The organism is Paraburkholderia youngii, assembly GCF_013366925.1.
Classification (GTDB): domain Bacteria; phylum Pseudomonadota; class Gammaproteobacteria; order Burkholderiales; family Burkholderiaceae; genus Paraburkholderia; species Paraburkholderia youngii.
Genome location: NZ_JAALDK010000002.1, coordinates 1,315,390 through 1,430,732, shown reverse-complemented (window position 1 = coordinate 1,430,732; position 115,343 = coordinate 1,315,390). Strand labels below are relative to the sequence as shown.

Here is a 115,343-nt window from a genome sequence, read left to right as displayed (position 1 = left end):
CGCGTGCAAACCGGGACCTAGTACGACTTCTTTTTTTGCAATGCTGTTTGCTTTCCGGAGTGCTGCAGGAGATACCTCAATGCGCGCGGTGTAGAAAGGCTGGCGGGTATCCTTGTCCACGAGCGTATCGGCAGCGATATAAATGACCTTGCCTTCAAGAATCGGCGTTATGCGTGAGTTATAGGCAGTGAGCCGCACGTCGGCCGCACTCTGCAGCGCAATCTCCCGGATGTGGTCCGGCTTGATTTTCGCTTCGATCACCAGTGGAGTATTTTCCGGGACGATATCGACGATCGACTCGCGCGGGCCAATTACAGCGCCGACCGTATGCACATTCAGCCCGACAATGACGCCCGCAACCGGCGCCGTAATCTGCGTACGCGTGCTCAGATCCTTCGCTGGACGGATCTCGTCGGCGAGTTGGAATGCCTTGCTGGTCGCTTCCTTCAGTTCGTCGCTGGCAGCTTTCGAATAATCGTTTTTCAGGCTGCTTATCTTCAGTTCGATGTCAGTCCGCTTCTGATTTGCGCGCACCAGTTCGGCCGAGCCCGAATGGACGCGGGAGAGCGACTCCGCCTCGGCACGTCGTAAGTCCACCACCTTCGTTTCGGCCACAAACCCTTCTTTCAGCAGTTGCTCGTTGGTGTGCAACTGCTGCTCTGAGAGCGCATGTCCACGACTTGCCGTAGTCACCACCTGCTGACTGAGTGCAATCTCCTGTCGGGTCTGTCCCAGTTCCATCTGCAGGAGGGACAACTGATCGAACAACGCCCGCTTGCGGGCGGTGAACAGCGCCATTTCATGCCGCAGCAATTCCGCCACACGCGCGTCGTCGCGCTGGTCCGTCAATCGTTCCGGGAAAACCGGGGCCTTTTTCAGGTCCCGCTCGGCGCTCAGGCGCGCGATCTTCGCTTCTTCGGCGTCGAGTTGGACCTCCAGGGCTGCTAGCGCAGCACCGGGTCGCACGTTGTCCAGAACAAGCAGGGTTTGTCCAGCTTTGACTGCATCACCGTCGTTGACCAGGATTTCTTTCACGATGCCACCTTCCTGATGCTGGACGGTCTTGCGCTCGCCGTCGGTCTGTACGACACCTTCGGCGATAACTGCGCCCGAGAGCGGTGCAAGTGCCGCCCAACCTCCTACCGCCGCAATGCCTAGTGCGATACCTAGGCATCCATTCACGATGAGCTTTCGTGGCAATGGCAGGCAGTCTGCCTGGTTGTCTTCAGTCGACTGTAACCATCGCTTTGTTTTTTTGACAGCATTTGCAACAAGGTTTGATGCTTTCACAACAGGGTTCTCACTGCGGGGTCCAAAGCTCTCGACATCGCAGGCGCGATGGATGAAGAACGGATTGCGGGTGTAGGCGGAACGGCAATTTCGTCAGCTGTGTTCTGACCGGTTTTCGTCGCGAACTCATTGCGTGTTCCGAAACGCTCGACCTGACCAGACCTCATCAATAGCACCCGGTCGGCAATCGCCATCAATGCTGGTCGATGCGTGACCGCGATGACCGTGACTCCGTCCGCCCTGATCTGCCTCAGGGCTGCATCGAGCGTTTCTTCGCCATCGCTGTCGAGATTGGCGTTTGGCTCATCCAGAAGCAGCAGCTTCGGGTCTCCGTATAACGCTCGCGCGAGTGAGATGCGCTGCCGTTGTCCACCAGAGAGCGTTTCGCCTGACTCCCCGATCTGCGTGTCGTAGCCGTTGGGCAGACCGAGAATCATCTCGTGCGCCCCCGCGCGCTTCGCTGCACGCACTATCGAATCGGAATCTAGCTGCAAAGGCCGTGCAGTTCTTCCAATATTCTCCGCGACCGTCCCGGCGAAAAGCTCGACATCCTGGGGCACGTATCCCAGGTACTGACCGAGTCTGTCTCGTGGCCACTGCGACACATCCGCGCCATCGAGCCGTACCGCCCCAACCTGAGGACGCCACAGGCCGGCAATTACCCGCAGGAGCGTCGATTTTCCCGACGCACTGGGACCGATGATCACCAGCGTCTCACCCGCACCGAGGGAGAACTGCACATCGCGCAATAGAAGCCGACCGGCCTGCCCTGGCACCCGGGACGGAACACTGAAGGTCACTCGCTCAACACACACAGCCCCAGCCGGGGCTGGCAATGCGATAGCGTCGTGTTCAGAGGAGGGTTTGAGAAGTTCATTGAGTCGCCCCCACGCCTGACGGAGTTCGCCGAATTGCTTCCAGCTTCCGATCATCTGTTCGATGGGCGCGAGCGCTTTGCCCAGCAGGATAGTGGTAGCGAGCATGACACCGGGCGTTGCGTGTTCGTTGATCACGAGCCATGCGCCAGCAGCCATCATGATGACCTGAATCGCCTGCCGCGAAACCTTCGTCACGTTCCTGTAGAACGCGCTGCTGTCTGCCACCTGCTGCTGTGCCTCGATGTATTCGCGCTTGCGGATATCCCAGGCGCGCACGATTTTTTCCGCCATGCCAAGCACCGTTACGACCTCAGCATTCCGGACAATCTGGCTGTAGGCGAGGTCGCATTCACGCTGCTTGTCCGTGTAAGTGCCGATGTTCTTCGCGATCACCCGGTCGTTGAGTAGGGCCAGTGCGAACAGTACGATTCCGCTGATCGCGGCGATCAGACACAGTACCCAATGAAACAGGCAGATGATGATCAGGTAGATGACGAGCCAGGGCGCATCAAGAAATGCAACAACCCCCGGCCCTGAGAGAAAGCCGCGCAATGTGTTGATGTCCGTCTGGGTCGCGACCGTGAACGACTGACGTTGGCGCGCGCTGGCATCAAGCCGCGCCAGCAGCGCGAGCCGGTCCAGCCGGGCGCAGAGTTGCAGGCCGAGATCCGCCAGAATGCGGCCGCGCACCACGTCGACCAGCAGCATCATGGCTAGCGTGATAGCCATAAAGGCCATCAGCATCAACAGCGTCTCAATGCTGCGGCTCGGCAGTACGCGGTCATAGACCTGCAGAAGATAGATCGTCGGGGTGAGCACCAGAAGATTCGAGATGACACCAAATCCACTCGCCAGAACCAGATGGCGCCTGATCAGCAGATACATTCTCACTCCCCAGCGTTTGAATTCTGTACAGGCCGTTCTGCATCGCTATTGCTCGCGAGCAACGCATTCAGGGATTCAATGTCTGTCCGCTCGAGACGCGCAGCACTTGCCTTGAGCCGCAGGCCCTGAACCAAAGTTTCCTGACGCGCTTTGGCGAGATCGCGCCGCGCGCTGTAAAGCTTGTCTTGGGCCGATAGCACGTCGGCGTTCACGCGGACGCCCACGCGGTAGCCGGTCTGGTTTGATCTGAGAGCAATGGCCGCGGACTTCACTGCGGTCTTCAGTGCATCGATCTTCGCCAGCCCCCGCGTCACGCCGAGCCAGGCCTCATGCGCTTCGAGTTCGGCGCTGCGCCGCGCATCGTCGAGATCGTGTTCGGCCTTCTCCCTCAGCGCAGCGGCCTCGCGCACCCGACTTCGGGTCATCAGTCCGTCAGTGAGCGGTATGGTGATCTGGATGCCAAGTGCACTCGATGTCCCGCGATTGCCGCCCGTATTGAAGTTCGATTGCCCATTGACGTATGCGGCATTGCCTTGATTCACGTTTCCGACGAGAGAAATGGACGGGTAGTCGCCCGCGCGTGCCTTCGAGCGCTCACGTTCGGCAATTTCGAGTGCAACCTGCCTCTGGCGGACATGATAATTAGCGTCAGCCGCGGCATCGATCCATGAATCGACATCGGGCGGATCAACAGGGGGAATATTAAAACCGTCCCGCATGCCATCAACCCGCGTGACAGGGCTTCCTACGATCTTCTGCAGGGCGGCATATTTTTCATCGAGCTGGCTGTGTGCGGCGATCTCGTCAGCCTGCGCAGAATCAAAACCGGCCTGTGCCTCATTGACGTCCACGACAGTAGCGTCACCCAGTGAAAACCGGTGCGTTGCAAGCGCCAGCTGTTCTGCAACGGCCTCCCTGTGTTTGCGGGACAGCTCGACATCGTCCTGCGCACCAAGGGCTGTGAAGTAGGCTTGTGAGACGCGCAAGAGCAGGTCCTGCTTTGCCTGCGCCAATGCCAGATTTGCTTCGATGACTGACAGCTTGCCCTGTTGATACGTTTCCCACGCATCCCATCTGAAAACCGGCTGAGTCAGGGAAAGCGTGAACCCGTTCGTTGAATAGCCCGGATAACTCATCCCGGGCACTCTCACGCCATTGCGATAGTTTGATTGCTGAAGAGTGACCCGAGGAAGAAGCCCGGCGCGCCCCTGAGGTTCCTTTTCGATCTCTGCATGCCAGGTAGCTTCCGCACTTTTGAGCTTTGCGTCGTTCGCCAAAGCGGAATCGGTGAGTGACGTAAGGTCTGCGGCACGACCGGCATTGAACACACAAACCAGAACCATAACTAATACTCGCCTCATTCGGCCGTACTCTCTTCTACCAATAAGCTTTCGGGCTGTCGAAGATATGCCAGAAAGCCCTTTGAGATTATTAGGTAGTGTCAATTGAATGCGAAATGACAACGGATTTCGAAAATCGGATAGGTCCGATGGACGATTTCACCGGTCAGTGCTTTGTCCATGACGCGTCCACGCGTCATGTGCTGCGCGAGGTGATCCGTGATTAACGTCCGCTATTCCGTCGGGTGAGCGTCTATCGTTCGCGACGACGCTGCCAACGGGTGTATCCAATCTCAGCGCCGGCCATGCCCAACCGCGCAGACCTCGCAGACCGACAGTCAAGTGAAGCGTTCAGGCATGGCTAATGCGGACGTATCGCGGCGGCGCGTTCATCGGCGAGCACGGCAGTTGGGACCGCTCGCCGTTGAGCGGTTACGTGGTCTCGTACGTGACGTTCGAGAACGGCAAGCCGGTCGGCGCGCCAAAGGATGTCGTGACGGGCGCGGGCGGCTGACGCGTGCAGCGCGATCGCCTGCCGTGTGGATACACTGGTGCGAATACCGCGACGGCGTGAGGAATTCCATGACGATCCCGACGAACCGCTCGTCCAACAGCTGGCGCTTGCTGCTCACGCTCGTGCTGAGCGGATCGGCGCTATGGAGTGCCGATCCCGCTTGCGCGGTGTACGCGATCGCGCAATACGGCGAGCCCAAATATCCCGCCGATTTCAAACACTTCGATTACGTCAATCCCGAGGCCCCCCGCGACGGCACGCTCGTGCTCGCGAATCCGAACCGGCTGACGAGCTTCGATAAATTCAACCCTTTTACGCTGCGAGGCAATCCCGCACCGGGACTGGGACTGATGTTCGAAAGCCTGACGACCGGCAGCGCCGACGAAGTGGCGAGCGCGTACTGCCTGCTCGCCGACGACATCGACGTCGCCAGGGACGGCCTGTCGACAACCTTCCACATCAATCCGAAAGCGCGCTTCTCGAACGGCGATCCGGTCACCGCAGCGGACGTCAAGTTCTCGTTCGACACGCTGAAAAGTCCGCAGGCGCTGCCGCAGTTCGCGGTGTACTTCGGGCAGATTGCGCGCGCGGTGGTGATCGATCGGCTCACGATTCGCTTCGATTTCAAGGTCGCGACACGCGAAATGCCGCTGCTCGCGGGCGGAATTCCGGTGTTTTCGCACAAGTGGGGCATGCGGCCGGACGGCACGCGCATTCCTTTCGACCAACTCGCGTTCGAGAAGCCGATCGCAAGCGGCGATTATCTGATCGAGCGATACGACAACGGCCGAACCATCAGCTACGAGCGCAACCCGAACTACTGGGGTGCGTCGCTGCCGGTCCGCGTGGGTACGCACAACTTCGCGCGCATCGACTACAAGCTGTATGCGGACGCGGTCGCGCAACTCGAAGCGTTCAAGGCGGGCGAGTACGACGTGCTCGTCGAACACACCGCTCAGAGCTGGGTACGGCGCGATATCGGCAAGCGCTTCGACAGCGGCGAGCTGATCAAGCGCGAGTTTCCTCATCACAACGGCGTGGGCATGCAGGGCTTTTTCATCAACCTGCGGCGGCCGCTCTTTCAGGACGTGCGCGTGCGCGAGGCGCTCGATCTCGCGTTCGACTTCGAGTGGCTCAACCGGCAGCTTTTCTACGATCAGTACAAGCGCACCGACAGCTTCTTCGTCAACACGGACCTGCAGGCCAGGGGCAAACCCAGCGAAGGCGAACTCGCGATTCTCGAGCCATTGCGCCAGGAACTCGATCCCGCCGTGTTCGGCGAGATGCCGCAACAGCCCAACACCGATCCACCGGGATCGCTGCGCGCCAACCTGATCAAGGCGCGCGAGCTGCTGGCCCAAGCGGGCTGGACGTATCGCGACGGCGCGCTGCGCAACGCGAACGGTCAGCCATTCGTCTTCGAGCTGCTCGGCGACACGGGCGGCGGCGTGTCGATGGAACCGGTCGCCGCTGCGTTCGGCCGCAATCTGCACAAGCTCGGCATCACGATGAACTTTCGCACCGCCGATTTCGCACTGATTCAAAAGCGCATCGACGCGTTCGACTTCGACATGACGACCGTGCGCCTGCCCGACGTGCAGGTGCCGGGCACCGAGCAGCTATCGCGTTTCGGCAGCCAGTACGCGGACGAGCCCGGCTCCGACAATCTCGCCGGCGTGAAGTCGCCGGCCATCGACGCGATCCTGCGCAAGGTGCTGGGCGCGCAAACGGATGAGCAGCTCGTCGATGCGACCCACGCGCTCGACCGGGTGTTGATGAACGGCTACTACGTGATCCCGCACTGGTATTCCGCGGTTCATCGCATCGCGTACCGAAACAGCCTCGCCTATCCGGCGATGCTGCCGCTTTACTTCTCCGCCGACGAATGGGTTCTGTCGACGTGGTGGCAGAAGGCGGCTGGACCGAATCTTGCACGCCCTCCATGAGTGGAGGACAACGATCATGAGCAGACTACTCTTTGCAATCACCGTATCGGTCGGCCTCGCGGGCTGCGTCGTCGCCCCGCCGCCGCCCAGCTATGGCTATGGGTATGAGCCAGCGCCCGCTTATGGCTATGCGCCCGGGTACTACGTCGCACCGCCGTCCGTGAGCCTCGGCATCGGCATTGGCGGCTACTGGGGTGGCCATGGAGGCCATTGGCACGGCCATTGAATCAGACGATCCAGGAGGGCTCTTCTAAACCAGGGTAAACATCCATCCTCGCACGAAGTACTTCAAAATGGTTGGGGTACGGAGTATATTCGCGTTCAGCAGATATTTACTGAACGGAGGAGGACGTCATGCAATTTCATCTCAACGGTTTCCGGGTCGGCGATCCGACAATCGAGCCAGCCATCGGCAACGCACATGCTGCGCAGATGCCGGAGAAGGTCGACGTGCTGATCGTCGGCAGCGGCCCTGCCGGAGTCGTGCTGGCCGCGCAACTGTCGCAATTCCCGTCGATCAACACGCGCATCGTCGAGCGTCGCGACGGACCGTTGCAGATGGGACAGGCCGATGGCGTAGCGTGCCGTACCGTCGAGATGTTCAATGCGTTCGGCCTCGCGGATCGCCTGCTGCAAGAAGCCTATTGGGTCAATGAAACGGTATTCTGGCGACCCGATGCAAATGACCGCGGCGCGATCAGTCGTACCGGCCGGGTTCAGGATACCGAAACGGGTCTTTCGGAATTTCCGCACGTCATCGTCAATCAGGCGCGTATTCAGGAGTATCTGCTTGACGTGATGCGTCGCTCCGCGCGCCGGATCGAACCGGACTACGGCCTCGAACTGGTCGACGTCCAGCGCGACGATACGAATGAATACCCGGTGCTGGTCACGCTGCGGCGCACCGATCCCGCACGGCTCGACGAGACCGTGACCGTGCGCGCGCGCTATGTCGTCGGTTGCGACGGCGCGCGCAGCCGGGTACGCACCGCCATCGGACAAACGCTGCGCGGTGACGCGGCCAACCATGCGTGGGGCGTGATGGATGCGCTGGCCGTTACCGACTTCCCGGACATCCGGCTGAAAGCGGCGATTCAATCCGCGAGCAAGGGCAACCTGCTGATCATTCCGCGCGAAGGCGGATATCTGGTTCGCTTCTATGTCGACCTCGGCGACGTCACCCCGGAGAATCGCGACAACCTCAAGCAGATCACGGTCGATCGCATCATCGAGACGGCGCAAAGCATCCTCCATCCCTATACGCTCGACGTCAAGGAAGTCGCGTGGTTCTCGGTCTACGAGGTCGGTCAGCGTCTCACCGACCGCTTCGACGACGCGATCGCCGCCGACGGCACTTCGCGCGAACCGCGCGTGTTCATCGCGGGCGACGCCTGCCATACGCATAGCGCCAAAGCGGGCCAAGGCATGAACGTGTCGATGCAGGACGGCTTCAATCTCGGCTGGAAGCTCGGCGCGGTGCTGGAAGGCCGTAGCGACGCCGATCTGCTGCGCACGTATTCGGACGAGCGCCAACCCATTGCGCAGGAGCTGATTGATTTCGACAAGGAATGGTCGGCCATGATGGCCGCTCCGCCGAAGGACCCCAACCGGCCCGAAGCAGGCGGTGTCGATCCCGCGGAGCTTCAGGCGTACTTCGTTCGCGCTGGCCGCTACACGGCAGGCGTCGCGACGCGTTACCGGCCGGCCACCCTGACCGGCGAAGCGACGCATCAGGCGCTCGCCAAAGGCTTTACGATCGGCACGCGCTTTCACTCCTCGCCTGTGGTTCGCCTCGCTGATGCAAAACCGTTCCATCTCGGGCATGCGGCGCAAGCCGACGGCCGTTGGCGTCTGTACGCTTTTGCGGACGCGTCGGGTCGTGCGCTGAATGCGTTGTGTGAGCATCTCGACAAATCGCCGGAATCCGTTTTGCGGCTCTTCACGCCGAAGGACGCCGACGTGGACAGCGTTCTCGATCTGCGCGCGGTATTGCAACAGCCGCATCGCGAAGTCCGCCTCCAGGACATCCCTGCTCTGCTGCTGCCGCGCAAGGGTCGCCACGGTCTGATCGACTACGAAAAGGCATTTACGTGCGACGCGACGACTGATATCTTCGACGAGCGCGGCATCGATCGCGAACAAGGTGCACTCGTGGTGGTACGTCCCGACCAATACGTGGCCCATGTTCTCCCATTGAATGCGTACGCGGAGTTGAACGCCTTCTTCCGGCCCATCTTTCGCGCGCGTTAAGCCATAACCAAATCCGACACTCCGAAATTGCCGATCAAACCTGAAGACGCCGGCGCGCTCCCAAAATTTACTGGCAGTCTGGTGCGCCGTGCCCAACAGCGCCATGCAGCGGTCTGGCTGAGCGAGGTTTCCGCGGAGATCACGAGCGTGCAGTACGCGGCGCTCGAGGTCTTGCACGAGACGCCTGGCGTCAGTCAGCGGCAACTCGGAGACAAGCTCGATGTGGATCGTTCGACGATCGCCGATCTCGTTGCACGCATGGTGCGCAATGGCCAGATCGAGCGCGCCGATGATCCTGTCGACAAGCGCAGTTATGTGCTGTATCTCACCGCTGCGGGTAAGAAGCAGCTTGCGGCCTTGCGTCCGCGCGTCGAGCAGGTCGAGCGCATTCTCACTGAACGGCTGACGGCAAGCGAATTGGCGCAGTTGCGCCGCTTGCTTGCGGCGCTGTTGCCGCCGCAGGCTTAATTCCCTTACTGCTCCAATAAGCCCGCCGGCCGAACGCCTGTCACAGCTTGCCCGGCCGAGGGTCGGGCACGAAGCCATCCCGGTTCGGCATGCGGATAGCGGCGAGCGAATGCGCGTCGAGACGCGCATCATCCGGCACGATGCCGTTGCGGTTCAAGATCCACGCGCTGAGGGCATACACCTCGTCCGCGCTCAGCGACTGCGGCGCGTTATACGGCATCGCCCGGTTTATATAGTCGAATAGCGTCGTCGCATACGGCCAGAAGCTGCCAACGGTGCGTTTCGGACTCGCGGTCGCGAGCGTGCCCGCCCCACCGATCAGCTGATCGCCGATCAGCCCCTCGCCTTTCGCGCCATGACAGGCCGCGCATTTCGCCGCGAAAATTCGGCCACCCGTTGCGACGTCGCCGCTGCCGTCGGGCAAGCCGTGGCCGTTCGGTGCGACATCGATATTCCATGCGCTCAGATCGGCTTCGCTGACAGGCTTGCCGATCGCGTCGACGGATGAACGCCAGCGCGCTTGAGCGGCGGCAGCGGACTGCGCGTCGCGCGTTGCATCGAATGAAGACGAACAGCCAGCGAGCAGACTGCTAGCCGTGACCCATGCCAGCAGAGCGCGCATCGTTTTCGATTTCGAAGCACCGAACCGCAGATGCTCACGCATTTTTAACGCTCCCATCGGCTTCGATGCGCCACTGCTGAATGCCGTTGTAGTGATAGTTCGAGTTCAGACCACGCGCCGCGACGAGCGCCTCGCGCGTCGGTTGAACGTAGCCGGTAGAATCCGTCGCGCGCGACAGAATGGCGGTCGGCGCACCGTTCCACACGAAGCCGGCCTGGAAGCGGGTCAACGCGCGATCGCGCGCGGGCTCGTCGAGCACTGCGGCCTGCCAGGTCGCTCCACTGTCGGTCGATACCTCGACCTTGCGAATCGCTCCCCGCCCCGACCACGCGAGCCCGACGATCGGATAGAAGCCCTGCGCGGTCAGACGCTGTCCGGCGGAAGGCCGCGTGATCACCGACTTCGCGTCCATCTCGAACACGAATTGACGCGCGCGGCCGTCGGGCAGGATGCCCGTGTATTTCGACGTCTCTTCGCGCGTCTGCAACGGCGCATCGACGACCTTCAGCCGCCGCAGCCATTTCACGTTGGTATTGCCCTCGAAGCCCGGCACCAACAGACGCAGCGGATAGCCGTTCTCCGGCCGCAGGCGTTCGCCGTTTTGCGCATAGACGACGAGCGCACGGTCGAGAATCCGGTCGAGCGGCAAACTGCGTGTCATCGCGGCGGCGTCCGCGCCTTCGGCGAGCAGCCATTGCGGCGTTGCGCCGTCGCTGGTCAGCGTGCGTCCACCGACGGCTTCGAGCAGCGTCGACAGCCTGACGCCGGTCCACTCGCAGCACGACAGCAGTCCATGCGTGATCTGCACAGGGAGCCCGCTCGGTCCTTTCCATTCGCTCGCCGTGTTGCCCGAACACTCGAGAAAATGAATGCGCGACTCCGAAGGCAAGCGCAGCAGATCGTCCATCGTGAAGAGCTTCGGCTCGCGCACGAGACCATGAATCACGAGTCGGTGCGTGTCTGGATCGATATCGGGCACCCCGGCATGATGCCGCTCATAGACGAGCCCATTCGGCGTGATCGAGCCATGCAGATCCGCGAGCGGCGTCAGCGACGATGCGGCGCCCGGCATCGGCCACGCCCGCGCGGCACGACGAATCACGTTCGACTCGCGAGGCGACGGCAGCCCGTACGGATGCTCGAGAATCGGCGCGCCGGGAGTTTGTGTCCACGGATCGACGCCCAGCGGCTTCAGCAGCGTCGCCGCCTTCAGGTTTGGCGCGGCCAACGCGGACAGCGCGAGACCACCCAACAGGCGCCGACGCGGCGACGCGGGTTTCGACGCATCATGCGCGTCGCTAGTAATACGTGGAGGTCGCGACATGCTCGTGCCGGCGAGGCGGCCTGGGTTGATCGACAAGCGCACGAGTATAGGTAGTGTGCGCGCCCCGATCAAAGCCGATTGCGACTAAGGTTATGACGGCCGGCGATATGCCGCGCGCGCACAAGCGCGCACAACTCACCGATGACACCGTCAATCCGGTGCGATTTCCGCGATCACGCTAAACGATTCGAGCGTATAGCCCATATTGAAGTATCCCGCGCGCGCGTAAGTCGCAATGCGCTCGAGTCGCTCGGGATCGTCGCGCGGCTGGTCGCGATGGACCCGCTGCCGCACGGCTTCGAAGGCAGCGGACACGGCCCGGCGATAGAACGATGCGAGATTCAATGACATCGTGCGCCCTCCTGCTGATGGCATGCATCGAATCTAGTCAGCAGCGCGTGCTTGTGCAAACAAGCATTTGTGCAATGCTTTGCGCCGCCGATGCAATGTCGGTCTGGCGGTGCCGACGAAACGGGTTGTCCGCTTACGCTCAACCGCGATAACGATAGCGCTCGATATTATTTGTGCGCTAACGAGCGCCTCTCTACGATCTCCGGACCTTCACTTCGATCGCATTCCAGACATGACCACGACCAAAGCACTCAGGGCCGCACTCCTCTCGGTTCTCGTTACATGCGGCATCGTCAGCGCGCAACCGGCGCTTGCGGCAGGACAAACCGTGCGAGTCGGCATCATGTCCGGCGAGGACGAAGACGTGTGGCGTGCGGTCGCCGCCAATGCGGCCAGGCAGGGCATCACCGTCAAGATCACGACCTTCTCCGACTATACGCAGCCGAACGAAGCGCTCGCCGAACACGACCTCGATGCGAACTCGTTCCAGCACAAGCCCTATCTCGATGCGCAGATCGCCGCGCGCCACTATCAGATCGTGCCCGTCGGCTATACCTACGTGCAGCCGATCGGTCTCTACTCGCGCAAGGTGAAATCGATCGCGGCGCTGCCGCAGAATGCGACGATCGGCGTGCCGAACGATCCGAGCAACGAAGGTCGCGCGCTGCTTCTGCTGCAGGCGAACGGGCTGATCAAGCTGCGCCCCGACGTCGGCCTGCTGCCGACCGCGCGCGACATCGCGGACAATCCGAAGCATATCCAGATCAAGGAGCTCGACGCGGGCATCGTCGGCCGTGCGATCGGCGACCTCGACGCCGCCGTCGTCAATACCGACTGGGCGATCAAGGCGGGCATCAAGATTCCGCAGGAACGCATCGCGCAGGAGAAGGTACCGGGCAATCCGTATCGCAACTTCATCGCGGTCAACGCGAAAGACGCGAACGCTGCGTGGGTGAAGACGATCGTCGACAGCTACCAGCAGGCCAACGTCGCCTCGGCGATCCTGACCGTCTATCACGGCGCCACGCTGCCCGCATGGGATGGCGCGCCCCAGCACTGATCCGACACGCGAATCACGCACGAATCACTCGCGACTCGAGCGGCGGCGCTTCGGCCGCCGCGCATCCTGCCTTCTTCATTGCCCTCCCGATCGTATTGCCCGTCATGTCAATTACCAGAACGCTTCACGACCGCCGCACCTTCCTGAAACTTTCGCTCGGCGCCGCGGCGGCCGCGGCAGCGCCGCTTTCGTTCGCGCAAGGCAATGCGCGTACGCTGCGCGTCGGCAACCAGAAGGGTTATCTGAATCTGCTGAAGGGCCGCGGTACGCTCGAGAAACGGCTCGCGCCGCTGAACGTATCCGTCACATGGACCGAGTTCGCGGCGGGCCCTGTGCAACTGGAAGCACTGAACGTCGGCTCGATCGATTTCGGCGACGTAGGCGAAGCACCGCCGATCTTCGCGCAGGCCGCCGGCGCACCGTTGGCCTATGTCGCGGCGACCGTCAAGCGGCCGCAGTCGGAAGCGGTGTTGGTACCGCCGCAATCGACGATCCGCTCGGTCGCGGACCTGAAGGGCAAGCGGATCGCGCTCAACAAAGGCAGCAATGTCCACTACTTTCTCGTCAAGCTGCTGAGTCAGCATGGCCTGCAATACGGCGACGTAAAGCTCGTGTTCCTCGCACCCGCCGATGCACGCGCGGCGTTCGAGCGCGGGTCGATCGACGCGTGGGTCATCTGGGATCCGTTCTTCGCCGCGGCGGAGCATTCGCTCGGCGCTCGCGTGATTGCCGATGCGAGCGGCGTAGTCGGCAATCGCGCGTTCTACTTCTCGTCGCAGAGTTATGCGGCGAACAATCCCGACGTGATCCGCATCGTGATCGAAGAGCTCGACAAGGTCGATGAGTGGGGCAAGCAGAACAAGGATCAGCTCGCGGCCGAACTCGCGCAGCTATGGGGTCTGCCCAAGCAGGTCGTAGACGCGGCGGTGCGGCGTCAGCAGTTCGGCACGCAGCCGATTACCCGCGCGATTCTCGGCGAGCAGCAACAGATCGCCGATACGTTCCTCGATCTCGGCCTGATTCCGAAGCACGTCGACGTGCTGAAGGCGGCGCCTTCGAATCTCGCGTAGACGCACCGGCGGCGCAACGACGCCGCCCCCCGTCAACGCTCGGAGACCGGCCGCGTTGGCGTAGCCTGTGATTCCTGCGGGGCGTCGCTGTACTCCGTCATGCGCCGCGCCGAACTCACGCCGGCCGCGACCAACGCGAGCGCCGCGCCGATGCCGGCAATCAGCGTCAGGTGCCGGCCGTGCACGAGCCCGAACACGATCGACACCACCACCGCGCCGCTCGACTGGCCGAGCAGACGTCCCATCGCTTGCAGGCCGGACGCGCCGCCGCTGCGATGCCGCGGCGCACTGCCGATGATTACGCGATTGTTCGGCGACTGAAAGATGCCGAAGCCGAGGCCGCAGACCGCGAGCCGCCACACGATGTCGAAACGCGTCGCCGTGTCGCCGAGCTGGCAGAGCATCGCGAGTCCGCAGCCGAACACGACGAGCCCGACGCTGCTGATGCGTCCCGGAGCCCACCGGTCGGACAGCCGGCCCGCAACCGGCGCGATCAACGCGGTCACGAGCGGCCACGGTGTCATCAGAAAGCCGGTTTGGGTTTCCGACAGCTTCAGCGTCTGCTCGAAATAGAACGGCAGCACGATGTACGCCATCGTCTGTGCCGCGAACGAGCAGATCGACGTCGCCATCGACAATGAAAACACCGGCATGCGCAGCAGGTCGATGGGCAGCATCGGCTTCGCGAGCCGGCTTTCTCGCCGCACGAACAGCACACCGGCCACCAGTGCGAGCGCGACCATCGCGGCGCCGCGCTGCGTCGCCCCCGGCTGCTTGAAAACGGCGAGACCCGAGATCAGCAGGCCGAAGGTGAGCGCGTTGAGCAGGACGCTCAGGCCGCTCAGGCGAGCGCCCGATTCCGGTGTCACCGGCAAAGTGCGCGCGCCGATCGACAGCGCCAGCACGCCGAGCGGCACGTTGACGAGGAACAGCCACTGCCAGTGCGCGACCGACAGAATCGCCGACGCGATGCTCGGCCCCGCCGCCGACGAAACGGCCACCACCAGCGACGATAAACCGACGCCGACGCCAAGCCGTGCCTTCGGAAAAACGAAGCGCACCAGCGCGATACTCACGCTCATGATGCCGCCCGCGCCGAAGCCCTGAAACACGCGCGCGACCGCCAGCACCAGCAGCGTGTGCGCATTCGCGCAGGCGAACGACGCCAGCGTGAAGAGCACGAGTCCGTAGCAGTAGACACGCTTGTAGCCGAGGCCGTCGCCGAGCACCGCGAGCGGCAGCAAGGACACCGTGACCGCCAGCTGATACGCGTTGACGACCCAGATCGCATTCGCCGGCGATACCGCCAGGTCGTTGCTGATGGTGGGCAGCGCGACGTTGACGATCGAGGTGTCGAGCACCGACATCGTCATCGCGATGGCGATCGCGAGGTACGCAAACGCGCGTTGGGGATTGGGCAGGCCGTCGGTCATGGTGCAAGCGGGTCGAAAGAAAATACCCGGGCGACGGCGTGCCGCGCGGCGGCCATCGCGGGTGCATTGTTGCAACTCTGACTCGCGGGAGCAAGATTGCACCGGATACCGGGATGATGGCCACCCGGCTCGTCAGGCATGGCACGTGCGGCGCCTGAATCGGGACGCAGTTGACCTTACTGCGCCAAAGGTTGTAACCGTGCAGGAATCGTCGCCGCGATCGACGTCGGCGAGGCACGCATGAAAACAAAGCGCCCTTTTTACACGATCGGCCATTCGACGCGTCCGTTGCAGGAATTCGTCGACTTGCTGAAAGGCGAGCAGATCGCCTTGCTGGTGGACGTGCGCAGCATCCCGCGCTCGCGGACCAACCCGCAGTTCAATCGGGACACGCTGCCCGCCTCGCTCGCAGCGGAGCATATCGACTACGTGCATCTCGCCGCACTCGGCGGACGCCGCAGCAGGCGCAAAGACGACGCGCCGTCGCCGAATGCGTACTGGACGCATCCGGCCTTTCGCAACTATGCCGACTATGCAATGAGCGACGCGTTCCGCGAGGGACTGGCGCAACTGCTGAGGCTCGGTCATCGGCAGCGCTGCGCGATCATGTGCTCGGAAGCGGTCTGGTGGCGTTGCCACCGGCGTATCATTACGGACTATCTGCTGATGCACGATGAAACCGTGCTGCACATCATGGACGCGCATCACACGAACGCCGCCACGCTGACGCCTGGCGCCGAGCCCCAGGCCGACGGCACGCTGATCTATCCGGCTCAGGCGCAGAACTGAGCCGACTCACGACACGACTGCACGCCAGTCACCCCGCACCGCTTTATGGCCGTTACCACCAAACGTACCTCGAAACACGACACGTCGCTCGACACGCTGCTTCACGATATCCGCGCCTGCACGCTGTGCGCACCCATGCTGCCGCACGCGCCCCGACCCGTGCTTGCGGCGTCCGCGAGCGCGCGTATTCTGGTCATCGGGCAAGCGCCGGGCGCGCGCGTGCATGCGTCCGGGGTGCCCTGGAGCGACGCGAGCGGCGCGCGCCTGCGCACATGGCTCGGCGTCGACGACACGACCTTCTACGACGCGTCCAGGTTCGCCATCGTGCCGATGGGCTTCTGTTTTCCGGGCCGCGGCGCGAGCGGCGACCTGCCGCCTCGTCCCGAGTGCGCGAGCCGCTGGCATGGCCAATTGCTCGCGCGGATGCGTTCGGTGAAATTGACGCTGCTGATCGGACAATACGCGCAGCGCTTTGGCCTCGGCGACGCGTTTGGCCCGACCTCGACCGATACGCTCGTCAGGTGGGCCGAGTTTGGACCCCATGTGATGCCGCTGCCGCATCCGTCGCCGCGCAATGTCGCGTGGTTCAAGCGCAATCCGTGGTTCGAAAGCGAAGTGTTGCCGACGTTGCGTGCGCATGTGGCGACGGTGTTGGCGGGCGAAACGCTTTGAGCGCCGCGCACCACGAAGCGGCGGCCGCGTCCGCGTCCTGTGTGCTGCGGTGCGCCACCCGGTGCCGCGCCGCGCTTTCGCCAGTCCGCCGACAGCGGCGCAGACCATCCATTGCACCCCGTCGGGCGCCACGATCCACACCTTCGTAACCCCGCCGTCCCACTCTTCGGAATGGTGCGGGTATACATGGATTAGGCGGTGCAACCGCACTGCACTAACATTTTTGCGGTACCGCACGGCGCGTATCGAGCGCCTCGAATCGGGGTTGCACGTCGCCACGCCAAAGTCTCGCGCTGCCCAGCGCACTCCCGGTGCCTTCCAGCATCTGCACACGATCGACGCAACGTCGAGCGCATCGACCAACGAAGAGAAGAATCGGAGGATGAGATGGCACAGCAACGGGATGACAACCAGCAACAAGGCAACAACTCTTTCAATCCGACTCGGCGCGGGCTGATGCAGGGCGCCGGACTCGGCGCGGCGCTTTCGCTGATGGGTGCGCTAGGCGGCGCGGGCGGGCTGATCGGCAGCGCGCAAGCAGCGGAGTCGGCGTTTCCGTCGCACAAGAAGTGGAAGATCGTGTTCGTCAATCACGTCACCACCAACCCGTTCTTCGTGCCGACGCAATACGGCATTCAGGATGCCTGCTCGCTGCTCAACATGGATTATCAGTGGACCGGCTCGGCCACCTCCGACGCCGGCGAAATGGTCCGCGCCGTGAATTCGGCGATCGCCGCGAAGGCCGACGCCATCGCGGTGCCGATCGTCGATCCGAGCGCTTTCGACAAGCCAATCCAGGCTGCGCTCGACGCCGGCATTCCGGTGTTCGCCTATAACGCCGACGCGCCGCGCGGCAAGAAGAATCCGCGCCTCGCGTATATCGGCCAGGACTTGTATCTGTCCGGCTACCAGATGGGCGAGCGCATCGTGAGCCTGATCGACAGCGGCATGGTCGCGCTGTTCATTGCGACGCCGGGGCAGCTCAACATCCAGCCGCGCATGGACGGGGCGAGCGACGCGATCAAGAAGTCCGGCAAGAAGATCGACATCCAGACCGTGGCCACGGGCGCGACCGTCAACGAGGAACTGTCGAAGATCAAGGCGTTCTATCTGGGACACCAGGACCTGAAGGGCATGTTCGCCGTGGATGCGGGCAGCACGCAGGGCGTCGCGCAGGTGATGAAGGAATCGAACCTGCCCGCGAAGGGCGTGCACGGCGGCGGCTTCGACCTGCTGCCGACCACGATCCAGCTGATCCACGAAGGCTACCTCGACTTCACCATCGATCAGCAGCCGTACGTTCAAGGTTTCTATACTGTGATGCAGGCGTTCGTGTTCCTCAGCTCGGGCGGCCTCGTGGGGCCGGCCGAAATCAACACCGGCCTGAAGTTCGTGACCAAGGAAAACGTCGAGCCGTACCTCAATACCTCGACGCGCTTCGAAGGCAAGACCGATAAGCAGCAAATCGTTCCGCGGTCCGGCGCAATCAAGTCCTGATGAATACAGTGAACGAAACCAGCAACACAGAAGCAGTCCGCGCGCCCCGGCGCGCGGGCGTTTCATTCGCGTCTCAATGGGCGGCCGAGCTGCGCATCCTGCTCGTGGCCGTGCTGCTGGCCGCCTACTTCGAATTCGCGAACCACGATTTCCTGCTCACCAACGCGAGCCTCGTCAACCTGTCGCAGTTCATCGCGCCGGTGGCGATCATCGCGTTCGGCGAAATCATGTTGATGATCGGCGGCGACATCGATCTGTCGGCGGGCATGGTGTTCGCGTTCGCGCCATTCATGATGGTGTTCGCGAATGACGCGGGCGCGCCGATGTGGCTCGCCGTGATCGCGGGGCTCGTGGCGGCGGGCGCGGTCGGCTTCGTGAACGGAGCGGTGACGGTGTGGCTGCGGCTGCCCTCGTTCGTCACGACGCTCGGTACGCTCTTTCTGATCAACGGCATCACGCTCACGATCTCGCGCGGCACGCCCGCCCCCACGCCCGGCTCGCCCGCGTTCGCCGCGGTCATGGGCGCGTGGGGCTACAGCGAGATCATCTGGACCCTCGTGATCGCGTTCGCGATGCACGTGCTGTTGCGGCATACACGCTGGGGCCTGCACACGCAGGCCGCGGGTGCGAATCCGCTCGGCGCGAGCGAGGCCGGCATTCATGTGAAGCGGCTGCGCCTCGGCAACTTCGTCCTCGCCGCGGTGCTGGCGGGCTTCACCGGCATGCTCGAAGCCTTTCGCATTACCTCGATCGACCCGCAGGCGGGCGGCAACCAGATCATGTTCCTTGCGGTGGCCGCCGCCGTGATCGGCGGCACCCCGCTGACGGGCGGCTCGGGCACCATCGTGGGCGGCCTCATCGGCGCGGCGGTACTCGGCATTCTCAACGACGGCTTTACGCTGATCGGCATCAACGCGTTTACGTTCAACATCATTCTTGGCGCCGCGATTCTGGCGGCGATGATCTTCAACATCCACGTTGGGCGCATTCGCCGCAAGGGTGGACGCTGATGGACCAATCGCAAACTTCCTCGGCGGGCGCGAACGCCACCTCCGCTGCGCTCGGCGGCGCGAACACGCCGCTCGCGTTGCAAGGCGACAACCTCGTCAAACGCTTCGGCGCGGTGACGGCGCTCGACGGCGTCTCGCTCACGCTCGGCAAGGGCGAGATACTCGGCATCCTCGGCGACAACGGCGCGGGCAAGTCCACGCTCGTGAAGATCCTCACGGGCTTTCATCAGCAAACGAGCGGCACGCTCCACATCGACGGCGAGGAGACGCTGTTGCGCTCGGTCGATCATGCGCGCTCGCTCGGCATCGAATGCGTGTATCAGGATCTCGCGCTCGCGAATTCGCTGAGCATCTACCACAACATGTTCCTGAATCGCGAAATCGTGCGGCGCGGGCCGTTCAGGCTGCTGGATCACAAGCAGATGCGCGAGCGCGCGGCGCAGTGTCTCGACGATATCGGCGTGCACGTGCCTTCGGTGGATTTGCCCGTGGAACGTCTGTCGGGCGGCCAGCGCCAGGCGATCGCCGTGGCGCGCGCGGTGCATTCGAACGCGAAGATCCTGTTGCTCGACGAGCCGCTCGCCGCGATGGGCGCGCGCGAGGCGGGGCTCATCATCGACCTGCTGATGCGCTTGAAGGAAAAAGGCGGCCTGTCGATCATCATGATCATGCACAACTATGCGCAGACGCTCGATATCGCGGATCGCATCATGTTGATGCAGCGAGGCCGCGTGACCTACGAGCAACAGAGCGCGCTGACTTCGGTGGCGGAACTGATGGACATCGTGCAGCGGGAATACCGGGCCATGCGCGCCGGCGGCGCGCAGTGAGCCCGTTGCTCGGAATCAGAAATCGATCTTCGCGTTCACGCTGACCATGCGCGGATCGCCCGGCGCGATGTAGTCCGTGTACTGGAACATCCAGTAGCGGCGATTCGTGATGTTGTCGATCGCCGCGCGCAGCGTCACGTCGTGCCCACCGATGCGCGTCAAATAGTTCGCGCCGACGTTCACGATCATGTAGCCGCCCGTCTGCAGGTCGCCGGCCGGCCGCACCTTCGTGCTGCTCGTGAACTTCGCGTCCGCGCCGACCTGCAAGCCCGGCACGGCGGGCACGTCATAGGTCACGCGGCCGGCGGTGACGAACAGCGGCGCTCCGGTCACCCGGTTGCCGCTAAAGGCCTGTCCCTTCGCGTACCAGGTGTCGAGCAGCATCAGGTTGCCGGTCACCTGCCAGTTGCGGCCGACGCGCACACTGCCGCCCGCTTCGAGACCCTGGTAGATCGAGTTGCCGTCCTGCACGTAGACATTCTGGCTGTTCGCGTACGCGGCCCCGCGTTCGATGCGGAACAGCGCGGCCGTCGCCGCCCAGCGCTCATGCTCGCTCTTGAAGCCGACCTCGTACTGACGTGAGCGCAGCGGACGCAGCAGCGCGCCGGCATTCGCGTAGATGTCGGCCACCATCGCGCCTTGCTCGAGCGACTCCACGTAGCTCGCGTAAAGCGTGGTGTGCGGCTCGAGCTTGTACATCAGCGCGACGGTCGGCGTCAGCACGCCATTCTGCCCGTACGAAGACGACAGCGAACCGTTGATGTTGTACGACTGCTGATCGTAGTTCGTGTAGCGCAGGCCCGCGAGCAGTGACCAGCGATCCGTCAGCTGGAGCGTGTCGCTCGCGAACAGCGCCTTCTGTGTGATCTCGTTGGCGCGATATTTGTCGAGCCCGGCGCCCGAATAAAAGCGCCACGGGTTTGGCTGATACAGGTTGCCGTTGCCAAGCGTGAAGTAATACGACACGGCGCTGTAGTCGTTCGTCTGGTACTGCCACGACGCGCCGAGCGCCAGTTGATGCGTGAAGATACCGGTCTTCACCGTGCCTTCAAATACGCCCTGCCAGTAGATGTCCTGGTGGCCTTCGTCGCCGTTCCAGCGGCTGTCGGTGTAATCGCCCGCCTGGTTCAGCAGCGTCAGCGTGCTTTCGTTGCGGTCGCGCGAGGACTTGCTGTAGCTCGCCGACGTGTTGAACGACCAGTTCGGCGTGATCTGATACCTGACGCCCGCCGTGTACAACTGCAGGTTCGTATTCAGATGCTGATCGGTGCCGCCGAGCAGGTTGGTGCCGCCGCTGATCGGCGCGGGCAGGCTCGTGCCCGTATATCTGCCCGTGTAGATCGCGGGCGTCTGGCCGCTCGAGCGGCTTTGCTGATAGATCGCGTCGAAGTAGACGTCGAGGTAGCGCGTGAGGCGGCCGTCGAGCGACACCGCCAGCGAATTGCGATTGATGTCACCCGCGTTGTAGGTCTTGCCGGCCTCGTGCGTGTAGTTGATGCGCGCGCCGAACCTGTCGTCCGGACCGAAGCGCCGGCTCAGATCGACGTGCTGGCTGAACACGCTGTCCATCCGGTAGCCGGCCGACACGCTCGTCACCGGCTGATCCGCCGGCGTCTTCGTCACGTAGTTGACGACCCCGCCCGGTTGCACGAAGCCGTACATGAAACCGCCAAGGCCCTTCAGCAGTTCGACGCGATCGAGGTTTTCATAAGGCATCGTGATGCCGTACGAGACGAACGGATTTCCGTTGATGCGAAAGCCGTTCTGCCAATCGATCGGCAGGCCGCGAATCGAGATGTACGTGGCCCACGCGCTGTACGCATTGGTGCTGTCGGTGACCGATGCATCGACCGCGAATACGTCGCCGAGCTTGTTGGCCTGACGGTCGGCGAGCTCCTCGCCAGTCACGACGGTGGTCGAGAACGGCGTGTCGAGTTGCGAACGGGTACCCAGCGCACCGACCGACACGGGCGTGCGCAAGTGCATCGGCGAATCCGTCTGGGCGGCCGCGTTGACGTTGACGGCCGGTAGCGCCTGCTCGCCGCCGCTAGCGGCCTGCGCCGTGGCAGCTGGGCTACTGGCTGGCGCCGCGGCTTCTTCCCCACCGGAGGCGCTTTGCGCGAAAGCGGATTGCGCGGCGCCGGCAAAGACCAGCCAAACCACGATCTGCATGTGACGATGGACTGCGAGCCTTGTTGGACGTGTGGTTTTTTGATTCTTCATGTCTACCAGCGAGCAAGCGCCTCGGTCTGTTGTAAATGCGATTCATTCGCATTCATGAGGCGCGATGGTAGCAAAGGCTTTTGCCTTTTGAAAGCATTACGGAGGGATTCGAATCGCTTTCGGTGGTGACGGCGCCACAGAAGTGGCGCCCCGCATGGGATGCGCGGCTCCAACGGGTGTGGGTCGGTGAAGCCCCACGGAAGGGAGGGTTTCTTTCTGGGAACCTATCGCAGTCGACGAGGCCGGCGAGCGTTCCGACGGAATCCGCTGCGCCGGCCGTGCACTGCTGGCGGCAATCGCTTCACCAACGGCACAGAGCGGCCCGTTATAGCGAATCAGGAGGCGCTGCGATGCCTCGACAACGTGGACCGGTGCTGAGTGTCGTCGTTCACTAGCGCGGCACTCTGAGTCGATACAGTCAAGTGTCCTTCCAATGAGAGCCGCAGGACGAGAAGCATGATCAACGGCGACACCGGCGAAAGATGTCGCAGGAATGATCCGTAGTCCGGCTCGAAAATAGCTTGCGTTGACAGGAAACTGACCAGAAAACAGAAACACAGCGTCTCGAATCGGCCCACCGGAAATAGTGTCGCAGCGGCGCGATATCGGAAGAACACAGCCGCAAAAGTGAAAAACACGCCAATGCCGCCCAGCATTTGCAGCGGAGAACCCGACGTGATCAACCGCAACGGCAACACGAAAGTCGCCAGCGTGATGGCCACGTTCGCCACGCCAACGAACATACTGCTGCCCGGAATGAACTGTACGATCATCGACCCCACTTCCTCGGGGTCCCGCCACTCATTGGCATTCTGCCTCGCGAAATCCAGTGATTCGCCATAGGCCTTCTGGAACACGAAGGCCACAATCACAAACATGGCCAGTGCGAAAAGGATCAATGGAATCGGCTTTCTGAAGCCGTTTGGCGCCAAATAAAGAAACACCGTCGCGGCCAGCGTAATAGCCCAGTACGATCTGAAGTACACAGCCACCAGAGTCGCCAGGACTACAAACAAAGCCAATATCGCGCGCGATGAGTTGTAAAACAGCAACAAGAGAACCACGATCGAAATAACCACTTCTTTTGACGGAACGCCGATGTAGACAGTCTGATTGACGAGCCAGAAGGCGACCAGAACGAACTCGATCGGCTTCAGCGAAGTGACACCAGACCTCCAGATGGCGAAAAGCATGCCGATAGTCGACGCGAGAAAGCCCATCAAAGAAATAGAGAAATTCTGGAGGCCGAAAAAGTTGAAAAACCACGCGAGATTGTCGAATGAGTCGCCAAACGCCTTGAAAGCCGTGACGGTCTTCATCCGGTCGAAAATCACCAGTTCGTCAAACAGAAACCGCGCCGGCAACGTGCTATCGTGAAAGGCGGAGATCGCATACAGCGCGATGAATAGAATGAACCAGACCGCCGCCGACACGCCTGGACTCGCATTCCTGCCGATGATGCCGGGGAGTTTTACAATGCGCATTCTTTTTCCCTGAACGATTGAGCGACTCGCCTGTCACGGCGCTTCAAAGCTAGGTTGTCGATTCGGATAGGCGTCCGGCCCCTTGCCGATCTTGAGCGCCCGGTAAGTACCCATGCTTGCCACAAGCGTTCCACAGACACTGAGCAGCACAAGCGATTGGATGAAACCGACGCCGAGGAAATGAGCCGTCGCAAAGATCAAGAAAATCGATACGGCGTTGACCATTTGAAACATCAAGTCGATCTTCAGCCGGTTCGCAACAATGAATACCTGAGCCATCGAGCCATAGATCGCCATCGTGATGAAATAGGGAATAAAGATCAGGTACACCGACATCGACGGTTCCCATTCGTCGCCCATCTTCACGTGGATAATGAGGCTAAGGCCTGCATAGCACGCTGCTACCAGACAAATGCTGATCAACGTCAGCATAGTGAAGAACTGCTTCGATGGATTCACTCCATCTTTTTTGTGGCCGTCGAAATAGTCGATCAGATCACGGCGGAAGACGGCGCCCAAACTTTGCGACAAGAGGGACGCAGGGAAGTAACCCACGCGATACGCCAGCGCGAAGATACCGGCGTCACGATGATCGAAGATCATCGGCATCAGGATCGCGGACGCATAGATCACGAATGAATTCAGCGTAGTGGTCGGAATGCCAAATTTTGCATACTGGATCTGAAGCGTGGAGAACCTAAGGAAGGACACCGGGATCAACTGGCGGGCCGAATAAAGGCAAATCGCGGCCGGTACAACGGACGAGACCAGAAAAATCCAGCTATAGATGTTGAATACGGTGGTGCCACTGACCTCGCCTTTCGAAAACATCATCATGCAGACAAAGTAGACGGCGAATGCGGCATTGGGAAAGAACCGGATCGTTGCGATCTGCGTGTACTTTCGTTCGGTGGTGAGCGCTCCGCACAATGCCTGTTGCAGGAACACGCCCAGTGCCAAACCGATGACAGGTATGTATTCCGTGTGGCCGGCCGCTGCGGTAGCCACCACGAGTGCCACGCCGATCATGATGGCGACCGCGCTCGAACTCGTCATTGCACGCACGGCTTGCGCCTTGTCCGCCGCCATGCATGCGACCTCCAGACGCAAGCCGATCACCGACCCGATAAAAAGACCACCTGCCATGAGTTGGCTGAAGTACCCGAGAGCCGTCGGTCCGCAAAACTTCCCGATCAATAGAATCGAAACGAAATTGAGCGCCTGACTCAGCACCACTCCAGCGACACTTACGATCGAATGTTTGATATTCACAATTTATCTACGTCGAAGTCCGGGTGAATTTTTTTTCGCTCTACACGGCGACGGTGGTCGTCTGAGAGCTAGCCTTTCTGCGTCTTTCCGTTGGCCGGCAATGCGTCGAGATAGGAAGCATTGCGATAGAGGCCGGCGCGCGCACCCAGACTGTAGCGATAGACGTCCGTATCGATCCCGTTGAAGATCACACCCTTCACCCGGGCATTCGCCTGCTTGAGTTGCTTGGTCGCCTCCTGCACCTGCGCGATGGAAGTCGTCTCGAAGCGCGTCACCAGCAGCACGGTGCCGCAGCTATCCGCGAGCGCGGTCGCGTCGGATACGGCCAGCACGGGCGGTGTGTCGATCAGTACGATATCGTAGTCGCTCGTCTTCGCGAGGAACTGCTGCATGCGCTCGCCCACCAGCAGCTCGGCCGGGTTCTCCGGGATCGCGCCGCGCGCAACGAAGTCGAGGCCCGGGCGCACGTCACGCATGATCACCGCCTCGGACGTCACCTCCGACGTCAGATAGTCCGCCAGCCCCGGTGTCGAGTCGAGCCCAAAGTACTGCTCCAGATGGCCTTTGCGCAGGTCCGCGTCGATCAGCAACACCCGCTTGCCGGCCGCCGCGACGACCGCCGCCAGATTCGCGGAGAGGAACGACTTGCCCACCTGTTCGGTCGGCCCCGTCAGCAGCACGCGATTGTCGCCCGACTCCGATTCAAGCATTGCAAAATGCAGCGCGGTTCTGAGCCGGCGCAGGCTTTCAATCGACGGGTCGCGCGGAAACTCGCTCGCCAGCAGAAACTTCCCGTCAGCGGGCAGCTTGGGCGCCTTGCCGATGCGCGCGACTTTCGCCTGCGACAGCGGCACGGTCGCGTACACGTTCAGGCCCGTCTGCTCCTCGATCTCCTGCGCGTCGGTCACGCCCCCATAGAGCGCCGTACGCGCGAACGCCGCACCCGCACCCAGAATCAGGCCGCCCAACGCCGCATAGATGATCACCAGCAGTTTGTTCGGCTTGATCGGGTCTTTCGGCACCACCGGGTTATCGATCAGCCGCGCCGTCCCCACCTTGCCCGCGCGAACCAGCTTCAGCTGTTGCATGTTGTTCAACATGCCGACATAAAGCTCGTTGTTCACGTTCATGTCACGGGTCAGGCGTACCGCATTCTGCTCCAGCTCCGGCAGCGCCTGTTCCTGCTGCGACAGGCTGCCGATCCTGCTGCCCAGCATGCCAATCTGCTGGTCGAGCGCCTGGATCGCCGGGTGACCCGGCGCGTAAATCGCGCTCATTTCCGCGCGCTTCTGCTTCAGTTCCAGCAGGCTGCGCTGCGTGGCCACGCTCTGATCCAGATAGGCCTTGCCCTGCTCACTGAGGTTGAACACGCCCATGCGGTTGCGCATGTCGTTATAGCGCCCCTCGGCGCGCTCCAGGTCGCTCTTGAGCTGCGGCAGCTGTGCGCTCAGGAACTCCAGCGACCTCTCGGCTTCCGCCGCCTTGCGCTTCAGATTCTGGTCGACATACGCATTGCCGATTTCGGCAAGCGTGCTGGCCGTCAGCATCCGCTCGGAGCCCGTCAGCGACGCGCCGATGATGCCGCTGTCCTTGCCCTTCTGCGACACGGTCAGCCTGTTCTGCAGGTTCTCCACCGTCTTTTCGCGCGACTGCCTCTCCAGAATGAACTGCGTGCCCGGCCTCGCGTTCAGCGCATCGACCCGCAGCGTGATCGCCCCTTCAGGCAGTGTCGTGTCGAGCGTTGCGCCCACGCGGCCCTCGACCGGCTCGCTCAGATCCGACTGCTCCAGCCGGTAGCGCCCGTCCTCCAGAACGGTCAGCACGAACTTCTCGCCTTCGAATGCTTCCGGAACGTTGAAGCTGGACACCTTGACCGATTCGTTGCCCCACGCATATCCGCCAAATCCAAACAGACCAGGCGAGGAAAGACTTTTGGCCTGCCGCCCCAGCCAGTCGCCGATCAACGGAAAGCGCTTTGGCTTTGCGCTGATATCGAGGTGCAGATCGTCGACGGCCTTGCCGACCACCATTCTCGACTGAATGATTTCCATCTCGGCCGTCGCCTCTGTCTTGACGTCGAACATGCTCGAGACGTCGCCCAGAGGACTCTTTGAATTGTTGGTCGGGATGCTGTCTTCCACCTGCACGAGAATATCGGCCTGGTACACCGACGGCGCGATAAACGCGTATGCCACGCCCAGGGCGAGCACGCTGCCGGCGATTCCACCGACCAGCCAGCGGTTAGCCATCAGTACGTCGAAATAACGTGAGAGACTCACATCGTTATTGCGAACCACAGCGGCATTCGTAAGGAGAGAGTTCTGGTTCATCGAAACCCCAGGGCGGGTGTACGAAAAGGGTGGAAGCGGTATTTAAAGTGCAGGCGATACGGCGTTGCCAAATCTCGCTTTCTGGCACGGGACGACAACATTTTGGATGCTGACGCTGCGTGCGTCAGTTCGGTGTGCAACGCAATTTTGCGATGTTCCCTCTGCTTTGCGCGCCACCAACTTCAGAATAATCGTCTTACCGTATAAACATAAAGACTGCCTAATTCTCCGCTGAACCCCTGTTTTCCCCGCAGTAGATCCAGCTCTGGAAAAATAGCGCATACGGCACACTAACGAGTATCCCAGACTATCTGAAGTCTGTCATTATCTCTGTACGCTAACGCACATCACTTTCGTGGCTGCAACGTCACAATCCCATTCAATGCCGTTAGCTTGGGATGCATATGAAACAATTGATGCGTGAGATTTTCACACGCGCGCTGCTTTTCAGTGGAACCCCCGCCGCGATTCGAGCCTTGCTTTGGCGTGATCGCACCGCGATTCTGCTCTATCACGATCCATCACCCGCCACGCTCGAGGCTCATTTCGAGTACCTGAAAGACAAGGTCGAGTTCGTGCCCTTGTCGCAGGCAAATTCGCGTGGTAGTGGTCGCCCGCGCGTGGCCGTCACGTTTGATGACGGCCATATTGGCAATGCGAAGCTGCTGCCCGTATTCATTAAGTACCGCGTGTACCCGACCATCTACATCTGCAGCAGCATCGTGGCGCACGATCGTACTCACTGGTTCCTGCATCCTGCCGCGAAGGATGCAGGTGTGAAGCGGCTGATCCGCATGAAAAACCAGGAGCGCCTGGCTGAACTGGACGCGCGAGGCTTTCATCAGGACTTGCTCGACGCATCGGCGACGATTAGTGGCCTCAGCGCCGCCCATATTGAAGAGATGCGCCCCTATGTCGACTTTCAGTCGCACACGCGCTATCACCCGACACTGACCTTCTGTGAAGATGACGAATGTTTTGAAGAACTTGCGCTGTCAAAGTTGGAGGTAGAACGGATCGTCGGGAAGCCGTGCGAGCATTTCGCGTATCCCTATGGCATTTTTGGTCCGCGCGAAGTCGAACTGTTGAAGGCCGCGGGCTACAAGAGCGCACGCACGACCGACGTGGGCTGGAACGACGAAGGAAGCGACCCGTTCCGGCTCAAGGCGTTCGACATTGACGATCACTCTTCCGTGGCGTGGTTCGCCGCGCAGCTGACAGGCCTCACGTTGGCGCCGCGCTATCTACGACTGGGACGGGTCCGGCGCTTCGCTCAGCGCATCTTCAGCAGACCGCGAGTATTGAACCAGGCGTAGACAGCGCAGCGCCGCCGACCACCGCGCACGGACCGAATCTGGTCAAGACCAGGCAATGTCGGTCGAGCGACGACGCGACCCATCGCGCTTTAGCGTAGGACACATTTGAGCACCGCGCGGCATTCGACCCAGGCAGCGAATCACACCGATCAGGTATTTGCCAATAAAACTGCTACAGCGGGCGATCTCGGCTTCGAGCAAGACAAGTGGTCACCGTTCGATCACCTGCTAATTAAAGGCGGAAATAAGCCGCCCGAGCACTTTTTGTAACGGCCTCATTGTCCTTATCTCCACGATTAAAAAAGGAAGGCGGTATGCGTAAAATCTTCATCACGTCTCCCGGTAACGCAAATTATCCGGAAATTACTGCCTATCAAAACTATTTTAAGGCTCGCGGCGTGGAGGTGGTGGTCGGAACGATAAGCGAGTACCGTGCGCTGGAAAACAAGCGGAATTTCGTGTTGTGGGAAATCATGGGCTTTTATCCGAATCGGTTTGAATCCGACTTCGTCATCCACGACTACCGTTCTCTGTCCGTTGGCGGCTGGCCGGCGATGAAAGACGTCGCGAAGCGGTACTTCAATTGCCAGCCGAATCTGCGGATCTTTCAAAACAAACGGCAACAGGAGATCATGGGTTTCGGCCACGGCGTCCCCAGTGTCATCCTTCCTATGGGCGTGCCGAACTGGATCTTCGAGGTGCAGGGTGGCGGTCAGAGCGAAAAGAAGGCTGATTTCTGCTATATCGGCGAAATGAGCGTCGAGCGGGGCTTCGATCGCGTGCTGGAAGCGTTTATCAACAAGTTCCAGAAGCGCGACACCTCCCTCCTCCTGGTGGGAAAACCGGACCCGCGCATCTATGAAAGATTCTCGAATGCGAAAAATATCATTTTCACTGGGCCGTTGCCGCAGCGTGATGCGCTGAAGCACGTGGCCGAATCCGAAGTTGCGGTGTGCTATTTCCCCTATCACAGGCCGCATTGCTATCAAACGCCGACCAAGCTGCTCGAGTATGCCGCGCTCGGCAAGAAAATCGTCTGTAACGACTCGCCGTCCAATATCAGATGCTGTGAAGAGATGGGCATCCACAGCGTGATCACGACGGCGAACATATTTGACGGAATCGATGAAGACGCCGCGCGCAGTGCGACAGCGAATCGCCGGACGGACTTTGCGGATCTCATCTGGGACCGAGTGATAGAGCAATCCAACGTCGCGGCGTTTCTGCCAAAGGATATCAAGCTAACCAACGCTTGAGCAATTCATTGGCGTGCGACGTTTCAACGAACGCGGTCCGAACCGTCCCATAGTAGCGCAGAGTTAGCCGCAGAGACGAAACTAGAACGGTGCAATGACATGCAAATATTCATTCTTCATCCCGGCAAGGCGAACTATCCGGAGATAGACGCTTACACGAAGTATTTTGCCGGAAATGACTGTAAGGTGACGTCAGGAACGCTCGATGATTACAAAAAAGTCAAGAACCCTGAGGAATACATTCTCTGGTGCATCATGGGTTTTTACCCTAGGACTCCTGCCGCGAAATACGTGATCCACGACTATCGCTCGCTGTCGGTCGGGCGTAACAGCGCGCTAAAGGACACCATCAAGAAAACGTTACAACCGCGGCCCAATCTTCGAATCTTTCAGAACGATTCGATGAGCGAGGTGATGGGTTTCCGGGACGAAGTGGACACCGTTTTTCTGCCAATGGGCGTGCCAGACTGGATTTTTACCGCAGATGCTGACCGCAACCGGCCGCTTCCGACGGGCACATATTGCTATCTGGGCGAGATAACGCGAGAACGCGGCTTTGTCGGCTTCATCAGGAACTTTCTGGCCGCCAGGCGCGACTCGGATACCCTCGTTCTGGTTGGGCCTGTTGAAAAGGAAATCTCCGACGCATATCTTCAATCGCCCGGCGTCCTGTTCACGGGACGTCTTCCGCAACGCGATGCCCTGGCGGTGGTTCGCAATTGCGAGATCGCTATTTCAACCATCCCCTACAAGCGTCCGTATGACGTGCAGACGCCGACCAAGCTTCTGGAATATGCCGCACTCGGCAAGAGAATCATCTGCAATGACTCTCCGTCGAATCTGAACGCCGCCGCAAAGTTTGGAATTCAATGCAAAATAACGGGCCCAGACGTATTCTCTAGCATCTGCAATTTCCATGGCGATATGGTACCGAAAAACGATCCGTCTACACTGTTGCATTTGCGGTGGACAAATATAATCGCCGCCTCGGGCGTGGAGCGTTATCTCGCGAGGATCTAAAAAATAAAATGGTTTGCGCGAAAACCCGCGCAAACCATCTCTATTATCAGCGACTACGAGCGCTTTTTTACTCGCTCAGCACCGCACGGCCCTCGCGAATGCTCCGCAGTTGGGTCGAATAAAGCAGCTCGATGTTGTTGAAGAAGCGATCTTCACTGAATCGGTTTCGCGCCTCTTCCTGCGCCCGGCGGGACAAACCTTCACGAAATTTCTCGTCGGTTAGCATCTCCTGGATCAGCGATGTCGCTTCCGCAGCCGTCCGATAAAGGACGCCTGTCGAATTGTGGCGAATGGTATCTATATTGCCCGGACAATCCGACGCCACAACGGGTGTGCCGAGCGTCATTGCCTCGATCAGGGAGACGGGCATCCCCTCCCAGGAAGCTGTCGACAAATAGATATCCGCTTGCACGACAGTTTCGATCACGTCAGCACGCGTAAGCCAACCGGTCACACGCACACCAGCGTCCTTGAGCGTCCTCCGGAGACATGCGTCGCCGTCGCCGATCCATACAAATTCCACGTCGTCCCGATCAAACGATCGTGCAATCTCCGCGAATAGTTGCGGATTCTTTTGCACACGAATGCCGCCGACAGTCGCAATGATTCGCCGTTTCGTCGACCCGACTTTTTCAGCGCTTCTCAGACGAGTGTCGCCCTGTGCACCGACAGCCCGATCGATCGCATTCTCGACCAGTACTGCATCCCGCCGAAGATAGCGGCGGATCGCCGCGCATTCGCTCTCAGAGCAGCCGACATATGTGCAGCTCTTCAAACATGCAAGCCACTCCAAGGCGGCGAAACAGTATCGCTTCAACCTGCCAATGTCCCGCCGTACAAAGGAGATGCAATGGGGGCTATATAAAAGCGCCGTTGACGGCAACGCAAACAAGGTCGCCATTCGTCCAAGGAAACCCGCGAACGACGAATGCATATGGACAATGTCCGGGTTCAATCGGATGAGTTGCTGGCGCAACACGGACATGATGTGCGCCAATGATGGTCCTTTCATCTGCAGATGCTGCAGGACGACATCAGAGTGAAACATTGCGCGCAAGTTCTTCGGCGTTTCCTCGCGCTCGGAATAGATCACATAAACCTCGTGACCTTCCTTGGCGAGCCGCGTCGCAAGCGTGCTCACAACTGCAAGCGTTCCTGTGGCAGTCGATTCAATTACGTGGACCACTCTCATAACTTTTTCTCGTGAATTGCTCAGCGATAGCGGATCACTTCACCCGATCGGTCACGGCGATCGGGACGACATGCAATCTACGACATTGGAACCTCAGCCTGGATCAGTAGGCTCCGTCTTTTGCGAACACCACTTTGACAGTTTTCAGAAGAATCGATATATCGAATGCCACCGAGCGGTTCATTGCGTATCTAACGTCGAGCGAAACCCGCGTCGGATAGTCCACATCGTTGCGGCCACTGACCTGCCATAAGCCTGTCATTCCCGGCTTCAGCGCCAGGTAGTAACGAACATCACGGCCATATCGCGCCAACTCCTTCTGCACGATAGGACGGGGGCCCACCAGGCTCATATCGCCGCGCAGCACATTCCAGAGTTGTGGCAACTCATCGAGACTCGTCTTGCGCAGAATACGGCCAACCGGCGTCACCCGAATGTCGTTTTTAAGCTTGAAATCCCGGTCCCATTCCGCACGAGCCTGCGGATCAGTTGCGAGCAGTTTGGCAAGAACTTCATCCGAATTCTTGACCATGGAGCGGAACTTAAGGCACTTGAAAGTACGTCCTCCCCGGCCAATTCTCGGATGACCATATACGGCGTTTCCGTGGTCGCTCATGACGACGAGCGCAATGATCAGTAGAACCGGAGAGAGAAGTATGAGCAGAACTGACGCTCCGCAAACGTCCATTACTCTCTTCACTGCGTCATCCCACCTTGCACCCAGGAGGTTCTCGCTTGGCGGATGCGAGTCATCCACCGCGACTTTTTTTGAATTCGCCTCAAGGCACACCTCTTCCAGTTTCGGATCCGCGGCGGCGTTGGATTCGAACATGCTATCTCCTTAGTTCGGAAACTCGTGGGGAAGGTGCCGGCGTAGGCACTTTGCGCTTGCAAAACAGATTTTGGTGTGGAAGTGAATCATTTAGTGCGGCTAATTCATTGATTCACTGATGACTTCGGGACCAGCGTAACATCTCACTCCGCGACTGAATGTTAGTAATAGCGCATAAAGTCGCCATCGTACAGTTCGCTCGCGACACGTCATCTTCAACAGGCTCACCGACTGGTCTTTTATCAAATCAGATACGCAGAATTCGAATTGATGACTTCGCGCTTGATTGCTCTTATCGCTGGGTACCACTTATAGATACCATGACAAAGCGACCACATCAGAGACCTGCTTTTATCAGACGGTTAAACCGCGCCTTCCAAATCTTTCGATTTCCAAATTGTCTAAAGAGACAACTGTTTCAGCACCAAAATTTGCGTTAATGCTGCGTTCAATGAAGGTCAAAAATGAAAACCTGATGAACAACAGCCTGTTTTATGGACTATCGCGCCAAAGCCTATGCGACCACTCGTCGCTGCACTTCCAAGCCGAAAAAGTATCCCGGCTCAATACTCGACCCGATGTGCGTTTCCGCACACGGTCGGACTATTCGATCATTGTCGAGCTAGACACGAAAACTTCGTTGATCTTGTGCTTGTAACGTCGACGCCGTGTCTGATGCGCGTGTTTGACGTATTCGTGCGACCAATGCGTTCGCTTCAACAATTGATGTTCATCTGCACACTTAACTTTCACGTTTTCGGACCAATTCGGGGTGTCAACCTTTATAGTTAAGATATGAAACCCAATTTCATCTTCTTGTTCGCCGCCTTAACACTTTTGTGTGGGCAGCCAATGTCGGCCTTCGCGAAGAATGGTCATGCCAAAACAATGGACGCGGCTACCGCCAATGCTCAGCGGCTCGCGGCGCTGCAGCCGCCGCCCACCGGAAGCGGAAACGACCGTTTTGCAATGGACGTGAACTGCAATCTGTGGAGTGCGGATCAGAAGGCGCTGAGCGAATGCTCGAAGGACCTGGATCTGATTGCCGGTTTAGGCGTCGGTACGGTTCGCCTCGGTGTTTCATGGGACTTCATGACGCTGGCCGACGGCAGCACGCTGGACCCCAATAAGGTGACGTTTCTGAAGGCGCTTCTGAACGCCGCGCGCACGCGCGGTATGAAGATTCTTTTCCTGGTGGGCATGTACGCGCCGTCTAGCGCATACCAATGCCCGGCTACCCAGAATCCGCCGAGCGCATCCTCAGCGCGACTCGACTTCTGCGACGCGGCGTTCACGAAGTATTTCGGCGCGCTGATGGACGTCGCGTTGCCGTTTACGGCTGACATCGAACTGTTCAATGAAACCAACTGGTCGTTCTCCGCCTCGGACCCGTCTTACGGTGATCCGCACGGTATCTACGGCTACATTCTGGATCGCAGCAAGACGCTCTATTCGGAAGCCAAACAGATCCTGAACTTGAAAAGGCAGTCGGGCTACAAGACGGTTCTGCACACTCAGGGCATCTCCTACTTCTACAACTCGACGTACCCGAATAACGGCTGGCAGCCGCCCGCAGGCAACGAGCTGATCCAGGCGACCGACTACATCAAGGCAATGGGCAACAACTCGAAGAGCCCGGCCAGCCCGTTGAACACCACGATCGATGTCGTCGACGTTCACCCGTACTTCAGCAGCGCCGACTACCACTTGCTGATGCAGTCGTTCAACACAACCGTGTCGAATCTGGTTGCCAGCGGTTCCAAGCCGATCTGGATTACGGAAACCAACAACGGTAAGAGCCGCACCGACGCCGGGCAACTCGCGGCATTCAACCAGTTGAAAGTTTTGATGGACAACGGTTCGGTGGCAAAGGCGTTCTGGTATGTGGTGCGTAACGGCGACCCGAGTAACGGAGAAGGCGACGGCTATTCGATCTACGATTACAACCGTAACCTGATTTGTCCGCAGCTTGCGGCCGCCATTCGCGCATACACCGCGACGATCCCGCGAGCGCAGCGATTCCTGTCGGCCCCCTACCTGACGCCAGTCAAGTGAACCCGCCTATCGCGATTGACCAGGTGAACGCGAACTCCGACTCTGGAGTTTGCGTCATTTTGGTTGTTTTGCCCTGCTCCAACGTGCTTGATAGCTTTGAAATGGGGAAGCCGCGGACATCCGCAATGACAGACGAATCATAAAAGGGCGATGCGACTAATCATCCTCCTTTGATCCTCTCGCACGCGCAACGCAAAGCGCACACGCAAAGACCCCAATCGCTACGCCGATCAGCAGGCACGCGGCATGCGTCAAGAAAGTTACCATCTTCCACTCCCCTTACGACCACATCGAAATATTGTGAATTTGAACAGCACGATGTCATCGGTGGCGTAGCTATGGGCTGGGATATTCCGTAGCGGCACCGGACAGTGCGATGAAGGCGACCTAAAGTCCGGCAGAGATTGACAAAAGCACAGTGTCCTATTTGCAAATGAATACCGATCTAATAACGAAACTCACTATACCACGGGTTTAGCCCCCCTCTCGGCGCCAATCTCCAGAATGGTAATGGCCTCTTGGCCAACGGGCAGATTCAGTAAAGTATGACGTACAAAGATGGCCGACACGGTAGCCGAACGCGAAGGTGCCGGCAGCGCGATAGGCGGAAGCCCGAGAAGCTTGAAAGGCTGCAGGAATCAACTTTCGAGCCGAGTCGTGACAATGGCGACCGGCACGAAAGTGGGAATCAGAAGGATGCAGCCATAGATGAGGACGTCGGCGCCCGTACGCTCAGCTATCGAAAGCGCCATCAGGCAGATCTAGTGGCCGGCGAACGCAGTGAGCGGTAAGAAATCGAGCGTGGCCCTCGCGTCGCAAAGGTTAGTTCTTCTTTGTCTCTCCACTGGCAGGCAGTGCGTCGAGATAGGAAGCATTGCGATAGAGGCCGGCGCGCGCACCCAGACTGTAGCGATAGACGTCCGTATCGATCCCGTTGAAGATCACACCCTTCACCCGGGCATTCGCCTGCTTGAGCTGGGCGGTCGCCTCCTGCACCTGCGCGATGGAAGTCGTCTCGAAGCGCGTCACCAGCAGCACGGTGCCGCAGCTATCCGCGAGCGCGGTCGCGTCGGATACGGCCAGGACGGGCGGTGTGTCGATCAGCACGATATCGTAGTCGCTCGTCTTCGCGAGGAACTGCTGCATGCGCTCGCCCACCAGCAGCTCGGCCGGGTTCTCCGGGATCGCGCCGCGCGCAACGAAGTCGAGGCCCGGGCGCACGTCACGCATGATCACCGCCTCGGACGTCACCTCCGACGTCAGATAGTCCGCCAGCCCCGGTGTCGAGTCGAGCCCAAAGTACTGCTCCAGATGGCCTTTGCGCAGGTCCGCGTCGATCAGCAACACCCGCTTGCCGGCCGCCGCGACGACCGCCGCCAGATTCGCGGAGAGGAACGACTTGCCCACCTGTTCGGTCGGCCCCGTCAGCAGCACGCGATTGTCGCCCGACTCCGATTCAAGCATTGCAAAATGCAGCGCGGTTCTGAGCCGGCGCAGGCTTTCAATCGACGGGTCGCGCGGAAACTCGCTCGCCAGCAGGAACTTCCCGTCAGCGGGCAGCTTCGGCGCCTTGCCGATGCGCGCGACTTTCGCCTGCGACAGCGGCACGGTCGCGTACACGTTCAGGCCCGTCTGCTCCTCGATCTCCTGCGCGTCGGTCACGCCCCGATAGAGCGCCGTACGCGCGAACGCCGCACCCGCACCCAGAATCAGGCCGCCCAACGCCGCATAGATGATCACCAGCAGTTTGTTCGGCTTGATCGGGTCTTTCGGCACCACCGGGTTATCGATCAGCCGCGCCGTCCCCACCTTGCCCGCGCGAACCAGCTTCAGCTGTTGCATGTTGTTCAACATGCCGACATAAAGCTCGTTGTTCACGTTCATGTCACGGGTCAGGCGTACCGCATTCTGCTCCAGCTCCGGCAGCGCCTGTTCCTGCTGCGACAGGCTGCCGATTCTGCTGCCCAGCATGCCAATCTGCTGGTCGAGCGCCTGGATCGCCGGGTGACCCGGCGCGTAGATCGCGCTCATTTCCGCGCGCTTCTGCTTCAGTTCCAGCAGGCTGCGCTGCGTGGCCACGCTCTGATCCAGATAGGCCTTGCCCTGCTCACTGAGGTTGAACACGCCCATGCGGTTGCGCATGTCGTTATAGCGCCCCTCGGCGCGCTCCAGGTCGCTCTTGAGCTGCGGCAGCTGTGCGCTCAGGAACTCCAGCGACCTCTCGGCTTCCGCCGCCTTGCGCTTCAGATTCTGGTCGACATACGCATTGCCGATTTCGGCAAGCGTGCTGGCCGTCAGCATCCGCTCGGAGCCCGTCAGCGACGCGCCGATGATGCCGCTGTCCTTGCCCTTCTGCGACACGGTCAGCCTGTTCTGCAGGTTCTCCACCGTCTTTTCGCGCGACTGCCTCTCCAGAATGAACTGCGTGCCCGGCCTCGCGTTCAGCGCATCGACCCGCAGCGTGATCGCCCCTTCAGGCAGTGTCGTGTCGAGCGTTGCGCCCACGCGGCCCTCGACCGGCTCGCTCAGATCCGACTGCTCCAGCCGGTAGCGCCCGTCCTCCAGAACGGTCAGCACGAACTTCTCGCCTTCGAATGCTTCCGGAACGTTGAAGCTGGACACCTTGACCGATTCGTTGCCCCACGCATATCCGCCAAATCCAAACAGACCAGGCGAGGAAAGACTTTTGGCCTGCCGCCCCAGCCAGTCGCCGATCAACGGAAAGCGCTTTGGCTTTGCGCTGATATCGAGGTGCAGATCGTCGACGGCCTTGCCGACCACCATTCTCGACTGAATGATTTCCATCTCGGCCGTCGCCTCTGTCTTGACGTCGAACATGCTCGAGACGTCGCCCAGAGGACTCCTTGAATTGTTGGTCGGGATGCTGTCTTCCACCTGCACGAGAATATCGGCCTGGTACACCGACGGCGCGATAAACGCGTACGCCACGCCCAGGGCGAGCACGCTGCCGGCGATTCCACCGACCAGCCAGCGGTTGGCCATCAGTACGTCGAAATAACGTGAGAGACTCACATCGTTATTGCGAACCACAGCGGCATTCGTAAGGAGAGAGTTCTGGTTCATCGAAACCCCAGGGCGGGTGTACGAAAAGGGTGGAAGCTGGATTTAAGGTGCAGGCGATACGGACCCGCCGCCTGCTCGAATCAAATCGTCTTATCGTCTATACAGCTTCCGCCGTACCTGGCGCAGACTTCTAATTTTTCGGCATCGGATATATTGCGCCGGCAGACAGACATCGAGTTATTCATATCAGACGCAACCGCAGCCTATCTGACGGCTTGCCGCACCTCCGTACGCTGCCGCACGTTGTCACTTTTCAGCCCAACGTGCTAGGGCCTGGTCACGAAATGCCAGAGCGCCGCACACTCGGTATCGGATATCCGGTAGTGAGGCATGGCTTTGCGCAACAACACGTTGGCTGGGTCGATGCCTTCCCTCAGCGCCCTGCAGAACGTTGCCTGATCGTAACTGCTCGCCGGACCGTCCCTTCGACTCTTCGCAGGAAACAGGGTGCCGGCGGTCAACGGTGGTGCGAATGCGTCGGCCGCGCCGGTTTGCGAATGGCAGTTCGCGCAACGGGTAGTCGAGCCGGGCAGCAGATGATCGTCGTCGCGCAATTGCGCCGCGACCGAACGCTGCCCATTGAAGATCGCGCACCCGAGATCCTTCGGCTCGCAAAGCGGCGCGGCGTGCGCAACATGCGTGATGCTCGCCAACCCAAGCATCAGCGCCACACGCGCCGCGGTTCGCCGTGACAGTAGTGCCATCACTGGATCTGCACCGTGCGCGAAACGCTCGGCACGCCCTTCGCGTTCAGGCCAAACAGCATGTAGTAGCCGGGCACCACGACACCCGGATCGGAAGGAATATTGATCAGATATTCACCCGCCGTTCCTACCGTGAAAGTCACGGGTACCCGACGCTGCTCGTTGTTGACCGCGTGGGTCGACGAAGACATGCGCATCAACGCAAAGGCCGTGATGCCACTGCTGCCCGTTACGGCGATCGATGTCCCGAGCTGTGCTGTGGTCGGCGCGGCTGTGAGGGTCGGTCGGGTTGCCGCCGAGCCGTCCGCGTTCAGCAGGTACGGCGGGGTCAGTATTTCGAGGTTCGTGTGATTTGTCGAGCAACTTCCGCACAGTCCACCGCCGCCGCTCAGTACGCGACCGTCCGGCAACAGCAGTCCGATGCTGTGATAGTTACGCGGCACGGCTTGCGGCGGGAGCACCGAGAAAGTCTTGGTGGTAGGGTCCCACAACTCTGGCGCCAGCACGGAGGTGTCGTCCGAAAACGTTACCGGGTACGCCTCTCCACCTAAGACCACCACCTGACCGTTCGGCAAGACCACGCTGGTGTTAAAGGCGCGGCGGTAATTCATCGGCGTAAGCGTTTGCGTCACCGCGGTGCCGCTACTGATGTCGATTAGCGTGGCGTTCGCAGTCGCATTGGCATACTCGTAGCTCGTCGCACCGCCTACAGCCAGGATCTTGCCAATATCGTACATAACGGCGTTGCCGTTCATCGCATCGGTATCGCTGCCCCGGTTGCCGGCAGGCGTCACGTTGCCCGCGCCGGCGGTATCGAACCAGTGCATGGCAACGCTCGGACCGGCGTGGAAGACTCGCCCATTTGCCACCGCAAATAGCCATGCATGATTGTCGGAGCGGAAAATGCCAGCCGCGTCATTCGTGAGGATGTAGTCGGCGAGAATGGCGCTGTTGACTTGCCAACCCGTACTCGGTGACCAGGTTTCGCCGGTCTTGCCGCCTTCGCCTCCGTTCCACGAACCACCCACCTGGAATACGTTGCCATTGCTCAACGTTACGCTGCCCTGATAGGCGCGCGCAATCTTCATTAGAGGACCTGACGACCATTGTCCAGTGGAAGGCGTGTAGAAGCTCGTCTCGTCGCTGCTCGAACCACCGGTGACGTAAATACGACCATCCGGAAGATTGACGATGCCAGGACAGAACATATCGTGGCCGGTATTCGTCACATAGACCTGTTTGCTGGTGCCGGTCGTCGGGTTGAAGATTGCGGTGTACGTGTTGCCGGGGGTGACTTCGCCAGCCGTAAAGTTCAGCTTCTGGTCAGCGGACCACAGTACCACCGTTCCATCGGGGAGATTCGCCGCAGCAGCCGGCACGATCGACAGGTTATAGGGTGTCGTCCACTTCGCCGGCAATGTTTTCGCGGTCATGCCGCTGATCTGCCACGTCTGCAGCGGGCCGCCGCTGCAAGGCTGCTGCGTGATCTGCGAGCCCTGCGCGGTGAGACCCGCAATCGCCAGACACAAGTTACTCTGCGACGCAACGATTGCAAAGCCGCCACCTTGCGGTATCAGCTGAAAGCTTTGATTCGGCTGGCCGTTGCAGTTCCACTGGTCCGCCCCAGCACCCGCGTCCGTGCTTACCCCATAGATGTCGAGGCAAAGATTGCTGTTGACGTTGACGAACTGATAAAGCCCGTTGTTCTGCGTCACTGTCCAAAGCTCGTTATTCTGACCATTGCAGGTCCACTCGATGACCGAGGCGCCAGGCGTTGTCGATATGGCGCTCACATCGGCGCACAAGCTCGTGCCGTTAATGGTGATCGTGCTCGATGTCTGCGCGTCCGCCGTCGCGGAGAACATTGAAAGCACCGGCAAGAATGCAATTAGCAGCAATGCTTTCACGCACTTGCCGAATAATTGCGAGGTGATCCTACGCGATCTTGTTTGTGACATGTTCTCAGTCCAATAGATTACACACGCCCTAATGCGCCCAGTACCTCGCAAACTTGATCCGCGCGGGGCAGGTCATCGCTTCGCCAGCGCAACATTCCGTTAGCGTCGAAGCAGTAGATTTGGGTCGAGTGATCGGCAATGTTGCCGAGTGGCAAGGTGCTGCCCGAAAGCGCTGTGCGCATCCGATCGACGTCCTGCAACGTCGGCGTGGCCGCCCGCCATTCGGGTCCGGCCTGGAAGCGCTTGAGCCATGCGTGCAGCGCGGGCGGCGAGTCGGAAAGCGGATCGATTCCAATCGACACCAACTGAACGGGATAGCGATGCTGCAACTGCGATATCCGTTGCTGAACGGTGCTGAACAGCGCACCTTGCAAAGGACAAACTGAACTGCATCCTGTGTAAATCGTCTGCAACGCAGTTACTTTCCGATGCAACAGGTCGGTTAGCAGCTGCTTCTGGCCGCTTTGATCGATCACCCAGTAGTCGTCGAGACGAATAGGCGGCGTGACGAGTCCCACGCTTGCGTGCTGCGCATATAGCGGAAAGGAAATGCCGGCTAACGCCGCCGCCGATACGCCACGCAGCAGCGCACGACGACTCGGGTTTCGGACCGGCGCGCGCGCGCGCAACGCCGCGCGACTCGGCGCGTGTTGATGAAACATGAACATGATCTCCCGCAACGTGTAACGATCTTCAGAACTATTCGTCGCCATCTTTTATTGCGTGTTACTCGCGCGGCAAATACGCATACTTCGCGCGACGGCTACGTTCGCTCTCTGGTGGCGAATCATCGGTACTGGTGAGCGTATCAGGGAACCTTCATGAAAATGACAGTGTCCGTCCCGCGACTTGCTGCGTTTTGTGAGGTCGGCCACATAACCATGAACACCCAAAAACTGTGCATTTGGAAGGCCCGAGCAAAGCTCTTTCTTTGACTTGCAGATCTCGAGTTGCGCGCTGAATCACTGAATGCGGTAGAGGTGGAGAAGTGTTTCGCTGGCGATATGTGTCAGTCTGCGCCCTGACTCGCGGTGTTCGCTTTATTTCGAAACTCAAAGGCGAACCGTTGCGAAAATCCGCATTTCGCGATTTATTTAATGCGATCAGGGCAGCGCCACCAAAATTCCTCGACGGATGGTCTCTCTTTCTAAAACCATACTAATGAATTCAATTAGGTTTTCAGCCGCCAAGAACTAGACATTGGCAGAAAAGAGGTGCCCACCCCTGTCCATAGGCGCCAGGTAACAACTTTGTAACGGTTCTCCTGCTGTTGGGTGAATTCATCGGGAGAGCGTGGGAACGCGTCTGGATAAGCGTGGGAAGGGAGGCAGGGCACCTTACCGATAGGCTCCCATATCACAAATTTCGTTGTTACGCTTAGTTACGACCGCCGAGGCAATTTTTGTTCCATTTCTGTATCATTCGTTTCGTCAGATCAGTCAGGGAAAACCTAGGTCGATTTTGATTCGATCAGTAGAACTTCGCAATTTGCGACGAATCAGCGAATCTTCCTTTTTGAAGGATGAAAGCGGTTTTCCGCGCATCGCATTAAATCTGAGGATTAAATTCAATTAATGCACGACGCGAGTCCGGCAACGGGCGCCCTTGACAAAAGCGGATCATTAGTTAGTTGTACTCCGTGTTGTTGCGTAATTATTCGTGGCGACGTCCTTATCACGCGAACGTTGTTCGTTTTAGCGGCCAAGGTTCATGGGCCTTGATAGACAGATGTCCTCTTTCAGCAGACTCTCTCCAAGACTAAAGCCATCATTTCGTCAACTTCCTCAGATCGCAAAAACTGTTTCAGTGCTTGCATTTACCGCAGGAATTCTGAGCCTTGCAGGTTGCGGCGGTGAAACAAGCGATGATGGCAACACGCAGTCCGTGACTGCCAGCTCCTCCCTTTCTGCCAACGCAGTCGCGAACGCGACTACGAATGCGTACAGCAACGGCGTAGTGCCCACCGATAACGGTTCGCCGCCGGTTCAGGCGAACGGTCAGCCTTATAACCGCGCCCAGGTGCAACGGGCGGGACAAGGCGATTGAGCCGTTTCGCGACGATCAATACGAAAGCCGCATATCCCGCGCAAGACCATTTGCAATCGTGACGTCAGCGACAGTTGACTCACGTGTTCGACGTGTTTGCGTTACGTGTGCCATCGCTTCAGGAACTGATGGTCATCGGCAAACGTAACGCCAACGTTCTCGGTCCATTTCTCCGTCAGTAGCATTTATAGCTAATCCATGAAATTCAGACTCTGCTCCTTATTCACCGTTTTAGCCCTGTTGTGCGGGCAATCGATGCCAGCGTTCTCCAAGTCGTTCTCCAGGTCACATTGGGGCAACACCAACACCACATCGACAACCGCAGCCGCCACCACATCCACGCCAGCCACCACGTCCACCACATCCACCGCAGCCACCACCGCGACCACTGCAAGCGCCACTGCCACGCTGCAGCCGCCGCCCACCGGAAGCGGAAACGACCGTTTTGCAATGGACGTGAACTGCAATCTCTGGAGCGGGGATCAGACGGCGCTCAACGAATGCTCAAAAGACCTGGATCTGATTGCCGGATTGGGCGTCGGTACGGTTCGCCTCGGTGTTTCGTGGGACTTCATGACCCTGGCCGACGGCAGCACGCTGGACCCCAATAAGGTGGCCTTTCTGAAGGGGCTTCTGAACGCCGCACGCACGCGCGGCATGAAGATTCTTTTCGAGGTGGGCATGTACGCGCCGTCTAGCGCATACCAATGCTCGGCCACCCAGAATCCGCCGAGCGGATCGTCGCCGCGACTCGACTTCTGCGACGCAACGTTCACGAAGTATCTCGGCTCGCTGATGGACGTCGTTCTGCCCTTCACGGCTGATATCGAACTGTTCAATGAGACCAACTGGTCGTTCTCCGCTTCGGACCCGTCTTACGGCGATCCGAACGGTATCTCCGGCTACATTCTGAATCGCAGCAAGACGCTCTATTCGGAAACCAAGCAGGTCCTGAACACGAAGAGCCAGTCGGGCTACAAAACGGTTCTGCATACTCAGGGCATCTCGTACTTCTACAACTCGGCGTATCCGAATAACGGCTGGCTACCGCCCGCAGGCAACCAACTGATCCAGGCGACCGACTACATCAATGCCATGGGCAACAACATGAAGAGTGCTTCCAGCCCGTTGAACACCACGATCGACGTCGTCGACGTTCACCCGTACTTCGGCAGCGCCGAGTACGACACGCTGGTGCAGGCATTCGTGACTACCGTGTCGAACCTCGTGAGCAGCGGTGCGAAGCCGATCTGGCTGACCGAGACCAACAATGGCACCAACGGTACGGACGCCGGACAAACGGCCGCGTTCAATCAGTTGAAGATTCTGATGAACAACGGTTCGGTGGCAAAGGCGTTCTGGTATGTCGTGCGTAACGGTGATCCGAGCAATGGCGAGGGCGACGGCTACTCGATCTACGACTACAACCGTAACCTGATTCGCCCGCAGCTTGCAGCCGCGATTCAGGCCTACACGGCAACCATTCCGAGTTCGGAACGTTTCCTGTCGGGTTCTTATCTGACTCCGATCCAGTAAGCCTGCCCGTGTAGCCCATGAATGAAGGGAGCGCCGACCATGGCGCTCCCTTCTTTTTTGCCGTTTGGATACGCCCTGTGTGCGATCGCTCACGCCAGGCGGCGAACTCGTGCGGCAGCGGACGAGTCAACTCAGCGCCGTGCCTTTCTTCTTTTCTTCGGTTTCGGTTGCGTGAGTGCGGCGCTCCAAAACGCGGAGGCCGCGCGTTTGGCCGCCGCCGTCGTTCGTACCCGCGCCGAGTTGGCGACGGTATTCGCGCCGCTGAGCCACATGCTCAGGAACGGGTTCTTCCTGGTCCAGGGATTTTTCATGTCAGCCTCGATTGAACGAATGTCCAGCGGGCATGCAATGGCTATTCCCGAACATTCGTAGCCTCTTCGCTCTACTACCGCATCGCTCGCCCAGCAGGACGCTGCGGTAACAAAATCACGCACAGGGCCATGAACGAAACCAGAATCACCGATGCATAGAGTCGGCTGATCTCGAGCCCACCTTGAGAAACGGGTTTGTCGAGCAGATCTCCCAAGGTCGCGCCGAGCGGACGAGTCAGGATGAACGCTGCCCAGAAAATGGCGGTCCGCGACAGCCGCGACCAGTAGTACAGCGCGCCGACGATCAGCAGACCCGCACCGAAGATCAAAGCGCCGTTCTCATAGCCAAGCCCCAATCCGCCTTCGTCCGATCCCGCCACCCAATCGCCCAACGCCGTACCCAGTGTCTGCGAAAAGAGGATCGTCACCCAATAGAACCACTCGGCTCTCGGCGTGGTTACGCTCTGCACTGACACCGTACCTTCCGATTTGTACCAAATGCCCAGGCTCGCAAGCAGAAGCGCGAAGACGATCATGACACCGCCAGGATAGCCAACTCCCACGGATCGATCGAAGAAGTCGGCCAGCGTGGTACCGAGCGTGGTCGTTGCGACGATGGTCGCCCAATAAAGCGTGGCATTGAACCGCTCCGCCCTGATCTGCCCTGCGACCAGCGCAATAAAAATAACTGCAAAGATCCCGGTGCCGATCAGATAACCCAATTTGAGCGACATGGTCACCCAATCGCCGCCCGTTTCACCAAGTGTCGTGGCGGCGATTTTGATGATCCAGAAACCCAGCGTGATCTGAGGGACTTTGCTGACTGCATGCGCGCGAATTTCCGATTGGCTGCTATTCATGTGAGGTGCTCACTATTCTGGTAGCTTGAACATAGGCTCAACCATCGCAGAACAACTCTTAACAGAGCCTTAAGCATTCCCGCGGAAGTTTCAACGCAGTTCCAGCCACATCGGCTGATGATCGGACGAGCGGCTGTGCGGATCGACATCGCACGACGCAATGCGTGTGCCCAGGTCTTGCGTGACGAAAACGAAATCGCACGCGAATGGTCCGTCGGGCCATTGCTCGTGATCGTATAGGCCGACCGTCGCAGCCCGCGGCTCGCCGGGGTGCGCGCGGGCCCACGCATCGACGAAGGTCGGCGCGTCGGCGATCGGTTCGAGCATCCGGCAAAACGCGGTGTCTTCGAACGCGCTGTTGAAGTCCCCGCAGACAACCGCGCTGAGCGGACGCGCCGTATCGGCAAACGGGCTGTCCGGCTTTTCACCACGCGCGGGAAAATGCGCGTGATTGCATGCTTCCTGATGCAACTCGCGCAGTCTCGCCACTTGCGCGAGCCGCTGTTTCTCCGAATAGAACTCGAGGTGCGTGCTGATGACACGAATCGGACCGACGTCGGCTTCGAGCACCGCTTCGAGCGCGACGCGCAGCATCGACGGCTTGGCGGGATCGGCAGGCCACGGCAGCGAATGGCGCAGCACCTGACGAACCGGTAAGCGGGTCACGATGGCATTACCGAACTGCCGCCGATGACGGCTCGCGCCCAGCGACGGCAGATCGGAGCCGATCGCATCGAGCACGGTCATTTCCGGAAGCAGAGCGGCAAGTTCGGCGAACTGATCGGACGACGGCGCGCCTTTCAATCCGCCTGCAGCCGGTGCTTCATTAAAGCCGCGGGTGACTTCCTGCAGACACAGCACGTCGAAGTCGCACAACGCGCGTGCTTCCCGCACGATCCGGCCGAGGTCGACGCGGCCGTCGACGCCGCAGCCCCACTGAATATTCCAGTCGACCAGTTTCATGATGGCCTCCTTGAAAGAATCCGACTATCGGTCATCGCTGCGCCTGGCGCTGCTACGGAAACAACTTCCGACAGAGCGATTCCAACCCTTATTCCGCATTGTGATGAGCGATCGCCGGGTCACCGAAAGTTAGCGATGAAATTGCGCAGTAAAAATTGTCAGTGAAGGTAAGCGCCAAAAAATGCCGTGCGTGCGATGAATTATGCTGATAGTCATCCGCGACCGCCCCAATTTCTTTGGAAAATAATGAATAGCTTCGATTTATCCATCGAAACATATCTATCCAACATACATTTCAGTCATTTCGCGACGCTATCCATACAAGCCATCGACAACCTGTACACCTTCAAAGGTCTCGTACTCGTTCCCGTGCTGTGGTGGATGTGGTTTCAGCAAGACGAATGCCGCGAATGGCGGCGAGAAATGGTTCTCGCGACGGTTGTCAGCGGCCTCGCAGCGCTCTTCGTCGGAAGAGTGCTGACTCACTGGTTGCCGTTCAGGGTGCGCCCCGTCTATGACCCCGAACTGCATCTGAGCTTCGCCAGCGGCGATATCAAGGACGCAGTGCTGACCAACTGGAGTTCCTTCCCGAGCGATCACGCGATGCTATGGATGGCGGTCGCCACCGGCATTTTCCTCGTGTGGCGGGGTATCGGCGTGCTGGCGCTTCTCTATACCGCGCTGTTCATTTGCCTTCCGCGCGCCTATCTCGGCTTTCACTATCCGACCGATTTGCTGGTGGGCGCCGCGGTGGGGATCACGATCACCTTGATCATGACGCGCGACGCGATCCGCACGCGCTACGCGACGCCGGTGCTGCGATGGATGGACCGCCACCCGGCGCCCGCTGCGACGCTAGCCTTTATTCTGTGCCTCCAACTCGTCACACAGTTCGACGAACTGCGCAGGCTCGCGAGCGGCATATTGAAACATCTATGATGGAACGTAGCGCGCTTCGTTCAGATCCGACAGTAGCGTGGGACCGGTCGGCCGCCAGCCCAAACGCGCCTGCGTCTGCGCGCTCGATGCCGGCATATCGAGCGCGGCGAACATGGCCATCCATCCGAAGTACGCCTGCGCTTCGCCGCGCGCGATCGAGACGACCGGCAACTTCAGGCCGCGCCCCAGCGCTTCGGCGATCTCTCGTGCACTAACACCCTCTTCGCCGACCGCGTGATAGCGCGCACCGCGTTCGGCCTTCTCGATCGCAAGCCGGTACAGCCGCACCACATCCGACAGATGCCCGGCCGGCCACCGATTAAGTCCTTCCTCCACATATGCGCATACGCCTTTGTCCCGAGCGATCTGGATGAGCGGCGTGATGAGGCCTTGCCTGTACGGGTTATGCACTTGCGGCAAGCGCATCACCGACACGTTGACTCCGTCCTTCAGCAGTGCATTGCCGGCCAGCTCGGAGCCGATGCGCGGGTTCGGGTGGCTGGTGTTGAACACGTCCTCGACGGCCGGCTGCCCGTTATCCCGGCTGCCGACGCCCGTGCCTGAAGTGATCAGAAGCGGCCGATCCGAGCCCGCCAGCGCCGCGCCAAGTGCTGCGATCGCACGCTTGTCCTTGTCGCAGTTCTCCACGAAGTGCGAGAAGTCGTGATCGAAAGCAAGGTGTATGACGGCGTCGGCCTTCGCGGCGCCGCTGCGCAGGCTGTCGGTGTCTTCGAGCGTGCCGCGATGCACCTCCGCGCCCGCTGCGACGAGCGCCTGCGCGCCCTGATCGGAGCGGGTCATGCCGATCACGTGATGCCCGGCTTCGATAAGTTCGGGCACCAAAGCCGAGCCGATAAACCCGGTTGCGCCTGTCAGAAAGATTCGCATGGTCAAGTCTCCAGAATAGCCACCGACGCACTATGCGATCATTCGCTATGCTATTGAAGTAGTGAGCTTATCCCGGTAAAGCGACTAACAGGTTAATCGTCCAGTGAACACCGCCCAATCCCTCGGAGACTTTCTGCGCAGCCGCCGCACGCGGCTCGACCCGGCCAGCTTCGGTTTCTCGGGCCGCAGGCGGACGCCCGGCTTGCGCCGGGAAGAAGTCGCGCAGCGCGCGAATATCAGTTCGACCTGGTACACCTGGCTCGAGCAGGGCCGCGGCGGCGCGCCGTCCGCCGCGGTGCTGGAGCGCATCTGCGCGGCGCTGATGCTGACCAACGCGGAGCGCGAACATCTGTTCATGCTGGGCCTCGGGCGCCCCCCGGAAGTCCGCTACCGCTCCACCGACGCAGTGGACCCGCGCTTGCAGCGCGTGCTCGATTCGCTCGAGGCGAGCCCGTCGATCATCAAGACCGCGACGTGGGACGTGGTCGCATGGAATCGCGCGGCAGCCGTCGTGTTGACCGACTACAGCGCGCTGCCGCCGGGCCAGCGCAACATCCTGCGCTTCCTGTTCGGCGATCCCGACGCCCGCGCAAAACAGCATGACTGGGAGAGCGTCGCCCGCTCCGTGGTGGGGACGTTCCGCGCGGACGTCGCACGCGCGGGGATCGCTTCGGAGGTGGGCGATCTGGTCGATGATCTGTGTCGCAAGAGCCCCGACTTCGAACGCATGTGGCGCGAAAACCAGGTATTCGGCCACAGCGAAGCCCAGCACGTTAAGCGCCTGCTGCATCCTGCGTTCGGAACCATCGAAATGGAATATTCGCTGTTCGCCGTCGATGGCCGGCCAGAGCTGAGCATGCTCGTCTACACCCCGCTCGACGCGCGAATTGCCGCGCGCATCCGTAGCGCCGTTTCGGCGATGGACGAGACTGACAGCGCCGCGCCCCTGACCACTGCGTGATCGCCTTCGACGGCCTAGCGCGGCCGACGGATTGCACTTCGGCCCACGAATTGCTTGTACGGCATCGCACAACCTTCGTGGTAAAAAAATGCCTGAGCAAAAGAGGGAGCAAAGCGACGATTCGTCGTCTCGCCGCCAGCGCGGCGGCGGCACGCTCGTGCTAGGCGCACTGGGTGTCGTATTCGGCGACATCGGCACGAGTCCCATCTACGCATTGCGCCAAGCCGCCATCGAAACCGGTTCGATCGACGTGCAGGTCGTGATGGGCACGCTGTCGATGATCGTGTGGGCCGTCGTCATCGTCGTCATACTCAAGTACGCGTGGTACGTGATGCGCGCCGACAATGAAGGCGAAGGCGGCATCATCGCACTGACGGCGCTGGTCCGCTCGGGCTATGAGGACGAAGGGCGGCGGGTGCCGCGTGCGCTGCTGCTCGCGGGACTCTTTGGCGCCGCGATGTTCTATGGCGATTCGATGGTAACGCCGGCCGTATCCGTGCTGTCGGCCGTCGAGGGACTGAGCGAGATCAGTCCATCTTTCGATCCATGGGTCGTGCCGATCGCGGCAGCCATCCTGATCGCGCTCTTCTCGTTTCAGCGACGTGGCAGCTCGGTGGTCGGGCGCGCATTCGGTCCCGTGATGGCCGTGTGGTTTCTGTCTCTTGCCTCGGTCGGGCTCTATCGGGTCGCGCAACATCCCGTCGTATTGCATGCGCTATCGCCGCGATGGGCCGTATCGCTGATGATCGGCCATCCCCGCATCGCATTCACGATTCTCGCCGCCGTGATTCTCGCGCTGACCGGAGCGGAGGCCCTGTATGCCGACATCGGTCACTTCGGACGCCGCGCGATCCGTATTGCGCTCTTCGCCATCGTGTTTCCGTCGATCATCATCGGCTACTTCGGGCAGGCAGCAACCCTGTTGTTCGTGCCCGGCTCTTTTCACCAGCCGTTCTTCCACGCTGCGCCGCCGTGGGCGCTCGTGCCGGGCGTCATCATCGCGATGCTCGCGACGATCATCGCTTCGCAAGCGGTGATTTCAGGCGCATTTTCAATGACGAGTCAGGCGATCGAACTGGGCTTTCTGCCGCGCCTGCGGGTCGTCGAAACGTCAACAGAGCGGCGCGGACAGGTCTATTCGCCCGCCGTCAACCTGATCCTGTTCGTGGCGGTGCTGTTTCTCGTGCTGGTGTTTCGAAGCTCGTCGAACCTGACTTCGGCGTACGGCATCGCAGTCGCGCTGACGATGCTGATCACCACGATCCAGATGATCAGCGTGTCGCGCAACGTCTGGCATTGGCCCCGCTACGGCGTGGCGCTCGTGAGCGCGCCGTTGCTCGTCGTCGACGTGACGCTGGTATCCGCGAACGTGCCGAAAATCGCTTCCGGCGGCTGGTTTCCTGTCGCCGTCGGGCTGATTCTTTTCGTGCTGATGTCGACCTGGAATCGCGGACGCGAGATTGCCGCAACCCATGCGAACGAAGCCGATGCGCTCGACGCGTTCCTGCGCGACGCGCTAGCCGGTCCCGAACCTCCGGCTCGCGTGCCAGGCACCGCGGTTTATCCGGGCAACGCATCGGGCAAGACACCGGCGACATTCAGGAGCAACATCCGCCACAACTGCGTGCTGCACGAGACGACGATTTTCTTCGCCAACATATCGGAGTCAGCGCCGCGTATCGATGACGAAACGCGCATCGACGTGCGAGACCTCGGCAACGGATGCTTCGAGATCATTGCGCATCATGGGTTCGTCGAGCGCCCCAACCTGCCGCGACTGCTTGAATCGCTGGCGGGTCGGTTCGATGGCTGGCACTACGATCCCAGGCACACCACGTTTTTCCTGCCGCGCGATGAAGTCATCAAGGGACGTTCGCACGGCAGCATGACGCGCTGGCGCGAGGCGCTGTTCGGACAGATGGCGTTTCATTCCACGCCCAGCGCCGAATACTATGGACTTCGAGCGGAAGACGTCGTTGAACTTGGCATTCAGGTGGCGCTTTGAACCGGTGAGTCATCTACCGTTCATGATGGAGAGTCAACGATCACGATGACCGCCTCGCTGGCGGCAAGCAAATTGGCGCCCTGGATGAAGGCGTCACCGATGCGCGTGGTCACCGTCGATAGCAGCACCATGCCCGCGCGCGATTGCACGGTGGCAGCTTCGGCACCCATGTTCAGCGCGATGAACAGACATTGATTGCTGGAGCGCCGCTCATAGGTCAGCACGTCGCCGTCGGCAACGACATTCTCTATCGTGCCCCGCACGAGCGCGGCGCTGCTGCGGCGCAGGCTCAGCAAACGCCGATACAGCGACAACATGCTCGACATGTCGCCGTCCTGTTCGCGCACGCTCGTCGCGGTCGCAATCGGCAACCACGGTCTGCCGTCCGTGAAGCCCGCATTCGGCAGCGAGCCATCCCATTGCATAGGCGTGCGCTCGGGATCGCGTCCCTGGCAAATGCCCGGTTGCCGGAGCTCCGCCGGGTCCTGAATCTGATCGGACGCGATATAGCCGTCCGTCATGCCGATTTCATCGCCGTAGTAAAGCGTCGGCGTGCCTCGTAATGTCAACAGCAGCACAGCGGCCACACGTGCCTGTGCCGCGCCGACGCGCGACGCAACGCGCGGATTGTCGTGGTTTCCCAGCACCCAGTTCGGCCACGCGTATTCGGGCAACGCAACGTCGTAATCGCGGATCATGCGGGCGATGTTCTCCGCATTCCATCTCGCGCTGAGCAACTGAAAATTGAACGGCATATGCGCTCCTTCGCCGTTCACGCCGTAATACTTCACCAGTTGCGCAACAGTCAGATAGATTTCGCCGATCAGCACGCGCTCGCCGTATTCGTCCAGCGTGGCTCGCATCGAGCGGACGAGTTCATGTACTTCCGGCTGATCCTCGGTGTAAGTTTGCAACAGTCGATGATGGTCCGGCTCGCCCGGCAAATAGCCGGGATTGGGCGGATTGTCGCGAAACTGCGCGTCCTTGATCAACAGCCACAGCACGTCCACGCGGAAGCCGTCGACGCCGAGGTCGAGCCAGAAACGCAGCACCTGGTCCATCGCGCGGCGCACTTGCGGGTTCCGCCAGTTCAGGTCAGGCTGCTCGCGCAGAAACGCGTGATAGTAGTACTGCCCCGTCACCTCGTCCCACTCCCACGCCGAGCCGCCCATACGGCTCAACCAGTTGTTCGGCGGTCCGCCATCGGGCGCGGGATCGCGCCACAGATACCAGTCCCGTTTCGGATTGTCTCGCGACGAGCGGCTTTGCTCGAACCACGGATGCCGGTTCGACGAATGATTCGGCACGAAATCGAGCAGCACCTTGAGCCCGAGCCGATGCGCGTGGCCCATCAATTGCTTGAACCCGTCCAGAGTGCCGAACATCGGATCGATGTTGCAGTAGTCCGCGACGTCATAGCCAAAGTCGGCCATCGGCGACGGGGAGATTGGGGAGATCCACACCGCATCGACGCCTAGCGCCGCGACGTATTCAAGGCGCGCGCTGATGCCGGACAGATCGCCGATGCCATCGCCGTTACTGTCCTGAAACGAGCGCGGATAGATCTGATAGATCACACCGCGTTGCCACCACGCCAGCTCCGACATTGCAATTCCTCTTCACGATCGATTGTTTAGGCGCCCCCGCGCGGAACCTATGCTTAATGACCTCTGGTACAAGAACACGATCATTTACTGCCTTTCGGTAGGCACCTTCATGGACGCGAATGGCGACGGCGTCGGCGACTTCGAGGGCCTGATGCGCAGGCTCGATTACCTGCAAGGGCTCGGCATGACGACGATTTGGCTGATGCCCTTCCACCCGTCGCCAGGACGCGATAACGGTTACGACGTTTGCGACTATTACAACGTCGATCCGAAGTACGGCACGCTCGGCGATTTCGCCGAGTTCACGCATGCGTGCGCCCAGCGGGGCTTGCGGGTGATCATCGATCTCGTCGTCAATCACACGTCCGACCAGCATCCGTGGTTCCTGGAAGCACGCAGCGATCCCGCGTCGAAATATCGCGACTGGTATGTCTGGTCGGACGACAAACCGCCCGATGCGCAACGCGGCGTGGCGTTTCCGGGCGTGCAGAAGTCGACCTGGAGTTTCGACAAGCGGGCAAAACGCTGGTACTTCCATCGCTTCTACGATTTTCAACCGGACCTGAATACTTCCAATCCGCATGTGCAGGCGGAGTTGCTGAAGATCATGGGCTTCTGGATTCAGCTCGGCGTGTCCGGATTCCGCATGGACGCGGTGCCCTTCGTCATCGCGACGAAGGGCCCGAAGGTGCGCCGCCCCGTAGAGCAGTACGACATGTTGCGAACGTTTCGCGAGTTTCTGCAGTGGCGCGAAGGCGACGCGATCATTCTGGCCGAAGCCAACGTGCTGCCCAAATCGGATCTCCAGTACTTCGGCGACGAGGGCGAGCGCTTGCCGATGATGTTCAACTTCCGCGTCAATCAAAACACCTTCTACACGCTCGCGACGGGCAACACGAAGCCGTTGAAGGACGCGCTGCTTGCGACGAAACCACGGCCGCCGACTGCGCAATGGGGGGTATTTCTGCGCAATCACGACGAACTCGATCTGGGCCGGCTGACGCCCGCTCAGCGCGCGGCGGTGTTCGCCGCGTTCGCCCCGGACCCCGACATGCAGTTGTATGGGCGCGGCATCCGCCGCAGACTTGCGCCGATGCTGTCGGGCGACAGACGCCGTCTTGAACTCGCCTACAGCCTGATGCTGAGTTTGCCGGGCACGCCGGTGTTCCGATACGGCGATGAAATCGGCATGGGGGACGATCTGCGCCGGCCCGAGCGCCAATGTGCGCGCACGCCGATGCAATGGTCGGGCGAGCCGCAAGGCGGCTTCACGAGCCATTCGAACCCGCCTGTGCCTGCGATCTCCGGCGGGGCTTATGGGTTCGAGCGGGTCAACGTGGCAAACCAGCGGCGCGATCCCGATTCGTTTCTCAACTGGACCGAGCGGATGATTCGCATGCGCCGGGAAGTGCCGGAAATCAGCTGGGGGGACTTCGAAGTGCTGCCCACCTCGCGAAACGATGTGCTCGCGCTCGGTTATCACTGGCGCAACAACTCCGTGCTGTTTCTGCATAACTTCCGCGCCGAGGCGTGTACCGTCGAATTCCGCCTCAGCTCCAACGAACCCGGGCGGGATTCGCTGATCAATCTACTGTCCGACGACCACAGCGGCGCTGACGATGACGGCCGTCACAAGGTGGTGCTCGAGCCGTTCGGATACCGTTGGTATCGGGTGGGCGGCCTCGACTATCTGCTCAAGCGGACCGAGGTCTAGCGACGACGAGCCACGGTTAAACTGATACGATCGCATGCTCCTGGTCGTTCGCGGACTCACGCGACTTGCCGACTCACGCGAATGCTCAGCCTGCTCGACTCATCGGATACGCAATCGGAAAAGGGATGTCATGGCAAAGGATCAAATAGTCTGGGGAATTTTGGGCGCCGCAAAGATCAACGACAAGGTGGTCGTGCCCATGCACAACGCGCCGAAGTGCCGGGTGAAAGGCATCGCGTCGCGCTCTCTGGAGAAGGCGCGGGAAGCCGCGGCCAAATATGGTCTGGCTGTCGCATACGACGGCTATGAGGCGCTGCTCGCGGACCCGGAAATCGACGCGGTCTATATTCCATTGCCCAATCATCTCCACGTGGAATGGACGATCAAAGCGGTCGAGGCGGGCAAGCACGTGCTGTGTGAGAAGCCGATCAGCCTGGACGCGCAACAGGTCGAACGGCTGATTGCCGCGCGCGACAAGAGCGGCCGATACATCCAGGAAGCCTTCATGGTTCGTACGCATCCGCAATGGTTGAAGGTGCGGACCCTGATCGACGAAGGCGCGATCGGCGAATTGCGGGCAGTGACCGGCGGTTTCACCTATCACAACACGAACGAAGACAATATCCGCAACAAGAGCGAGCTAGGCGGCGGCGGTCTGCTCGATATTGGTTGCTATCCGATCACGACGTCGCGCTTCACGATCGGGCGTGAGCCACGGCGCGTAGTAGCGCTGGTGGAACAGGATCCTGCCTTCAAGGTAGACCGGCTCGGCTCCGTGCTGATGGACTTCGATGGCGTGCAGGCGAGTTTCTTTTACTCGACTCAGACCTATCCGTACCAGCGGATGCAATTTCACGGCACCAGGGGGAGAATCGAAGTCGAAATTCCGTTCAATGCGCCACACGATCGACCGACGCGTCTGCTAATCAGTGAGCACAATAGCGACGGTGTCGCGACTGATCGCTGGCTGGAAGTTCCGGTGTGCGATCAATACGGCGTAGCCGCCACCACGTTCGCGGAGGCGATCCTGAGTGGCGGCCCGCAAGCTATTCCGCTGGAAGATGCGCGCGCAAATATGCGGGTGATCGATGCCGTGTTCCGCTCGGCTCAGTCGGGCGCGTGGGAGAGCATCGCCCAAAGTTGAAGTGCAATGGTGGGGCAACCTGTGCGGGTCAACGCGGCGAAGTGCCCCAGCTGTCTGATCTCTACTTGACTGGCGCAGTCACATCGCAATCGCCGCCATGGCTGCCGCCGCCAGTGCTTTTCAGCGTAAGCACGAGTCTGCTGCCTCGGTTTGCCGTCATGATCTGACCATAGCTAACCGTCGGAATGAACTGGATATCCGGCGCGACCGCCACGGGCGGATTTCTCGCCCCGTCGACGGTCAGGTCTAGCTCCACGGTGATCGAGTCGATTGCGGCGCCGAGATCCTGCTTCCGGCCGGCCTGGTCTTTGCGGAAATTGCACAGGCCCTGGAGAACCTGCTCGAGGGCAGTCGGGATATCGACCGGCTTGCCCGGTGCGATCGGAGGCGTGTTACAGCCGACGATCATGAATGGCAACGTGCAAAGCGCTACATATCGCCAGGCTCGCATCGGCTCCCCCGCTTGATGTGGTGGACGTGGTGTCTGCCTTCCCATGCTGTCGCTGGTTCAGTGCCCAGCCGGCGCACGCGAACTCAAACGCTCAATACTTGATATTCCTGGCCGCCTGACGGCCGCTCTGCTTGGTTTGCCGCTTGTCCTGCCGGCAATGCGAATTACTCTTCTGGTCCGCGGCTCTGCACTCCTGCTTCGTATGGCGGGCGCCCTGGCGTGTCTCCTGTCGAACGTCACGTCCGGCGCGACGTTGCTGAGCCTGTTCGGTTGCCCACGAGCTTCCAGCGCAAGCCATCGCGGACACAGCCATGACCGCGGCCGCGAACTGCCGGCTCCATGAAAACATGGCGACCTCCCTGACAGGTTGCATGTGAGTATTCCGGCTTTGTACAAGGGTGCCACGCGTGGGAGTCGCGTCAATCGGACCAAGGTCCTAGGGCCGTCGCGATGGCTTTGTCAGGCGGGCGAAGCTCAAACGGGTGTGTAGATCGAGAGTTTCAGCGACGGGTCGTCGTTCGCCTGAAACGTAGCGTATTGGTAACGTTGGATACCACGCTGAGGATGCGCGAGTACTTTCTCGCCGGACGCGCCGCCACGGACGTCATGCGCGATCCACCAGCTAGCGAACTCCGCACTCGACGACCGCAGGCGCTCCACTAGCTGGACGAACGATGGATCGGTGGCGAAGAGATCATGCGTTGCGCGAAAGAGCGCGATCATGCGGCGCGCTTCGTCTTCCCACGCGGGTCCGAATAGCCGTCGCGCTTCCGGGTCGATGAACATGAAAACGAGGATATTGCGGTCCGCCTCGGTCAGCCGATCGAATCCGAGTAGATCGGCGGCCGCCCGGTTCCACGCCAGGATGTCCCACCGCCTGCCGGTCACGTATGCCGGCAGGCCGAGGTCTGAAACGATGCGCGCGATTGCCGGCGGCACTTTCTCGGCAGCAAACGTCCGCTGATCGTTGCTGCGCGCGAGCGCCCGCAGATGCGCGGCTTCTGCTTTGCCAAGCCGCAGGGCGCGAGCAAGCGCGTCGAGGGTGGCATCGGAGGGGCTGACCGTTCGCCCCTGCTCCAGCCGCACATACCAGTCCACACCGATGCCGGCCAGTTCGGCAACTTCTTCCCGCCGCAGACCCGGCGTACGACGGCGCCGGCCGCTCCCGAGCCGCCCCGATGCCGGGCTCAGCTTCTCCCGGCGCGACCGCAGAAAATCGCCAAACTCACTCCGTCTCGATGCCGGCATGTTCGTCCTCGCAAGGAGGTATCGATGAATCCTGGGATAGTACCAGGCCTTGTTGCCTATTCTAGGTTCGCCAGAATGACCTCGTCAGACCACCCTTGACGGAGAACGACGATGAAAGCTGCAATCCTGAATTCGCTTGAGCGACCGCTCGCGATTACGCAAATGCCGGATCCGGAAATCGGCACGGGCGAGGTGATCGTGGATGTCGCCGCTGCGCCGGTGCTGCCATACGCGAATGAAGTGTTCAATGGGCAGCGCCGCTATCCGATCGAGCTGCCGATCGTGCCCGGTTGCGGCGCGATCGGTCGTGTAAGAGCGAGCGGTCCCGATGCGACTCATCTGAAGGTGGGCGACTGGGTGTTCTGCGATCCGACCGTGCGCTCGCGCGACGACGCGTTGATGCCCGACATAGCGCTGCAGGGCTGGAGTTCGCGTGGAGACGGGGGCTTGCGACTGCAACGGTACTTTCACGACGGCCCGTTCGCCGAACAGGTGCGTGTGCCGACCGAGAACGCGGTTCGTATCGGCGACATCGATGCTGGCGAGGCGGCGCGCTGGTGTGCGCTCAACGTGATGCTCGTGCCTTATGGCGGGCTGCTTGCGGCCGCGCTGCGGGCTGGCGAAACGCTGCTCGTCAGCGGGGCTACCGGCAACTTCGGCAGCGCCTGCGTGGCTGTCGCCCTCGCGACGGGAGCGCGCTGCGTGGTCGCGCCGGGACGCAATGCGGAAGCACTCGACGACCTGAAACAGCGCTTCGGCGCGCGTGTGCGCCCGGTCAGACTTTCAGGCGATGAACAGGCGGATCGCGAACGGATGCAACAGGCGGCTCCTTGTCCGATCGATTGCGTCATCGATCTGCTGCCGCCCTCGGCGCCCGTCACAGCCGTGCGTGCCGCGATGAGGGCCGTGCGGCCGTACGGCCGCGTCATTTTGATGGGTGGCGTGGGCATGCTGGGCGATGCTGGGCTCGATCTGCCATATCCGTGGCTCATGCGCAACGACATCACCGTGCGCGGCAAATGGATGTATCCGACGGAAGCCGTGACGCTGATGACGGGCCTGATTCGCTCGGGGCTGCTCGATCTCCGCCATTTCGACGTCAAGACATTCCCGCTCGATCGCGCCAATGAAGCGGTGTCCCACGCGGCCGCAAACGGCGGTCCATTCAGAATGACCGTGATCCAGCCGTAGCCAGCGATTCAGCGAACGCTCACTCGTCCGCCAAAAAATTCGGATGACTCGTGCGAATCTGATCGATCTGACTCAGCGTCCCCGACAGATGCTTGCGTAGCGCCGCCTGCGCGGCCTCGACATCGCCTTTGTCGATCGCATCGACGATCTCCGTATGATCGCGCACGACCGCCATCGTCTTGCCCTCCGCCGGCAAATTCAGGCGCCGCAGCCGGTCGATGTGCCCGCTCAGCCTGCGCACCAGATCCCACAGCTGCGGCACGCCCGCCGCCTCGTACATCTGCCGATGAAACGCCTGATCGAGCAGCGAGAACTCCTCGTAGTTCTTCAGGTCGAGCAATTCCGTTTGCCGGGCGATCGTGACGCGCAGTTCCGCGATCAGCGTGGCGTTGCGCTGCTCCGCGAGCGTGCGCACCACTTCGAGTTCGATCGAGCGGCGCAGGAAATGCGCCTGCAGCGCGGAGGTCACTTTGATCTGACTAACGACCGTCGCGTGCTGCGGATAGATATCGACGAGTCCTTCCTCGCCGAGCTTCATCAGCGCGTCGCGCACCGGCGTCTGGCTGAGCCCGTAGCGGTTCGCGAGCTCGCTGCGCGACAGCACCGTGCCCGGCGTCAATTCGAGAGAAAGGATCATTTCGCGCAGTCGTTCGAAGACTTGCGGCGCGGCGTGGCGGGAGCGGTCGAGTCGGGTGACCGTCGACGAGTGAGCGTGGTTTTTCATGGCAGAAATTGAAGCTTGGAAGCAGGCGGACCGACGGGGCGGTCCGCTGAGGCACTAGTACTATAGCCGACGCTCGCCGCTTCCAGCGGGCTTGCAAGCGGAATTCGCCACGAAGTGGACATGGGAGTTTACCCCACTAACGCACTAATATATTAGTGCTTTACTATCCGGCCCATCAAACTCCACTTATGCCGATTGACATCATGACTCGCGACATCACCATCACCCAGGTGCGCATCACCCCGATCGCCTTCCGCGACGGCCCGCTGCTCAACGCCGCCGGAATCCACGAACCCTGGGCGCTGCGCGCCATCGTCGAACTGGAGACGAGCGACGGCCGCGTCGGCATCTCCGAGACCTATGGCGACGAACCGATGCTGCGTGTGCTCGAACAGGCGAAGTCGCTGGTGATCGGGCTGTCGCCGTTCGACCTCAATCGCATGGAAGAACGCGTGCGGGGCACGATCAAGGCGACCCCGGGCGCGGTCGAATTCGAACTCGCGCCCGGCTCGCACGCGGCGAAGAACGCGCCGAAAGTCATCAGCACGCTCGAAGTCGCGATGCTCGACCTGCAAGGGCAAATCGTCGGCGCGCCGATCGTCGATCTGCTTGGCGGCAAGGTGCGCGACGCCGTGCCATACAGCGCCTATCTGTTCTTCAAGTACGCCGAGCACATCGACAAGCCCTATGCGCCCGACGCCTGGGGCGAAGGCCTGAGCCCCGAGCAGATCGTCGCGCAGGCGCGTCGGATGATCGAGCTGTATGGTTTCCAGAGCATCAAGCTGAAGGGCGGCGTGTTCGAGCCGGCACACGAAATCGCGTGCATGCGCGCGCTGCATCAGGCGTTCCCCGGCGTGCCGCTGCGCCTCGACCCGAACGCGAACTGGACGCTCGAAACGAGCATCGCCGCCGCCCCTGAACTCGACGAACTGCTCGAGTACTACGAAGACCCGTGCCCGAGTCTCGAAGGCATGGCCGAACTGGCGAAGCACACGCGCCTGCCGCTCGCGACCAACATGGTCATCACGACGATGGAAGATTTCCGCCGCGGCGCCGAGATGGGTTCGGTCAAGGTCCTGCTGTCGGATCACCATTACTGGGGCGGCCTGCGCGCGACCCAGACGCTCGCGCGCATGTGCAAGCTGTGGGATCTCGGCATGTCGATGCACTCGAACTCGCACCTCGGCATCAGCCTGATGGCGATGACGCACGTCGCGGCCAGCATCCCCAACCTGACCTATGCGTGCGACACGCACTACCCGTGGCAGGAGGAAGAAGTCATCAAGGGCGGCCGTGTCACGTTCGACAACGGCTCGGTGCGTGTGCCCACCACGCCGGGCCTCGGCGTCGAGCTCGACCGCGAGCGGCTCGCCGAACTGCATGCGCAGTATCTGTCGTGCGGCGTGCGCAATCGCGATGACCTCTCGCAGATGCGCAAGTACGAACCGGGCTTCACCGGCAAGAATCCGCGCTTTTAATTCTCGTTTCCAAATCCGCGCCTACGAGGCCCGCGACGCGCAATGCGCGTCGCCATCGAAGGAGACAACCCCATGAGTAGCCCGATTGCCGACACGGCGCGGCCCGAGCGCGCCGGCGCGCTGGCGAGCGCGGTGCACAAGATCAAGTGGCGCGTGCTGCCGCTGTTCGTCGTGATGTTCATCGTCAACTACATCGACCGCGTGAACATCGGCTTCGTGCGCCAGCATCTGAGCGCCGATCTGGGCATCGGCGCGGCGGCCTACGGGCTCGGTGCGGGGCTCTTCTTCATCAGCTACGCGATCTTCGAAGTGCCGTCGAACATCCTGCTGCAGCGCTACGGCGCGAAGCTGTGGCTCGCGCGCATCATGCTCACGTGGGGGCTGGCCGCGGCCGGCATGGCATTCGTGCGCGGCGAGACGTCGTTCTACGCGATGCGGCTGCTGCTCGGCGCGGCCGAAGCGGGCTTCTTTCCCGGCGTCATCTACTACTTCACGCAATGGCTGCCGAGCAACGAGCGCGGGAAGGCGATGGCGATCTTCCTGAGCGGCTCGGCGCTCGCGTCGGTGCTGTCCGGGCCGATCTCCGGCGGGCTGATGCTGATCGAAGGCGCGGGGCTGCGTGGCTGGCAGTGGATGTTCATCATCGAAGGCATGTTCTCGGTCGTGCTCGCGGGCTTCATCCTGCTGTGGCTCGACTCGAAGCCGCGCGACGCCGCCTGGCTCACCCGCGCCGAGCAGGACGCGGTGCTGGATGCGATCGACGAAGAGCAACGCCAGCGCGCCGCCGCGCACCCGGTCAGGCCGTCGCTCGGAACCCTGCTGCGCGATCCGCAAATCCTGATCTTTTGCCTGATCTACTTCGCGGTATCGCTGACCATCTACGGCGCGACTTTCTGGCTGCCCAGCATCATCCACAAGATGGGCCATTTCAACGACTTCCAGGTCGGCCTGTTCAACTCGATTCCGTGGCTGATCTCGATCGCGGCGATGTATCTGTTCGCGATGCTCGCGGCGCGCTTCAAGTTCCAGCAAGCGTGGGTCGCGTGTGTGCTGCTGATCGCCGCGCTCGGCATGTATGCGGCCGGCCAGGGCGGCCCGGTGTTCTCGTTCGTCGCGATCTGCTTTGCTGCGATCGGCTTCAAGGCGGCCTCGTCGCTGTTCTGGGTGATCCCGCAGGGCTATCTCGACGCGCGGATTTCCGCCGCGGTGCTGGCGCTGATCAACTCGATCGGCAACCTCGGCGGCTTCGTGGCGCCGGCGACCTTCGGCTTCCTCGAACAGAAGACCGGCTCGATCGAGGGCGGCCTCACTGGACTCGCGGTGATGTCGGTGATTGCCGCCGGGGTCGTGTTCTTCTCGCGTATGAGCCCGCGCGAAGGATTGCCGGCCTCAGCGCATTGACCGTATCGAACAACCATATAGACACATTTTCAGAAACCTTCAGGAGACTCGATGAAAACACTAGAAGCTACGACGGCTGCCGCACGGACGGCCGTCGGACGATACCGATGGACCATCTGCGCGATGATCTTCGCGGCGACGACGATCAACTACATGGATCGTCAGATGCTCGGGCTGCTCGCGCCGCTGCTGCAAAAGGATATCGGTTGGAACCAGGTGCAGTACGCACAGACCGTGATGGTGTTTACGGTCGCCTATGCGGTGGGTCTCGCGATCTTCGGCCGCATCGCCGATCGCGTCAGCACGAAGAAGGTCTACGGCAGCGCGATGGCGCTGTGGAGTCTGGCGGCGATGCTGCACGCGGTGGCATCGACCGTGCCGGGTTTCGCGGCCGTACGCGGTCTGCTCGGCTTCGGCGAAGCGGCCAATTTCCCGGTCGCGATCCGCACTACCGCCACGTGGTTTCCGAAGAAGGAACGCGCGCTTGCGACGGGCTTCTGGAACATGGGCGCGACGATCGGCGGCATCGTGGCGCCGGCCTTCGTGCCGATCGCCGCGGTGATGTGGGGCTGGCGCGCGACGTTCATCGCGGGCGGCGCGACCGGGTTCGTCTGGCTGGCAGTGTGGTGGCTGGTTTATCGGCAGCCTTCGGAGCATCCGTCGGTGTCGAAGGAAGAACTCGCCTACATCAATGCGGACCGCGAAGAAGTCGTCGAGCAGAAAGTCAGCTGGTTGTCGGTGCTCAAGTACCGCGAAACGTGGGCGTTCGTCTTCGGCAAGCTGCTGACCGATCCGGTGTGGTGGTTCTATCTGTTCTGGCTGCCCAAGTGGCTCAATGAGTCGCGCCATATCGATATCGCCCACATGGGCCTGCCGCTGATCGCAATCTATACGATGTCGTCGATCGGCAGCGTGGCGGGTGGCTGGCTGTCGTCGCGTTTGATGGCGCGCACCAACCGGCCGAATTTCGCGCGCAAGCTCACGATGCTTATCTGTGCATTGTGCGTGGTGCCGATCGCAACGTTGTCGGCATTCCGGAGCCTGTGGTGGGCGGTGCTCGCCGTTGGTCTCGCGGCAGCGGCGCACCAGGGCTGGTCGGCGAATCTCGTCACGACGGTCGGCGACGTGTTTCCGAAGCGGGTGGTCGGCACGGTGGTCGGTATCGGCGGCGTGGCGGGGATGGTCGGATCGTTCTTCTTCTCCGGCGTGATCGGCGAGACCTTGCAGCGCACTGGGAATTATTGGGCGCTGTTTACGGTCGGCGCATCGGCGTATCTGGTTGCGCTTGGCATCATTCATCTGTTGATGCCGCGGATGACGGCGGTGAAGTTGCGCGATTGATGTAACGTTTATCGGTGACACAACCGGAGGGCGGGGGACGCATGATTGGTGTCGTCGAGCTCGGCGCCGTGCTCGTCAACCGCCCGTCATGCAGATACGGTTCTCCACGAAGCGTGACGAACATTTCGTCGAGATGCCATGTACTACCCGGCTTATGTCGCGCCGCTTTGACCCGATGAGCAAAGCCCTTACCAAACTTGTCACGCCAGCATCGGATGGTCTCGTATGTCACGATCACGCCGCGCTCGAACAGCAGCTCTTCGATGTCGCGCAGGCTCAACTGGAAGCGGAAATACCATCGAACCGCGCAGCTGATGACCCCGGCCGGAAAACTCTGACCGTGATAGAGCGTTTTCGATTTCTTCATCACGCCATCTTACCGGCCTCGCAACCTGACAAAGCCCCAATATCTAGTCGGCGATGCGTATGCGGCAAGCGTGTCAGCGGCGGTTGAAGCGTCTTACGACGCAATAAAAGATCCACGGATGGATCTTGAGCATGGTCATAGTGATGGAAAGCTTCAGATGCCGATCGGCAAACAGGCCAAGCAGGTGCTTCACGCGCAGCTTCTCCGATACGCTTTGCAGAATAGGGCTCGCGAGGCGGTAGGTCGGCGCGGTGATCGCGGTCTGAAACGCGATCGCGCGGAATGCCCAGCTGTATTTGAGCCGGAAGAAGAGGCGCTTGTAGTCGGTAATCGGGAGGGACGCGGTATTTTTTTCCACACGGTCCATGATGGCAAAAAGGTCGACGACCTGCGGGTTGAAGCGTCTCGAAATTCCTGATTCACGAATCATGTATGAATAGAGGTTGTCCGGAATGAGGCGCACCACTTTCGAGTTGGCGAGCGTTTGCACCGACACGCAAACGTCTTCGAAGATGAGACCGCACGGATGATCGGCTGCGACGAAGATGGAGCGGCGCACAAGCTTGTTCCAGCAAAAGGCTTGCAGCTTGAGTTCTAGAATTTTCTGGACGGCTTCCACGCCAGTGATAAGGCCGTCGCCGGAATCGATCCGAGCGTTGACGGCGCCATCGGGACTAATGCGCTCGGCGGCGAAAATGACGACATCGGCATTGTGCTGGTCGGCTTCGCGCAGCACGGTGCAAATGAGATCGCGATGGACGTGGTCGTCGCTGTCAACGCAGAGCACATAGTCGCCGCGCGCCTCCGATGCTGCGATTTTTCGCGTTTCAGCGAGCCCTTTGTTGTCGATGTTTCTGATTAACTTCCACGAAATGCGATCCTGTTGCGCGAGAACCCGGGCGGCGATTTCACCGGAGCGATCGGGGCTGCAATCGTCGACGGCGATGATTTCGAAATCGGTGCACGATTGTGACAGCAGTGAGTCGAGACAGTCCTCGATATAGTCCTCGACCTTGTAGATAGGCAGCAGAACGCTGATTCTCGGCTCTGACATAGACAAATGCTCCTGGAGGTAAACGAGGCGTGAACTACCCGTTCTATATCGAAAAATCTTGCTTCGCGAAGAAGACAACTAATCACGAATCATGTGGGGAGCAAATCGGGCCGACCTGATGTGCCGGCAGTCTGGGCCTACCAAGATCGCCAGCAACTGAAATAAGCAGACAATTAATGGGTAAAACGGGACGATGCCGTCGCGGCGCAAACACAAGACAAAGTCGACCAGCATGCGGCCGGGAACGAAGTACTCTCAAGACTAGATGTAAATACATCGCTGCACCAATATATTGTAGGAATCGGCACAAATTGGTGAGGTATTGGCGTATTCCACCACTGCGGCAGTGGACGAGGCAAGTATGTCAAATAGGAATTTTTTAATGAAATCGTTTTTGCGATGAGTAGACGAATATGCCAACAGATATCAATTAAATCGGGTGTGTGAGCGACGTGTCGTCAAATTAGCTGGATAACCCGCGCCCCAATGCTATTCGCATGAGTTTGCGAACGCCTTCATCGCGGCCGACTCTCTCTTCGGCGTTACTGATCAACCTCTGCATCACATCCGCGGGATAGATCTCGTCGAAAAGCTGATCGGATCCAGTACTGGCAAACACGTGATGCAGGAATGACCCCTCTGGTGGACAGACCCGTTTGAACACGCCAAGTTTAACCACACGATTATTCCAAAATTTAAGCGTATATGCATTGGTGCAAAGCGCAGCGCACTCTTCGAAATGGTGGGGCAAAAAGACCTTATAATAGGAATCGGCATGCACCGGGTAAAACACTTTTTCAGGTAAGCCGGCCTTTGCACCATAGACTTCCGTCAAAATATGGGAGCCAGTAGCACGCCATTTTATATCCGTGTTTTCCATCGCTTCTAGCCGCTGAATTACATCATGCAGCCGTGGATTCCGCGGGTCGAGGCGCAGGAGTGCGGTGCAAAGCAGATCCGGCTTTCCCCGGCCGACCAAGTCGCCCGCAATGTTCAGGTCAAATCGTCTCAGGAGAAGAATATCTGTGTCCGCCCAGATTTCATCGGTTTTGGTAAACATTATTAACCGGAAATAATCTGTGAAATGCGCCATTGAAGGAACGTCATTAACGGGAAAAGCGCTCAGCGAGTCGGCAGAAAGGATCGACCGGGCGTCCTTTTCGATCACGCCTTTTGGCAAGTTGCTGATGGGTTTGTAACTATATACAGCGATTTCGCTGCCATAAGCAGTGAACGTATTCAAACAAGCGATTTCATAAGGAGATAATTCCGGCCAATTCCAGAACGTTGCAAATTTCGCATCGCTCATAATTTACCTCCCTCGATTTGCTTCGTTGAGAGCATCGCTGCGTTGCTGCATACCATTGGAGGCTCGGCATAGCGTGCCGTACGCGAGGAGGTGATTGCACCGGACTACGCGATACGAGATTTTATACAGAACTAAATGCGATCTGTAGAGCATGTCCGTTTTCGCCCGACTAATGTCGCCAATGGTTGAGCGTGACTAATGAATCATTTAATCGAAAATCTCCGCCGTCGCCAAGTCGATCCTGACATTCATCACAACTGCCGACGGCTTTGGCAGGTTGCGAGACCGGTTGGATAAGATGGCGTGATGAACGCGGCAGCGATACGGTATTCGCGTCAATCACACGCATTATCATTCTCAACGGCTCGAGCGCCTTTCCGGAGCCTGCTGTATTGGCCACGTTGTGGGCTTGATATGATGAAGCCACGGGAGATACTCTTTCAGCAGCCTCATAAAACTGACGATATCTTTCCGTCGCACAGGATTGCTGCCCTTTACCGCATGAATGAACAACATTGGATTGCCCAATCGACCGCTCGCATATGATTTGCCTGCATCGCTTGTTTTGCCACGAATGACCTTTATCGGAGTGCCCAGCATCCCGTATTGCGCGAGCGTCTGATTCAATTCAAACGTTGGGCTCGTAGTTGAATCGTCTCCCATGCCGCTCCCAGCCGAACCGACCGGGCGTGTATGGAACACGGAAAAACGATCAATAATGCCAACCTTTCCAAAAGAAGCGACCCACTTGGGCCACAAGAAATCGAGGCCCCAGCCTGATTTGTTCATCCCAAAGCTGTGTTTTATCGCATGCAAAGCATTCGAAGATAAACACGGCATCATCAACTCCACGAAATTTGTTTCGCGAAATTCAAACTCATTGTTTCGCAACGTCGTTTGGTGACCGAAATAGCTTCTCTCGTCGAGAGACGGTTGCGCGAGTGCGAAATTCTCTCGTTCTACATATTCGAAGAAATCGTTCACGGTTTGGACGTCCGTCAGGATGTCGTCGTCCGGGAGCCAGATGTAACGATACTGCAGAATCAATTGGGAGTTTTGCAACATGAAGTCGTTGAGACCTTCCCATTTTGATCCTTTGAATCGATGTATGGCTTTGGCAAAGATGTCCGCATAATCTTCGTTCTTCCCGTAGTAACTCAGCATCAAATCAAAGTTTGGGGCCTGCCCGCCGCTGAACCATTGCGGATGCAAGGAACTGTCTCCACACCTCAGAACGACCAGGTATTTGTTCATCTTTCAATTTCCCTATGCGTAGAAGCAGATTGCGCGGCACGTAAAAGACAGTCACTGGCGAAGAATTGCATTTGACAGACACCAACCGCGCGAAATCATGAAACGACACACTCCGCTCGGCGACGCGCGCCCTTGCTCATTTCCACAGCGTGCGCACTCGCCGATAGATCGCGCGACTGACACGCTTCGACGCTTCAAGCGTCCCGTTGGTGGCCTGCGGCGGGTGATCTTCGAGCCACCGCAACCGTGCTTCGATATCGCGTTCACGGTCCGCGTAGAGTGAAATCGGAAAGGGATGGCCGAGCCTCCCGTCGTACAGCGCGCGAGCGGCATCGACGATGTCGCGGTTCTCCTCGCGCTGGGTGAAGTACGCCATGTGCACGAATGGCACACTGCGCGCACAGACGATTCTCAGCCGGTGCCGCGCACAGTAGACATGCATCATGTGCTCGTCATCTTGCCCACCGTCGTCGATCATGTCCCATAACTGCTTGCGAAAAAGAATGCAGCCGATCGAATAGCGCGATTCTGCCGGCACTTCGCAAGGTTCGAGGTCCCGAGTCGCAGCGATGAAAGCATCAGGCTGCAGCGTCGTCCGTTCATGTAGCCAGCGCGCGATATGCGGATAGCCCCATATCGTGCCATTGGTGCCTTTCTCGATCTGGTCAGCAGGGATGATTCGCATCGGACAGCGACCGTCCCCGGCGGCACCGACGAAATGCGGACGCGCCTGGTTCGTGAAGTACTCGCGTTCCAGACTCATCGCACGCATCACTTCAGGGAAGCCCCAGTTGTTGTTGTTGATGAGCGGGGTGACGTAGGCGAGCCCGTTCCCGCTTTCCTTTTCCACCGCGTCGTACGTGGCCAGCATCTTGTCGAGCCACCCGCCGGCGATCGGAAACGCGTCGTCGTCCACCTTGCAGATCAGGTCGATTTCGGCGAACGCCGGCTGCGAGAGTAGTTTTTTGATCGTGCGATAGGGGGGGCCAGGCGGAATATCGTCGACGACACGAACGACGCCCGGAAAAAGCCTTGCGTAGCGCCGCGCGACGGCAAGCGTGCGTTCCGCGTCATAGCCACCCCTGCAGTTCTGAAGCAGGATGAACTCTACGCCTGTCGGCCGGTACGCCATGTGACTGGCGAGGGTCAGTTCAAGCGCTGCGTAGTCGCGACAGAGCAGGACCAGAATAGCGACTCGCCTCGATGCCGCATTTGAGCCGGATGCAGTCATGCTACTCCTTCGTAGGACGAGTACATTGCGCAATGAAACACTTGACCACGTACTTTTTCATCTCTCAATTTCTCTATGCGTAGAAAGCATGTTGCGGGACACGGAAGAAAGAGTTAGCGGCGAAGAATTGCATTTGATCGACGCCGACCGCGCGAAACCTGGAACCGTTACTACGGCGAGCCCGATGCGCACGCGAACGAAGAGACGTTCAAGTACACGCCCAAATCTTTCAGGCAATCCAGGCAAGCTCTCGGTTGCCACCAGTCAGAGCTTTCTTACCACTGCTCCTTAGATGAGTCCTTCTACTGCTTTGAGCGCCGCACCAACGACCTGGTCCATGTTGTAATAGCGATACTGCGCCAGCCTGCCCACAAAAGTCACATCGGTAACTGTCTCCGCGAGCGCGCTGTAGCGCATGAACAATGCCTCGTTTTCCTTGCGTGGAATCGGGTAGTAAGGCTCGCCTTCGGCTCTCGGATACTCCTTTACAATCGAAGTCCCCCGATGCTGTTGCCCGGTGAGGTGCTTGAACTCCGTAATCCTCGTATATTCGTGATCGTTCGGATAGTTGATGGTACCCGTCGTCTGAAAACGCTCCACGTCGCTCAGATGCTGGTGTTGAAAGTGGAGGCTGCGGTACGGAAGCTTGCCGAACCGATACCCGAAATATGCGTCGATCGGTCCAGTGTACACAACGTGTCCACATTCGATATTCGCTTTCACCACGTCATAGTCGGTCGACAGACGCACGTCGATATTTGGACTGTCAAGCATCTTTTCGAACATCGCGGTGTAGCCGTGCGCCGGCATAAATTGAAAAGTATCGGTGAAGTACCGGTCGTCGTCGTTCGAACGCGTTGGTATTCGCGCAGCGACACCCGCAGACAATTCAGACAGATCGAGTCCCCATTGCTTGCGCGTATAGCCACGGAAAAACTTGTCGCACAGATCCGGGCCAACGCTGCTCAGCACCACGTCCTCGCTGGTCGTATTGACCTCTCGCGCTTCACGTACCGACTCAAGGAACGCTATCGTGTCCTGCTCGCTCAGATCGAGGCCATATAGCTTGTTGATCGTCGTGCGATTGATCGGTATCGGATACAGATCCCCGTCTACATAAGCCTTTACGCGATGCTCGTAGAAGCGCCAATCGGTAAAACCCGACAGGTACTCGAATATCCGCTTACTGTTCGTATGAAAGATGTGCGGACCATACGGATGGATCAGCACACCGTTCTCATCTTCACGGTCATATGCATTGCCGCCAATATGATTGCGCTTGTCTACGACTAGCACACGCTTGCCGCTTGCCGCCAGACGTTCGGCACAGACCGCGCCTGCAAAGCCGGCGCCTACGATAAGGAAGTCATAATTCATCTCTGCGCATCCTCGTATAAAAAGCTGGAATCTTGCATTTGATCAGGTGGAGAGCCATCAAGGCCGTAACCAGAAATTCGGTGGCAAGCACTGACATTGCCGCGCCCTGAGCGCCATAAGCCGATGCAAGAGGCACGAGCAGGGCAAGGTTGATCAAGCCGCAGACGACCAGTATCTCGCTGACTCTCTTCTTCATGCCGAGCGGCAGCATCACCTGAACGCCGAGTACATTGTTCAGACAGATGAGCAACGGCAGGAGGGACATCCACTTAAGAACGATGACCGCTGGTTCGTACCCAGGTCCCACGGCGATGCGAATGATCAAATCGGCGCCAGCCCAGAGCGCGACCGAAGCCAGCAACATGGCCGAGCCCCCCAAGTAGAGCATCTTGCGCACCAGCCCAAACGCCTTTTCGGAGTCTTCGGAAAAGAGCGCCGTCACGCGCGGGTAAATTGCGTTGGCGAACGGTACGAGCGGCGCCTGGGCGACGTTCCGAATCTTGTCGGCTACGCCAAAGTAGCCAACAGCGACGTCTCCCGCAATAAATCCAAGCAACACGCTATTAGTGGTTGTGTACAGACTGATCGCTGCCGTGGAAATGAACATGTGCCAGCCTTCACGAAGCGCTTCGATGACGTCCGCCATGCTCGGCATCAAGGGGATGATCAGTCGGTTTTTTGCGATCAGGATCGATGCGACGACTCCGGCAGCAATCACGCTCATCGAACTGATGAGCGACGCGATCCACGTGTCGGCCGGCGAGTGCACCAGGAAGAACGTTAGCGGAAGCAGTAGCACCCGCGCGCTCAACGTGGAGACCGTAGTAAACGTCATCTGCTCCAGGCCCTGGAAAAGCCACTGTGGAAACAGGACCGTTCCGATAACGACCGGATAGGTAGCCAGCAGAACCGGCAGCAGTTCGCGCAATCTTGCTACGAAGAAAGCCGCTACAAGCAGGATGGCGAGGCAGACCACAGCGATAAGCGCCTTTGCGCCTTGCGTCGCCCAAAAGATCTTCGATACCGCGTGCCGATCTTTTTGGACCCGTGCGACGTGAGCAGTCGCTGACCAGTTAAAACCGTAGTCCGTCAGCAGCACGAGATAACCGACTAAGGCTTGCGCGAACACGTACGCACCAAAGTGTTCCGGGCGCAGAACACGCAACAGGTAGGGAAATGTTGCAAGCGGCAGCAGCATGTTGGCTGCTTGCAGAACTGACAGCGCAACGATGTTGTGTCGGAGTGGACTCGTCATGAGTTAGCCGTTGTCAATACATCGATGAAGGATCGCTTGGAGACATATCTTTATATCCCCTGGGCGGAGTGCGAGTAAGGTCTCCGCGGAAGCGAATACCTGATCAGGCCAACGCCGGTTGGGCCTTGCTGCCGGCTCCCCGACCCTTCGTCCGAGGAAGCCACCGCTACCGGCAATAAGCCGCACGACTCGTGTACGGTGCGCCACGAATTTCATCCGAGTCGTACAACAGTGACGCATCCGCGCCGGACCAGTGCTGACTTTGGCGGACCTCGACATCACTGTCATTAACACGCACCTGAAATAGATTTCAAATTCCTGGCGAGCTCCGGTATCAAGCAACCAGTTCGCCAGCCTGCTCTTGCGACCGCGCGGCTCGTCGGTAAACGCCACCTTTGTCGATGTTTCTGACGAGCTTCCAGGGAAGGCGATTCTGTTGCGCGAGAACCTCCGGCGGCGATTTCACCGGAGCGATCTGGGCTGCTATCGTCGCCCTTCGCGAAAAACGTTGTTGGAGCAAACCGGGCCGACCTGAAATGCCGGTCGTCTGGGCCCACCAGAATCGCCAGGAACTGAAATAAGCAGACAATTGATCAGGTTAAACGGGTTTGTGCCGTTGCGGCGCAATCACGGGAAAGGTCGACCAGGTGCGGCCAGGAAACGAAGTACTTGAGGAATTTGTACATGCTTCGCTGCACCAATGTCAGGAACCGGCACAAATTGGAGAGGTATTGGCGCGTTCTCCACTTCGATAGTGGATCAGGCAAGTATGTCAATAGATATCTACAAACGGCGTGAGAGCGTCGCCATGGGATGGTTGGGAGTACCTTTACGCGTCCGCCTCGCTGCCGGTGACAAAGTAGTCTGCGCCACTCGTTTGGCGGGGCCTACCGTGGCCACTTCGGCGCCATCGGTCTAGACGGTACGAGAGTCACCGCCGTGAACAAGCGCTGCGCGCACTGGATTCGATAGATAGCAACGCATGCTCTGCGTTATGTGCCAGATGACGCATTTCGCAGGGTCAGCGGCAATGGAGGCTTCTCATGAAGCAATGGACGACGTCATGGTGACGTAGACCTCCGGCCGCTCGTCGCATCGCGCTTGCCAGTCACGACATACCACGCTCGGCGACCGTTTTTCAATAGCGTGCGCATTCGCCGATAGATCGCGCGACTGACACGCTTCGACGCGTCAAGCGTCCCGTTGGTGGCCTGCGGCGGGTGATCTTCGAGCCACCGCAACCGCGCTTCGATATCGCGTTCACGGTCCGCGTAGAGTGAAATCGGGAACGGATGGCCGAGCCTCCCGTCGTACAGCGCGCGAGCGGCATCGACGATGTCGCGGTTCTCCTCGCGCTGGGTGAAGTACGCCATGTGCACGAATGGCACACTGCGCGCACAGACGATTCTCAGCCGGTGCCGCGCACAGTAGACATGCATCATGTGCTCGTCATCTTGCCCACCGTCGTCGATCATGTCCCATAACCGCTTGCGAAAAAGAATGCAGCCGATCGAATAGCGCGATTCTGAGGGCACTTCGCAAGGTTCGAGGTCCCGAGTCGCAGCGATGAAAGCATCAGGCTGCAGCGTGGTCCGTTGATGTAGCCAGCGCGCGATGTGCGGATAGCCCCATATCGTGCCATTGGTGCCTTTCTCGATCTGGTCAGCAGGGATGATTCGCAGCGGATAGCGCTTGTCCCCGTCGGCCCCGACGAAATGCGGATGCGCCTGGCTCGTGAAGTACTCGCGCTCCAGGTTCATCACGCGCATCACCTCAGGGAAGCCCCAGTTGTTGTTGTTGATGAGGGGAGTGACGTAGGCAAGCCCGTTCCCGCTTTCCTTTTCCGCCACGTCGTACGTGGCGAGCATCTTGTCGAGCCACCCGCCGGCGATCGGAAACGCGTCGTCGTCCACCTTGCAGATCAGGTCGATTTCGGCGAATGCCGGCTGCGAGAGTAGTTTTTTGATCGTGCGATAAGGTGGGCCAGGCGGAATGTCGTCGACGACCCGAACGATGCCCGGAAAAAGTCTTGCATAGCGCCGCGCGACGGCAAGCGTGCGTTCCGCGTCATAGCCGCCCCTGCAGTTCTGAAGCAGGATGAACTCGACGCCTGGTGGCCGGTACGCCATGTGACTGGCGAGGGTTAGTTCGAGCGCTGCGTAGTCGCGACAGAGCAGGACCAGAATAGCGACTCGCCTCGATGCCGCGTTAGAACGGGATGCAGTCATGCTACTCCTTCGTAGGTGCCGACGAGCACATTGTCTAAGGAAAATACATGCGAGTATCGGGACACACTGAATTTGGCGTCGTCTACATCACGAATTTACGAACACCAACAGTGCCGATGCTAATAACCGCGCCTCAGGTCGCAGCACCGATCGCGGCTACTTAAGAGACAAGACGGGGACACGCCGGTTCATCATAGTACAAGCAATGATGAAGTGAAGTCGCATTCCATAGCGCGTCGCCCCACCTCTCGACGGCGAACGGTGACTTCAAGTATTGAGGCAAACAACTGCCGACCGGCCACGATCTTGCGCATACAGCGCGCGAAGCGTTCTGTTCGAGCGCGAACGCCTGTAGCGCATCAGGCTCGACCGGCAATTCCGCGACAGTGATGGCGGTGGGCGGCATGGCTATCATGATGCCCAACTCGCGCTACGTTTAGAAGCCCGGGGAGCCTTGTATTTGCGTGCGAGAGCAACGTCGACTCGCGCGCGTCACCGCGACGGCGCGATGCGGCGCGCGCGCCGGGAACGCCTCGACGACATCGAATTGCGACGGGTCAGCAGGACGCGCGCAGCGGCGCGATACTGCGAATCACTGCGCAATAAAAGCAGAGTGGCTATGCTTGCGAAAAAGTTACGTTTCGCTAACGGGTTTAGCAGTCAGAGGCCATAGGCATGAACCACGTGGTCGCCACCAGCGACGAAGACTTGCCCGTTCACGACCATCGGCGACGCGAAGTTGCCCTCGCCGTTTTGAGCTGGCGTGTATTGGTCGTGGAAGAGTATGGTCCCGTCCGCGGCATCCAATGCATAAAAGTCGTTGCCCAAACCGTCTGCGTAATACACCACACCATTTGCGGCGACGGGCGGGATAGCCGGGTTGAACGCGACTTGGTTCAAGCCGACTTGCGCCGTCCACACGGGTTTGGGGTTCACAGTACAGTTGCTGTCGATCGACAGTGCAATGACCCCGTGCTGGTATAAGTTGTTGCTCCCCGAACCGCCAGGGGACACGACGTAAAGCCGATTCAGCACCGGGTCGAATGCAGGAAGGCCTATGTTGCTGCCGTCGGCTGAAGTTTGGGAAATCGTCAACTTTTCAATGGGGCCCTGCTGCTGAATAGTGGCTCGGTTATAAATGAACAGGTTGCCGGACTTATTGTAGGCCGCGAGCATCGTCGGGCAGGTGGGACGCTGAAAGAGCAATGCTGTAGCGCCGAAGTCGACGTCCGAGAGGGGCGGAGAAAGCGGCGAGTTCGCCGCGGCTACCGCCAGGGTCGGCGTGAGCTTCACGACGTGCTCCGCGAACGCGGCATTTTCCGGATTGGCGAATGCGTTGCCCGTGAGTGCATAGACGACCGTCCCATCAGGCGGAATCGATACGCCTCCCATACCCCATATACCGCCCCCATCTGGCCCGCTTGCGCCGGTTGGGTACCAGCGTTGCAGAATCGCAGCTGGGTTGGTGGTGGACGCGCGGACGACCTGTCCATGGTACGGCTCCGTATCGCAGGGGTCACCGGCTGTCCCCACGTATATCGACGAACCATCGGGACTAAGCGTCAAGCCGCCATAGACCATCGTTCTTGGAGTAGCGTTGTTTGGGTCGAGAAGTAGCAGGTTGAAGCCCGGGAGATCCACGCCAGTCTGGAGGTTGTACGCATGCAGGTAGCCTCGCCCGCTCACAACGAAAATCCGGTTGTTGGCATGGTCGATGACGGGCGTGCCCTGCACTCCGATCTTGCCTTGGAACAGCCCCTGGCAGGCCGACGTCAAGATAGCTTGAGGGATAGGGGCGCTTTGCCAAATGGGCTTCCCTGTCGCGGCATTCAGTGCCCATGTAGTGTTCCCCTCTGTCGCAACAAAGACGATATCGGTTGGCACCCCGTTGATCATCACCCCGGCAGCCAGTACCGGCTGAGTCAGGATGGCACCGTCCAGCTTAGGTGAGTCCCAGTGCTTTACCAACGTCCTAACGTTGGTCTGGGTGAGCACCGTCTCGACTGGGTTATACCCAGTCCGCTGCCTGTTCATACCAAACGTCGGCCAGTCGGTCGTCGTAAAGGTTGGCGCGGCGACGGCCCCTGGTGTCCGGCTCAATGTAGCGGCAGTCGCTGCTTCGGGAGCCTGGTACGGCGTATCCACCGCCGGCCCGCGATCGTCGAGGAAATTATTCGGATTGATCTTGTCTCCGCCGTTCTGTTTGTCTACGTCCGATCCATCGAGGGCGAAGGCTGGCGGCACTTTCGGTCCGACGCCATGCGGGTGCGGGCCATGAGGGAATGGGTCCAGTGCGTTTGACGACGCCTGAGCGGCTACTGCAAGACCCGGCGCAGATGCCGCAGCCGGTGCCGCGTTCGAACTTTGCGCTTGTGCGCCCGAGCCCGCCATGCAGGCGAGGATCAAAGCTGCAACGAGCCGAGAAGCGTCGATAACGTTGTGTGCGCTCTTCATGTAGCCACCTCTTGCAAATATTGCTGTTAGCATTGGGTAGACGGCGCAACGCGAGGTCTCGCCTCGATCGACTAATTGATACGCGCTTTGCTAACGTGAGGTTAATCGTACGCCATTTAAAACCAACCGCAAGAAATGGCCGCGATGGACTACCGTCTGGCGGACGGGGAATTGCCCCTATTGAGTAATGCAAGGCTCACACACCGTTCGGCCGCTTCATCCTAATGCGCGATTTCGCTGGAAGCAGATCGGCACATCCGGCCACCCCGTCCAGAGCCGTTTTCAATCGACGTGCCATCCGCCGCCGCTACGCTGACGTTGCGGCCGAAGGCAAACCAAATGATCGATCGATCCATCGCCAAGCAGATTGTCGAGCTCATCAAGAGCGAAGGACTCGACGCCGGCGCGCACCTGCCCGCACAGATGCTCGCCGACCGTCTGCGCGTCTCACGTTCCCCCGTGAACGAAGCGCTCGCGTTGCTGCACGAGAAAGGCATCTTGACGCGGGAAAAGAATCGCGGCTTCTTCCTCGCGAAGCCGCTCTCCGAATCTTTTGCGGACGTGGACGACGAACTGCGCCTCGCCGAGACCGACGTCGTGACGCGCGCCTATTTCCAGATCGCCGACGACCGCCTGAAAAACGAATTGCCCGACGAATTCTCGGAGCAACTGATCCGCACCCGCTACGGACTGACCAGCGCGCAACTGACCGCGGTGCTCGGCCGCATCGCGCGGGAAGGATGGGCCGAACGCAAACCGGGCTATGGCTGGCAGTTCTCGCCAATGCTGACCACGCCCGACAGCCTGCTAAAGTCGTACCGGCTGCGCCTCGCGCTCGAACCGGCGGCACTGCTCGAGCCCGGTTACCGGCTCGAGCGCAAGGTGCTGGAGCGGTGTCGCGAGGTGGAGAAGCATCTGCTCGCGGGCGGCATCGAAACGGATACCGCCGACCAGTTGCACGATCGCGGCGTGCGCTTTCACGAGTCGCTCGTCGAGGCTTCGGGCAACAGCTTTTTCATCGACACGATCCGGCGCGTGAACCGCGTGCGCCGTCTGCTGTCGTATCGCTCGATGCAGCATCGCGAGCGCTATGTCGAACACGCGAAGCAGCATTTGCATCTGCTCGAACTGCTGGAGCAAGAGCGCAACGAAGAAGCGTCGGAAGCGATGCGTCAGCATCTGCTGCACACGCTCGACGCGCTGTCCCGCATCAGCGAACTCCTTGAACCCTGAGACCGCCGTTCGCCCTGAACGCGGTCGCCACGAGAACCTCCATGACTATCGATCCCTCCGTCGTCACCGCCTTCACGCCCACGGGCAAGCTGCGCGCGTCGATCAATCTCGGCAATCCGATCCTCGCTAATCGCCATGCCGGGTCCGGCGAGCCGTTCGGCGTATCGATCGATCTCGCGCGCGCGTTCGCCGCGAAACTAGGCGTCGAACTGGAACTGGTGGTATTCGATACGGCCGCCAAATCGGTGCAGGCCGTCAGCGAGGAACGCGCGGATTTCGGCTTCTTCGCGATCGATCCATTGCGCGGCGAAACGATTGAATTCACCGCCCCGTATGTACTGATCGAAGGCTTCTATCTGGTGCGCGACGACTCGCCGGTGCGGTCGAATCAGGATGTGGATCAGGCGCACAACCGGGTCGTCGTCGGCAAAGGCAGCGCGTACGATCTGTTCCTCACACGCGAACTGAAAGCCGCGCAGATCGTCCGCGCGCCGAGTTCACCGAGTGTCGTGCCGACGTTCATCGAACAGCAGCTGGAAGTGGCGGCAGGCGTGAAGCAGCAACTCGAAGCCGATGCGAAGCAAACGGCCGGCCTGCGCCTGCTCGACGAGCGCTTCATGGTGATCCGGCAGGCGATGGGTGTACCGAAGAGCCGCGGCGAAGCGGCGGCTCGGGCGCTGCGTTCGTTCGTCGAAGAGGTGAAAGCGTCGGGCTTCGTGGCGGAATCGCTCGCGCGGCATGGGATCGCCGGGGCGTCCGTAGCGCCTGCGGAGTAGCCGTCGGCTCCAAGCCGACACCGCATAGCAAGCGGGGCGTAACAGAAAGGCGGAGCCGCGCCCGATACTTCGGCGCCGCCCCGCCACAAACTACCCTGACCAACCCTCAAACGAGCGTAGTCTGCACATCCACGTTGCCGCGCAACGCCTTTGAATACGGGCAGGTCAAATGCGCGCGCTCGATCAACGCGTCCGCCACGTCCCGCTCGACACCGGGAAGACTGACGAACAGACGCGCCTGAAGGAAATAGGCGCCATCGGTGGTGCCGAGATCGATTTCGGCATCGACGCTCGTATCGGGGGGCAAAGACACGTGCAGCGCGCGCGCCGCCAAACCGAGCGCACCGATGTAACACGCCGACCAGCCGGCAGCCAGCAACTGCTCGGGGTTCGTTCCAACTCCCGAGGTGCCGGGCGACGACAGCTTGATGTCGAGACGGCCGTCCGAGCTGCGCGCGGCGCCTTCGCGGCCGCCGGTCGTATGGGTCTTGCCGGTGTACAGCACGTTTTCGATGCGGGTCATGGTGGCTTACTCCTGTTGATCCAGTGATGTTGATATCTGCAAATCCGGGCTCGAACTCGCGTTGGACGTATTTGAACGCGCCGACGTATCTCGCATGTGTCTGGATCAGCGGGTTTGGTATGCGCACGTATCCGCGGGCCGCGCAGATACATTGCGATACAAGGAGCGGCGCGCGGCCACTAGCGCACGCCATCGCGCCCGTCGCTTCATTCAGCGACGCCGGTCGAAATACCGCCGCAGCAGATAGTTCGCGGTCGAGCCATGCAGCAGCACCGACAACACGATCGCATCGAGCACCGCGGGCAGCAGCGGCGTCATCGCGCCGCGCGCGTATTCGAGGCCGAACATCAGGTAGTAAAACGCGCCGACACCGCGAATCCCCATCCATGCCATCAGGTACCGCTGGCTGCTGTCGATGCGCGCAGCGATCATCGCGACGACGACGGACAGCGGCCGTGCGACGAAAAACAGAAACACCGCGGGCAACACGGCGCGCACGTCGAGCATCTCGCGCCAATGCGCAGACACGACGCAGCCGATGATCAACATCAGCGACAACTCCGCGAGCCGCTCCATTTCGCGCGTGAAGCCCATCATCGATTCGGCGAGGACCGCATGCGCCTTTTCCGGGTCTTTCGCGACTTCGGCCTTTTCGCCGTGCTGCACTTCGTCGAGCACTTCGGACGGATTCTTGTCGCCGGTCGAGCGCAATTCCTCGTGACGCACGGTGACGCCCGCCACGAATACCGCCACGAACGCATACGCGTGCACCAGCAGCGCCGCGCCGTATGACGTCGCCATCAGCCCTAGCGCGAGAAAGCCGTCGAGACCGATCGCTTCGCCGTAGCGGGTGCGCAGCAAGAAGATCGCGCGCGCGAACACGATTGCGGATACGCAGCCGACCGCGAGCGCGCTGACGATCCCCCACAGCACCGAGCCGGCGAATTGCACGCCGCTGCCGGAGCCGAACAGTCTCGCGCCGGCAAGCGTCAGACCCAGCACCGCAAACGGATAGGCGGCGCCGTCGTTGAGCCCGCCTTCACCCGACAAAGCGAAGCGCACGGGTTCGTCGTCGCCGGCCTGGGTCACGCGCAACTCGTTGGCGAGCACCGGGTCGGTCGGCGCGAGCGCTGCCGCGAGGAACAACGCCGCGCCGTCCGCGCGTCCGGTCAGCCAGGCGGTGAAGCCGAACATCAAGGCGACGGTGACGATCATCGCGGGCCCGCCGAGCCGCAGAGGCAACCACCACAACGGATTGCGCAGCCGCACGCGCAGATGCATGCCGATAGAAAACAGCGACACGACGAGCCCGACTTCGGCGAGCGTCGCGAGCAGCACGGTATCGGCGAGCAGATCGACACCGACGAGCCCGGACACGGCCGGACCGACCGCCACGCCGACCAGCAGATAGATCATCGCGCCGGTCAGCGGCAAGCGGCGGATCGGCCCGCGCGCGACCGCCATGAACGTGAGCAGTGCGCCAATCAGCAGGAACCAGACCGGTTCGTCTCTCATGGCGGAATCGCGCGCGCTAGCGGCGACGGCGGTAACCGGGCCGCGTCGCCGCTAGTGCGCGCGGCTGGCACCGTGGGGCGCGCTCGCGCCCTGCTGACTGCGCTGTCCGTGCTGAGCCGCGGCCTGGTTCGCGCGCCCCGCCTGTTCGCGTTTCGTCTGGTCGCGGGCCAACTCGCCGGGTGGCGTGCCCGACTGGCCTGCTGTGCCCGCGCCGCCTTCGGTGCCCGCGTCTTTGCCGGCCTGCGCGAATAGCAACGGTGGCGCGGCGACAGCCGGCCGAGTCCCGGTCCACTCGACGGCTTGCGCGCAGACGAAGTCACTCGCAACACTGAACATCGCGGCAATGGTCAAGCGCTGTACAACCTTGTTCATGAGCGGCTCCCCGGTTTGGACAAGCTGGATATGCACTGTCCGCTCCGTTGCAAGCCGCGTTCCTCGCTCACACACCGAATGGAAAAGTCTCCGCCGCGTGGTACTTCTCGTCGGCGGAAACGGGCAGCGTGGTCACCGCGCTGGTGCGATCGAACCACACGAACGCATCGAACTGATCGGCCAGCGACGCTTCCGCGTAGTGGCTATACCGCTCGGTCTCCGGACGATAAATCACGCCGATGAAGCGCTCTAGCAGCGACGCGCGCAGCCGTTCGCGCAGCGCGTCGTGCACGCCGGGCCGCAGGTCGAGCAGAAAGCGTGCGAGGCCAGTGGCGTGCATGCTGAATTCGACGCTGCCGTCGAGCGATGGCCGCACGGTCTTCACTTCCATCGGTCCGTCCCAGTCGCTGGCCGCGGCGACCGTGCCGCTGTGCGTGCCGAAGCCGATCAGCGCCGCCGCGTCACCGAACTGCGCGCGGCACAGCTGCCCCAAATTGATCTCGTCCTGCACGCGGCCCATCTGCGTGGCGCTCGCGTCGCCGATATGCGAGTTATGCGCCCACACGACCACACGCGCCTGCGGCCCGTGACTGTCGAGCGCATGACGCAACGTGTCGAACATATGCGTGTCGCGCAGATTCCAGCTTTGCGGTCCACCGTAATACATCGCGCGATAGTAGTGCTCGGCGACAGCCACGAGCCGCGCATTCTGCGCCGCGTCGAGGAAGCGTTCGCCGTCTTCCCGTGCATAGTCGAGCCGGCTTTTCAGGAGATCGCCGAGCTGGGCGACCACGTGCTCTTCGCACTGCGCGTAGCCGCCGCTCAGCGCGGCGCGCCCATACACGGCGGGATCTTTCTGCCACGGACTGAGGCACCCATAACGCCCGCGCGCGATGCGCGCCGCGGCCGGGTCGACGCTGTCCAGATAGCGCAGCACCGCGTCGATCGATTCGGACAGGCTGTAGATGTCGAGCCCGTAAAAGCGCGTCTCGCTGTCGCGGTGCAGGGCATTGTGCGAGCGCAGCCACGCGACGAAGCTCATGAAATCGGTGTTGCGCCACATCCAGGTCGGAAAGCGGCGAAACGGTCGAGACCGCTCGCGGGGCATCGGCCGGTCGCGCACATGCCGGTCGATGATCGCGGCATCGGGCCAGTCGGCCTCGACCGCGATCATCGAAAAGCCGTGCCGCTCGACGAGGCGTCGCGTGATCGCCGCCCGCGCGCGATAGAACTCCGACGTGCCGTGACTGGCCTCGCCGAGCAGCACGACGCGCCGCCCGGCGAAGCGGTCGAAAAACGCCGCGAATTCCGCGGAATCGATGTCGGGTAACGGTTCGGCCGCGTCGCGAAGCGCGAGTTCGAGCGCGGCCGGCTCAGGCGCGGCCGGCTTAGGCGCGGCCGGCTCAGGCGCGAGCGGCTCAGGCGTGGGCCGCGAATCCTCATGCGCCACGCCGCCCGGCGCCGGCCAGCCGTCGTCACCGACGAGCGGCACGAAGCGCACGTCGGCGAATGCATGTTCGTCGTAATCGTGCTCGTCGCGCCGCACGATCTTCACGAGCCGCTGACGGCTCGGACTGCTGCCGACCGGCATCACGAGCCGTCCGCCGACCGCAAGCTGCACGCGCAGCGCCTGCGGCACACGCGGCCCGCCCGCCGCCGCGATGATCGCGTCATACGGCGCATGCGCGGCAAGACCCGCGGTGCCGTCGCCGACATGCACTTCGACATTCTCGTAGCCGAGCCGCTGCAAGCGCTCGCGCGCGCCCTCGGCGAGGCTCGCGTCGCGTTCGATCGAATCCACCCGGCCCGCGATCTCCGCGGCAATCGCGGCCGCATAGCCCGAGCCCGTACCGATGTCGAGTACACGGTCGCCGGGCTGCAATTCGGCGGCCGCAAGCATCTTCGCGACGATGTACGGCTGCGAGATCGACTGTTCGCCGCCGATCGGCAGCGGCGTATCGTCATACGCGAAGTCGCGCAGATCGGACGGCACGAACGCTTCCCGTGGCACGCGCCGCATCGCCTCGATCACGAAGTCGTCGCGCACGCCGCGTTGCACGATTTGCCGCTCGACCATCCATGCGCGCGCTTCGTCGAAATCGCCCATCGCCGCCTCCTCGCGAATGCGCAGCGCTGCGCGCGCCACGCATCGCGACGGGGCCGCGCGCGAGTTCGCTGCTCTTCCACGCTTCAGCAATGAGCATACCGCCGGCTTGAACCAATGGCGATGCGCGAAACGTGAAGCGCGCGCGGACCGATCCTTGCTGAGCTTTTGCACGAACAAAACGCCGGTCCGAATCCGTCGCACAACAAGGGCGAAAATCATGAACGTTCCCATGCAGGTCGTGTCCTTCCTCAGCTCGCGAGGTCTGAAGCTCGCGACCGCCGAATCCTGCACCGGCGGCCAGATCGCGTCGTATCTGGCTAGCGTGCCGGGTAGCGGCGCGTGTCTCGATGTCGGCTTCGTCAGCTACTCGCCGTCGGGCAAAGCAGGCTTTCTCGGTGTGCGGGAAAGCACGATGAAGCAATACGGGCTCACCAGCGAAGCGGTCGCGCGCGAAATGGCCGAGGGTGCGCTGCGTCAGGAAGGCTGCTGCGCTGACATCGCGGTATCGGACACGGGGCTTGCCGATGGCGGCTCCGCTGACGGCCCGCCACCGGGCACGCAATGCTTCGCATGGTCGTTCCGACGGCCCGGCAATCAGTTCGTCACGTTCGCCGAGACGCGGCGCTTTTCGGGCGACCGCAACGACGTGCGTTCGGCCGCCGCGCTGTATGCATTGTCGCGCGTCGAGCATTACTTCGATCAACTTCCGCGCAGCGAGCGGGACCACTGAAGAGAGGCCGAACGATGAATCTGCACCCTTCCTTCGACACCGACGCGTGGCAGCAGGCAGTGATTGACGAACTCGGCGTCGAGCGCGATTTCGACGTGGCCCGCGAGCGCGAGCGGCGTGTCGCGTTCCTCAGCGACTACCTGGCGTCGCAAGGCTTGCACACCTATGTGCTTGGCATCAGCGGCGGCGTCGATTCGTCGACTGCCGGACGCCTCGCGCAGCTTGCCGTCGAACGTCTGCGTGCCACCGGCTATGAAGCGCACTTCGTCGCGGTGCGTCTACCGTACGGCAGCCAACGCGACGAAGAGGACGCCGCGGCCGCCCTCGCGTTCATCTGCCCCGACGAAACGCTGACGGTCAACATCAAGGAGCCCGCCGACGCGATGCTGTCTTCGCTCAAGCGAGGCAACGTGCAGTACGTCGACGACTTTCATGAAGACTTCGTGCTCGGCAACATCAAGGCGCGGCAACGCATGATCGCGCAATACGCGATTGCGGGCGCGCGGGTCGGCGTGGTGATCGGCACCGACCATGGGGCCGAATCGCTGATGGGCTTCTTCACGAAGTTCGGCGACGGCGGCGCCGATATCCTGCCGCTGGCGGGTCTGACGAAGCGCCGCGTGCGCGCACTCGCGCATGGGCTCGGCGCATCGGAGCGGCTCGTCGACAAGGTGCCGACGGCGGACCTCGAATCGCTGACGCCGCAGAAACCGGACGAAGACAGCTACGGCATCGGCTACCAGCACATCGACGACTTCCTCGAAGGCAAGCCGGTCAGCGACGAAGTATTGACGACGATTCGGCGCTTTTACATGGCGACGCGTCACAAACGCGCGCTGCCGGTGGCGCCGACGCGATCGTCGGCGCCGGTGTAGAGCGCGGCGCCCGCTTATCCGGCGCGCGGGCGTTTGGCGCGCTTCGGCGCTTCGATGTCCTCGCCCGGCGTTTCCTGCAGTTGCTGTTCGGGCACGATGCGCGAGCCGCGGTCGCGATCGGCGGACTGATCGGTCGGCTCCTGCGGCGCGGCAGCGCCTTCCGCCTCGATCTGCCGGCGCGCTTCCTCCCAATGGTCGTCGGCTCTCCCTTCCGGCGACGGATCGTTTTCCCAGATCTGGTACGCCCGCGTGCGGATGCGGGCTTCGAGTTCCTTGTCCATATGTGTTTCTCCGTGAACGTGAGCGATGCCGCGGCACGGCGCCGCGCGCGCCGGGTCCGGATGACGGCGAGCGAAAGGCGAGCAAGGGTTGTTCCGCGCGGCGCGCGTTGGGTCGATGGCATCACGTCAGCAAGAGAGCGACTGCCACACAACTCCACCGTGTGCCGGTCGTGAACCGGGACAAGCGTTTGATGGGGATGCCGTCGTCACCGCGGCGGGTCGCCGCGCACTACCCAGGCCGCGCGCTTACGCCTCGGGACAGGCAAGGTCGGCCGCGACGATCCGCGCGCCGTACTCCTCGGCGGCGAGCCGCGCTTCCTCGATGCTGTTGAACGGACCGACTTCGGGCGCGCCATCGAACGGGAACAGACGGCGGCCATCCACTTTACGGCTCACCAGCAGATCGGCATAGAATCGTCCATCGGCGCTGCGTCGTGCAGTGACGTAGATCGAAAAGTCGTCGCGCGAGGCGATCGCTGCCGCCGGATACTGCGTGAGTTTCAGCTTTCTCCTTGACATGGCTCTCCCTGCCTGCATCAGGCGATCCTGTTGTGCCCTCCTGAAATCGATGTTAATGGACATGCAAACGGGTGCGTTCGTCCGTAAGCGTCGACTTATGAACGGGACTGTCGCAGCGACGCTCTAAGGTTCCAATCAGGTCCTGTCGCCAACCGCCCGGCTGCCCTCCTGATCCAGCCTCGCTTGCAGCGCTTCCTTGCGCGCCGCGATCTTCTTACCGAGCGCACCGAGATCACAGCCGGTGCGCCGCAAGGCCGGAAAGAGCTCGCTTTCCTCTTCCTCGACGTGATGCCGCACCAGTTCGGCCATGACCTTGAACGTCGCGTCGAAGCCTTTGTCGCCCGGCTTCAGCGTCGTGAACTTCGCGATTAGCGTCTTCACCAGAAAATGCTCGACATACGCTTCATCGACATCGAGCTTGTCGTCGTCGGGCAGTGCTTGCTGCGCGGTCGGATACAACAGCTCTTCCTCGATGATCGTATGCATCGTCAGCTCTTCGCACGCACGCTGCGCCAGCGCGGCTTTGGCTTCGAGCGTGTCGCGTTCGTCACCGCGCGACTTGCCGAACGCATCGAACAGCTTTTCGACGGCGCGGTGATCGGCTTCGAGCAGCGCGAGCGCGTCGGGTGCGCTGGCGGTTTCGCGTGCAGCGGTGGGCTTCGTGTCGTTAGAAGCGGATTGCGTTGCGCGGTCGTTCATGGCGGTTCCTTTGATCGGTCAAGTGCCCGCATCGAGCAAACGCCGTACCGTGTGACCGGTCGCGTGGCGGTACGTCGATTGCTGCTGGTGGTCCGGCGCGGCGTGTTGCGCGCCAACCTCCCTCCCCTCTTTTCAACGCCCGATGAGAATCGCCCAGATCGCTCCGCTTTACGAAAGCGTGCCGCCGTTCGCGTACGGCGCGACCGAACGCGTCGTGTCGTATCTGACTGAAGAACTGGTCGCCCGCGGCCACGACGTGACGCTCTATGCGAGCGCCGATTCGGCGACCGCCGCGCGGCTCGTGCCGATCTGCCCGCGCGGTCTTTGGCGCGACACGAACGTGTGGGACACGCAAACGCATCACGTCCGGCAATTCGCGCGCGTGATTCGCGACTCGGATCAATTCGACGTCGTTCATTTTCACGGCGAGCCATTGCATTTCGCGTGGGCCGAGCGCTTGCCGTGCCGTACGCTGACGACGCTGCACGGCCGTCTGCTGCTGCACGATCATGGCCCGCTGTTTCGCGAATTCGCCCGCGTGCCGGTGGTATCGATCTCCGCGAGTCAGCGCCGGCCGGTGCCGTGGGCGAACTGGCAGGGCACGGTCCATCACGGCCTGCCGCTCGACGAGTTCTCGTTTCAGCCGATAGCCGGTTCCTACCTGCTTTTCCTCGGCCGCATGATGCCGGAGAAACGTCCCGATCTCGCGATCGAAATCGCCCGGCGCAGCGGCTTGCCGTTGAAGATCGCCGCGAAGATTCATCCCGGCGAGCGCGACTATTTCCGCGAGCGCATCGATCCGCTGTTGCGGCGCTCGACCACGTTCACCGAATACCTCGGCGAAGTCGGCGGCCTCGCGCGCCGGCGGTTGATCGAGAACGCATGCGCGTTGCTGCTGCCGATCGAATGGGACGAGCCGTTCGGCATGGTGATGATCGAGGCGATGGCGTGCGGTACGCCGGTGATCGCGTTTCGCCGCGGCGCGGTGCCGGAGTTGATCGAAGACGGCGTGAGCGGCCTGATCGTCGACAACGTGGACGCGGCCGTGCAAGCCGTTGCGCGCATCGACGGCATCGGGCGCGACGTGTGCCGCCACGCGTTCGAGCGCCGCTTCACGGCCGCGCGCATGACCGACGACTACCTGACGATCTACGACGCACTGCTCGCACGCGACGCACGAGACCATCCGCGCGCGACGGGCAGTCAGCCCGCGCCGGTGTAATCGCCGTTCAGTTGCGATCGGGCGCCTTGGTACGATCGTCATGATCGTCGGACTCCGTCGCATAGCGACGCGATTGACCGAGTTGCCGGCGCAACTCGTTCACCTCGTTCTTCAGATCGATCATGCGCAGTTCGCGGCCGATCGCCGCCTTGTTGAACCGCTCGAGTTCCTCGTTGCGCGCGCGCAGGTCTTCCTCGGCCCGCGCACGTCCGACCGCGGCCCACGTGCGCTCGGCCATCAGTTCGAGAAACATCAGTTCGTCGGGCGCCCACGTGTGCGCGGTGTCGAAGTGCATCGTCAGCGCGCCGAGCACGCGGCCCGACTGCACGAACGGCATGTTGGCCCACGCGCCGATGCCGAGTGCGTGGCACGCGCGCCGCTCGGCCGCGCTAGCGGCGGGATCGGCCATCACGTCGTTGCTCCAGCCGCTGCGGCCGGTGAACAGCGCGGCGGTGAGCGCAGGCCCGGCGTCGTTGATCGCGCAGCGGCGGCCCAGCATATCGGCCGTGCCCGCGAGCGCGTCGGTCGCGACGATTTCCAGTTCGTCGGGGCCACGCGCTTCCGAGTAGTTGACGCGCGCGGCGCCGAACTGCTGACGCAGCATCCGGATCGCCGTCGATCGGGTATTGCGGTATCCGGACAGCCCGCGCAGCGCGTTGGCGAAGCGCACCATGAAATCGTGCATCGCGCTTTCGCGCAGCACTCTTTCCGCGTGCTTCAGGTCCGAGATGTCGGTGACCGTGACGGCCACGCCGCTCGTGCCGGTCTGCGACAGAAACGGGCGAATGCGCCGCAGGAACCATCCCCCGCTGGCGTTTCGCACCTCGGCTTCGCGCGGTGTCCCGCTCTGCATCACCGCAAGCACGTCGCGCAGGAAATTCACGTCGTCGACCTTCGGCGAAATATCGGCGATGCCGCGTCCGACGTCGCCCGTTTTCAGCGGAAATATCTCGCCGATCGAAGGCGTGAACCAGCGCACGCGCAGCGCCTCGTCGAGAAACATCGCCATTACCGCACCGGCGCTCAGTACGCCGCTCTGCATCTCCAGCTCCGCGATCTTGCCGGTGAGCCGCGCATTGGCCCGGTTGAGGTCGTCGTTGACGAGATTGAGTTGCTCGTTCGCGGCTTTCAGTTCCTCGTTGAGCACCTGCAACTCTTCGCGCGACGCCTCCAGTTCCTCGCGCGAGACGCGGATCGCTTCGCTCCACTCGCTCGAAGCTGCGACGTCCGCAGCGTGGCTCGGCAGCGCAACGGGTTCGGTGGCGCCGGGCCGAATCTCGCGCGCGCGGGAAATGAACGATGCGAGCAGCCGCGGCGCGGCGCCGTTTTGCGCGCTTCGAATCGGTGTGAGCCGGATCTGGAACGCGTGCGTGACGTTCCCTTCTTCACGCAGGCCGTTGACGATCGTCGGCTGACCGTCTTCGAGCGCTATCTTCGCGGCCGCCTTCAGGCTCGACGCCAGTTCGCGCTGCGTCAGTTCGAGCAGGTTGTCGGTGGGTTGGCCGGCCGGGACGCGCAGGTATTTTTCCGTATCGCCATACACCCGCAGCACGCGGAACTCGTCGTCGATCAGCACCGACGGGAAATCCCGCTGCGCATGCACGCTCGAATGACCGATGAAAGGCACGGCGCTCGCGCGCAAGCTTGTCGCGACACGCAACGGGAAGCGGACCTCGACGTCGCTCGCGGGGCCGGTCTTGCGGTAAATATGCCAACGGCTCGACACGACGTTGAAACCGCCTTGCCGCGACAACAGCGGTTCGCCCTTGCCGAGGAACAGATAGCCGCCCACCTTCAGCGAGTTGTGCAGCAGGAATACGACGCGCTTGACCGCTTCGGGGTCGAGATAAATCAGCAGGTTGCGACAAGTGACCAGATCCAGGTTCCTGAACGGCGGATCGAGCAGCAGGTCCTGCGGCGCGAATACCATCTTTTCGCGCAGGTGGCGTTTGACGCGCCAGTTGCCGTCGGTGGAATAGAAGAACTTCTGCTGGCGTGCCAAAGAGACGTTCTTCAGCGCGTCGCCCGAAAACGCGCCGCGGCTCGCGCGCGCGACGATCTCCGGCGACGCATCGGTCGCGAACACCTGGAAATCGATGGGACGGCCAGTCTTTTCCGCATGCTCGTGCAGAAGCATCGCGACCGAATACGCTTCTTCGCCGGTCGCGCACGCCGGTGTCCAGGCCCGTACGACATCGCTCGCGCGGCGCTCGCTCAGCATCGGCTCTATGACCTCGTGCCGCAGCACGTCCCAGGCGGGCGCATCGCGGAAGAACTCGGTCACGTGAATCGGAATGCCGCGAATCAGCGCTTCGAGCTCAGCCGGGTCGTCGCGCAACAGCGACTCGTAGTCGCCGAACGATTCGGTACGCCGCAAATCCATGCGCTGCTGGATGCGCCACAGCAGCGGGGTCGCCTTGTAACCACCCAGATCGAAGCCCGCCTGCTTGCGGATCAGCCCGACGATCTCGTCGAGCGTTCGCGTAATCTCGCCGGTCCACGCGACTTCGTTGGCCGGCCGCACATAGGCGGGTGACGCGCAGCGCAGCAGCTGTTTCGCGATCTCGCCGACCGGCAGGATGTAGTCGGCGGCACCGCGCGAAATCACCGCTCTCGGCATGCTGTCGTTCATCGTGGTGACCGGGTCCTGCACGAGCACCACGCCGCCGGCCCGCTTCACGCAGATCGCGCCGGCCGCGCCATCGGTGCCTGTGCCGCACAGGATCGCGGCGAGCGCGTGCGAGCCGCGATCTTGCGCGAGGCTTTCGAGGAATGCGTCGATGGTATCGATGCCGGGACGGCGGCTGCCGCCGTCGACCGGCCGCGTGCGAAAGAGCCCGCCTTCGAGGGTCAGCACGTCGTCGGAACCCGCGACGTAGACGTGATTCGGCTCGGGACGCTCGCCGTTGTTCGCGGCACGGACCGGCAGCAACGTCCACTTGCTGACCAGATTCACGAGCTCGTTCGATCCACCCGGCAGCTGGTGTTGCACGACGACGAGCGCAAGCGCAGGTTCGGCGGGCAAGGCCTGAAGCAGGCAATGCATCGCTTCGATGCCGCCGGCGGATGCGCCGATGCCGACGACGTGGCAGCTTTCCGCTGGCGCGGAAGCTTGAATCGGAGTCGCCATGAGTGTGAGCTTGCGCAGGAACGTCATATCGTGCCGGCCATGTCCGGCACGCCTGTCCTTACACGTTCATCATATGCCTGTGCGTGGCGGGCGGCGCTTTCGGCCAGCTTGGCCGATTTGTGGCGCAGGCTGAAAACCGGTGCCGGCGCGAGGACGCTTGCACCGACGACGGCGCAATAAAAATGCCCGGACGGCATATCGCTTGCTCATTACTGACTGACACGAAAGGCCCGCTTTCCCGTCCTGCTTCCACGTCCCGGAGTCCACTTGACCCACCGTGATTTCATCGTAATCGGCACGTCCTCGGGAGGTGTCGACGCGCTGCGCGCGCTTGCCTCGCAGCTTCCCGTCGATATGCCCGCCAGCATCGCCGTCGTGCTGCACATCGGCGCGCACGGCAGCATGCTCCCCACGCTTCTGAACCAGGCCGGCCCGCTGCCCGCCAAGCACGCGCAGGATGGCGAACATTACGCGCCCGGCAGAATTTACGTGGCGCCGCCCGATCGGCACCTCGTGGTAGACGATGGGCAGTTGCGGCTCCTGCATGGCGCGAAGGAAAATTTCGCGCGCCCCGCGATCGACCCGCTGTTTCGCAGCGCGGCCGCGCAGATGGGACCGCGCGCGATCGGCGTGATCCTGACCGGCCTGCTCGACGATGGCGCCGCGGGCCTCGAAGCGATCCAGGCGTGCGGCGGCACGACGGTCGTGCAGGACCCCGACGACGCGTTCGCGAGCGAGATGCCACGGCATGCAACACCCTTCGCCGATCACGTGCTGCCGCTCCAGCAACTGGGCCCATGTCTGGTAAAACTGACCGGCGGCATTGCCAACCCGCCGGTAAATATCGGGCCGGCGCAGCGCGAGGCCTCCGACCGCGTCGTCCTCGAACAGCGCGCGTGGCTGTCCGGCGCCGCGCCGTTCGACGCCATCCGGGGACTGGCCACGCCGTCGACTTTCACATGCCCCGAATGCAACGGCACACTGTGGCGCATCATCGGTTCGCGCGTGATGCGTTACCGCTGCCATACCGGCCATGCGTATTCGGCCGCGTCGCTCGACGACGGCCGCATGATCGATGCGGAGATGTCTCTGCGCAATGCGCTGCGGGCGCTGCGCGAGCGCGAAATGTTCAGCCGCGAGCTCGGCGAACACTTCGCGGCGATAGGGGACACCGCCGCGCAACGACGCGAGGAGGACAATGCCCGGCGCGCGGGCCACGCGGCCGAACTGTTGCAGTCCATGCTGCTGGAAAAATGAGTGCAATGCGGGATAATAACGATCCGGGCCGAGCAAGAAATGGGCTCGCGGCCCTATAAAAATCCACCGCTGAACACTATCCTTTTCCAAGAAGGGACACGCAGCCATGTCAAAGAAGCGAGGGCAAACTCTGCCTAGCCAGGCACTCTATCCGATCGTCGGTATCGGCGCATCGGCAGGAGGGCTTAACGCGCTGACGGAATTCTTCGAGGCGCTGCCCGCGCACACGTCGATGGCCTTCGTCGTGGTCGTTCACCTGTCGCCGGACCACGAAAGCAATCTGGCCTCGCTGCTGCAAAAGGTCACCAGCATGCCGGTGCAGCAGGTCACGGGCCCCACGCAAATCGAATCGGACCACGTTTATCTGGTCGCGCCCTCCTTCGAGATGATCATGGTCGACGGCTACCTGCGCGTCACGCAGAAGCAGTCCGAAGAGGGACGCCGCGCGAGCATCGATCTGTTCTTCCGCACGCTCGCCGAGGCGCATCGCGAACGCGCGATCGGCATCGTGATGTCCGGTGCGGGCTCGGACGGCTCGGTCGGCCTGTCGCGCATCAAGGAAATGGGCGGCATCACGCTCGCGCAGGACCCTTCCGAAGCGGAATACGACAGCATGCCGCGCAGCGCGATCGCGACCGGCATGGCCGACTTCGTGATGACCGCGGCCGAGATGCCGCAGCGGCTGCTCGATCTGTGGTCCACCGCGCGGGAAATCCATCTGCCGGCCGTGCAGCCGGACGAGCCCGAGGAAGACACGGTCAACGAGTCGGCCGAGCGCGCCCTGCGCGAGATCATGGTGATCCTGCGCACCCGCACCGCGCACGACTTCCGGCATTACAAACGGGCTACGGTTCTGCGCCGCATCGAACGCCGGCTGCAGGTCAACGGCATTACGGATCTGCAGGCATATCGCGATTATCTGCATCTGCACCCTGAAGAAACTCAGGCGCTGCTGCAGGACATGCTGATCAGCGTCACCAACTTCTTCCGCGACAAGGAAGCGTTCGACGTGCTCGAGCGCGAGGTATTGCCCCCCCTCTTCGAAAACCGCGGCGAACAGGACCGCATCCGCGTCTGGTCGGTGGGCTGCGCGACCGGCGAGGAGGCGTATTCGCTGGCGATGCTGCTGCAGGAGCGCTCGCTGAAGTCACCCGAGGGCGTGTCGTTCCAGGTATTCGCGACCGACATCGACGAGCGCGCCATTGCGTTCGCGCGCGTGGGCCTGTACCCGGATTCGGTCTCGGCCGACCTGACACCGGCGCGCATCCGCCAGTTCTTCACGAAAGACGCCGCGCACTTCCGGATCAAGAAGGAGCTGCGCGAACACATGCTGTTCGCGCACCATAACGTGCTCAGCGACCCGCCCTTCTCGCGGCTCGACATGATCTGCTGCCGCAATCTGCTGATCTATCTGGACCGCGAAGCGCAGATCGAAATTCTGAAGATGTTCCACTTCGCGCTGCGGCCCGGCGGCGTGCTGTTCCTCGGCAGCTCGGAGTCGGCCGACAGCGTGAGCTCGATGTTCACCGTGGTCGACAAACGCAACCGCATCTATCGCGCGAACATGGCCGTGCGCGGTGACACGCCGATGCCGATCGCGATTTCGGGCACGATGAGTTCGCGCCCCCTCGTCACTACGGTGCAGCCGCCGGGGCGCCGGCGCTTTTCGTTCGGCGATCTGCATCAGCGGCTCGTCGAGCAATATGCGCCGCCCAGCGTGCTGGTGAGCCGCGAATCCGAAATCGTTCATCTGTCCGATCGCGCCGGGCGTTTTCTGCAATATTCGGGCGGCGAGCCGTCGCATAACATCGTGGCCGCCGTGCGTCCGGAACTGCGGCTCGAACTGCGCACCGCGATCTATCAGGCCTTGCACACGAACCGCAGCGTCGAAGCGCGCCGCGTGCACATCGAGCGCGATGGCCGTTCGTACTTCGTCAACATGACCGCGCGGCCGGTGCACGACCCGGAAGCGAACGCGGACTTCGTGCTGGTGCTGTTCGACGAGGTCGAAGACAGCATGGCCAACGCCGAAACGGCGTCGGCCGACGTGCAGAAAGACCCGATCATCAGCCAGCTCGAACGCGAGCTGCAACGCACGAAGGAGCAACTGCAGTCCACCATCGAGCAGTCGGAGACCTCGACGGAGGAGTTGAAGGCGTCGAACGAGGAATTGCAGGCGATCAACGAGGAACTGCGCTCGGCGACCGAGGAGCTCGAAACCAGCAAGGAAGAGCTGCAATCGATCAACGAAGAGCTGACCACGGTCAACGCGGAGCTGAAGTCGAAGGTCGAGGAAACCGGCAAGATCAACGACGACCTGCACAACCTGATCGCCGCGAACGACATCGGCACGATCTTCGTCGACCGCAACATTTGCATCAAGCGCTATACGCCGCGCGCCACCGACGTCTTCAGCATCATTCCGTCGGACATCGGGCGCTCGCTGCTCGACATCACCCACCGCCTCGAATACGACAAGCTCGCCGACGACGCGGCCGAAGCATTCGAATCGCTGCGCCTGATCGAACGCGAGCTGAAGAGCAACGACGGGCGCTGGTATCTCGCGCGCTTCGTGCCCTACCGCACGACCGAAGACCGCATCGACGGCGCGGTGCTGTCGTTCATCGACATCACCGGCCGGCGTCAGGCGGAAGACCGGCTGCGCGAAGGCGAGCGGCGCATGCGCCTCGTCGCCGAGGGCACCAAGGACTACGCGATCATCACGTTCGACGAAAGCGGCGTGATCAATAGCTGGAACGCGGGCGCGGAACGGATTTTCGGCTATTCCGAAGCCGAAATGATCGGCCAGTCCGCCGACATCCTGTACACCGACGAAGACCGCGCCGCGAACGTTGCGCAACGCGAGTTCGCCGAAGCGCGTCTGAACGGCCGCGCAGAAGAGGAGAGCTGGCATCTGCGCAAGGACGGCACGCGCTTTTTCGCGAGCGGTGTGCTGTCCCGTCTCGATGAGCCGGGCATCAGCGGTTTTGCGAAGATCACGCGCGATCTCGGCGAGTTCGCCAGCGACCCGACCTCGGGACGCGGCACCCACGTCGAAACGCTGCGCGCCGCGAGCGAGCGCGAAGCGCAGCGGCGCCGCGATGAATTTCTCGCAGTCGTGTCGCACGAACTCAAGCATCCGCTCAACCTGATTTCAGCGAGCGCCGAACTGATCGCGCGCGCGCCGGAAACGCGCCAGAACCTGAACGTCTCGCGCGCGACCGATACGATCCGGCGCACCGTAATCGGCCAGGCGCAAATCATCGACGACCTGCTCGACATTTCGCGCGTGCGCACCGGCAAGCTGTCGGTCGTGCGCACCGTCGTCGACATGCGTGAGATCGTGCAGCGCGTGTGCAGCGCGGTGCAGGACGATGCCGCGCAGCGCGGCATCACACTGAGCGTCGAGGTGACCGATGCGCCCGTGATCATTCATGCTGATCTGACGCGTATCGAGCAGATCGTGTGGAATCTGATCAGTAATGCGCTGAAGTTCACGCAGCGCGGCTCGATCCAGGTGTCGTTGCAGGTCAATGACCACGCCGAAGCCGTGCTGCGCGTCAGCGATACCGGCATCGGCATCGAGGCCTCGCTGCTGCCGCATATCTTCGAGATGTTCCAGCAGAGCCGCGATCCGGGCTCGCGCCGCGGGGGCCTCGGCATCGGCCTCGCGCTGGTGCGCGATCTGGTCAACCTGCACGGCGGCGCAGTGCGTGCGGAGTCGGACGGCGTCGGCCGCGGTGCAACGTTCACGGTGACGCTGCCTACCCACCGGCTCGCCACCCGCACCAGCGCGGGGATCGAAGTCACCGGCGAGCCGCTGAAAGGCACGCGCATCCTGATGGTCGACGACGACGCCGCGACCGTCGAAACCTTCAAGCTGCTGCTGGAAAGCGAGGGCGCCGAAGTGCGGACCGCGACGAGCGGTGAGGAAGCGCTGACGATCATCAACGGCAACGCGCCCGATATCATCCTGTCCGACATCGGCATGCCGGGCATGGACGGTATGGAGTTCATCGGCAAGTTGCGCAGCATACCGGCGATGAAGTCCGTGATCTGTATCGCGGTCACCGGCTTCGGGCAGCAGGCGGACGTCAGCGCAGCCGAAGATGCGGGCTTCGACGCGCACCTGAAAAAACCGGTGGTTCTCGAAGACTTGCTGAGCATTTTCGCGCGGCTGCGCAGTTGAATCCGCCGCCCGGCGGCGCGCAGCGCGTCTAGCCGTTGCTTTGCGACGGCGATGCGTTGCGCGACCCGGCCCTTGCAACGGCCGCGTTGACCTTGATCGGCGACTGCTTGTCGCCGAACGGCGGCTCGACGACGAAGCGCTCTATCACGCCCGGCTCGAACACCAGGCAGCAAGTCGATCCGCCGTACTGGAAAAACCCCAACTCATCGCCCTTTCGGACGCGCTGACCCGGCAACGCCTCGATGATGCACGACGACACGTCCGCCATGCCGACGAACACGCACGCCACCTGCCCCACCGCCGCATCGTCGCATTCGATCACGATCACCGCGCGCGCCGCGAGCGCCGTGATGTAGCCCTGCGAATCGTTGAGCCCGCTCGGGTCTTCGCCTTCGCTATCGGCGGTCGAATAGTAACTGCCGTCCGCCGCGTACGCGCGCGAGATCACGCCACTGACCGGCGCATGCCAGCGGTGATAGTTGAACGCGCTCAGAAAGGCCTGATACACCGAGCCGCCCTCGAAGCGCCGCGCCAGTTCGCGCTCGCGCGAGCTCAGCATGTCTTCGAGCGAATACGGCTGTGACTTGATCCAGAACGTGTCGCGCAGCTTCACGCCGTGCTGCACGTTGTACGGCGTCGCCTCGCACGCGCTGACGATCAGCTTGTCGTTGTCCGGCTCCTCGACGGGCCGCATGCCGGGACGGAAGCGCCGCGTGAAGAAATCGTTCCACGACGTAAAGCCCCAATACGGTTGCTCGGGATCGCAAGCGAATTGCGCGAGGCCGATCCGTTTGTCGGCCTCGGAGCTGAACCAGCCGTCGGGCGACGACGTATTTAAATGTTCGCGTGAATGCGGACCGCTCAGAAAGCCGCACCAGCAATTCAGCACGTGCTTGAGCTGCGCGTTGAGCGCCGGGTCGCGAAACAGTGCATAGCCGGACGGCATGCACATCGGCCAGTCGAGCACCGCGTTCAGCGGACAATGAATCAGATCGGATTCGCTGAACGGCGGCGCGTAGGTCATCAGGTAATCGACGAGCGTCATCAGCTCGTCGATCGTTGCATAGCCGAGCACGTAGCCCGCTTGCTGTGCCTGCATGATGGCCCGCGTCATATCCATGCGCAGCACCGGATCGCCTTCGATCAGCGCCGCGAGTTCCGCGACGGCACGCGTGCGTGGCGCCGTGCGCGCGCGTTCGCGCGCTTTCGCGGCCAGCGCGGTCCGGTAGCGCACGAGATGCGCTTCGTCGCGCGGCAGCCATCCTCCGAGCCGGCGCCGTTGCGTGCGCGGGCTCGCCACTTCGTCGTTCGTCATGCTTCGCCTTTCTTATCTGAGTTGGGGATCATTTGGCGCGCGGCGTGCCAAGGCCGTCGTCCGGTTCCTTGCGCCCGCCACGAATCTGCTCGACGCAGGTCGCGACGGCCTGGGCCACGTTGGCCACTTCCTGCTGCATGTCCTCGTCGCGATCGAGCGCCTCATGGCTGGTCGCATAAGGCTCGTAATAGCCGATAAAGCGATCGAGCCGCGACTTCGCGCCCGCTTCGACGAAGCCCATCCAGCCGAGCCAGTCGGCGAGCGCCCTGCGCGAGTCCTCGATGCCGGCGACGTCGCCATGCACGACGACGCCATAGGCCCGGCCAGCCAGATGTTTCGGATAGTCCCAGCCGGCCAGTTCGAGACGCTTCGCTTCGTCCGCTTTCTTGCCGTGCGTCGAAGTGGGATCGGGATTGCCGCCGTCGGCGCAAACGAGGCGATCCATCATCAGCTTCAGCGGCGCGGACACCTGATACCAGTAGACCGGCGTCACGATCAGCACGCCGTGGCAGGCGGCAAAGCGCTCGTAGATGTCGTTCATCCAGTCGTTGACGAGCCCGAGCGAATGGTTCGGATAACAGCTGCAAGGCCAGTGACACAGCGGCATCGCGGTCGACACACAGCCTTTGCACGGATGAATGTGCAGGTCGCGGTCGGAGTTCAGGCGCGACAGGTCGAGGAAATCGACGTCGAAGGTCCGGCGTTCGAGCGCCTGTTGCGCGATCTTCGCGAGCCGGAAGCTCTTCGACATCTCGCCGGGGCACGTGTAGTCGTTGCGCGAGGACGCGTTGATCACGAGCACGCGCGAGCGCGTCGCCGGATCGCGCTGTCGCGCCTGCGCCGCCTTCACGTGCTCGCTCGCGGCACGCCATTCGACCGACAGGTCGTAGTCCGGGTCGGCGAATCCCGGGCCGGCCTTTTCGGTGACCGGCGCCTTGCGGCCTTGCGAGTAAGCATCCCACGCGATCGCTTCGAGCCGCGCGAGCGATTCGTCTTCCGCCCGAAATGCCGGGTCGTAGAAGCGGGCCATGAAACGCTCGCGAAATGCGTCGCGGGACATTGCTTCGGTTACCTGACCTTTGCGGACTTCGACGGTACGGACGTGATCGGGCGGTTTGGCAGGCGGGCTCATGGCTGAAGTTGTAGGCGGTAGTAGAACCGCAGGTCAGCAAGGGCTGTTCCAGCGCCGCCCCGTCGCGCGCCGCGACCGCGGAACGCAGCTTGCTCACCGCCGGTATGGAATCGAACCAGCGCCTGCTCGTCATCTCGCCGCATCTCGACGATGCGGTCCTCAGTTGCGGACTTCTGCTCGCCGCGCATCCCGGCACGGTCGTTTGCACGGTTTTCACCGCGCCGCCCGCCGAGAACATCACGACCGATTGGGACCGCGCGGCCGGTTTCGCCGACGCGTTCGAAGCGATGCGCACACGTCAGGCGGAAGACCGGGAGGCGCTTGGGCTGCTGTCGGCGATGCCCGTGCATTTGCTGTTTCGCGACGCGCAATACCATGCGTCGCCCGCTGCGGACGAGCTGACGACGGCGTTGAGCCAGACAGTTGCTCAAGCGAAACCCACGCGTGTCCTGATGCCGTTGGGCCTCTTCCATTCGGATCACGTTATGGTGGCCAATGCCTGTCTCGCACTGATGCGGCGTCAGCCAGCCGCGCGCTTCATCGCCTATGAGGACGTGCCCTACCGGCGCATGTCCGGCGTCGTGCAAGCGCGCCTATGCGACCTCGCGACACGCGGCTATGCCGCTGATGCGCCGCACACGTTGGACGTGCCCGGCACGACGCAACACGAGCGCCTGAAGCGCGCGGCACTCGGCGCCTATCGCAGCCAATTGCGCGCGTTCGGTCCCGACGGACAGGCAAGCCTCTTTTCGGCCGAACGCTATTGGCAGCTCAGCCGCGATGAATCGAGTCGGCATCCGCAAAACGAGTGACGCAGGGCACGGGGTTTGCTTCGCCATCGCTGTCCAACCGTCGAAGCGATTGCTTAGCATGCGAACAATAGCCGCCCACCCGCGCATTTCGGTCGTCGTTCTTACGCATAACCGTGCGGGCGAATTGCTCGCCACCCTGGAACGTCTGCTCGCGTTACCTGAAAACCCGCCAATCATCGTCGCCGACAACGGCTCTACCGACAACACGGTCGCACTCGTCAAAGCGCGCTATCCGAGCGTTCGCGTCGTCGAATGCAACGGCAATCTCGGCGCGGCGGGCCGCAACCACGCGGTCGCGTGCGTCGAGACCGACTATGTAGCGTTTTGCGATGACGACACGTGGTGGGAGCCCGGCTCGCTCGAACGCGCGGTGCAATTGCTCGACGCATGGCCACGCGTCGGCGTGCTGAATGCGCGCGTGGCCGTGGGCGCGGACGACGCGACGGACCCAACTTGTGCGTTGATGAGCGCAAGCCCGCTGGGACGTGTCGGCCTGCCCGGGCCTGCTTTGATCGGCTATATGGCGGGCGCGTGCGTGTTTCGTACAGCGCTGTTTCGCGAGGTCGGCGGCTATGAGCCGCGCCTTTTCATCGGCGGCGAGGAAACACTCGTTTCCCTCGACGTGCTCGCCTCGGGACAGGCGATCGCCTACTGCGAGCAGTTGACGCTCCAGCATCGTCCGTCGCCGGTGCGCGACAGCGCGTTGCGGCGACGCATGCTCGCGCGCAATGCCGCGTGGGTGGCATGGCTGCGTCTGCCGTTGGGCGAAGCGATGAGCGCGACGCTGCGCGCCCTCGACGTGTTCGCGCGGGAAGGCACACTGGTTCGTGACGGCATCCAATTGCTGGCTGGGCTTGCGTGGACCGTGCGAGAACGCCGTGTGGTTCCGCAGTCGATCCTCGCGATGCGCGACCGCGTGCGCGCGGCCGAGCGCAATCTCGACGCGTCCGCCACGACGTCCGTGGGCGGCAAGTTCGACGCGCCGACCTGAGACCCGAATCACGCGCTTTCCTTATCCTGGCAACGTCGAGTCCGCGCTCGACGGTACAGGCGCGAGCCGACGGATCGCGGCGATCAGTTCTTCGGGGGGTACCGGCTTGTTCAAATGCGCGTCGAAGCCAGCATTGCTCGTGCGCTGAACGTCGAGCGCGTCCGCATAGCCGGTCAACGCGATCGCGGGCAGTGGCCTGCCCGGAAAGGACGGCCGCTCGCCTTCCAGTTCGCGCAAGCGGCGCAGCACGTCGTAGCCATCTTCGCCGGCCAGCATCAGATCGCAGAGCACCACGTGCGGCCATTGCGCCGGGTCCGTCGCGCGCAGCCAATCCAGCGCTTCGCGGCCGGATGCGAACAGCCGCACGCGTGCGCCGCTCGTACTCAGCACCGCTTCGAGCGCGTCACGTGCTTCTTCCTGATCGTCGATCGCGAGCACGCAGAGGCCGTCGAGCGAAGCGGGCTCGGCCGAATCCGGTGCGGTGGACTCTGGCGGTTGCGCATCTGCGACCGGCCGCAACGGCAGCATCGCGACATACGCGAGCCGCCCGTTCAGCGGGGTCAGCGTGAAGCTGCCGCCCGCGGCCGCCAGCGCGCTTTCCATCTGCCGCGCCGTCGCCTGCGATAGCTCGGCCGGCTGGTCGCCCATGCCGAGCACGCTGAACCATACGTGATTGCCGTGGCGCTCCGCGCGCAGTGCGATGCGCTGCCCCGGCGTAGCCTGCGCGATCTCGTTGCGGCACAACTCGGCGATCAGCGGCTGCAGCACGCTCGGGTCGCCGGTCACGCGCAGTTCGTTGTCGGTCGGTTCCGCGTAGACGACCACGCGCTGCCCGGCGATCTCGTCGTGCAACGCATCGATCACACCCGCCGTCAACGCGCTGACGCTGACCGACCGAGCAGTCAGCCGGCGCTGCGCGTGTTCGAGTTCGCCCTGCTGCCATTGCAGCGACCACATCTTCGCGTACACAGCGTCGCGCGCGAGCAGTTCACGATGCGTGCCCTGCTCGACCACCTGGCCGTGTTCCATCACCAGAATCCAGTCCGCGTCGACGACTGTGGAAAGCCGATGCGCGATCACGATCGACGTGCGGCCTTGCGCGAGACGCGTCAGCTCGGTCTGGATCGCGCGCTCGGAGCGCGTGTCGAGCGCCGAGGTTGCTTCGTCGAACACGATGATGCGCGGGTCCTTCAGGATCGCGCGCGCGATTGCGATGCGCTGGCGCTCGCCGCCCGACAGCCGCACGCCGCGCTCGCCAACGCGCGTGTCGTAGTGATCGGGCAAGCGCTCGATGAATTCGTCGAGCTGCGCGGCGCGTGCGGCGCGCACGACATCCGCGCGTGTCGCCGACGGACGTCCATACGCAATGTTGTAGGCGATCGTTTCATTGAACAGCACGGTGTCCTGCGGCACGATCCCAATCGCCTCGCGCAGACTGCGCTGCGTGACCTGGCTGATGTCTTGCCCGTCGATGCGGATCATGCCGCGCTCGGGCCGGTACAGCCGGAACAGCAGCTTGACGAGCGTCGATTTGCCTGAGCCGCTGCCGCCGACCACCGCGAGCGTCTTGCCCGGATACGCATGGAAGTCGACATCGCGCAGCACCTGACGCGCGGTGTCGTAGCCAAAATCGACGTGCTCGAACTCGATCAGCCCCGCGCCGACCTTCAGCGGCTGCGCGTCGCGTGCATCGATATCCTCGCCGACGCGGCCGCGCGCCGCCAGAATCACGAACATGCGCTCGACGTTGACGAGTGCGTCGTTGGTCTCGCGAAACACGAAGCCGAGCGTGTTCAACGGCATGCAGACCTGGATCAGGTAGGCGTTGACCAGAATCAGATCGCCGACGCTCATGCTGCCGGCCACCACGTGCTGCGCAGCGAGCAGCATGACCCCCGCCACCCCGAGCGCGATCACCGCGCTCTGTCCCACGTGCAACGCGGTCAACGCGTTCTGATTCGCGATGCGCGCGTGGACCCACTTTTCCAGCACGTCGCCGAGCCGTTGCGTTTCGCTGTCTTCGGTCGCGAAGTACTTGACCGTGTCGTAGTTCAGCAGGCTATCGACGAGCCGTCCGTCCGATTGCGCTTCGAGCAGATTGACCGCGCGCTGGAACGCGACGCGCCGCCGCGTGAACACGAACGTATAACCCGCATACAACACGAAGGTCGCGACGATCACGAACATGAACTCGCGCGCGTACGCGTGCACCATGATCGCGACGATCACCGCGATCTCGAAGAAGGTTGGCACGATCGTAAACAGTGCGGTGCCGAGCAAAAAACCGATACCGTCGGCGCCTTTCTGCACGTCGCGCACGATCGCGCCAGTCTCGCGCCGCGCATGAAAACGCGCGCTCAACCGGTGCAGATGCGCGAAGGTCCGCTCGGTCAGCGCCGCGACCGTGCGCTGCACGACGATGCTGAACACGACGTCGCGCGCCTCGTTCAGCGCGTCGCCGAAAAAGCGCAGCAGCGCATAGGCGAGCACGAGAAACACCGGAAACGCCACATGCGCGAGCGGATGGCCGAGCTCATCGACGATGTGCTTCAACGTGAGCGGCATCAGCACGGTCGCGAGCCGGGCCGTGATCATCAGCGCGAGCGCCCCGCTGGTCTGCCAGCGATAACGCCATACCGCATGCGCGAGATCGCCGACGATTCGGCGCGTCAGTTCGGAGCGAGGCGGCGGGACGGAATTCGGCATGGGATCCTAGTCGGGGCGCGCCCGGATAAAACGTCGCACAAATGGGCCGTGGAGCAAGTGGCGCGCCCGGCGGCGCGCGAAAAATGACCGGTGTACGGCAGCGCCTGCCGCGCACCTCTTACCTGTTCATTGCGCGCTATCCTCCGCCCATCCTAGTACCGGCGCGCCATCAGCGGTGCGAAGTTACATGGATCGTATGTAGAAACAGGGAACGCCACAGCGCTTCTCTATCTGCACGAAAAAGGGCACGCCACAGCGCTTCGTCCGTCCAGACCAACGTCTACCGTCGTTCATCGGCATCTCAGGGTCGAATGGCACAGCGAATGCTCCGGGCCGGTGAAACGATTCCCCAATATCGAAAAACGCGCATCTCAGGAAGGAGTGCAAATGAAGATCGCCCTGATCAGTGAACATGCGTCGCCACTTGCTGTCGCCGGTGGCGTCGATAGCGGCGGCCAGAACATCTACGTCGCGAACGTCGCGCGTCAGCTGGTGGAAATGGGCCATCAGGTCGACGTGTTCACGCGCCGCGATCGCGCACTGGTGCCTGAGCGCGTCGACATGGACGGCGTGCGCGTGATTCATGTGCCTGCCGGACCGCCTCGACAATTGCCGAAGGAACAATTACTGCCGTTCATGGACGAGTTCGCCGCGTTTCTGATCGGGTTTTTTCGGCGTGAACCTCAGCCGTACGACGTGATGCACGCGAACTTCTTCATGTCCGGCCTCGCCGCGTTGCAAGTCAAGGCTGCGCTCGGTGTGCCGCTGGTCACGACCTTTCATGCGCTCGGCCGCGTGCGGCGCATCCATCAGGGCGCGGACGACGGCTTCCCCGACGAGCGCTTCGCGATCGAAGACGAACTGGTCGCACGCTCGGACGTCGTCGTCGCCGAATGTCCGCAGGACCAGGCCGATCTGCTCGAACACTATCGCGCCGATCCCGCGCGCATCCGGATCGTGCCGTGCGGTTTCGATGACGAGGAGTTCCGGCCCGTCGAGCGCGAAGCCGCCCGCAATGCGCTCGGCTGGAGCCCGCACGACTTCATCGTGCTGCAGCTAGGCCGGCTCGTGCAGCGCAAAGGCATCGACAACGTGGTACGCGGCGTCGGCGTGCTGAAGCACACCTTCAACGCGGCAGCGCGGCTGTACGTGGTCGGTGGCAATTCGGACGCGCCCAACGAAATCGCGACACCGGAGATCGCGCGCCTGCGCCAGATCGCACGCGAATGTGGCGTCGCGGAGCAGACGAGCTTCGTCGGCCGGCATGGTCGCGCGCGGCTGCGCTACTTCTACAGCGCCGCCGACGTGTTCGTGACGACGCCCTGGTACGAGCCGTTCGGCATCACGCCGGTGGAGGCAATGGCCTGCGCGACGCCGGTGATCGGCGCCGATGTCGGCGGCATTCGCTATTCGGTCCTCGATGGCGTGACCGGCTTTCTGGTGCCGCCGCGCGATCCGCACGCACTCGCGGCGCGTCTCGACCGCTTGCGGCGCGACCCCGCGCTCGCGCGCCGGATGGGCGAAGCGGGCCTCGACCGGGCGCGGACCGGCTTTACCTGGCGCGGCGTCAGCGAAGCGCTCGCGCAAATCTATGCACGCGCGGCAAAGCTCGCGCCGAGCAAAACATCGCTCGACACCGGCTTCGAGCCGGCGCAGCTACCGCTTCGAGCAGCAGGCGGAGCGTCGTTCGGTTGACGACGGCGCACGCCGCGCGAACGCGCACGGCGTGCGCACCTGGAACGCGCCGCAGCCGGTCCAGCGGCTACGGCGCGCCTTTTTCCGACTTCCGGCCCACGCTCGCAAATACCACCAACCATCATGACGGTACCCGCTGTATTCATCGACAAGGACGGCACGCTGCTCGAAGACGTGCCCTATAACGCCGATCCCGCGCTGATGCGTTTCGCGCCTGGCGCGCGCGAAGCGCTCGCGCTGCTCGCCGCCTACCCTTATGCGCTGTTCATGATCAGCAATCAGTCCGGCATCGCGCTCGGCAAGTTCGAAGACAAAGCGCTGTTCGCCGTCGAACGCCGGCTGCGGCAGATGTTCGCCGAGTGCGGCGCCACGCTCGCCGGCGCCTACTGGTGTCCGCATCATCCGGAGGGCAGCGTCGAGCGCTACGCGATCGTCTGCGACTGCCGCAAGCCCGCGCCCGGCATGCTGCTGCGCGCCGCCAAAGAACATGAACTCGATCTCGCGCATAGCTGGTTCGTCGGCGACATTCTCGACGACGTCGAAGCAGGCAATCGCGCCGGCTGTCGCACGATCCTGCTCGACAACGGCCACGAGACCGAATGGCGGACCGGCCCGCAGCGCACGCCGAATGCGCGCGCGGCCGATCTGCACGAGGCCGCGCAACGCGTCGTGTTGAACGGCGTGCCGCCGGGCAGCGCGGCGCGCCGCAAGGAGGCGCCGCGGTGAACGCACCTCTGCCACTGGCGCCGCCCACGCTCGCTCATGCGCGCGTGCCCGATACGTCGCAGCCGGTGTGCTGGGGCGACGACGTCAAACGGATTCTGTGCGTGCGCCTCGACAATCTCGGTGACGTGCTGATGACGACGCCCGCGCTGCACGCGCTGCGCGAGTCCGCCGGAGATCGCCATCTCACGCTGCTCGCGTCGCGCAGCGGCGTCGCGCTCGCGCCGTTTCTCGACGACGTCGACGACGTGATCGAATACGACGCGCCGTGGGTCGCGCCCGCGTCGAACGTGACGCGCGATCTGCTCGACGATCATCGGATGCAGCAGCGGCTGAAGCGCGGCTGCTTCGACGCGGCGGTGATTTTCACCGTGTACAGCCAGAGCCCGTTGCCGGCCGCGATGCTGTGCTATCTCGCGGGGATTCCGCGCCGCCTCGCGCATTGCCGCGAGAATCCGTATGCGCTGTTGACCGACTGGCTGCGCGAACCGGAGCCGCAGCAGCGCACGCGGCACGAGGTGCAACGCCAGCTCGATCTGGTGCGTCACGTCGGCGCCCAGTCGAGCGACACCGCCATGCGTTTTCGCGTGCCGCCCGCCGCGCGCCGGTCGCTCGACGCGAAACTGAGGACCCTCGGCATCTCCCGCCACGACGAGTGCATCGTGCTGCATCCAGGCGCGACCGCCGCATCGCGCCGCTATCCGCCCGAGCGCTTCGGCGAAGTGGCGACACGGCTCGCGCGCGAAACCGGCGCCGCCGTGCTGTTGACCGGCGGCGCGAGCGAGCGAGCGCTCGTCGAGGCCGTGATGCGCGCCGCTGCTCCAGACGTGTGCGCGCAGCTATATGACCTGAGCGGTGCACTGACGCTCGCCGAGCTCGCCGCGCTGCTCGAACGCGCAAGCGTGCTCGTCTCCAACAACAGCGGCCCCGTGCATGTCGCGTCCGCGCTCGGCACGCCGGTCGTCGATCTTTACGCGCTGACCAACCCGCAGCACACGCCGTGGCAAACGCCGCAACGCGTGCTGTATCGCGACGTCGAATGCCGCTGGTGCTATCGCAGCGTGTGTCCGCACGGGCATCACGCTTGCCTGCTCGGTGTTCCGATCGAAGAAGTCGTGCACGCGGCACTCGAATTGCGGCACGCGCATGCGCATGCCCCGCGGCGTGGCGCAGCCGAGCGCGCGGGCCGCAGCGATGACACGAGCACGCCGTCGCTGACGGATCAGCCAACCATCCCCTGAACCCACTGCCACTGCTAACGCCATGTACACACTTGGAATCAATGCGGTCTATCACGACAGCGCGGCCGCGCTGCTGCGTGACGGCGTAGTGCTCGCCGCCGCCGAAGACGAACGCTTCACGCACGTCAAGCACGCGAAACGTCCGGTGCCGTTCTCGACCTGGCAGCTGCCGTTCGACGCGATCGACTACTGCCTGAAAGCCGCCGGCATCACGCTCGCCGACATCGATCACGTCGCATACTCGTACGACCCCGCGCTGTTCGGCGGCATGCCGAAGAAGCCGGGCGCGACGATCGAGCTGCCGTTCGATCCGGCCGGCACGCGTCCGGACAACCCGTCCGCGTCGCCGTGGGACCCGCTGTTTCTCAGCTATATCGCGAACGCGAAGGGCCAGTTGCTCGACGGCGCGCCGCATCATCTGCGCAAGCGGTTCCAGGGCGTGGATCGCGAGCACGGCTTCGCATGGCACTTCGTCGAGCACCATCTCGCGCACGAGGCGAGCGCGTTTCTCGCCGCACCGTTCGACGACACCGCCGTGCTGACGATGGACGGCCGCGGCGAAGGCGTGACGACCAGCATGGGGCAATTCGTCGGCGGCGAATACACGCGCCTGAAACAGGTCGAGCTGCCGCACTCGCTCGGCTTGCTGTACGAAGCGGTGACCGACTGGCTCGGCTTCCTGCACTCGTCGGACGAGTACAAGGTGATGGCGCTCGCGTCGTACGGCAAGCCGGCCCATGTGGATGTGTTTCGCGAGATCGTCAAGTACCGCCAGGACGGCAGTTATACCGTCGATGCGCCGCGTCTGACCGAGCGCTTCGGTCCCGCACGCGAACGCGGCGGTCCACTCGGGCAACGCCACTTCGATATCGCCAATTCGTTGCAGCGCGTGCTCGAGGAGACCGTGCTGGAACTCGCGCACTGGCTGCATCGGCAGACCGGTTTGAGCCGGCTGTGCATGGCGGGCGGCGTCGCGCTGAACTGCGTGATGAACTCGAAGGTGCGCGACGCGGGGCCGTTCAGCGAAGTGTGGGTGCAGCCGGCGGCCGGCGACGCCGGCACCGCGCTCGGCGCGGCGCTGTGGACCGACTATCGCGAGCGCGCCGCGCGCGGCGACCGCGAGCGTCGCTGGAAAATGGATCACGCGTACCTCGGCCCGGAATACAGCGAAGCGGAAATCGAGCAGTTCCTGCACTGGTCGAAAGTGCCGTACCGGCGCCTCGCCGATATCGCCGGTGAGAGCGCCGATCTGCTCGCGCAAGGCAAAGTGATCGGCTGGTATCAGGGCCGCACCGAATTCGGGCCGCGCGCGCTCGGAGCGCGCTCGATCCTCGCGTCGCCGATCGATCCGCACATGCAGGCGAAGCTCAACGAGATCAAGGATCGCGAAGACTTCCGCCCGGTCGCGCCGGTCGTGATCGAAGAGGAAGCAAACGACTGGTTCGTGAACGGCCAAACCGCGCCGTTCATGCTGTTCATTTTCGACGTGCGCGCCGACAAGGCCGCGCGGATTCCGGCCGTGCGGCATGTGGACGGCACCGCGCGCGTGCAGACCATCAACCGCGCGCAGCACCCGCTGTACTACGACCTGCTGGCCGCGTTCAAGCAGCGCACCGGCGTGCCGATTCTCGTCAATACGTCGTTCAACACGCGCGGCGAGCCGATGGTGAATTCGCCGCGCGACGCGGTCGAGTCGTTCTGGACCTCGCCGCTCGACGCGCTCGTGATCGGCCCGTTCCTCGTCGATAAGGCGGGGGGCCGCGTATGAACGCGGCGGTCATGTGTCCGGCGCCACTGCATGGCGGCGTGGCCGCGCGCTACAGCAGTGAGGATGCCGAGGAAGCCGGCCGCACGCTGCGCACGCCGTCGTGGCCCGACGTGTCGGTGGTCGTGCCCACCTATCGCCGTCCCCAGATGCTCGCGAACTGCCTCGACGCGCTGTGCGCGCAGCAGTTCGCGCCGCATCGCTACGAGATCGTGGTCTGCGACGACGGTCCAGACGACGCCACGCGCGCCTGCGTCGAACGGCTCGCGCGCGAGCAGGCGCCGCGTGGATTGGAGGTGCACTACCTGCCGGTCACACGCACCCAGGGTCCGGCCGGCGCGCGCAACGCGGGCTGGCAGTATGCGCGCGCGTCGCTGATCGCCTTCACCGACGACGACACGCTGCCCGATCCGCACTGGCTGACGGCCGGCGTCGCGGCGCTCGCTTCCGGCGCCACGGCGGCCGCCGGCAGGATCGTCGTGCCGCTGCCCGAGCTACCCGATCTGCCGACCGATTACGAAGCGGACGCGAGCGGCCTCGCCCGCGCCGAGTTCGCGACCGCGAACGTGTTCGTGACGCGCGCGGCGCTCGTCGCGACCGGCGGCTTCGACGAACGTTTCACGTCGGCGTGGCGCGAGGATTCGGACCTGCAGTTCACGCTGCTTACCGCCGGCGGCCAGATCGTGCACGCCCGCGACGCGGTGGTCGTGCATCCGGTGCGGCCCGCGCGTTGGGGCGTCAGCATCGCGCAGCAGAAAAAGAGCCAATTCGATGCGCTGCTTTATCGCAAGCATCCGGAACTGTTTCGAACGCGCATCGGCTCGCGGCCGCCGCTGCTGTATTACGCCATTCTCGCTGCCGCGTTGCTTGCGATTGGCGGTGGGTTCGCGGATCTGCCGATTCTTGCGGGCGCGGGTGTGATCGCGTGGTGCTGGTTGACCGGCTATTTCTGCGCGCGTCGGCTGCGCGGGCGCAATCACGGCTGGCGCCACGTCGCCGAAATGATCTGGACGTCCATTCTGATTCCGTTCCTGTCGATCTACTGGCGGCTCTATGGCGCCATCCGTTTCAAGGTGTTCTTTCCATGACCGTACCCTCGCTGCTGGCGGCGCTCGCGCCGCGCCGTATCGTCGTGTTTCGCGCGCTGCAGCTCGGCGACATGCTGTGCGCGGTACCCGCGCTGCGCGCGCTGCGCGCCGCCGCCCCCGCTGCGCATATCGCGCTGATCGGACTGCCGTGGGCGCGCGCGTTCGTCGAGCGCTATGCGGCGCTCGTCGACGAGCTGATCGTGTTTCCCGGCGCCGTCGGTTTTCCGGAGCAGCCCGAAACGGACGATGGCTTGCCTGCGTTCTTCGCGCGGATGCGCGAGCGGCGATTCGATCTGGCGATCCAGCTGCACGGCAGCGGCGGCGTCGCCAACGATCTGCTGCATCGACTCGGCGCGCGTGCCGATGCCGGCTTCGTGCAGCCCGATGAGGCCACGCGCGAAGGCTGCTTCATCGATTGGCCGGATGCACGGCCGGAGCCAGAGCGCTATCTGGCGCTGATGAGCGCACTCGGTGCGCCGGTACACGACCGGCGCCTGACGTTTCCGCTCACCGCGCCCGACCTCGATGAGTTTGCCGCGCTGCGCGCGGATCACGGCATCGAAGACGAGCGGCTCGTGCTGATCCACCCCGGCTCGCAATTGCCGTCGCGCCGCTGGCCCGCCGAGCGCTTCGCGGCCGTCGCCGACCACCTCGCCGCCGACGGCTGGCAGATCGCGATCACCGGCACGGCCGCCGAGACGCCGCTGACCGGCGCGGTGCTCGGCGCGATGAGCGCGCCCGCGCTGCATCTGGCCGGTGCAACGTCGCTCGGCGGGCTCGCGGCACTGACGGCGCATGCGCGGCTCGTGGTTTGCAACGACACCGGCATCTCGCACATCGCCGCGGCGATGGCGACCGCGTCGGTCGTGATCGCGTGCGGCAGCGACACGCGGCGCTGGGCGCCGCTCGATCATGCGCGGCACCGCGTGCTGGCCGACTATCCGGCATGCCGGCCGTGCATGTTCCGCGACTGCCCGTATGGCCATCCATGCGCGCTGAACATCGGCGTCGATGAGGTGGTCGAGACCGCCCGCGAGCAGCTTGCGCGCGCACCGGGCGCGCAAGCTGGCGCGCCCAGTAGCCTGCATGAGGGAACCGTTTCACTGTTTTTCGAGGATCTGCACCATGCTGCGTAATTGCCGCCGACTGCGTGTGCTGACCTGGCACGTGCACGGCAACTACATGTACTACTTGAGCCAGACGCCGCACGATTTCTATCTGGTGACGAAACCGGGCCATCCGCCCGGTTACGCCGGCAAGGTCGGCGTGTTGCCGTGGGGCGAGAACGTGCACGAGATCGCGATCGACGACGTCGCCAATCACGAGTTCGACGTGGTGCTGTACCAGCATCGCACGCACTGGGAATACGACCGCGAGCACGTGCTGAGCGCCGCGCAGCGACTTCTGCCGCGCGTCTACGTCGAGCACGATCCGCCGCAGGAAAACGCGTTCGAGCAATGGCATTGGGTCGACGATCCCGGCACGCTGCTGGTGCACGTCACGCACTTCAACCGGCTGATGTGGGACTGCGGCGTCACGCCGACGCGCGTGATCGAACACGGCGTCGTGGTACCCGACGGCGTGCGTTACAGCGGCGAACTGCAGCGCGGCATCGTGGTAGTCAATCATCTCGCGCAGCGCGGCCGGCGGCTCGGCGCGGACATCTTCAGCGAAACGCGCACGCGCGTGCCGCTCGATCTCGTGGGCATGGACGCGCAGCGGCTCGACGGCATCGGCGAAATCGGCAATCTCGATCTGGCCTCGTTCAGCGCGCGCTACCGCTTCTTTTTCAATCCGATCCGCTGGACCAGCCTCGGCCTCGCGATCGTCGAGGCGATGACCATCGGCATGCCGATCGTCGGTCTCGCGACCACCGAGCTCGCGACAGTGATCCGTAACGGCGAAAACGGCTTCGTGCATACCGACGTCGATGCGCTCGTCGACGCGATGCTCGGGCTGCTGCGCGATCCAGACGAAGCGCGGCGGCTCGGCGAAGGCGCGCGGCGCACGGCGCTGGAGCGTTTTCATATCGACCGTTTCGCGCAGGACTGGCACGACGCGCTGCTGCACGTCACCGCGTGACGCCACGCCGCTTTTCAACGCCCATGCGCTCCAACCACAGGATCACGCACCATGAAAGAACTCACCCGCAAGCGCATTCTGGTCACCGGCGGCGCCGGCTTTCTCGGCTCGCATCTGTGCGAACGGCTCGTTGCGCAGGGGCACGACGTGCTGTGCGTCGATAACTTCTACACCGGCACGAAGGACAACATCGCGCATCTGCTCGATTGTGCGAACTTCGAGCTGATGCGTCACGACGTGACGTTCCCGCTGTATGTGGAAGTCGATGAAATCTATAACCTCGCGTGCCCCGCATCGCCGATTCACTACCAGTACGATCCGGTGCAGACCACGAAGACCAGCGTGCATGGCGCGATCAATATGCTCGGGCTGGCCAAGCGGGTGAAAGCGCGGATTTTCCAGGCGTCGACGAGCGAAGTGTATGGCGACGCGCTCGTGCATCCGCAGAAGGAAAACTACTGGGGTCACGTGAATCCGATCGGTCCGCGCTCGTGCTACGACGAAGGCAAGCGCTGCGCGGAAACGCTATTCATGGACTATCGCCGCCAGCATGGTCTGTCGATCCGCATCGCGCGTATCTTCAACACCTACGGCCCGCGCATGCATCCGTCCGACGGCCGCGTGGTGTCGAACTTCATGATGCAGGCGCTGCGCGGCGAACCGCTGACCGTCTATGGCGACGGTACGCAGACGCGTTCGTTCTGCTATGTCGACGACATGATCGATGCCTTCATCCTGCTGATGAACAGCGCCGACGATCCGGGCGGCCCGGTCAACCTCGGCAATCCGCACGAAGTGTCGATGCGCGAGATCGCGCAGCGCATCGTCGCGGTGACCGGCTCCGCTTCGCCGCTCGAAACGCAGCCGCTGCCGGCCGACGACCCGTGGCACCGGCAGCCGGACATCTCGCTGGCCATCAAACTGCTCGGCTGGCAGCCAGCCATGTCGCTCGATGAAGGGCTGCTGCGCACCGCGCATTATTTCCGCGCGCGCATCGAGGCGAGTCGGCCGATGCCGCCGCAGCCGGTGGGGGAACGAGTCTCGTGACGCGCATTAAAAAAGAAGCGACCGCGAAGGTCGCTCGGGGAGCAGTGCCACGGAGGCCGCTCAAAAGCCATGCCGCGAAGGGCGTGCGGGCTATGGCATTGGGTTCATGAGGAACGGAGGGTGGACTCCGCGTCGCTCGTCAGCACCCTCATCGGTCCCGCGCTCAACGCGGCCGAGATGATCGCGAGGCGTTCGGCCGGGCAATCGACCAGATCGACGCTCAGCGACTCGCGTCCGCCCGCGGTGTTCACGTGCGCGGACCAGCCGCACACGTGCGCATGATGTTCGATCAGGCTCTTCCAGACTGCGACGACTCGGAGTGATCCCGGGGTTGCAGAAACAGTCAGACGTTTCACGTTCATGGCTTCCATACGGCATCGCGCCGCGCCTCGGGTTCGGATCGCAAGGTTTGATAATGTGGTGTGTAGGTTGAGGTTAGACGTCTGAACTTTCAAAGCAAAGCATATGCCTCTGTCCGTAACTGATGTGTTACGGACAGCAGCTTGTGCGCGCGTGCCAAGGCAATGTGGCGCTTTTCAGCGATCGGTTATGTGAAACGCGCCAGGCGGGATGCCCGAACGGCGATGCGGTAAGAACGATACGAAAGAACTCGGCAGGTATTTTCTACATGGCTGGCGTGTCCGCGCGAATGCGCATCACGGTCTGGCGCGAAGTGCCGAAGCGTCGCGCGACTTCGCTGACCGACTGTCCTCTGCCGAGGGATTGCAGCACGCGTTGGCGCTGTTGCTCGGACAGCGACGGCGGCCTGCCCGTGGGTTTGCCGCTCGCGCGAACGGCCGCGAGACTATCGCGGCTACGCAGGCTGCGGCACGCGGCATCGAGCCGCACCAGCGCGCGCAGCGCCTTCACCGCCGAAGGCTCGGGACGTCCGGCCAGATCGGTATGGCCGACTTCGACGCAACGCAGCGCCACACCGGCCTTCCGGCACTGCATCACGGTGGTGAGAATGTCGCGCGCATTGCAGCCGAGCGCGGCCAGCTCGAGCACGACGAGCGTATCGCGCGGCGCGATGCGCCGGATCAGACTCTGCAGTTCAGGGCGCTCGCGTCCCTGCGTGTAGGTCGGCAGATCCTCGACCACGAGCCGCGCGAGCGTGACCATGTAGCCCGCCTTGTCGAGCCGTATCAGCGCCTGCTCGTGGCGAACCGCATCGTGCGCGCCGAACAGATAGATGTGTAGTTTTTCCACGTCGCCTTCGTAGTCGCGATCCGCCATTCGCGGCGCTATTGCACTCGGAATCCCGCTAGTTCGAGCGACGACGTTGCACACGTCGTCGCTCATCGCGCTCAGGGCTGCCGCTGGCCGCCCTGATGCGTCGGAGGAGTCTGGTTCTGTTGCTGCTGTCCGCTGTCTCGGCCGGGTTGCGCCGGGTTCGACGGCTGTCGATTCGAATTCTTGTCCGAGGTCATGAGGTTCTCCTGTATGAGATTGCGGGTGACCGTGGCTAACCACGGCCATCGTGACTGACTCGCAATCGGCGTTCCCGGTCGCTGCGCAGCCGCGTGAGACCGTTCGGCGGGCATGCAGGTGCCGCGCAATGAGGCTTCTGCTGTCGACGCAAGCGACCCGGAGAAGGAATCTTGGAAGTGTATCAATCGCGTTAAGCGTCCAATACGGTTGGCGTGGGTATTGGCGCGATTGAACTGTGATTGTGTGTGGGCAGTGGACGCGCGGCATGTAGTGGCCGCGGAATCTGGCTGGCGGAAAGGAATGTAGCGCCTTGCTCAATGCCCGGCGCAAACCGGCGATCCGGAGACGAGCCGCCGCAAGGAAAGCGACGGCCCGCTCGCCCTTTACTGAACCTGGCTGCGCAGCGTCTTCGCGGCCGCAACCATGTTCGTCAGCGCCGGAATCACTTCAGCCCACTGGCGGGTCTTCAGGCCACAGTCCGGGTTCACCCATAGTCGCTGCGCCGGAATGCGCTCCGCCGCCTTTTGCATCAATTGCACGATGTGCTGCTGCGTGGGGATGTTCGGCGAGTGAATGTCGTAGACGCCCGGGCCGATTTCGTTCGGGTAGTTGAAGTCGTCGAACGCGGCGAGCAGCTCCATGTCCGAGCGCGAGGTCTCGATCGTGATGACGTCCGCATCCATGCCGGCGATCGACTCGATGATGTCGTTGAACTCGGAATAGCACATATGCGTGTGGATCTGCGTTTCGTCGCGCACGCCGTTCGCGGTAATCCGGAACGACTCGACCGCCCAGCGCAGATACTCACCCCATTGCGCGCGGCGCAGCGGCAAGCCCTCGCGCAACGCGGCTTCGTCGATCTGCACGACGCGTACACCGGCCTTTTCCAGGTCGAGCACTTCTTCGCGAATCGCCAGCGCAAGCTGGTAGCACGACACCGAACGCGGCTGGTCGTCGCGCACGAACGACCAGTTCAGGATCGTCACGGGGCCGGTCAGCATCCCCTTCATCGGCTTGTTCGTCAGCGACTGCGCGTAGCTGATCCATTCGACCGTCATCGCCCGCGGACGGCTGATGTCGCCGAACAGGATAGGTGGCTTCACGCAGCGCGAACCGTACGACTGCACCCAGCCGAACTGGCTGAACGCGTAGCCGTCGAGTTGCTCGCCGAAGTATTCGACCATGTCGTTGCGTTCGGCTTCGCCATGCACGAGCACGTCGAGACCGAGCGCTTCCTGTTCGCGCACGCTGCGCTCGATTTCCCGCCGCATCGCGTCCCGATAGCCTGCCTGATCGAGCGCGCCGCTCTTGAACTGGCTGCGAGCGTGGCGGATTTCCACCGTTTGCGGGAACGAGCCGATCGTCGTGGTCGGGTATGCGGGTAGTTCGAGCAGCGCGGCCTGCTTCGCCGCGCGCTCGGCATAGGCGTGCTGGCGATTGCCGAGATTGGCGTCGATGCGCGCGAGCGCGGCCTTCACCGCCGGGTTGTTCACGCGCGGCGACTCACGGCGCGCGGCAACCGCGGCGGCATTGGCGGCGAGTTCATTGGCGACCTTATCGCGGCCACCGTTCAGTGCGGTGGCGAGCACCTTCAG

Annotated in this window: 93 protein-coding genes and 2 pseudogenes (2 of these 95 only partly in view); 45 read left to right on the top strand and 50 right to left on the bottom strand. The window is 61.9% G+C overall.

Annotated features, from left to right (window positions below):
• The 3 genes in view from G5S42_RS37875 to G5S42_RS37865 are tightly spaced (at most 2 nt apart) and all read right to left on the bottom strand, a layout consistent with a single transcriptional unit that may run on beyond the window.
• Positions 1 to 1,290 carry the 5' portion of an HlyD family type I secretion periplasmic adaptor subunit gene (locus tag G5S42_RS37875; protein WP_309235055.1) on the bottom strand. It extends 90 nt beyond the left edge of the window, so only the first 1,290 of its 1,380 coding nucleotides appear in the window; its start codon is at positions 1,288 to 1,290; its stop codon lies off the left edge, out of view.
• Positions 1,287 to 3,053 carry a type I secretion system permease/ATPase gene (locus tag G5S42_RS37870; RefSeq protein ID WP_176111814.1) on the bottom strand — a complete coding sequence of 589 codons (1,767 nt, stop codon included), beginning with the start codon at positions 3,051 to 3,053 and terminating at the stop codon, positions 1,287 to 1,289. Before G5S42_RS37870 ends, G5S42_RS37875 begins: the two co-directional genes overlap by 4 nt.
• A gap of 2 nt (positions 3,054 to 3,055) precedes the next feature.
• The gene (locus G5S42_RS37865; protein WP_246392350.1) at positions 3,056 to 4,396 is read right to left on the bottom strand and encodes a TolC family outer membrane protein; all 1,341 of its coding nucleotides are present in this window, start codon (positions 4,394 to 4,396) and stop codon (positions 3,056 to 3,058) included.
• 361 nt (positions 4,397 to 4,757) lie between these two features.
• Here G5S42_RS37865 and G5S42_RS37860 point away from each other — a divergent pair, with 361 nt between their 5' ends.
• From G5S42_RS37860 to G5S42_RS37840, 5 genes are all read left to right on the top strand, one after another.
• Positions 4,758 to 4,907, top strand: a complete 150-nt coding sequence (locus G5S42_RS37860; protein WP_176110691.1) for a hypothetical protein — start codon at positions 4,758 to 4,760, stop codon at positions 4,905 to 4,907.
• A gap of 68 nt (positions 4,908 to 4,975) precedes the next feature.
• Positions 4,976 to 6,853, top strand: a complete 1,878-nt coding sequence (locus G5S42_RS37855) for an extracellular solute-binding protein (protein ID WP_176111812.1) — start codon at positions 4,976 to 4,978, stop codon at positions 6,851 to 6,853.
• 16 nt (positions 6,854 to 6,869) lie between these two features.
• On the top strand, positions 6,870 to 7,079 hold the full coding sequence (locus G5S42_RS37850) for a hypothetical protein (protein WP_176111811.1): 210 nt from the start codon (positions 6,870 to 6,872) through the stop codon (positions 7,077 to 7,079).
• Between the two features lie 128 nt (positions 7,080 to 7,207).
• Complete coding sequence (locus G5S42_RS37845; protein WP_176111810.1) at positions 7,208 to 9,103, top strand: FAD-binding monooxygenase; 1,896 nt, start codon at positions 7,208 to 7,210, stop codon at positions 9,101 to 9,103.
• A 27-nt stretch (positions 9,104 to 9,130) separates the two neighbouring features.
• Positions 9,131 to 9,571 (top strand): MarR family winged helix-turn-helix transcriptional regulator, encoded by a 441-nt coding sequence (locus G5S42_RS37840; protein WP_013094239.1) that lies wholly within the window; start codon positions 9,131 to 9,133, stop codon positions 9,569 to 9,571.
• A gap of 40 nt (positions 9,572 to 9,611) precedes the next feature.
• Here the strand turns inward: G5S42_RS37840 and G5S42_RS37835 are convergent, their stop codons facing one another.
• The 3 genes from G5S42_RS37835 to G5S42_RS37825 all read right to left on the bottom strand — a co-directional run bounded on the left by G5S42_RS37835 (position 9,612) and on the right by G5S42_RS37825 (position 11,868).
• The gene (locus tag G5S42_RS37835; RefSeq protein ID WP_176111809.1) at positions 9,612 to 10,235 is read right to left on the bottom strand and encodes a c-type cytochrome; all 624 of its coding nucleotides are present in this window, start codon (positions 10,233 to 10,235) and stop codon (positions 9,612 to 9,614) included.
• The gene (gene soxC / locus G5S42_RS37830; RefSeq protein ID WP_176111808.1) at positions 10,228 to 11,517 is read right to left on the bottom strand and encodes a sulfite dehydrogenase; all 1,290 of its coding nucleotides are present in this window, start codon (positions 11,515 to 11,517) and stop codon (positions 10,228 to 10,230) included. The genes G5S42_RS37835 and soxC overlap by 8 nt, the downstream gene beginning before the upstream one ends.
• A 150-nt stretch (positions 11,518 to 11,667) precedes the next feature.
• The gene (locus G5S42_RS37825; RefSeq protein ID WP_176111807.1) at positions 11,668 to 11,868 is read right to left on the bottom strand and encodes a hypothetical protein; all 201 of its coding nucleotides are present in this window, start codon (positions 11,866 to 11,868) and stop codon (positions 11,668 to 11,670) included.
• A 232-nt stretch (positions 11,869 to 12,100) separates the two neighbouring features.
• Between G5S42_RS37825 and G5S42_RS37820 the strand changes: the two genes are divergently transcribed.
• Together G5S42_RS37820 and G5S42_RS37815 are read left to right on the top strand one after the other, a co-directional pair.
• Positions 12,101 to 12,928, top strand: a complete 828-nt coding sequence (locus G5S42_RS37820) for a MetQ/NlpA family ABC transporter substrate-binding protein (RefSeq protein WP_176111806.1) — start codon at positions 12,101 to 12,103, stop codon at positions 12,926 to 12,928.
• 104 nt (positions 12,929 to 13,032) lie between these two features.
• Entirely contained in the window at positions 13,033 to 13,998 is a 966-nt protein-coding gene (locus G5S42_RS37815) for a sulfonate ABC transporter substrate-binding protein (protein WP_176111805.1), read from the top strand.
• A 32-nt stretch (positions 13,999 to 14,030) separates the two neighbouring features.
• Here G5S42_RS37815 and G5S42_RS37810 read toward each other — a convergent pair whose 3' ends face one another.
• Positions 14,031 to 15,431 (bottom strand): MFS transporter, encoded by a 1,401-nt coding sequence (locus G5S42_RS37810; protein ID WP_176111804.1) that lies wholly within the window; start codon positions 15,429 to 15,431, stop codon positions 14,031 to 14,033.
• A gap of 240 nt (positions 15,432 to 15,671) precedes the next feature.
• Between G5S42_RS37810 and G5S42_RS37805 the strand changes: the two genes are divergently transcribed.
• The 5 genes from G5S42_RS37805 to G5S42_RS37785 all read left to right on the top strand — a co-directional run bounded on the left by G5S42_RS37805 (position 15,672) and on the right by G5S42_RS37785 (position 20,229).
• On the top strand, positions 15,672 to 16,220 hold the full coding sequence (locus tag G5S42_RS37805) for a DUF488 domain-containing protein (protein ID WP_176111803.1): 549 nt from the start codon (positions 15,672 to 15,674) through the stop codon (positions 16,218 to 16,220).
• 45 nt (positions 16,221 to 16,265) lie between these two features.
• Positions 16,266 to 16,892, top strand: a complete 627-nt coding sequence (locus G5S42_RS37800) for a uracil-DNA glycosylase family protein (protein ID WP_176111802.1) — start codon at positions 16,266 to 16,268, stop codon at positions 16,890 to 16,892.
• A 387-nt stretch (positions 16,893 to 17,279) separates the two neighbouring features.
• A complete protein-coding gene (locus G5S42_RS37795; RefSeq protein WP_176111801.1) occupies positions 17,280 to 18,389 on the top strand; it encodes a sugar ABC transporter substrate-binding protein in 1,110 nt (369 codons plus the stop codon).
• Complete coding sequence (locus G5S42_RS37790) at positions 18,389 to 19,399, top strand: ABC transporter permease (protein WP_176111800.1); 1,011 nt, start codon at positions 18,389 to 18,391, stop codon at positions 19,397 to 19,399. The genes G5S42_RS37795 and G5S42_RS37790 overlap by 1 nt, the downstream gene beginning before the upstream one ends.
• Positions 19,399 to 20,229: an ATP-binding cassette domain-containing protein gene (locus G5S42_RS37785; RefSeq protein ID WP_176111799.1), complete on the top strand. Its 831-nt coding sequence runs from the start codon at positions 19,399 to 19,401 to the stop codon at positions 20,227 to 20,229. Before G5S42_RS37790 ends, G5S42_RS37785 begins: the two co-directional genes overlap by 1 nt.
• A 15-nt stretch (positions 20,230 to 20,244) precedes the next feature.
• Here the strand turns inward: G5S42_RS37785 and G5S42_RS37780 are convergent, their stop codons facing one another.
• From G5S42_RS37780 to G5S42_RS37765, 4 genes are all read right to left on the bottom strand, one after another.
• The gene (locus tag G5S42_RS37780; protein WP_176111798.1) at positions 20,245 to 22,401 is read right to left on the bottom strand and encodes a TonB-dependent siderophore receptor; all 2,157 of its coding nucleotides are present in this window, start codon (positions 22,399 to 22,401) and stop codon (positions 20,245 to 20,247) included.
• 386 nt (positions 22,402 to 22,787) lie between these two features.
• Positions 22,788 to 23,936, bottom strand: a complete 1,149-nt coding sequence (locus G5S42_RS37775; protein WP_176111797.1) for a hypothetical protein — start codon at positions 23,934 to 23,936, stop codon at positions 22,788 to 22,790.
• Between the two features lie 33 nt (positions 23,937 to 23,969).
• A complete protein-coding gene (locus G5S42_RS37770; RefSeq protein WP_176111796.1) occupies positions 23,970 to 25,208 on the bottom strand; it encodes a lipopolysaccharide biosynthesis protein in 1,239 nt (412 codons plus the stop codon).
• A 68-nt stretch (positions 25,209 to 25,276) separates the two neighbouring features.
• Positions 25,277 to 27,538, bottom strand: coding sequence for a succinoglycan biosynthesis protein ExoP (locus tag G5S42_RS37765; RefSeq protein ID WP_176111795.1), 2,262 nt, complete (start codon positions 27,536 to 27,538; stop codon positions 25,277 to 25,279).
• A gap of 404 nt (positions 27,539 to 27,942) precedes the next feature.
• Here G5S42_RS37765 and G5S42_RS37760 point away from each other — a divergent pair, with 404 nt between their 5' ends.
• The 3 genes from G5S42_RS37760 to G5S42_RS37750 all read left to right on the top strand — a co-directional run bounded on the left by G5S42_RS37760 (position 27,943) and on the right by G5S42_RS37750 (position 31,130).
• Entirely contained in the window at positions 27,943 to 28,854 is a 912-nt protein-coding gene (locus tag G5S42_RS37760) for a polysaccharide deacetylase family protein (protein WP_176111794.1), read from the top strand.
• Between the two features lie 314 nt (positions 28,855 to 29,168).
• A complete protein-coding gene (locus tag G5S42_RS37755) occupies positions 29,169 to 30,110 on the top strand; it encodes a glycosyltransferase (protein WP_176111793.1) in 942 nt (313 codons plus the stop codon).
• 99 nt (positions 30,111 to 30,209) lie between these two features.
• Positions 30,210 to 31,130, top strand: a complete 921-nt coding sequence (locus tag G5S42_RS37750; RefSeq protein ID WP_176111792.1) for a glycosyltransferase — start codon at positions 30,210 to 30,212, stop codon at positions 31,128 to 31,130.
• Between the two features lie 67 nt (positions 31,131 to 31,197).
• Here G5S42_RS37750 and G5S42_RS37745 read toward each other — a convergent pair whose 3' ends face one another.
• Both G5S42_RS37745 and G5S42_RS37740 read right to left on the bottom strand, forming a co-directional pair.
• On the bottom strand, positions 31,198 to 32,322 hold the full coding sequence (locus G5S42_RS37745; RefSeq protein ID WP_176111791.1) for a glycosyltransferase: 1,125 nt from the start codon (positions 32,320 to 32,322) through the stop codon (positions 31,198 to 31,200).
• A 103-nt stretch (positions 32,323 to 32,425) separates the two neighbouring features.
• Positions 32,426 to 33,022: pseudogene (locus G5S42_RS37740) on the bottom strand (sugar transferase); the annotation flags it as partial.
• Between the two features lie 927 nt (positions 33,023 to 33,949).
• Between G5S42_RS37740 and G5S42_RS37735 the strand changes: the two are divergent.
• Positions 33,950 to 35,209: a glycosyl hydrolase gene (locus tag G5S42_RS37735; protein WP_246392348.1), complete on the top strand. Its 1,260-nt coding sequence runs from the start codon at positions 33,950 to 33,952 to the stop codon at positions 35,207 to 35,209.
• A gap of 822 nt (positions 35,210 to 36,031) precedes the next feature.
• Here G5S42_RS37735 and G5S42_RS37730 read toward each other — a convergent pair.
• From G5S42_RS37730 to G5S42_RS37715, 4 genes are all read right to left on the bottom strand, one after another.
• Complete coding sequence (locus G5S42_RS37730; RefSeq protein WP_176111789.1) at positions 36,032 to 38,293, bottom strand: succinoglycan biosynthesis protein ExoP; 2,262 nt, start codon at positions 38,291 to 38,293, stop codon at positions 36,032 to 36,034.
• Between the two features lie 266 nt (positions 38,294 to 38,559).
• Positions 38,560 to 38,997 carry a hypothetical protein gene (locus tag G5S42_RS37725; protein ID WP_176111788.1) on the bottom strand — a complete coding sequence of 146 codons (438 nt, stop codon included), beginning with the start codon at positions 38,995 to 38,997 and terminating at the stop codon, positions 38,560 to 38,562.
• Complete coding sequence (locus tag G5S42_RS37720) at positions 38,997 to 40,955, bottom strand: RICIN domain-containing protein (protein WP_176111787.1); 1,959 nt, start codon at positions 40,953 to 40,955, stop codon at positions 38,997 to 38,999. The genes G5S42_RS37725 and G5S42_RS37720 overlap by 1 nt, the downstream gene beginning before the upstream one ends.
• 17 nt (positions 40,956 to 40,972) lie before the next feature.
• Entirely contained in the window at positions 40,973 to 41,617 is a 645-nt protein-coding gene (locus G5S42_RS37715) for an SCO family protein (protein WP_176111786.1), read from the bottom strand.
• A gap of 1,066 nt (positions 41,618 to 42,683) precedes the next feature.
• Between G5S42_RS37715 and G5S42_RS37710 the strand changes: the two genes are divergently transcribed.
• Positions 42,684 to 43,001 (top strand): hypothetical protein, encoded by a 318-nt coding sequence (locus G5S42_RS37710; RefSeq protein WP_176111785.1) that lies wholly within the window; start codon positions 42,684 to 42,686, stop codon positions 42,999 to 43,001.
• Positions 43,002 to 43,192: 191 nt separating this feature from the next.
• Here the strand turns inward: G5S42_RS37710 and G5S42_RS37705 are convergent, their stop codons facing one another.
• Entirely contained in the window at positions 43,193 to 43,408 is a 216-nt protein-coding gene (locus G5S42_RS37705) for a hypothetical protein (RefSeq protein ID WP_176111784.1), read from the bottom strand.
• A gap of 43 nt (positions 43,409 to 43,451) precedes the next feature.
• Between G5S42_RS37705 and G5S42_RS37700 the strand changes: the two genes are divergently transcribed.
• A complete protein-coding gene (locus G5S42_RS37700; RefSeq protein ID WP_176111783.1) occupies positions 43,452 to 44,537 on the top strand; it encodes a glycosyl hydrolase in 1,086 nt (361 codons plus the stop codon).
• 39 nt (positions 44,538 to 44,576) lie between these two features.
• Positions 44,577 to 44,909 (top strand): hypothetical protein, encoded by a 333-nt coding sequence (locus G5S42_RS45515; protein ID WP_176111782.1) that lies wholly within the window; start codon positions 44,577 to 44,579, stop codon positions 44,907 to 44,909.
• A gap of 13 nt (positions 44,910 to 44,922) precedes the next feature.
• Here G5S42_RS45515 and G5S42_RS37690 read toward each other — a convergent pair whose 3' ends face one another.
• Positions 44,923 to 45,708: a COG4705 family protein gene (locus tag G5S42_RS37690; RefSeq protein WP_176111781.1), complete on the bottom strand. Its 786-nt coding sequence runs from the start codon at positions 45,706 to 45,708 to the stop codon at positions 44,923 to 44,925.
• A gap of 90 nt (positions 45,709 to 45,798) precedes the next feature.
• Positions 45,799 to 46,671: an endonuclease/exonuclease/phosphatase family protein gene (locus G5S42_RS37685; protein WP_176111780.1), complete on the bottom strand. Its 873-nt coding sequence runs from the start codon at positions 46,669 to 46,671 to the stop codon at positions 45,799 to 45,801.
• 246 nt (positions 46,672 to 46,917) lie between these two features.
• Here G5S42_RS37685 and G5S42_RS37680 point away from each other — a divergent pair, with 246 nt between their 5' ends.
• A complete protein-coding gene (locus G5S42_RS37680; RefSeq protein ID WP_176112016.1) occupies positions 46,918 to 47,610 on the top strand; it encodes a phosphatase PAP2 family protein in 693 nt (230 codons plus the stop codon).
• Here the strand turns inward: G5S42_RS37680 and G5S42_RS37675 are convergent.
• Entirely contained in the window at positions 47,605 to 48,498 is an 894-nt protein-coding gene (locus tag G5S42_RS37675) for an SDR family oxidoreductase (protein WP_176111779.1), read from the bottom strand. The genes G5S42_RS37680 and G5S42_RS37675 overlap by 6 nt on opposite strands.
• 103 nt (positions 48,499 to 48,601) lie before the next feature.
• Between G5S42_RS37675 and G5S42_RS37670 the strand changes: the two genes are divergently transcribed.
• Together G5S42_RS37670 and G5S42_RS37665 are read left to right on the top strand one after the other, a co-directional pair.
• Positions 48,602 to 49,459 carry a helix-turn-helix transcriptional regulator gene (locus G5S42_RS37670; protein ID WP_176111778.1) on the top strand — a complete coding sequence of 286 codons (858 nt, stop codon included), beginning with the start codon at positions 48,602 to 48,604 and terminating at the stop codon, positions 49,457 to 49,459.
• Between the two features lie 88 nt (positions 49,460 to 49,547).
• Positions 49,548 to 51,464, top strand: a complete 1,917-nt coding sequence (locus G5S42_RS37665) for a potassium transporter Kup (protein WP_176111777.1) — start codon at positions 49,548 to 49,550, stop codon at positions 51,462 to 51,464.
• Positions 51,465 to 51,484: 20 nt separating this feature from the next.
• On the opposite strand, the gene G5S42_RS37660 is transcribed toward G5S42_RS37665, so the two are convergent.
• The gene (locus G5S42_RS37660) at positions 51,485 to 53,071 is read right to left on the bottom strand and encodes an alpha-amylase family glycosyl hydrolase (RefSeq protein ID WP_176111776.1); all 1,587 of its coding nucleotides are present in this window, start codon (positions 53,069 to 53,071) and stop codon (positions 51,485 to 51,487) included.
• A 49-nt stretch (positions 53,072 to 53,120) separates the two neighbouring features.
• On the opposite strand from G5S42_RS37660, the gene G5S42_RS37655 reads away from it, so the two are divergent.
• Positions 53,121 to 54,785, top strand: coding sequence for an alpha-amylase family protein (locus G5S42_RS37655; protein ID WP_176111775.1), 1,665 nt, complete (start codon positions 53,121 to 53,123; stop codon positions 54,783 to 54,785).
• Between the two features lie 130 nt (positions 54,786 to 54,915).
• Positions 54,916 to 55,929 (top strand): Gfo/Idh/MocA family protein, encoded by a 1,014-nt coding sequence (locus G5S42_RS37650; RefSeq protein WP_176111774.1) that lies wholly within the window; start codon positions 54,916 to 54,918, stop codon positions 55,927 to 55,929.
• Positions 55,930 to 55,990: 61 nt separating this feature from the next.
• Here the strand turns inward: G5S42_RS37650 and G5S42_RS37645 are convergent, their stop codons facing one another.
• The 3 genes from G5S42_RS37645 to G5S42_RS37640 form a co-directional block, all read right to left on the bottom strand.
• On the bottom strand, positions 55,991 to 56,338 hold the full coding sequence (locus G5S42_RS37645) for a hypothetical protein (protein WP_176111773.1): 348 nt from the start codon (positions 56,336 to 56,338) through the stop codon (positions 55,991 to 55,993).
• 133 nt (positions 56,339 to 56,471) lie between these two features.
• Positions 56,472 to 56,729 carry a hypothetical protein gene (locus G5S42_RS44640; protein ID WP_246392435.1) on the bottom strand — a complete coding sequence of 86 codons (258 nt, stop codon included), beginning with the start codon at positions 56,727 to 56,729 and terminating at the stop codon, positions 56,472 to 56,474.
• A 125-nt stretch (positions 56,730 to 56,854) separates the two neighbouring features.
• Positions 56,855 to 57,628, bottom strand: coding sequence for a helix-turn-helix transcriptional regulator (locus G5S42_RS37640; RefSeq protein WP_176111772.1), 774 nt, complete (start codon positions 57,626 to 57,628; stop codon positions 56,855 to 56,857).
• 111 nt (positions 57,629 to 57,739) lie between these two features.
• Between G5S42_RS37640 and G5S42_RS37635 the strand changes: the two genes are divergently transcribed.
• On the top strand, positions 57,740 to 58,819 hold the full coding sequence (locus tag G5S42_RS37635) for an alcohol dehydrogenase catalytic domain-containing protein (protein WP_176111771.1): 1,080 nt from the start codon (positions 57,740 to 57,742) through the stop codon (positions 58,817 to 58,819).
• 19 nt (positions 58,820 to 58,838) lie between these two features.
• On the opposite strand, the gene G5S42_RS37630 is transcribed toward G5S42_RS37635, so the two are convergent.
• Complete coding sequence (locus G5S42_RS37630; protein WP_176111770.1) at positions 58,839 to 59,543, bottom strand: GntR family transcriptional regulator; 705 nt, start codon at positions 59,541 to 59,543, stop codon at positions 58,839 to 58,841.
• 203 nt (positions 59,544 to 59,746) lie between these two features.
• Here G5S42_RS37630 and G5S42_RS37625 point away from each other — a divergent pair, with 203 nt between their 5' ends.
• From G5S42_RS37625 to G5S42_RS37615, 3 genes are all read left to right on the top strand, one after another.
• A complete protein-coding gene (locus tag G5S42_RS37625) occupies positions 59,747 to 61,021 on the top strand; it encodes a glucarate dehydratase family protein (protein WP_026228580.1) in 1,275 nt (424 codons plus the stop codon).
• A gap of 72 nt (positions 61,022 to 61,093) precedes the next feature.
• On the top strand, positions 61,094 to 62,422 hold the full coding sequence (locus G5S42_RS37620; RefSeq protein ID WP_176111769.1) for an MFS transporter: 1,329 nt from the start codon (positions 61,094 to 61,096) through the stop codon (positions 62,420 to 62,422).
• 51 nt (positions 62,423 to 62,473) lie between these two features.
• Complete coding sequence (locus tag G5S42_RS37615) at positions 62,474 to 63,763, top strand: MFS transporter (protein ID WP_176111768.1); 1,290 nt, start codon at positions 62,474 to 62,476, stop codon at positions 63,761 to 63,763.
• A gap of 53 nt (positions 63,764 to 63,816) precedes the next feature.
• On the opposite strand, the pseudogene G5S42_RS37610 reads toward G5S42_RS37615, so the two are convergent.
• The 9 genes and pseudogenes from G5S42_RS37610 to G5S42_RS37570 form a co-directional block, all read right to left on the bottom strand.
• A pseudogene (locus tag G5S42_RS37610) lies at positions 63,817 to 64,130 on the bottom strand (transposase family protein); the annotation flags it as partial.
• A gap of 73 nt (positions 64,131 to 64,203) precedes the next feature.
• A complete protein-coding gene (locus tag G5S42_RS37605; RefSeq protein WP_176112015.1) occupies positions 64,204 to 65,184 on the bottom strand; it encodes a glycosyltransferase family 2 protein in 981 nt (326 codons plus the stop codon).
• A gap of 463 nt (positions 65,185 to 65,647) precedes the next feature.
• Positions 65,648 to 66,493: a hypothetical protein gene (locus G5S42_RS37600; protein ID WP_176111767.1), complete on the bottom strand. Its 846-nt coding sequence runs from the start codon at positions 66,491 to 66,493 to the stop codon at positions 65,648 to 65,650.
• A gap of 357 nt (positions 66,494 to 66,850) precedes the next feature.
• Positions 66,851 to 67,747 (bottom strand): DUF707 domain-containing protein, encoded by an 897-nt coding sequence (locus G5S42_RS37595; RefSeq protein ID WP_176111766.1) that lies wholly within the window; start codon positions 67,745 to 67,747, stop codon positions 66,851 to 66,853.
• A 136-nt stretch (positions 67,748 to 67,883) separates the two neighbouring features.
• Positions 67,884 to 68,978 carry a hypothetical protein gene (locus G5S42_RS37590; RefSeq protein ID WP_176111765.1) on the bottom strand — a complete coding sequence of 365 codons (1,095 nt, stop codon included), beginning with the start codon at positions 68,976 to 68,978 and terminating at the stop codon, positions 67,884 to 67,886.
• A 288-nt stretch (positions 68,979 to 69,266) separates the two neighbouring features.
• Complete coding sequence (gene glf / locus G5S42_RS37585) at positions 69,267 to 70,355, bottom strand: UDP-galactopyranose mutase (protein ID WP_176111764.1); 1,089 nt, start codon at positions 70,353 to 70,355, stop codon at positions 69,267 to 69,269.
• On the bottom strand, positions 70,345 to 71,610 hold the full coding sequence (locus G5S42_RS37580; RefSeq protein ID WP_176111763.1) for a flippase: 1,266 nt from the start codon (positions 71,608 to 71,610) through the stop codon (positions 70,345 to 70,347). Before G5S42_RS37580 ends, glf begins: the two co-directional genes overlap by 11 nt.
• Before the next feature lie 1,061 nt (positions 71,611 to 72,671).
• Positions 72,672 to 73,838 carry a hypothetical protein gene (locus G5S42_RS37575; RefSeq protein WP_176111762.1) on the bottom strand — a complete coding sequence of 389 codons (1,167 nt, stop codon included), beginning with the start codon at positions 73,836 to 73,838 and terminating at the stop codon, positions 72,672 to 72,674.
• Between the two features lie 660 nt (positions 73,839 to 74,498).
• Positions 74,499 to 76,292, bottom strand: a complete 1,794-nt coding sequence (locus G5S42_RS37570; protein ID WP_246392343.1) for an outer membrane protein assembly factor BamB family protein — start codon at positions 76,290 to 76,292, stop codon at positions 74,499 to 74,501.
• A gap of 339 nt (positions 76,293 to 76,631) precedes the next feature.
• On the opposite strand from G5S42_RS37570, the gene G5S42_RS37565 reads away from it, so the two are divergent.
• Both G5S42_RS37565 and G5S42_RS37560 read left to right on the top strand, forming a co-directional pair.
• On the top strand, positions 76,632 to 77,525 hold the full coding sequence (locus G5S42_RS37565; protein ID WP_176111760.1) for a GntR family transcriptional regulator: 894 nt from the start codon (positions 76,632 to 76,634) through the stop codon (positions 77,523 to 77,525).
• A 41-nt stretch (positions 77,526 to 77,566) separates the two neighbouring features.
• Positions 77,567 to 78,301: an ABC transporter substrate-binding protein gene (locus tag G5S42_RS37560; protein WP_176111759.1), complete on the top strand. Its 735-nt coding sequence runs from the start codon at positions 77,567 to 77,569 to the stop codon at positions 78,299 to 78,301.
• Between the two features lie 106 nt (positions 78,302 to 78,407).
• On the opposite strand, the gene G5S42_RS37555 is transcribed toward G5S42_RS37560, so the two are convergent.
• From G5S42_RS37555 to G5S42_RS37540, 4 genes are all read right to left on the bottom strand, one after another.
• Entirely contained in the window at positions 78,408 to 78,824 is a 417-nt protein-coding gene (locus G5S42_RS37555; protein WP_176111758.1) for an organic hydroperoxide resistance protein, read from the bottom strand.
• Positions 78,825 to 79,034: 210 nt separating this feature from the next.
• Entirely contained in the window at positions 79,035 to 80,339 is a 1,305-nt protein-coding gene (locus G5S42_RS37550) for a cation:proton antiporter (RefSeq protein WP_176111757.1), read from the bottom strand.
• Positions 80,340 to 80,390: 51 nt separating this feature from the next.
• Positions 80,391 to 80,711, bottom strand: coding sequence for a hypothetical protein (locus G5S42_RS37545; RefSeq protein ID WP_176111756.1), 321 nt, complete (start codon positions 80,709 to 80,711; stop codon positions 80,391 to 80,393).
• A gap of 67 nt (positions 80,712 to 80,778) precedes the next feature.
• A complete protein-coding gene (locus tag G5S42_RS37540) occupies positions 80,779 to 82,818 on the bottom strand; it encodes a protein-L-isoaspartate(D-aspartate) O-methyltransferase (protein ID WP_176111755.1) in 2,040 nt (679 codons plus the stop codon).
• A gap of 217 nt (positions 82,819 to 83,035) precedes the next feature.
• Between G5S42_RS37540 and G5S42_RS37535 the strand changes: the two genes are divergently transcribed.
• On the top strand, positions 83,036 to 83,548 hold the full coding sequence (locus G5S42_RS37535) for a CinA family protein (RefSeq protein WP_176111754.1): 513 nt from the start codon (positions 83,036 to 83,038) through the stop codon (positions 83,546 to 83,548).
• A 14-nt stretch (positions 83,549 to 83,562) separates the two neighbouring features.
• Positions 83,563 to 84,423: an NAD(+) synthase gene (gene nadE, locus G5S42_RS37530; protein ID WP_176111753.1), complete on the top strand. Its 861-nt coding sequence runs from the start codon at positions 83,563 to 83,565 to the stop codon at positions 84,421 to 84,423.
• A gap of 14 nt (positions 84,424 to 84,437) precedes the next feature.
• Here the strand turns inward: nadE and G5S42_RS37525 are convergent, their stop codons facing one another.
• The 3 genes from G5S42_RS37525 to G5S42_RS37515 all read right to left on the bottom strand — a co-directional run bounded on the left by G5S42_RS37525 (position 84,438) and on the right by G5S42_RS37515 (position 85,922).
• Positions 84,438 to 84,704 (bottom strand): DUF2934 domain-containing protein, encoded by a 267-nt coding sequence (locus G5S42_RS37525; RefSeq protein ID WP_176111752.1) that lies wholly within the window; start codon positions 84,702 to 84,704, stop codon positions 84,438 to 84,440.
• 246 nt (positions 84,705 to 84,950) lie between these two features.
• Positions 84,951 to 85,223 (bottom strand): DUF6723 family protein, encoded by a 273-nt coding sequence (locus tag G5S42_RS37520; RefSeq protein WP_176111751.1) that lies wholly within the window; start codon positions 85,221 to 85,223, stop codon positions 84,951 to 84,953.
• 135 nt (positions 85,224 to 85,358) lie between these two features.
• The gene (locus G5S42_RS37515; RefSeq protein ID WP_176111750.1) at positions 85,359 to 85,922 is read right to left on the bottom strand and encodes a hemerythrin domain-containing protein; all 564 of its coding nucleotides are present in this window, start codon (positions 85,920 to 85,922) and stop codon (positions 85,359 to 85,361) included.
• A 142-nt stretch (positions 85,923 to 86,064) separates the two neighbouring features.
• Here G5S42_RS37515 and G5S42_RS37510 point away from each other — a divergent pair, with 142 nt between their 5' ends.
• Entirely contained in the window at positions 86,065 to 87,144 is a 1,080-nt protein-coding gene (locus G5S42_RS37510) for a glycosyltransferase family 4 protein (protein ID WP_176111749.1), read from the top strand.
• A 7-nt stretch (positions 87,145 to 87,151) separates the two neighbouring features.
• On the opposite strand, the gene G5S42_RS37505 is transcribed toward G5S42_RS37510, so the two are convergent.
• On the bottom strand, positions 87,152 to 90,274 hold the full coding sequence (locus tag G5S42_RS37505) for a CheR family methyltransferase (RefSeq protein ID WP_176111748.1): 3,123 nt from the start codon (positions 90,272 to 90,274) through the stop codon (positions 87,152 to 87,154).
• Between the two features lie 267 nt (positions 90,275 to 90,541).
• On the opposite strand from G5S42_RS37505, the gene G5S42_RS37500 reads away from it, so the two are divergent.
• Positions 90,542 to 91,531 carry a chemotaxis protein CheB gene (locus G5S42_RS37500; RefSeq protein WP_176111747.1) on the top strand — a complete coding sequence of 330 codons (990 nt, stop codon included), beginning with the start codon at positions 90,542 to 90,544 and terminating at the stop codon, positions 91,529 to 91,531.
• A gap of 106 nt (positions 91,532 to 91,637) precedes the next feature.
• The gene (locus G5S42_RS37495) at positions 91,638 to 95,720 is read left to right on the top strand and encodes a CheR family methyltransferase (RefSeq protein WP_176111746.1); all 4,083 of its coding nucleotides are present in this window, start codon (positions 91,638 to 91,640) and stop codon (positions 95,718 to 95,720) included.
• 28 nt (positions 95,721 to 95,748) lie between these two features.
• On the opposite strand, the gene G5S42_RS37490 is transcribed toward G5S42_RS37495, so the two are convergent.
• Positions 95,749 to 97,035: a phosphatidylserine decarboxylase family protein gene (locus G5S42_RS37490; protein ID WP_176111745.1), complete on the bottom strand. Its 1,287-nt coding sequence runs from the start codon at positions 97,033 to 97,035 to the stop codon at positions 95,749 to 95,751.
• A 28-nt stretch (positions 97,036 to 97,063) separates the two neighbouring features.
• Positions 97,064 to 98,095, bottom strand: a complete 1,032-nt coding sequence (locus G5S42_RS37485; protein WP_176111744.1) for a flavodoxin family protein — start codon at positions 98,093 to 98,095, stop codon at positions 97,064 to 97,066.
• Between the two features lie 176 nt (positions 98,096 to 98,271).
• Here G5S42_RS37485 and G5S42_RS37480 point away from each other — a divergent pair, with 176 nt between their 5' ends.
• Both G5S42_RS37480 and G5S42_RS37475 read left to right on the top strand, forming a co-directional pair.
• Positions 98,272 to 98,979 (top strand): PIG-L deacetylase family protein, encoded by a 708-nt coding sequence (locus tag G5S42_RS37480; protein WP_176112014.1) that lies wholly within the window; start codon positions 98,272 to 98,274, stop codon positions 98,977 to 98,979.
• A gap of 58 nt (positions 98,980 to 99,037) precedes the next feature.
• Positions 99,038 to 99,970, top strand: a complete 933-nt coding sequence (locus G5S42_RS37475; RefSeq protein WP_176111743.1) for a glycosyltransferase family 2 protein — start codon at positions 99,038 to 99,040, stop codon at positions 99,968 to 99,970.
• Between the two features lie 21 nt (positions 99,971 to 99,991).
• Here the strand turns inward: G5S42_RS37475 and G5S42_RS37470 are convergent, their stop codons facing one another.
• The gene (locus G5S42_RS37470) at positions 99,992 to 102,676 is read right to left on the bottom strand and encodes an ATP-binding cassette domain-containing protein (protein WP_176111742.1); all 2,685 of its coding nucleotides are present in this window, start codon (positions 102,674 to 102,676) and stop codon (positions 99,992 to 99,994) included.
• Between the two features lie 387 nt (positions 102,677 to 103,063).
• Between G5S42_RS37470 and G5S42_RS37465 the strand changes: the two genes are divergently transcribed.
• From G5S42_RS37465 to G5S42_RS37430, 8 genes are all read left to right on the top strand, one after another.
• Complete coding sequence (locus G5S42_RS37465) at positions 103,064 to 104,371, top strand: glycosyltransferase family 4 protein (protein WP_176111741.1); 1,308 nt, start codon at positions 103,064 to 103,066, stop codon at positions 104,369 to 104,371.
• 123 nt (positions 104,372 to 104,494) lie between these two features.
• Positions 104,495 to 105,097, top strand: coding sequence for a D-glycero-alpha-D-manno-heptose-1,7-bisphosphate 7-phosphatase (locus tag G5S42_RS37460; protein ID WP_176111740.1), 603 nt, complete (start codon positions 104,495 to 104,497; stop codon positions 105,095 to 105,097).
• Positions 105,094 to 106,335: a lipopolysaccharide heptosyltransferase II gene (gene waaF / locus G5S42_RS37455; RefSeq protein ID WP_176111739.1), complete on the top strand. Its 1,242-nt coding sequence runs from the start codon at positions 105,094 to 105,096 to the stop codon at positions 106,333 to 106,335. Before G5S42_RS37460 ends, waaF begins: the two co-directional genes overlap by 4 nt.
• 22 nt (positions 106,336 to 106,357) lie before the next feature.
• Positions 106,358 to 108,103, top strand: coding sequence for a carbamoyltransferase family protein (locus G5S42_RS37450; protein WP_176111738.1), 1,746 nt, complete (start codon positions 106,358 to 106,360; stop codon positions 108,101 to 108,103).
• Positions 108,100 to 109,188, top strand: coding sequence for a glycosyltransferase family 2 protein (locus tag G5S42_RS37445; protein ID WP_176111737.1), 1,089 nt, complete (start codon positions 108,100 to 108,102; stop codon positions 109,186 to 109,188). Before G5S42_RS37450 ends, G5S42_RS37445 begins: the two co-directional genes overlap by 4 nt.
• Positions 109,185 to 110,324, top strand: a complete 1,140-nt coding sequence (locus G5S42_RS37440; protein ID WP_176111736.1) for a glycosyltransferase family 9 protein — start codon at positions 109,185 to 109,187, stop codon at positions 110,322 to 110,324. The genes G5S42_RS37445 and G5S42_RS37440 overlap by 4 nt, the downstream gene beginning before the upstream one ends.
• A complete protein-coding gene (locus G5S42_RS37435) occupies positions 110,314 to 111,270 on the top strand; it encodes a glycosyltransferase family 4 protein (RefSeq protein WP_176111735.1) in 957 nt (318 codons plus the stop codon). The genes G5S42_RS37440 and G5S42_RS37435 overlap by 11 nt, the downstream gene beginning before the upstream one ends.
• A gap of 51 nt (positions 111,271 to 111,321) precedes the next feature.
• Entirely contained in the window at positions 111,322 to 112,317 is a 996-nt protein-coding gene (locus tag G5S42_RS37430) for a UDP-glucuronic acid decarboxylase family protein (RefSeq protein WP_176111734.1), read from the top strand.
• Between the two features lie 104 nt (positions 112,318 to 112,421).
• Here the strand turns inward: G5S42_RS37430 and G5S42_RS37425 are convergent, their stop codons facing one another.
• The 4 genes from G5S42_RS37425 to metE all read right to left on the bottom strand — a co-directional run.
• Positions 112,422 to 112,679, bottom strand: a complete 258-nt coding sequence (locus G5S42_RS37425; RefSeq protein ID WP_176111733.1) for a hypothetical protein — start codon at positions 112,677 to 112,679, stop codon at positions 112,422 to 112,424.
• Positions 112,680 to 112,941: 262 nt separating this feature from the next.
• On the bottom strand, positions 112,942 to 113,553 hold the full coding sequence (locus tag G5S42_RS37420; protein ID WP_176111732.1) for a recombinase family protein: 612 nt from the start codon (positions 113,551 to 113,553) through the stop codon (positions 112,942 to 112,944).
• Positions 113,554 to 113,624: 71 nt separating this feature from the next.
• Positions 113,625 to 113,747, bottom strand: a complete 123-nt coding sequence (locus tag G5S42_RS45315; RefSeq protein ID WP_013094087.1) for a hypothetical protein — start codon at positions 113,745 to 113,747, stop codon at positions 113,625 to 113,627.
• 384 nt (positions 113,748 to 114,131) lie between these two features.
• On the bottom strand, positions 114,132 to 115,343 hold the 3' portion of the coding sequence (metE, locus tag G5S42_RS37415) for a 5-methyltetrahydropteroyltriglutamate--homocysteine S-methyltransferase (RefSeq protein ID WP_176111731.1). 1,083 nt of this gene lie beyond the right edge of the window; the window shows 1,212 of its 2,295 coding nt (coding positions 1,084-2,295); its start codon lies off the right edge, out of view; it ends in the stop codon at positions 114,132 to 114,134.

Bases quoted from the DNA above. Each gene is read 5' to 3' on its own strand.
- G5S42_RS37870 (WP_176111814.1), bottom strand. From the start codon at position 3,053: ATGTATCTGCTGATCAGGCGCCATCTGGTTCTGGCGAGTGGATTTGGT.
- G5S42_RS37865 (WP_246392350.1), bottom strand. From the start codon at position 4,396: ATGGTTCTGGTTTGTGTGTTCAATGCCGGTCGTGCCGCAGACCTTACG.
- G5S42_RS37860 (WP_176110691.1), top strand. From the start codon at position 4,758: ATGCGGACGTATCGCGGCGGCGCGTTCATCGGCGAGCACGGCAGTTGG.
- G5S42_RS37855 (WP_176111812.1), top strand. From the start codon at position 4,976: ATGACGATCCCGACGAACCGCTCGTCCAACAGCTGGCGCTTGCTGCTC.
- G5S42_RS37850 (WP_176111811.1), top strand. From the start codon at position 6,870: ATGAGCAGACTACTCTTTGCAATCACCGTATCGGTCGGCCTCGCGGGC.
- G5S42_RS37845 (WP_176111810.1), top strand. From the start codon at position 7,208: ATGCAATTTCATCTCAACGGTTTCCGGGTCGGCGATCCGACAATCGAG.
- G5S42_RS37835 (WP_176111809.1), bottom strand. From the start codon at position 10,235: ATGCGTGAGCATCTGCGGTTCGGTGCTTCGAAATCGAAAACGATGCGC.
- soxC (WP_176111808.1), bottom strand. From the start codon at position 11,517: ATGTCGCGACCTCCACGTATTACTAGCGACGCGCATGATGCGTCGAAA.
- G5S42_RS37825 (WP_176111807.1), bottom strand. From the start codon at position 11,868: ATGTCATTGAATCTCGCATCGTTCTATCGCCGGGCCGTGTCCGCTGCC.
- G5S42_RS37820 (WP_176111806.1), top strand. From the start codon at position 12,101: ATGACCACGACCAAAGCACTCAGGGCCGCACTCCTCTCGGTTCTCGTT.
- G5S42_RS37815 (WP_176111805.1), top strand. From the start codon at position 13,033: ATGTCAATTACCAGAACGCTTCACGACCGCCGCACCTTCCTGAAACTT.
- G5S42_RS37810 (WP_176111804.1), bottom strand. From the start codon at position 15,431: ATGACCGACGGCCTGCCCAATCCCCAACGCGCGTTTGCGTACCTCGCG.
- G5S42_RS37805 (WP_176111803.1), top strand. From the start codon at position 15,672: ATGAAAACAAAGCGCCCTTTTTACACGATCGGCCATTCGACGCGTCCG.
- G5S42_RS37800 (WP_176111802.1), top strand. From the start codon at position 16,266: ATGGCCGTTACCACCAAACGTACCTCGAAACACGACACGTCGCTCGAC.
- G5S42_RS37795 (WP_176111801.1), top strand. From the start codon at position 17,280: ATGGCACAGCAACGGGATGACAACCAGCAACAAGGCAACAACTCTTTC.
- G5S42_RS37790 (WP_176111800.1), top strand. From the start codon at position 18,389: ATGAATACAGTGAACGAAACCAGCAACACAGAAGCAGTCCGCGCGCCC.
- G5S42_RS37785 (WP_176111799.1), top strand. From the start codon at position 19,399: ATGGACCAATCGCAAACTTCCTCGGCGGGCGCGAACGCCACCTCCGCT.
- G5S42_RS37780 (WP_176111798.1), bottom strand. From the start codon at position 22,401: ATGCAGATCGTGGTTTGGCTGGTCTTTGCCGGCGCCGCGCAATCCGCT.
- G5S42_RS37775 (WP_176111797.1), bottom strand. From the start codon at position 23,936: ATGCGCATTGTAAAACTCCCCGGCATCATCGGCAGGAATGCGAGTCCA.
- G5S42_RS37765 (WP_176111795.1), bottom strand. From the start codon at position 27,538: ATGAACCAGAACTCTCTCCTTACGAATGCCGCTGTGGTTCGCAATAAC.
- G5S42_RS37760 (WP_176111794.1), top strand. From the start codon at position 27,943: ATGAAACAATTGATGCGTGAGATTTTCACACGCGCGCTGCTTTTCAGT.
- G5S42_RS37755 (WP_176111793.1), top strand. From the start codon at position 29,169: ATGCGTAAAATCTTCATCACGTCTCCCGGTAACGCAAATTATCCGGAA.
- G5S42_RS37750 (WP_176111792.1), top strand. From the start codon at position 30,210: ATGCAAATATTCATTCTTCATCCCGGCAAGGCGAACTATCCGGAGATA.
- G5S42_RS37745 (WP_176111791.1), bottom strand. From the start codon at position 32,322: ATGAGAGTGGTCCACGTAATTGAATCGACTGCCACAGGAACGCTTGCA.
- G5S42_RS37735 (WP_246392348.1), top strand. From the start codon at position 33,950: ATGAAACCCAATTTCATCTTCTTGTTCGCCGCCTTAACACTTTTGTGT.
- G5S42_RS37730 (WP_176111789.1), bottom strand. From the start codon at position 38,293: ATGAACCAGAACTCTCTCCTTACGAATGCCGCTGTGGTTCGCAATAAC.
- G5S42_RS37725 (WP_176111788.1), bottom strand. From the start codon at position 38,997: ATGGCACTACTGTCACGGCGAACCGCGGCGCGTGTGGCGCTGATGCTT.
- G5S42_RS37720 (WP_176111787.1), bottom strand. From the start codon at position 40,955: ATGTCACAAACAAGATCGCGTAGGATCACCTCGCAATTATTCGGCAAG.
- G5S42_RS37715 (WP_176111786.1), bottom strand. From the start codon at position 41,617: ATGTTTCATCAACACGCGCCGAGTCGCGCGGCGTTGCGCGCGCGCGCG.
- G5S42_RS37710 (WP_176111785.1), top strand. From the start codon at position 42,684: ATGTCCTCTTTCAGCAGACTCTCTCCAAGACTAAAGCCATCATTTCGT.
- G5S42_RS37700 (WP_176111783.1), top strand. From the start codon at position 43,452: ATGGACGTGAACTGCAATCTCTGGAGCGGGGATCAGACGGCGCTCAAC.
- G5S42_RS45515 (WP_176111782.1), top strand. From the start codon at position 44,577: ATGGCGCTCCCTTCTTTTTTGCCGTTTGGATACGCCCTGTGTGCGATC.
- G5S42_RS37690 (WP_176111781.1), bottom strand. From the start codon at position 45,708: ATGAATAGCAGCCAATCGGAAATTCGCGCGCATGCAGTCAGCAAAGTC.
- G5S42_RS37685 (WP_176111780.1), bottom strand. From the start codon at position 46,671: ATGAAACTGGTCGACTGGAATATTCAGTGGGGCTGCGGCGTCGACGGC.
- G5S42_RS37680 (WP_176112016.1), top strand. From the start codon at position 46,918: ATGAATAGCTTCGATTTATCCATCGAAACATATCTATCCAACATACAT.
- G5S42_RS37675 (WP_176111779.1), bottom strand. From the start codon at position 48,498: ATGCGAATCTTTCTGACAGGCGCAACCGGGTTTATCGGCTCGGCTTTG.
- G5S42_RS37665 (WP_176111777.1), top strand. From the start codon at position 49,548: ATGCCTGAGCAAAAGAGGGAGCAAAGCGACGATTCGTCGTCTCGCCGC.
- G5S42_RS37660 (WP_176111776.1), bottom strand. From the start codon at position 53,071: ATGTCGGAGCTGGCGTGGTGGCAACGCGGTGTGATCTATCAGATCTAT.
- G5S42_RS37655 (WP_176111775.1), top strand. From the start codon at position 53,121: ATGCTTAATGACCTCTGGTACAAGAACACGATCATTTACTGCCTTTCG.
- G5S42_RS37650 (WP_176111774.1), top strand. From the start codon at position 54,916: ATGGCAAAGGATCAAATAGTCTGGGGAATTTTGGGCGCCGCAAAGATC.
- G5S42_RS37645 (WP_176111773.1), bottom strand. From the start codon at position 56,338: ATGATCGTCGGCTGTAACACGCCTCCGATCGCACCGGGCAAGCCGGTC.
- G5S42_RS44640 (WP_246392435.1), bottom strand. From the start codon at position 56,729: ATGTTTTCATGGAGCCGGCAGTTCGCGGCCGCGGTCATGGCTGTGTCC.
- G5S42_RS37640 (WP_176111772.1), bottom strand. From the start codon at position 57,628: ATGCCGGCATCGAGACGGAGTGAGTTTGGCGATTTTCTGCGGTCGCGC.
- G5S42_RS37635 (WP_176111771.1), top strand. From the start codon at position 57,740: ATGAAAGCTGCAATCCTGAATTCGCTTGAGCGACCGCTCGCGATTACG.
- G5S42_RS37630 (WP_176111770.1), bottom strand. From the start codon at position 59,543: ATGAAAAACCACGCTCACTCGTCGACGGTCACCCGACTCGACCGCTCC.
- G5S42_RS37625 (WP_026228580.1), top strand. From the start codon at position 59,747: ATGACTCGCGACATCACCATCACCCAGGTGCGCATCACCCCGATCGCC.
- G5S42_RS37620 (WP_176111769.1), top strand. From the start codon at position 61,094: ATGAGTAGCCCGATTGCCGACACGGCGCGGCCCGAGCGCGCCGGCGCG.
- G5S42_RS37615 (WP_176111768.1), top strand. From the start codon at position 62,474: ATGAAAACACTAGAAGCTACGACGGCTGCCGCACGGACGGCCGTCGGA.
- G5S42_RS37605 (WP_176112015.1), bottom strand. From the start codon at position 65,184: ATGTCAGAGCCGAGAATCAGCGTTCTGCTGCCTATCTACAAGGTCGAG.
- G5S42_RS37600 (WP_176111767.1), bottom strand. From the start codon at position 66,493: ATGAGCGATGCGAAATTTGCAACGTTCTGGAATTGGCCGGAATTATCT.
- G5S42_RS37595 (WP_176111766.1), bottom strand. From the start codon at position 67,747: ATGAACAAATACCTGGTCGTTCTGAGGTGTGGAGACAGTTCCTTGCAT.
- G5S42_RS37590 (WP_176111765.1), bottom strand. From the start codon at position 68,978: ATGACTGCATCCGGCTCAAATGCGGCATCGAGGCGAGTCGCTATTCTG.
- glf (WP_176111764.1), bottom strand. From the start codon at position 70,355: ATGAATTATGACTTCCTTATCGTAGGCGCCGGCTTTGCAGGCGCGGTC.
- G5S42_RS37580 (WP_176111763.1), bottom strand. From the start codon at position 71,610: ATGACGAGTCCACTCCGACACAACATCGTTGCGCTGTCAGTTCTGCAA.
- G5S42_RS37575 (WP_176111762.1), bottom strand. From the start codon at position 73,838: ATGACTGCATCCCGTTCTAACGCGGCATCGAGGCGAGTCGCTATTCTG.
- G5S42_RS37570 (WP_246392343.1), bottom strand. From the start codon at position 76,292: ATGAAGAGCGCACACAACGTTATCGACGCTTCTCGGCTCGTTGCAGCT.
- G5S42_RS37565 (WP_176111760.1), top strand. From the start codon at position 76,632: ATGATCGATCGATCCATCGCCAAGCAGATTGTCGAGCTCATCAAGAGC.
- G5S42_RS37560 (WP_176111759.1), top strand. From the start codon at position 77,567: ATGACTATCGATCCCTCCGTCGTCACCGCCTTCACGCCCACGGGCAAG.
- G5S42_RS37555 (WP_176111758.1), bottom strand. From the start codon at position 78,824: ATGACCCGCATCGAAAACGTGCTGTACACCGGCAAGACCCATACGACC.
- G5S42_RS37550 (WP_176111757.1), bottom strand. From the start codon at position 80,339: ATGAGAGACGAACCGGTCTGGTTCCTGCTGATTGGCGCACTGCTCACG.
- G5S42_RS37545 (WP_176111756.1), bottom strand. From the start codon at position 80,711: ATGAACAAGGTTGTACAGCGCTTGACCATTGCCGCGATGTTCAGTGTT.
- G5S42_RS37540 (WP_176111755.1), bottom strand. From the start codon at position 82,818: ATGGGCGATTTCGACGAAGCGCGCGCATGGATGGTCGAGCGGCAAATC.
- G5S42_RS37535 (WP_176111754.1), top strand. From the start codon at position 83,036: ATGAACGTTCCCATGCAGGTCGTGTCCTTCCTCAGCTCGCGAGGTCTG.
- nadE (WP_176111753.1), top strand. From the start codon at position 83,563: ATGAATCTGCACCCTTCCTTCGACACCGACGCGTGGCAGCAGGCAGTG.
- G5S42_RS37525 (WP_176111752.1), bottom strand. From the start codon at position 84,704: ATGGACAAGGAACTCGAAGCCCGCATCCGCACGCGGGCGTACCAGATC.
- G5S42_RS37520 (WP_176111751.1), bottom strand. From the start codon at position 85,223: ATGTCAAGGAGAAAGCTGAAACTCACGCAGTATCCGGCGGCAGCGATC.
- G5S42_RS37515 (WP_176111750.1), bottom strand. From the start codon at position 85,922: ATGAACGACCGCGCAACGCAATCCGCTTCTAACGACACGAAGCCCACC.
- G5S42_RS37510 (WP_176111749.1), top strand. From the start codon at position 86,065: ATGAGAATCGCCCAGATCGCTCCGCTTTACGAAAGCGTGCCGCCGTTC.
- G5S42_RS37505 (WP_176111748.1), bottom strand. From the start codon at position 90,274: ATGGCGACTCCGATTCAAGCTTCCGCGCCAGCGGAAAGCTGCCACGTC.
- G5S42_RS37495 (WP_176111746.1), top strand. From the start codon at position 91,638: ATGTCAAAGAAGCGAGGGCAAACTCTGCCTAGCCAGGCACTCTATCCG.
- G5S42_RS37490 (WP_176111745.1), bottom strand. From the start codon at position 97,035: ATGACGAACGACGAAGTGGCGAGCCCGCGCACGCAACGGCGCCGGCTC.
- G5S42_RS37485 (WP_176111744.1), bottom strand. From the start codon at position 98,095: ATGTCCCGCGACGCATTTCGCGAGCGTTTCATGGCCCGCTTCTACGAC.
- G5S42_RS37480 (WP_176112014.1), top strand. From the start codon at position 98,272: ATGGAATCGAACCAGCGCCTGCTCGTCATCTCGCCGCATCTCGACGAT.
- G5S42_RS37475 (WP_176111743.1), top strand. From the start codon at position 99,038: ATGCGAACAATAGCCGCCCACCCGCGCATTTCGGTCGTCGTTCTTACG.
- G5S42_RS37470 (WP_176111742.1), bottom strand. From the start codon at position 102,676: ATGCCGAATTCCGTCCCGCCGCCTCGCTCCGAACTGACGCGCCGAATC.
- G5S42_RS37465 (WP_176111741.1), top strand. From the start codon at position 103,064: ATGAAGATCGCCCTGATCAGTGAACATGCGTCGCCACTTGCTGTCGCC.
- G5S42_RS37460 (WP_176111740.1), top strand. From the start codon at position 104,495: ATGACGGTACCCGCTGTATTCATCGACAAGGACGGCACGCTGCTCGAA.
- G5S42_RS37450 (WP_176111738.1), top strand. From the start codon at position 106,358: ATGTACACACTTGGAATCAATGCGGTCTATCACGACAGCGCGGCCGCG.
- G5S42_RS37445 (WP_176111737.1), top strand. From the start codon at position 108,100: ATGAACGCGGCGGTCATGTGTCCGGCGCCACTGCATGGCGGCGTGGCC.
- G5S42_RS37440 (WP_176111736.1), top strand. From the start codon at position 109,185: ATGACCGTACCCTCGCTGCTGGCGGCGCTCGCGCCGCGCCGTATCGTC.
- G5S42_RS37435 (WP_176111735.1), top strand. From the start codon at position 110,314: ATGCTGCGTAATTGCCGCCGACTGCGTGTGCTGACCTGGCACGTGCAC.
- G5S42_RS37430 (WP_176111734.1), top strand. From the start codon at position 111,322: ATGAAAGAACTCACCCGCAAGCGCATTCTGGTCACCGGCGGCGCCGGC.
- G5S42_RS37425 (WP_176111733.1), bottom strand. From the start codon at position 112,679: ATGAACGTGAAACGTCTGACTGTTTCTGCAACCCCGGGATCACTCCGA.
- G5S42_RS37420 (WP_176111732.1), bottom strand. From the start codon at position 113,553: ATGGCGGATCGCGACTACGAAGGCGACGTGGAAAAACTACACATCTAT.
- G5S42_RS45315 (WP_013094087.1), bottom strand. From the start codon at position 113,747: ATGACCTCGGACAAGAATTCGAATCGACAGCCGTCGAACCCGGCGCAA.